Genomic DNA, 115343 nt, shown 5'->3' with positions numbered 1-115343 from the left:
ATGTTTGGCGTGATCTCCACGATGGAAGGCGAGCTGGGGCACACCATCCAGCGAGACGAAACGGTCACACAGCGCGCTGACCGTGGGCGTGCGCATGACATGGATCCGGAGACCATCCGCATCGCCATGTCCCGCACCTACGAAGGGCTGATCCGCGTGGCTCCCGCGGACTGGCACCTGCCGAAGGGCGCATACGGCGAGAACGCCGGCCCCTGCTGACCGCCGGGGGCCTTCTTCTCCCGGTCGGGCTCACTTCGCCCTGTCGGACAGCCTCCTCTCCGGGTATGCTCCCGCCGAGAGGTGCAGCCCGATGTCCTACCGTAACAACCACCGCAACTGCTTGGCACTGAGCGTCATCGCCATCGGCATGTGCATCCTGGTCGTGGCAAGCCAGCTACTCCCGTGGCTGCACACAGCGACCCTGATCGCGGGCGCGGTCATCGCGGTCGTCCTGCTGGCGTTCCTTGGTTTCCGCTACACGGCGTTCTGGCGCGACATCTGGATCATGCGCCGCGCGTTCAACCAGGCGGTCGACGAGGCGAACGAGCGCCGGAGCCTGGAGCCCTTGTCGCGCTTGGACACGAAGAAATACGACTGAGAGCCCACGCGAACATCTAGCGCTTTCAGTCAAGGCTACGCGCTGAAATCCGCACTAGTTTGAGCATCCGCGAGCAGGCGGCACTTGCGGGTAGGCGATTACGGTAAGGCGCTGTGCGTCCAATGCCACATGCAGGTAGCAGTCCGAGGATCGGTAGAACATTCCCGCAATCTCAATGGTGAGGCCAGCCCTGGCGGCGAGTTCGTCGAGACACGTCTTGGCCGTCTGCAGCGATGTCAACAAATGGGGCTCCGCCACAGAAGAGCCGATCCGAAGTAGATTGTGCGTGGTCTCTTTGGTCGCTATCGGTATCGCTCCCGTAAGGCCACCGCCAATGGTGGAGGCGCCGATCAGCAGACCGGTATCCTCGGCCGATATGGTCTCCGCCTGCGACGGGTTTATCGGATAAGAGCCGACCGCAAGCACGAGGCGGCGTTGTCGGATCAACTCCTCCAAATGTGCAACCGGCATCATGGCCACCCCGGCGGCGGCAGGCGCCTGGCCCGCATGATCGGCGATCATTGGGGCACCTCCTCAGCTTGCGCAATTTCGGCCCTCGCAGCGCGCTCAATGCACACTTCCAGAACCAAGTCGGCGACCCTCGCTAGGACTTGGGCCTCCACAGGACCGCGTCCGGTCAGGAGGGCGCGACGCACTTCATTTTTTGCCTCCGGGGTGACAGCGTCCGAGATCGCCATCGCCGCTACTGTGACGTCAGGAGCGGAGCGTTGGATCATTGCAACGTATTGTTCGAGAGCACTACCTGGAGGGCCATAGACGACGACGAAATGCATGGCGGACGCTCGCGCTATTCCAGGGAGGAATCCCGACCGAAGTGGCAAGCTTGGCGACGTCAGTCGACACGTAGCCGCACCGTCCGGACACAATGCTTATGCGATGTGTTGCATAACCGGGTATGCATCCCAGAGATGCTATTCCTTTGCGTCTCGCTATTATTGCGCGACATGCCGCAAAGGACAACCCTAGCCTTGGTGTTATGGCGAGGTCCACCCAGGCGCTGCTCGCTCGCCGTCGTTGGCTACTACTGGATAGGACGCAGGGCTGGGCCCTGACCCTGACCGGCTGAGACAGGCTTTTGACGCTCAGCTTCTGCCGGCGCCCGATCTGACGACCGCAAGCCAGGCGGCGGGGAGGGCGTCATCAGGACCACGAATGGCGTGCATCCCGCAAGCGTCAGTAGCGCAAACGCGGTGAAGGTAAGGCTCTTAAGTTTCATTGTCCGAGTGCGATTTTGGAAGAACACGGGCGCGCAGTCTACCGTATTACTCCGACGATGACCAATAAAAATTCGATTTGTTGCGCTCATGTCTTGCGACAAAGCACGAAACAGGCTTAAATATCTGAAGCCGTTATGGAGCTTCCCCCATGCTCTCCTTGGTCAAACGAATGGCCGCCGCGATGATCCCGCAGAACATCTATGATGAAACCTCGCCCAGCGACGAACAGTTCGCGGCGATCCGTGCGATTGAGGACTGGTACAGCGACAAGCGTGCACCCCAGGTTTACTTCCTCGGCGGCGGCGCTGGCACCGGCAAGTCGTACACGGCCAATAAGGTGATCGAACGCCTCAAAGAGCGGAACAAGGTCAAGAAGGTGGCGTCCGGTGCCTATACGGGGAAGGCTGCGCACATCCTGCGCAAGAAGGGGGTCAAGGACGCGACGACCATCCACCAGATGATCTACGAGCCCCGCGAGGACGAAGAGACGGGGGAAATCTATTTCGTATCCCGTATCGACGGGCCGGCCGCAGAGGCGGACCTGATCGTGCTGGACGAATGCTCGATGATCGACGAGAGGCTGGCCAACGACATCCTGATGTTCGGCAAGAAGGTGTTGGTCCTCGGCGACCCGTACCAGCTTCCACCCGTAAGCGGTGCCGGCGCATTTACGAAGAGCGCCCCCGACTTCCTCCTGCGCGAGATCCACCGGCAGGCCAAGGAAAGCCCGATCGTCCGACTGGCGACCATGATCCGCAATGGCGAGCTGCCGCGCCGTTTCGGGTCCGTCGGTTCGGCCCACGTTCTCCCGCTCACCCCCGAGACCCAGCGACTCGTCGCCCGCCGTACGACGCAGACGCTGTGCGGGGTTCACAAAGTCCGCTTTGCCTACACGAGCCGCCTGCGTGCGCTGCACGGGTTCTCCGGCCCGATGCCAATGCGGGGGGAGCCTGTCATGTGCTGCAAGAACAACCGCGACGCAGCGCTCTTCAACGGCATGATGGGCATCATGACGGCCGACGCCGAGCAGGGCTTTGAGAAAGGGGAGGGCGTCTTTAACCTGTCAGTCCTGATCGAGGATGAGGCGAAAAGGCGCAAAGACCTACCCACGTCGCCATGGATGTTTCAACAGCACTTTAATCACAGCATCACCCGCCCTAAGATTAGAAAAGGTATTGAAGAATTCGACTTCGGCTATGTCCTCACTGTCCACAAAGCACAGGGCAGTGAATGGGACAGCGTAACGGTCATTGACGACTCGCGTGTCTTTCGTGATGACCGCTGGCGTTGGCTTTATACCGCGGTCACTCGCGCCAGCGATGAACTGGTGCTCCTCCTGAGAGAAGACCTTGGCGGGCGGTGGAATATGCCGGTGTTCGATGACTGCGAATTGCAGCTCGCTGCCTGATATACACGAACGCGTGCCGCTCCTCGTCCTACCAGCACAACGAGAACGCCACGGCTTGTACCAGCTTCGGCCCGCAAGATACATCGTACAGGGCGCATTATGTGGTTGCGGACATGCGCTTTGTACGATATCTTTTCTGTGTTCCCCAAACACGCCCGAGGCTCCGATGCCCACTATTCATCCGCCGCCCGGCTCTCAGTCGGACCTTTTCGGCCCGCAGAAGCTCCCGCTTTGGCAAACCACGAACATTCGCTGGATCATTGAAGAAGGCGAACACAAAGGGCGGCGCTGCATTCTGAAAAGCAGCTTCGACACCAAAGACGGTATGAGGTTTGGCCGCGTGGTTTTGGAAGACACGCGCGAGGAGATCGTCCTGCCGGTGGCGGACTTCCGCCTTGTGATGGACACCGTTGTGCCACCCGGCCTTGAGCCTTTCAGCGTCCGTCGCCGACCGCACTCAGGCCTCGCCCTGACCGGCGCTCCCGCCTCGGTCCGGCTTAAGTCGTTCGAAAATCCCTCGCGTCTCCCGGTGTAAGAGCCGGTTGGCGGCTGTCCCTTTTCCCATCCCGAACGCCAGCCGCCGACCGAATCCCACCGCTCCCCACACCGCCCAGCAACCCTTATCCCTGGAAAGAACCGCACCATGCCACACAGCAAGGGCGACCGCGTTTGCTTGACCCATCCGAAGACCAAGAAGACGGTAAACGCCGTTGTGTTCAAGGTCGCGGCCAAGGTTTCCGTCGTCACCGACGATCTGGAGGTTTTCACCGGCGGTCCCGCCGTCTTCACCCCGTCCAAGGTGCCCATCCCGTCCAAGCTGCACGATTTCCTGGCGAACCTGACGCTCGAGAAGGGAGCCCGCGTCGAATACGAACATGAGGGGGCGATGGTGTACGGCGTCGTCAGCAAGGGCGGAGAGAACGTCGTCGTCGTCCTGGATGGGGGGCGTCAGGAGAGCCGTGGCCCGGCTTACCTCTACCACCGGTCCAACCACCCTCTGCCGGTTGATCCGCCGTCGGACATGGACAGATGGGCCGTCACGAATTACCGCGAGGTCAAGGCTCTGAGCGAGGAGACGCCGTGCTTTACGGCGACGATCACCTATGACGGTAAGCCGGTTCTACTCGCCGACAATCGCGGTCAGGGCGGTCCCAATGGCTACGCCACCCACCCGAAGGCTCCCAAGGGCACCAAGTGGGAAACGAAGCTGGTCGACGACGCAAAGGCCTGGGCCGAGCAGTTCGGCTGCGCACACCCGGTTCCCGGCGAGACGGATGACTGGCTGGACTGGCATGTGACGGAACGGCCCTTCGGTGTCACCGCGGCCGCGCACTTCGCGAACTGGAACGCCATGACGGCCAGACTGCGCAAAGCGGAGGACTGATGGCGATGCAGAGCCCCTCATCCCCTGTCTGGTGCCTTCCAGGCGACGACATGCCGATGGTCGAGCCGACGGCTACGCGGGCCGCACTGGCGTCATGGATCGCGGCACCCGCCGCCCTTGTTGAAGGCCGATGGCTTGTAGCCGTCGTCGTCACCCGACGCCGGGTGTACGACGGTGCGGTTGGCCGGCGCGTGACGCGGGACTGGCGAATCGGCCACTTCCTTATCTGGCGCGATGGCCAAGTCGCTCCGACCCTGGATGAGGGCAGCGCGATAAGTGTCAGCTAAACAACGCCGCCATTATCAACCAAAGACAGCTACGGCCGAGCGGATGCTGATCCCGCCGTCCTTGGTTCGCCGGAGTTGGCGTCCGACAGCGTAACGAAAGACGGCCGGAAGCTGGAGGGCTGGGGGAACACGGGACCAAAGGGTTTGGATCACCGTCCGCCCCTTGCGGGTCCGGCGTTGGGCCTGACCTGCCACCGTGCGCTGGGACCAGCGGAAGCCGATCTCGCCGAAATACAGGTCAGCATGGTCGGGGCTGATGTGATGGAAGACGCCGGTGATCGTGCGCCGAACACGATCGTTGAAGCCCTCGGCCGAATTGGCATGCACGCTGCCGCGAACATACTCGCGCTGAGAATGGCGAACGGTATCGTGCGCAGCGAACGCGCTGCCGATGGCGACGAACGCCTTCCATTCGTCGCTCATCAGGTGCGCGTCAGGATCGACAGCGGCTTCCAGAACTCGCTCGGCCTCGTCGAGCGACAGATCGGCGACCACGGCGGCACGGGCTTCGCCCGCCGATGTCCCCGGCTCCCGACCGCTTGGCCGCTGGACGACCGCGAGTGCTGGCGTCTTCGTCGTGCGGGGATGGCCCTTGCGTCCGCGCCCCAGCTTGGGAGGGTTGGGGTCACGGCGCGGCTTGGCGCCGAAATGGAATTCGTCGATCTCCACCGTCCCGCCCAGCGGATGGTCGCGCAACACCAGGAGCCGCAGGACGTGGCCCATCCGCCAAGCCGTCGGCTGGCTGACGCCGAGTGCTTCGGCCAGACGGATGGACGAGATGCCCTTGTCGGATTGCAGGATGAACCACAGCCCCATGAGCCAGGTCCGCAACGGCAGCTTCGTTCCATGCAATGGGGTTCGCGTCGTCACGGTGAACTGGAAGCGGCAGTCCGGATTGCAGCACTGATAAAGCCCCGGCCGGGACCGTCGTCCCATGTCGCGCCCCGCCAGAGTGATCGAGCGCCGCGAGCCGCAGGCGGGGCAGAGCCGTCCGTTCGGCCACACCATCGCCTCAACCAGCCGGCGGCACCGCGCCTCGTCGCGGAAAGCTTCGGTCATCTCCGCCACGGTCCGGATGGCCGCCAACTCCTCCAGCATCGATCCCATCGTCCCCTCCGCGCTCGATGGTTGAGAGTCGCACACAAACACTGGAAGAGCTATATTTTACTGTTTTTGGTTTATAATGGCGGCGTTGTTTAGCTAACACTTATCGCGCTGCCCTCTGGATCGGCAGATCTACCGAGAGGTTCTGCAGGAGGCTCGTGCTCACGGTATCGACCAGAGCGTGGTGCATGGGCGGCTCTGCACCATCGGCGGAACGCGCATGAGCTTCGAGCAATTCGGTGTGCGGTCACGGAGCCAGCGCGAGGGGCTGGTCGAATGACTGGATCCCGTTTTGCCCGTCACCAGCCGCCTGCTGCGGTGGATTATTGCTTCGACGGCCGCTGCAAAACTGGCGCTTGCCTCGGGTTCTGCACGAAGGACCGTAAAGCCCGTTACGCGGAAGCGGCCAACTGGTTTCGGGAGGGTGGCTGCGTCATCTGCACCTACGATAGCCGGATTATGGGAGACCACATGACCGGTCGCGCAGGGACAATCCGGCGGGTCTGCGGATCACCCTTCGATGACCACTGCTATGTCGTGTTCCCTCCCATCGGGCGTGAGCGCAAACCGCGCGAGCGCATGATGGAATTGCGCCAGCTGGAGCCGTTCGATCCCGATGCTCCGTGGCGACCGGTGCTGGACGCTGAGCAGCTCCGCACCCTGGCCGCAATCCAGGCTGATCCCTCAGCACCGCTTGTCTGGGGTCGGGAGCGGAACAGCCGCTGGCGTCTGGCCCGAACCCTCGCTGCATTGGGCGTCGTCCGGCACTCGCCGGGCAAGAGAGCGTGGCTTGAACCGTGGGCACTCACAGAAAGAGGGCAGGGAGCACTTGCGCTGCTCGCCCAACCGTCGACGAGCTAGAACCCGGTAATCGCGGGCGAACAGCGAAATCACATCAGCCACGTCTTCCAAGGCGTGGCCGCTGGTGTTTGCTGCTCTCTGTCCCACACGGAAAATTGGAAATACAGATTTCACTCTGCGTAAGAACCAGACTTCGTAGAGGTCCAGAATAGCGGCAAATAAACCCGGCACACGCTGCATTTTTGGATTGCGTTATGCGCTTTGTACGATACATTTACCTCGTTCCCCAACATGCAAGGCGACCGCAGCTATGCCGGCACCCGAAACTTTGGCACCCGCTATGACCGCTCCGATTGCGGCCACCTCTATCTACAATCGCCTGTTCGCGACGTTCCGACCGCAGGCCTGGGTCAATGATCACGCCGTGGACATCGACGGCACGAGCCGGATCGACGTGACCAACAAGGTGCTGGAACTGAGCGCCGATGAAATCCGGGCTCTGCCCGACAGCCCGGATAACGACTTCCTGGCCGAAAGCACCGTCGAACTGAGCGCCCATGGTGGCCCTTATGAGGTTGATGTGGACGCCGGTGACTTGTGCGCCTTTTTTGGTGTCGCCGACATCGACGATCTGACCGACGAACACGTTGCCGGAGCGAAGCCCCTCCGCACTGTCACGATCTCGGTGGAGTACGGCATGACCATGCAGGCCTATGGCCGTACGGCCATGCCGCTCGTCGTGCCGGCGGACACTGCCGATGAAGATCTGGTTGCGCTGGCGCGCAAGGCTGCTGCGGAGGCCTTCAAGAACGGCAAGCTGATCGACAGCTGGAAGGTGGACGCCAGCAGCGCCGATGGCTATCGCGTCGTGTCCATGTCCGACGCCGACAATGGGGACATCGACCCCGATGGCTTCTCGCTGCAGGACAATGGCATGCGCTACCTCACCGCGGCCGAGCGCGCCGTGTTCGACAGCGCCGCCGGCCGCGCTCTGCTGGTTCACCTGCCGGATATGCTGGCTCTGCTCAATGACGCGCTGCCGACCATCGCCGCCATGGCTGGTTACAAGACGCCAACCCCCCAGGTCGACGATTTCATCGGGCTGGAGCGAGACATCACGAAACTCCTTGCGGCGGTGAGCGGCGACAAGGATGCCAGCACCACCAATGACGATGAAGACGTCTGCCGCACCTGCCACGGCCCTGGCGCGACCGGCGATGATGCCTTCGATGGCGAATGCCCATCCTGCGCCGACAAGTCCGACGAAGCGCTCCACGCCGAGCTTGGTGCGGCAGACCCGGTATGAGCGTCTCCGTCACTCAGGGTGTTCTGCCCAACGCCGAAGACCGCATCCGCCTGCTAAAGATGGGACCCGATCCCTGTCCAATTGAGCCGGGAGCCACCGGCACGGTCAAAGCCGTGAACATGTTCAAGTTCGGACCACCGGGGCATGGGCAAATCCGCGTCGACTGGGACAATGGCAGGTCCTTGATGCTCGCCCTGCCGGAAGAAGAGTTCGAGATCATCGCCTAACCGCTGCGGGCGCGTTCCCTGGAGCGCGCCCCCGTCCTTGGCTCCTTGACGCTTGAAGCCAGCGCCTGAGCCCACCAGCGGCACCTGCGTCCCCCCCGCTTGCTGCCATTCCCGCACCGGGAATCCGACCGCGACACCGGAGCACTCCATGGTCGTCATATCCCCTCTCCCGATCCTGTGCACTGCCGAGTTGGACACGCTCGCGGGGATCCATGCTGATCCCGCCTGCTCCATCATCGGCACAGGCACGGTACTGCCAGACCGTCTGCTGGACCTCCACAGCACGGGCGTCTTGGTGAAGCCCGCCTACTACGAGCGCGACGGCAAGCCCTGGCCGGTGTCGGCGCGCGGCTTGGCGGTCCTCCGCCGCGCGGGACTGATCGCGGATGTGCCTCCGATTGAGTGCATCGCCGCCGTCCGACAGGGGAGGGGATATGCCGCCATGGAAGGTGCGCCCGTTCAACCCTGGCACCTCATTCTCGACCGGCATCCCTACGCCATTCCGGTCAAGGGCGAGGTGCCGCTCACCCCTGGCTGGACCCATGTGTTTTCCGGCCATGACGGGCCGGGAACCAGCGACTGGTTCGTGCTGCTCCGGCTTCCCCCAAAGACGCCGGGCACCCGGATACGCGTGGTCCATCGGGAGCCTGGCTTCTCGCTGTCCAGCACGGAGGGGATGACCGGAACTCTGTCGACCCCCCCGTTCGCTGGCGAGTGCAAGAGCTGCAGCTACCCGAACAGCCCCTACTCCTGGTTCATTCCGGACGGGGTGTGGAAGTCGTACTGGAACACTTGCGTGACCCGGCTCGACAAGGTGGAGCTGCTGCCGTGACGGCAGGCATCTATCGCAGCAATCTCGTCACCTAAACGGCCGGCCCGTCGGCCGGAGTGCAGGCCCTCTCGCTCGCCCCTGTTTCGCGCCCTGTCCGTCACCCGTCTCCGTGACCTCACGCCGATCAGGGCCGCGACCACCTGGTGGTTCACGCGCCTCCGCGCCATCGCGCTGCTCTAGCCATCATCGTCCGCCCCCGACACCAGAGCGCCGCCACACAGCCGCCGCTACACCCGGACTCTGCCAATGAACATGCTTTCCAAGGCTGATCGCCAGCTCGCCATCGACTTCGACCGCGACAACACCATCCCGACATGCATCCATTGCGGCGAGCCGCAGGTCGTGGAACTGGCCGAAATCTGGTCGGATCACTCCTTCATGATCTCCACCTGCTGCCATCTGCTTTATGAGGAACTGGTTTATGAGATGGCCGATCCGGACTTCCGCACGTCCCTGCTGCAGAACCTGCAAGCGGCGGAGCACCTGGGCGCTGAGCGGCTGCGTCGGGTGGCCGATCAAGACGGGCAGCTACTCTTGGATTGCGAGTTGGAAGTCGCGCCCATCGCCTTTTCCAGGATGAAAGCCTTCGTCCAGCGCCACCACGATCACTGCCCGCCTCCCGTCTGTTGGCGGTATGGCGCTGGCGTCTGGAACGGTCACACGCTGGTAGGCGTCGTTTCAGTTGGACGGCCAGTGGCCCGGATGCTGCCGCAGACGGCCTGGGTGGAGGTTAACCGGCTGTGCGTTGATCGGAGCCTCCCGGACACGCTTCGGTACAAGGCCTGCTCGACCCTCTATGCCTGGGCGGCCTCTGAGGCTGCCCGGAGGGGGTTCGACCGCATAATCACATACACGCTCTCGACGGAATCCGGCATGAGCCTCCGCTACGCCCGCTGGAAACCCGAGCACGTAACCCGACCGAAGAGCTGGAACAGCCGGAGCCGCCAGAGGGTCGACAAAACGCCCCTGGTACCGAAGGTCCGCTGGGCACGCGACCTCAAGGCGGCACGTCCGGCACTCCAAGACTGAGGGAGCAGCGCATGCATACTCCGCGCGTCTGGCTCGCCGCGGCTTCTCGGCGTCGAAGCACGACGTCGGGAGACCGGCCATACACAGAGCATATCGTCCGTCACGAACGGGCAGCCGGGGCGAGCTTCGCCAAGTCCAACTCGCCCTCGGCGCCCCACCCGGCGGTGCCGGCCTTCACCTCGGGCCGGAACGCCTCATACATCCGGAACGCCTGCCGTGCGAGGTCCGCCGGTGGCAATGAGTGGGCCAGCACCGTCATCGCCTGACGCACATCCTCCAGGTCGTCCCCAAACTTCCCGGCCAAGTACCGGTTCACGCTCGCCGGCGTGATCGGCTTGCCTTGACGGACCGCACGCAAGCCGTCCTTGGTGTGCACGGCGGGGACCGACCGTCCCATGAGGTGAAGGTGGATCTCTTCGCCATCTTGGAGCGCCTTGCGCTGATCGCTCACCGTCTCTGGGGTCGGCTCGAAAATTCCCAGCCGGACACCTTTGGCATGCGCTGTGAGGCCCGATAGTGCCTTGCCCATGGTGAGGGCTTCGTCACGGTCCAGACCCAACCGTTCCGCGACCACTGCAGCCCACAGCGTCAACACCGGTGCCCTGTTGATCATGATCTTGCGATGCGATGGCGACATAGTTCGATCCTTGTGTTAACGCCCTCATCTGAACGGAGCCTCAGATAAGCGGTTCCGTTAGAAGGGACTTCCAGAACGGGCGATGGAGAGTTGCGGAGATTGCCGCAGTCGCCGCAGCGGGTCTCTGGGCTGCAGTCGACTAGCTGCCGCTAGGTGATGCTCTGCCGCCTTCGCCCATGCGTGACCTGCGCCAGATCCGACGCAGCTTGCGCCTTGGCGCTGCCGGCAGCGCCCTAACCAGGGATGACTGGGCAAGCCAGCGTCTGACTCGGACATTAAGTATTGCGTTAGAAGCGCGCCTTGCCACCACCCCACCTAAAAGGCATTACTATTGCTCCGCGTCCGACCGATACATTGGAGATACCTCACGCTCGTAGATGGCGGAGCTTAAAGTGTAGCGTTACGCTTCATTTATTGTTGCATGGCTGCGCTCTGTACGATATAACGGCGCTGTGTTCCCCACACTCCGCCCGCAGAGGCTCCCGCATGCAATCCGCTCCCGACTTTTCGCTTGTCATGAACCGCTACCGTTCCAGCGTTGGCGCCGCCGTCCAGGCTGGCACGCTGCCTCGCGGCTTCGGCATCGAGGTTCGCTGCACGCCCGCCGGCATGTTCACGGCTCTCAACGTCGAGGTCATTCGGTGTGAGGTTCTTATTGTTGACCCCGCCCATGCTGCCTCGCCAATGCCCATTCTGAACACCGCGGGCGAATACCTGCGTAAAGTGCTGCTCAAGCTCGCAAATGAGAACGCCGGCATCGTGGGCGTGGTGAAGTACCGTCGCGATCTTCTGGCGCAACAGGCGTCCACCGTGCGCACGCTGGACGCCTCGGCGCTGGCGGCAATGGCGTGGAACCCCCCGGCCAACGACAGCGCTCCGGACGAGCCTCCGCCGCCCGCATCGGCGGCTTCCGACGAAACGATGGTGAGCGGCTATGCGCTGCTTGCCGATCGCCTCTTGGAACGGATCAACGCCGGGGCGGCCATGTCGTCGGCGGAGCTTTTCAAACTGGCGGACGAAGCGTTCGGCGGAACCATGGGCGCGGGCGCTTACGTTGCCAAGGACGCCTATGAGGCGTCGGAACTGGCGATGAACCGCCATGTTCGCGCCAACTCTGCCGTCTGGAAGCTGGACGTTGATGCGGACAGCGCCGTTCGGATCGCGTCAGAAATCGAGACGGCGGCGGCTCTGTTCCCCACTCAGACCCGCCGCGATGGGGAAATGCTGGCGCTGCAACAGTTCTCGACGCCTCCCGCCTACGCCTACGCGCTGGCTTGGGCCGCGGGCGTGACTGCAGGCGACGTTGTGTTTGAGCCCAGCGCCGGGAATGGGGGGCTTGCGGTGCATGCCTCCAACGCCGGAGCTAAGGTCCACGTCAACGAAATCGCCAACCGTCGCAAGCTGGTTCTGCGGGCGCTCGGCTACGAGCCCACCGGCGAGAATGCCGAACAGGTCCACAACATCTTTGCGGGCAAGCTGACGCCTACCGTGGTTCTGATGAACCCGCCCTTTAGCCGGTCGATCCGCACGGGCGACAAAAAGGACCTGTCGGTGGCCGGCGAACACGTCGAGGCCGCGCTAAAGCTGCTCCCGAACGGTGGCCGTCTCGTCTGCATCACCGGCAAAAACACCGGGGCCATCGGCAATCGGGGCTCGTGGATCACGCGTATCCGCTCCAAATACGCCGTGCGGGCCAACCTGCTTGTGGGTGGTGCGCTCTACAAGGCTCATGGAACCAGCATCGAAACCCGCGTCGTGGTGATCGACAAGGTTCCGGCGAACAACACCGCGCCGGTCATTGGGCAGGCGGACACCCTGGAACAGCTTATCCGCCTCCTGGCCCCGGTGCGCCGTACGTCCAAGGTGGACGACGACGGTGACGGCGCGGACAGCCGCTTTGCCGCTTACCGTCCGGCCCGCCTGGACACTGCCAAGCTGGGCCTGCCCACGCCGGCCCCGCATCCGGGAAAGCTCGTGGAAAGCTGGGCCATGTCGGCGGTCACGCCGCCGGAAATCTGGTATGTGCCCAGCTTCCCGGAAGAGGTGATCGCGGAAGGAAAAATCTCGGCTGCGCAGTTGGAAGTCGTCTGCTACGCAGGTCAAGCGCACGCTCAATGGCTGGAAGCACATACCGATGGTGTTCCGTGGCGCCGTGCTTACTACATCGGCGATGGAACAGGGGTGGGCAAAGGGCGCGAGATCGCCGCGATTATCTTGGACAACTGGCACAAGGGCGTTCAACGCCATGTTTGGCTGACGAAGGACAGCACCAAACTCTTGAAGGCCGCCAAGCGCGACTTCAAGGCCTTGGGTGGCGATCCGGCCCTGGTGTTCCCATTGCGCGCCACCCCGGCGGCGGAGGCGGTGAAGGCCGCGCATGGCGTGATGCTCGTTTCGTTCGGAGAACTGCGGTCGAACCGCCCCGGTAAATCGCGGGTCCAGCAGATTGTCGACTGGCTCGGCTCAGATTTTGAGGGCGTTCTTGCCATGGACGAGTCCCACAAAATGGGCAACGCCATGGATGAAAAGGGGGAGAGGGGCCGCACGAAAGCGTCTCAAACGGCCTTGGCAGGAATCGACATTCAGCGTCTGCTACCAAAGGCGCGTGTCGTCTATATCTCGGCCACGGCAGCATCCGAAGTGCGCAATTTCTGCTTCGCTGATCGCCTCGGCATTTATGGGCCGGGCACGCCGTTTCCCACCAAAGAGGCTTTCGTGTCCCGCATCGAGGCCGGCGGCGTAGCCTCAATGGAGATCGTCGCCCGTGATTTGAAGGCCATGGGCTTGTTCTCGGCCCGCTCGCTGTCGTACGCCGACGTGAAGTTTGAGCGGCTGGTTCACGAGTTGGCCCCGGCTCAATTGGAAACCTACGATACCTTGGCTGATGCCTGGCAAATCGTGCTTTCCAACCTCGATGCCGCCATGGACTCGGCGGGTTCTAAGTCTGACGCCGGCGCCCGCAGCGCCGCCCTGTCGGCATTCTGGGGGGCCAACCAGCGCTTCTGGAATCAGGTTCTCACGTCCATGCAGCTGCCGACAGCGGTCCGTGAAATGGAGCGCGACATAGCCGCCGGTCATGCCGTGGTCGTCCAACTCGTGAATACCCTGGAAGCCCAGCAGGAACGCGCCCTGTCCAAGGAGGGCGCCATGGAAGCTCTCGACGATCTGGACCTGACGCCTCGTGACATTCTGATGCAGTATTTGGAGGCGTCGTTCCCCATTCACGCCTACGAGGAATACACCGACGAAGAGGGCAACACGCGGACCCGCCCCGTAATCGACGAAGCGGGGAACCGCGTCGTGTGCGCCGAAGCGGTCATGATGCGTGACGATATGCTGGCTCGCGTCGGCTCCCTCAAGGTGCCGCACGGGCCGCTGGAAGCCATCATCGACCATTTCGGCGTGGAAACCGTGGCCGAGATTACGGGCCGCTCCCGCCGGGTCGTCACCCTGGCCGATCCGGAAACCGGTCTGCCGACGCGCCAGATCCAAGCCCGGAGCGAGGGCGCCCGCCTCGCCGACATGGAAGCGTTCGCCAACGACAATAAGCGCATTCTGATTTTCAGCAATGCCGCCAACACTGGCGTGGATTTTCACGCGTCCAATCAGATCCCCAATCGTCGCCTGCGCCGTCATTACGTGCTGCAGGCGGGGTGGAATGCGAAAGAATGCACCCAGGCCCTGGGGCGCACCCACCGCTCCGATCAAGCGCAGGCCCCGGAATACATCTTGGTCACGACCAATCTTCGCGGCCAACTGCGCTTTATTACGTCCATCGCCCGCCGGCTGGGGGCGCTTGGCGCTCTCACGAAGGGGCAGCGCGACACCGGCAGCCAAGGGCTGATGTCGGAGCGGGACAATCTGGAAGGCGAGTACGGCACGGCGGCAATCAATCAGATCATCCTCGAACTGCACATTGGAAGCACGGTTGCCGGGCTCACCATGGCTGAGTTTGAGCGCAAGCTGGGGCTGCGGCTGACCGATAAGGAAGGGAACCTCACTCGCAACAGCTTCCCTCCGGTGCGTCAATTCCTCAACCGCCTGTTGGCATTGAAGGTGGCCGACCAGAACGCGCTCTTTGATGAGTTCCAAGATCGCCTTGATGAGCAAGTTCAGGCCGCGATTGATGCCGGGGTCTATAACCAGGGCGTCGAGGAATACCGGGCAGATCGCATCGAAGTGGTGAGCCCGCCGCGGACCGTGTACGTCGAGCCGTCGTCCAAGGCGGAAACCTACTACGTTCACCTCCGGGCATGGCACCGCCGCACGCCCCGTTCCTTCCATGCCGTTGCCGACGGACGGATGGGTGGCAAGAAGCGGGAGGTTACCGGCTTCGTCCGCGAGATCGCCACGGGGGCGGTGTTCGCGGTCGCCACGGCCCGCGCCCGGACGGACGACGCAGGGAGCGTGATCGCACAAGTCCGGCTTATCGGCCCCTACTCGGAACGCTTCGAGGAAGCCCGTAATCTGTCATCCGCTAAGGCCTTCGCCATCCTGTCCAGCAGCGAGGCCGAAACCCTGTGGCTTGAACAGGCGAGGGCGACGAAGGAACTGCAAGGCTACGATCTGAACCTCATTTGCGGCGTTCTGCTCCCTGTCTGGGACCGCCTGGATGCCGGGGGCCGGGTCTTCCGCGTGATCGATGAAACGGGCGCTCAGTACCTTGGTCGCCTGATCCATCCCGGACGCGTGCGTTCCACCCTGGCGAAGCTGGGCGCCGATCTGAATACGGCCTGGACCCCGGAAGAGGCCATTGACGCGGTTCTTACCGATGTGCGGCTGGATCTGGTGAACGGGTGGAAGCTCAAGCGCGCCCGCGTCAACGGCGAGTATCGGATCGAGGTCGTCGGGTTCCAGCCGTCGGATATCAAGCGTCTGGCCGACCTTGGCTGCCGGCGCGAAATTGTCCAGTACGCGACGCGCCTTTTCGTCCCGACCGCCGATGCGTCGGTGATGACCGCGCTTCTCCGCGTAGCGCCGGTGGCTGAGGACGACGCCGACGCAGCGGAAGCGGCCTAAGTCGGGAAAGGAACCTGTCCGGCACTTCGGGCAGGTTCCGCCGGCTCCCCGAAGGAGCAGGGGAGGGAATCAACTCGCCCCCTCTCCGCCAACCCCGTCCCTCGAATGTCGCGGTCGAACGCCAGTGCGGCGGGAAGGTGACGCGGGCAGGGGAGCCGGCCAGGATCGCACCCCGACCCTGGATAGGAATGGATACGAAACATGGCGACGAACTACGGCCTGGGGCAGGCCAGCGGGCCTGAGCTACGAGCCCTGCGCAAGGCACTTGGGATTGAATCCCAGCTTGGCATGGCGGCGCTGTTGCACTTTCTGGGCGGCACACCGGTAGCGCGGTCCACGATCAGCCGGCAGGAGAGGCTTGCTGCCGCGTCATCGACAGAGCTGGTCGCGTTCCTACGTTTCCTCGCCCTGGTCAGGCCCAAGCCTCCGGCAGAGGGGGTGAGGTCAACCGAGCCGCCGCTTCCAACTCTCGACGGCTTCCTCGAATGCCGGCTGGGGGCCTCCCGGTCGGACACCGACGCCGGAACCATCGAACAGGCCGCAGCGGACTGGCGCGAACTCCTGCTGTCGCATCTGCGCTTGGGACGGGCTCTGCAGGTGGAGTTGCTGGATGGGCAGGAAGACCACGAGTTCATCGTCCAGCTCATCCAGACCGCGCCCGGCGTCGCGGCACAACACCTTCTCCGGCTTGGATACGGGCCGGAACCGTCATCACTCCCGAGGTTCAACCATGCTCACAAGCACTTTGCTCTGTCCTCAGTGCCAGCGTCCGTACAAGACGGAGGATGCGCTGCGCCGGCACTTGGAGAACCGGCACCGGGTTCTGGTGCTGGACGAGGACATCCCTGAGATCACCGGCCGCAGCTTCATCTTCGAGGATCAGATCTACGATGTTGAGGGCTTGCTGGCGCTGGTGCGCTCCGCACCATCCAAGTTCCCCCCTGAGCTGGTCCCATTGGATCAGGCGCTGCTGACCCATGTCGCCCTCTTCGAGCGCGATGAACGCCGGATCGCCACCATGACACCCGCCGAAGCTGAGGTGCCGATCCTCACCGTAGGCATGGCTGGCGGCACCACGCAGGTCATCGACGGCCTGCATCGCATTCACCGCCGGCACCGCGACGGCAAGAGGGACATAGCGATGGTGTTCGTTCCTCACGCGGTCGCCCAACCCTTCATCCACCCGCGCCCCCGCCGTGGCGCGTGAGCATCAAGGAGATCTGTCGTTGTCCAGCTTAAACACCGAGAACGCCATGCGCCCGTTCGAAGACGATCTGGCCGCCCTGCTGGCCGCACTGTCCGGTTACGGCAGCTTCGTGCACGAGATGATCGGGGATGCAGGGGAGGGGCTGTGGGCCGGCATCGAACGCCCTGGCCCTGAGAAGCTGTTCGCCTTCGAGGTTCAGAACGCGGCGGGCGACCGCTGGCTTGCTCTGCTCGTCTGGAAGGATCACGCCGACGGCGGCATCACCGGCGCCCTGGTGCGGTCCGCAGACGTGCCGATCCAATACGAGGACGAGGAGGTTACGCTTGGCCAGTTGGCCGTCCGGCATCGCCTGCGCAGCTCGACGAGGCCGCAGTGGGATGACGTCCTCGATCTTGCCGATGAGCTGATCGCGCCGCCCGACGCCAAAACCTCCTGAACGATGACGGATCGGAAAGGCGATGATTTTCGCTGCCTTTCTCCGGCGCGCAGGCGCAGCCTTCTGCCGTATCGTCGTGGCTCGACACTCGGGAGCGCGCCGATGAGGAAATCCCTCACCAACCCAATCAGCGAAGCCCACGCCCGGGGCCAAGTCACAGCACTCCTCAAGGGCACCTTTCACCGGGAGCGCCCCGCTGATGCCGAGTTGGTCCAGTACCTGTCGGCCGAGATCGCTGGGTCAATCTGGCGCCAGTACGAGATCGGCCCCTTTCAGTGGCAGGCGAAGCATCTGCGCTGGTTTCTGCGCGATGGTACGGCAGAACTGAGCATGGATGATCGGCACACGTACTACCTGACCGTCGAACGGGTGTCCCAGGCCCTTGGCAAATGGGGCCGCTGGGAGGATGACCTCGCCTCCGGACCTTGGGCAATCCCGCCCGCTGCACTCGTCCAGCCGGCGTTATCGCAGCCTGCTGTATAGAATTCCACGCCATCCTCGTTAGACTTGGGCCGCTGACTTCATGCAGCGGCCCGTTTTTTATCGTGTGGCGAAGCAACATCTGGAATAGTGTCGGCCCAATATGCGATGTCGCATGATTGGTGACCATTTCCATAATAACAGTTATGTGTGTTTTATTTCCACGTTGGAGGTGATGGTGGCATTGCGGCTCTTTATGTTATCGGCTCTGCTGATCGCGGCGAATATTCCTCACGCGCTCGCCGACGGATACGCAAAGGAATATTTGCAGCGTGTGCGCCCAGGAATGTCTGAGGAGAGCGTTCGCAGAGTATTTTCCGAAGTACGGTGTGATGAAGTTATAGAGCGAATGCATCAAGACCGTATGAATGGCAAGACACAAGACCGCCTAAATTTACAATGTGTCGCGCATAACCTTTATTCTCCTTACAGCGTCGATTTCTCCCCGTTGTCAAAGGGGCGGAAGGCTCAGTCGATCAGGTATATTTGGATAGATGTTAGAGACGAAGATATGATTGCCGCAGAAGTCGCAGAGACCATTGGGCTACCGATGGCAAAAAAGGAATGGCAACATACGTTAGGAAAAGTATACCCATGCTGGTTCTTCGAGAATAAAGCCGTCAGAGCGCCTCTGTGTCATCAAAGCGAAGATGAAGGGTATCGGGTATGGCACCTGGGTTACATAGCAAAGCGCTAGACCGGCAGCGCATGATCAAGAACGAGAACTTTGTGTGCATCGATCGGCAGACCTAGTGGTGTGCGCCAGACGGACCGTTAGGTATTTAGCTCGGCGCAGTCCGCAGGATACCTCCGATCCGCTAACGTACAAACGACACTATCCGTCTGACTCAATCCACTAGAGAGGTGAGAGATGCTTGAACAGCGCATCTACCGATAAAACGACGTTTTGTAGTCATACATCCGCCGTTGCCTTTCAGCACTTTCTGTAACCCGGTGGTGAGATGCAGACATTCTGTTGAAATGAACCTCTTTTAATATACCATGCATCTCATAGGCTTCGTCAAAATAGGCTGAATCACGATGTCATCACCCGCAAAGGTTCGGATATTCTTCTCCTGGCAGAGTGACTCCCCTGCAGCAACAAACGCTAATGCAATCAGAGATGCCTTGAAAGTGGCATGTAAGAAAGTATCAGGCACAGCCGCAAAAATTGAATTTATACGAGATGAAGCTACGAGAGGAACCTCTGGAAGTCCCAATATAGCTCATAAGATACAAGAAAAAATAGATTCTGCTGATATATTCATTGCCGATATCACAACTATCACTTCAAAGGAAGCCGGGCGCCCCTGTCCAAACCCAAACGTAGTGTTCGAGCTTGGATATGCAGTATCACAGCTTGGCTGGGATCGCGTTATAATGTTGTTCAACAAAGAGTTCGGTCAGTTTCCCAACGACCTGCCATTCGATTTTATTCAGAATCGAGTAAGTCTTTACCATATCGAAACGTCTAAACCAAACAATGGGAAAGCGCATTTGGAGAATCTTCTTCAAGTGGCCGTTTCTGCCGTTGTCAAACTCAACCCAAAACGTCCTCACGAGTTAAGAGGGGTGAGCAAAGAAAAACTTCAGCACGATCATGATGTAGATAACATAAAGTGGGCACTGTCATCTATTCATATTCCGACGATGGACGACCTCATTGAAAGGCTTCCTGGCTACATAATAGATCAGAATTTCTTCTTCTATGAGGGGTTCAAGGGCGTCATTCAAAATAGTCTGTTTAGCCTCTATGACAGTAATTTAGATAAATCGTTCCAAAAGCTCTATGATTCGTGGAGTACAGCTCTATCTTACCCGGGGATGTACCATGACACGGCAAACGGAAAGCTCCACGTTTTTACCAATCCGGGGGATATGCCGCTGACCAGTGACAAACAAGAGGTCTGGGATGCAATAGATGGCGCTAGAACACAAATGCGAGAAGCGTTGGACGAAATATTGGCTAGAGTAAGGGAATCTTATTTAGAAGTGAACATAAAGAACTCTAATAAAAAAGCTTGGAATGAGTACATTGAGTGGATCAAGGACGACGATAATAAATGAAATATCGGTGACGTTATTTACTTCTGCGAATGTTATGCATGTGGATCGCTTGGCTCGATCAGCCAAGCGCCGCGTTGGTGTCAAGCCACGAACGACGCGATCTTTCTGATCCGGCTCACTAGTGGTGCGCACCAGACGGCCCGTCACGTATGTAGCTCTACCGAGATGGTGAGATGGCGCGCTTTTACCAAGCTACAACGAAATGATCCGTCTGGCGCACACCACTAGCTACAGTACAGTCGCATCAGCAACCAACCTATGATGGAGCACTTGATGCGCCTGTTTGGGGTTAAGGGTTTTCCAGAGAGCTCAGAGATCCCCACCGTCGTCTGGCACGTTCGAGCCATGTCGGCCGATCGAGCGATTCAACTGGTGGAGGTGCTGCCAGACGCTGCCGGTTTGCGCCTCGTGGCTGTCGACACTGGCTGTGGCCTGCCGGTCGAAAGCGTTAGCCAAACCATGCCATGGCCGTGGCCCGACAAAGCAGCCTGAACCTTGGTGACGCTACACCCGTGCAGGCCTGCCGGCAGGCTGCGTCGGCATCTCCTTACTTCCAACCGACCGCAGTAGGTCCGTTTGATCGACCAGTTGCTCCGCGATCAGGTGGATGACCTCGCCCTCGATCTGCACGCGACCCTTCACCGCCAGCATGCTGGCTCCCAGGATAATGCGGCGCTGCTGCTCGAAGAGCTTCTTCCAAACGATGACGTTGGCGATGCCGGTTTCATCCTCAAGCGTCAGGAATAGCACCCCGTTGGCCGATCCCGGCCGCTGCCTGACCAGCACCAGGCCAGACACCGTCACCCTGCGTCCGTCCCGCGCGCGAGCGAGATCGGCGCAGGTGATGCTGCCCTGCCCTCGCAGGTCCTGGCGGAGGAGAGCAACAGGATGACTGCGCAGGCTCAAGCCGGTCATCGTGTAATCCTCCACCACCTCCCTGCCCCCGCTCATCGGCCTGAGGGTGACCTCCGGCTCCACCGCCTCTTGCGCAGCCCCGGCGGCCGCGAAGAGCGGCAGGGCCTCATCCCGGAGCGCCCGGATGGCCCAAGCAGCCTCTCGACGCGTAAGCCCCATACCGGCGAAGCCATCGGCGGCCGCCAGCTGGCGTAGTGCCGCGACCGGCACACCCGCCCGGCGCCACAGGTCCTCAACGTCGCCATAGGGACGATCCTCGCGGGCGGCGACGATCCCGGCGCCGGCGGCGTTGGCCAACCCTCTCACCAGCCGGAGTCCGAGGCGGACCGCCAGCCTGCCCTGCCCCGCCGGCTCCAACGTGCAGTCCCAACGTGAAGTGTTGACGTCGACCGGCCGGACCTCGACACCATGGTCGCGCGCATCCCGAACGATCTGGGCCGGCGCATAGAAGCCCATGGGCTGAGCGTTCAGGAGAGCGCAGGTGAAGACCTCAGGGTGATGGCACTTCATCCAGGAGGAGGCGTAGGCGATCAGCGCAAAGCTCGCTGCGTGGCTTTCCGGGAAACCGTATGACCCGAACCCCTCCAACTGCTTGAAGGTACCCTCGGCGAACTCCCGGCTGTAGCCGCGCGCCACCATGCCGTCGACCAGCTTACTCGAAAATTTGCTGACACCACCTGTGAGCTTGAAGGTGGCCATAGCCCGCCGCAGCTGGTCGGCCTCGCCGGGCGTAAATCCGGCGCATTCGATGGCAACCCTCATCGCCTGCTCCTGGAAGAGCGGAACGCCAAGCGTCGATCCCAGCACCGCCCTGAGTTCCGGCGTGGGATAGTCCACCGGCTCCAGTCCCTCGCGGCGGCGCAGGTAGGGGTGCACCATGTCGCCCTGGATCGGGCCCGGCCGGACGATTGCCACCTGAATGACCAAGTCGTAGAAGGTCCGCGGCTTGATCCGCGGCAGCATGGCCATCTGCGCCCGGCTTTCGATCTGGAAAACGCCCAGTGTGTCGGCCCGCCGGATCATCGCGTAGGTAACCGGGTCCTCGGCAGGGATGCCGGCCAAGTCCATGCGGATGCCCTTGTGCTCCTCCAGCAACTCGAAGGCCCGGCGCATGCAGCCGAGCATCCCCAGTGCAAGGATGTCGACCTTCATCATCTTCAGCGTGTCGATGTCGTCCTTGTCCCATTCGATGACCTGTCGATCTTCCATTGCGGCGGGCTCGATCGGCACGAGCTCGTCCAGCCGGTCCTGCGTGAGGACAAAGCCGCCCGGATGCTGCGACAGGTGCCTGGGCGTGCCCATCAGTTGCTGGGCAAGCTCCAGGGTCAGACGCAGACGCCGGTCCTGCAGGTTCAGGTTCAGCTCCTTCGCGTGCTGCTCCTCGACACCCTCATCCGACCAAGCCCAAATCTGCCCTGCCAGTGCCGCTGTGACGTCTTCGGTGAGCCCGAGCACCTTGCCGACGTCACGGACGGCACCACGCGCCCTGTACCGCGTGACTACCGCCGTCAGAGCTGCACGGTGGCGGCCGTAAGTCTCGTAGATCCACTGGATGACGATCTCACGGCGGTCGTGCTCGAAATCGACGTCGATGTCTGGCGGTTCACGGCGCTCGGCCGATACGAAGCGCTCGAAGAGCAGGTTGTGCTTTTCAGGGTCGATGCTGGTGATGCTGAGCACATAGCAGACAGCTGAGTTGGCGGCGGACCCCCGGCCCTGGCACAGGATGCCGCGGGAGCGGGCGAAGCGGACGATGCTGTGGACGGTCAGGAAGTAGGGTGCGTAGCCCAGCTGGTCGATGAGCCGCAACTCATGCCGGAGCACGGCTTGGACCTTCTCCGGCGCGCCATCGGGATAGCGGTTGGCAACGGACTCCCAGGTCAGCCGCTCCAGCGACTGCTGCGCCGTCAGACCCGGAATCACGACCTCCTCCGGGTATTGGTACTGCAGCTCGTCCAGCCCGAACCGGCATCGCTCCACGACCTCCAGCGTCCGCGCCACCGCCTCTGGGTGCCGGGCAAAGAGGCGGGCGATTTCTGACGGTGGCTGCAAGAAGCGGTCGGCGTACCGCTCCCGCCGGAACCCAGCGCTGTCGATGGTGCAGCCCTTGCGGATGCAGGTGACGATGTCCTGCATGATGCGCCGTTCCGGCGCGTGATAGAGGACGTCGTTGGTCATCACGGTCGGCACACGGTGGGCCGCGGCCAGTTCTGACAGCAGGTGTAGCCGCAGGACATCGCCCGGTCGCCGGCGGAGCGTCAGGGCCACGTAGCACCTGCCGGGAAAGGTCCGGCGCAGCCGCGCCAGTTGCCGGGCGCAGCGGTCGTCCGGTTCGTCTGGCACCAGGATGGCGAGCAGTCCTTCAACCCAATCGGCGACGTCCTCCCAGGACAGATCGCAGGCCCCCTTCCCCGCCCTGCCTTTGCCGAGCGTCAGCAGACGGCAGAGCCGACCGTAGCCCGCCCGGTCCATGGGATACAGCAGCAGGGCGGTGCCGTCGGTGAGGTCAAGCCGGCTTCCGATGACCAACCGGACGCCAGTCTGCCGCGCCGCCTCGTTGGCGCGGACGATCCCCGCCAGCGAGTGTCGGTCGACAATGCCCAGAGCTGGGATTCCCAGCGCCGCCGCCCGCGAGAACAACTCCTCGCAGCTGCTGGCCCCGCGAAGAAAGCTGAAGTGGGTTGTCACCTGGAGCTCGGCGTATGTCGAGCCTGCGGGACCCCGCCCCTGCCCGGCCGCGCTCATCCGAACAGCCCGTGGATGAACCATCGCATTGGCCCGGTGTCCGGGGAGCCTTCCCAGGATCGGTAGAGCCAGAAGCGCTCGCCCGCGTGGTCCTCGACGGCGTAGTAGTCTCGCGCGGCCGCCATCTCGCGATCCCTGCGCCACCATTCGCCGTGGATGCGCTCCGGACCATCCGCTCGCTTGATGAGTCGTCGGACACCTCGCCATGTGAAGGCCATTGGCGGGTGATCGGGCATCAGGGCCATCGTCTCGATCGGCTCCGGCGGCATCAGCAGACGTCCCGGCCGGGGCCACTTAGAGGGCCAACCAGCTGGTACCGGCGGCGCCAGGGCGGGGATGCGCGTGACCGACCGCTCCGGTACATCGCTCTCCACCGGCGCGCACCGGAAAACCCTGTCGTGGCCGATCCGGTTGCCCAGCACATCGACCAGCCCGGCGATGGTGGCCACCTCGTCGAACGTCCCGGGATCGGTCTCCCCGGCCACCAGCCGGCCGACCTCCTCAGCCGACAATGGCTCCGCAAGCGTGGCCGTCAAAATGGCGACTTCGATGCCGAAGCCGGGATCGACGTTGGCGATGCGCTCAACAAGCAGGCGGGTGAGGTGTGGAGCTGCGCGCACCGGCTTCGCCGTGCCAACTCGGATTGCCTGCACTGTGCCGTCCACGCGGTGCCAGAGCAGGTCCAGCGTCCTGGCGCCCAGCCCATGCTGCTCCAGCTGCCCACAGAGGTCCTGCACCAGCGCCACGATGACAGCCTGGAGTGCCTCGGCCGTGCTGATTGGTTCGACCAGACTGCGTCGTACCTGGACGGTCTCGACCGGCACGACAGGCACGATCGGTTCGGCAACGCGGCCGAAGACCTGATCCAGCCGTCGGCCGGGCAACGAGCCGAAGCGATGGGCCAGAGGCGCACGCGGCGTCGCCTCCAGATCGCCGACGGTCTCAAAGCCCAGGCGTCGGAGTTCGACAGTCATCTCAAACCCCAGCCGGAGGGCGGCCACCGGCAACGCGGACACCGCCTCCAACCCATCGTCGATCACAGACACTGGCCGATGGCCGAAGCGAGCGAGGGCATTGGCGGCGCCGGGCGTGCCGGCGATCGCGGCTCGCGCGGTGACGCCCATGCCGGCGAGGCGGCGGATCAGATCGTCGAGCAGCGGGCGCTCGCCACCCAGCAGGTGGCTGGCACCGGTGATGTCCATCCACAGGCCATCTGGCGGGTCCACGGCCAACATTGGGCTGTAGCGCAGCGCCCACAAGGCCAACCGGTGCAAGCCCTCGGCATCGGCGTCAGGATCGGCGTCGGCAACCGTCAGGTCGGGCACCATCGCCCGCGCGTGGGCGAGTGGAATGCCTCGGTGTAGGCCGAGCCGATGCGCGGCGACGTCCACCGCGGTGATGACGCGCTGCGCGCCGGTCGACGCGACGACCAAGGGATTGTCGGCCGGCTCGTCGGCCTCAAGTGCCGAACCGGAGCCCGACCGCTCGTGCCGTTCCTTCGATGAGCGTGCCCTGACGCGAAGCCGATCCGTCGGCCAAGTGGGCAGGTAGACCGAGACGACCCTCTTCATCGCAGCCCTCAATGTCCCACTCACCCGCCACGCCCCCACGACACCGCACCAGTTCCACCCGCCATCGCCTGCGGCCTATCCCCGGCGCTGGCAGTGGGCTGGACGGCAGGGCTGAAACGCGCCAACGGGTGACGGCAGCCGTCGGCTGGCCGATCTCGGCGGCAGCCGCGGCCGGGCTGCGCCACCGGCGCAGGATGATGGCTGTGACGCCGGAGTGCTCAGCGGCGATCTGCATGCGTCTGGACGCCACCATGGGGAGCTTGGCCAGTTCACCTACCACGGCCGCCAGTCCGCGGTGGCGCAGCCCCTCCTCCACCAGCAGAGGCAGCGTCCTTTCATCGGGTGCCTCGGCATAAATGACCCGGTTCGGATCCAGCCCGACTTGGGAGAGCGCCGGGGCGTACAGGTCCGACGCCCGCAGGCACCAGAGCACCGGCCCGGTCATTCTGGCCAGGATGCCCGCGGCGAACAGGGTGGCCGCCGCGGCGTGGATCACGCCCAGGTCACCGCCCTCGGCCACCTCGTGGACGGCCCCCAACGCCAGCCCGCCACCTGGCAGCCGACCGTCGACCTCGCTGATCCCGAAGGGCAGCACGCGCATGGCGCGCCGCCCGCCAATCTCCAGCTGATGGATGCGGTTGCGCAGGTCTTGTAGGGCGATACTAGGGCGCGGCTCAGGATGCATGTCTCTTGAGACAGAAGGGGAAGGATTATGTTCCCTTTTTGTTCGCCAAAAACAGGAGCACTGTCAAGCTTTGGTTTTTGGCTCCTTGCTCACCCTCCCCTTGCCATGTGCAAGCGATCCACACCACCGCAGCTTGCTCCCTGTTAAGCAACGCCATAGCGACTGGAAGTGAAGACGCGCGCCGGCTCCATTCGGCAGGAGATCGAGCACCCCTACGCTGACATGGCGCGCGTCCATGGCAGCACTGGCTGTGCCAGGTGGGAATTTGACCCTCGGCACAGCTTACGCTGATGGTCCATGGCGCGGCGGCTGGATGGTGCCGACGGAGGTGCGGAACCGCTTCTCGCTGCGACTTGATGCGACCGCGGATCGTGTCCGTCATCATCCGGTGGTGCTAACGGAAGTGCGAAACCGCCACGCGCTATGCGCCTCCTCGGGATGGGTCCGGGTGCCAACAGAAGTGCGAAACCGCTTCTCGCCGCGACCATCAACGCGCCAAACCCCAATACCGCTGATCCAGTGTGCCAACGGAGGTGCGAACCAGACGCTCGCTGCGACGCGCCGGGCTTGGCGAAGGCCAGCGATTTGACGATGTGCCAACGGAGGTGCGAACCAGACGCTCGCTGCGACGCATGGCCCGGGCCGCGCCTCTCGGGGGGTGCTGTGCCAACGGAGGTGCGAACCGGACGCTCGCTGCGACCGAGCGTTTGAAAGACCTCGACCGACCCTTTGTGGTGCCAACGGAGGTGCGAACCAGACGCTCGCTGCGACCGACGCGGGGATGCGGCCATGTGTTGCGTGATGCGGTGCCAACGGAGGTCCGAACCAGACGCTCGCTGCGACGACCCTTGGCTTTTAGGGCCGGGTCGGACCAGTAGTGCCAACGGAGGTGCGAACTAGACGCTCGCTGCGACCGCAATCCCCTGGCCGTGGACTGGTCAGCCTGGGTGCCAACGGAGGTGCGAACCAGACGCTCGCTGCGACTTGCGGTCGCCCCGGTTCGGCGTCGCCGTTACGCCGTGCCAACGGAGGTGCGAACCAGACGCTCGCTGCGACTCACCCGTATGCGGCCGTGCCATGCTCACGACATGGTGCCAACGGAGGTGCGAACCAGACGCTCGCTGCAACGCGGCTGCCGACGACTGGCTCAACAGCCATGAGACGGTGCCAACGGAGGTGCGAACCAGACGCTCGCTGCGACGTTGATCGGATGGAGTGCAAGTAACCATGGCGAAGTGCCAACGGAGGTGCGAACCAGACGCTCGCTGCGACATCAGCAGTGCTCATGCCCGTTCGGACGATGGACCAGTGCCAACGGAGGTGCGAACCAGACGCTCGCTGCGACTGCCTAAGTAAAACAGTGAGCATTTGCAGCACCTTACAAGCAGGCTTGTGCGAACCTGCCGGGCAGCGCTACACACCGAAACGCGCAGATCCCGCATCATCTTGGAAAGCACAGGCAGTTCAGTAGCTTACGCTTCGCGCGAACCCCCCGGCGTTCTCATGCGCGCTTGGGGTTCGCAGCAACGAGGTTTTGACAATGTCAAAGAGCCGGGTTCGCAAAAACCGCTTCGGCTGCTGGCAGTGGTCTGATCCCCATTGCCGAGGCACTGCAACCGACGTCCGCTGGGCCTATAGCCCAGCGGGGGTCAGAATAGCACGGACCAACAGAAGCTCAACGGCTTGCTTTGAGGCGAGCGGCCGTTTTCGTCTTGACCACGGACCAGAAGGTTTGTGACGGGAACCACAGCCTATCCGGCAGGACAACACCCGAGGGATCTCGGAAGAAGACCACTGTCTCGCCGGTTCGTTCCAGAGCTTCCTCCTCAATCCCGAGCAGCTCCTCGATGTCCGGGTCTGCGGCCGCGTTGCCTTCACTGACGGAAGCCCCAGCGCCGGTCAGTGCGCGCCACTGACGCGGCGTGAGGCTTTCCCAGCGACACGATCCTGTCTCATGCCCAGTAGGGATGAGCCGCCCGTAACCACCAAGCGCCCCGTTCAGGCGTTTGCCGATCTGCATCGGCACCCAGCATTCCAGGCCGTCCACCAACACCCGCCGGGTAGGGACTCTGAACGCTTCACCGTGGCGGGTCCAGAACCGACGCTGGAGGTTCTGGGCGGCGTTGATGTCAGCGTGGACCCGGCAGACGCCGTCCCCATCAAGGCACACGAACATCTCTCCACCGGCCAACGGCACCAAGTCGTTTGGTCGGAGTGTCGTGACATCGATACCGGGATTCTCCCGCTCGATCACCTGGCGGAACACCACGTCAGTGAGGTTTGCCTTAGTCAGCACATGGCAGCGGATGCCGGGAGTCATTGATGCCGCGCGATAACGACTGGAAAAGGCTGCACCAGTCTCCAGACACTGGATGCCATACAACTCCCCTTGCATGGCCACCTCGCCCGGGATCGCCCGGTGTGCCCACTTCATCAACTGGGAGTTTTCGCGGCGCGGCCGATCTGTGCGCATCCGGTATCGTGACAGGTCCTCGAACAGGACAACGTGGCAGGGGGCATAAACCTGCACCCACTTACCATCGCCGCCACGGCGGTAGCCGCGGGCCGCCTGCACGATCAGGTCAGCGCCAGTCTTGAGACGGTCATCCTTCAACCCGTCGATGTGGTCAAGGAGGTTGCCAGCAAAACTGCCCATTGCGGCGCGGTTCAGCCGACGAATTTCCCCTGAAGCACGCCCAGCCAAGCTCCACCCCTGCAGGAAGCGCCGCACGTCCGTTAGGTGCTGGATGGACCAGAGCGATTTGCCGGATGCCTTTCTGTCCGTTCCGTCCCCCTCCATCCGGGCACGGGTGCGGTGCCGCCATTCATGGACGATCTCACCAAAGCTGTGGCGGAATCGATGAGACACGTCCTTGACCAGCCCCTCCCAAACCGGTGGAGCCGATGATAGGCGCGCCTCTAGTTCAGCGCACAAAGCAACCTCAAAGGACCAAGCATCGCCGGAGCCAATGATCTCACGCCATCCGGCGATGGTGGCTGCGCGGTCCGCCTCGTCGGCGCTTGCAGCATGCAACAGGGTGCGGTGACGGCGGAGGCCTCGACGCAGCCGCCGCAACTCCGCATCCGCCGCCTCGCGCCACAAGCGTCCCTGCTTGCCCTGTTCCTCCCCAGGCAGATCGAGCATAAACGAGCGTTCATGGACAGCCCACAGCCCCAGTTCTGCAACCGGGAAAATGACCCCAGACATCGGCTGCTCGGCCGTGAGCTCGAACACCGAGCAGGCCCCGAAGGAGCGAACGCCCAAGTCGACGGAGAGGACGCGCAAGCCCGGTACCACCTCGGCTTGGCGCTTGCTCTTCTCTCCTAGAGATGTCTGGAAATGGATAGCCGCCGCCGGCAGCTTCCCAGTGAAGCCTGCCGGGTACTGCGGGTGGAGATCAATAGCAAGCTTCAGCCATGCCGGTCCGATCTCGCCTGCCTCGATCCTATCCAAGGAACGCGCGCGGAGAAAATCCCAGTCCAGAAGCAGATCGGCACTGCCGAGTGCGCCGCGCATTGCCTCGCCAGCCCCCGTTCGGTAGGCCAGGAGCTTCTGCCGGCCGTCGGTGGCAAACTCAGGCTCTTGGAGCTGGTCGGAGGGCGCAACAGGTAGCGTGATGCTCGCTTCAGCGTAGAAACCGTCTTCCGCGCATGTCAGGATCGGCAGCCTGACCTCAAGACAGCCGGTGGGAGCGCCGCGCAGAGCATAGCTGCGCAGGTTCGTGCCACCATCCGCCTCCCATTGGGTGGATCGTGGATGCTCCCGGGGGTCGGGCAACGTCATTGTTGCCGTTTCGCGGGAGCGCTCGACCAACCGCTCCATCGCGTTGAGGTGAGCGAGCGAGTTCACAGGATCAATGGAAGGATCGGCCCAAATGTGATGGTTCTCAGGACGCGCCAGCCACCGAACGAGGTGGGGATCGCCAAACCTGCCGCGCTTCCGGGTCTGCTCCTCCGCGGAAACCGATAGCAGGTTCTCCATAGACCGGTTCTTCGCGCGAAGCCACTTGTCGCGCAAGTCGGTCCAGTTCCGCACCATGCGCCCGGTAATCAGAAAATCACGATCGTCCATGGGCAACGCGACGCGTTCGAGTTCCTCCTTGCGTTCCACCTCGTAGCGGCGCAGAGCCTCGACTTTTTGGGCGAGTTCACCGACGAGGCGTTCGGATCGGAAGCGCTCGACGCGTGCTTTGCGCTGCGAGTGTTCCTCGGCCGCTCGCCGGCTCCAGCTCTCCCAGGACAGCAGGTGAGAAACCGCCAAGCGAAATGCGAGCCGATCCCACGGTCCAACCGCTGCTCGGCCCCCGGCGAGGCGTCGCGCAATGAAGGCCGGGAAGAGAGGCAGAACACCCGCCTCCTTGAGCCTGCGGACTACGCTGGGGGTACCCTGAGCTTCCTGCAGCTTCCTGTCGACGTCCGTGACGAACGCGATCGGCCATTTCGGATCCTTTTGCCGGTAGGCCTTCACCCAGGCGGGCGGCGCCCCGGTCATCCGAAGCCGACGCTGCCCGTCTTCCGTCTCAAGCCAAGCGTATGCGGCTTCGAAGCCCGACACTTCGCCATCGCGCACGGATTGAAGCCACTCCGGCAACCGGTCGATCTTCTCGAAGATGTCCAACTCACCGCGGCTATCCTTGTCTGTGAGCGGACCCAGATAGCGATTGGCGTTCTGTGCCGTTCCTTGCTCTCCCACGGCAGAGGGAACAATCGCGCCGTAGAGGCTGTGCAGGAGATCCGCAGCCTCTTCGTCTGTGATCGGAACACCGCAGCCGTTTTCCTTCCGAGCCTTATGGATGCCGTCTATCAACTGTTGCCGGATGTCTTCCTCGGACACCCAGCCGTCCGCTGTCCGGTACCCCTGGCCCCGCATCAGAAGCAGCTGCTCCTCATAGTAACGGGCTGCCTGGTTCACAGCAGCGTGGGTGGTCCAGAGCCCGCGAGCGATGTCGAGGCAATCCGCTTTACGCGGGATGATCAGCTTGAGTTTGACGGAGCGGGTCGGCATGGAAGCTCACGGGTAGAGTAGCGACCCTTCAACTTCGCACCAACATCCCCCCATTCCAAGTCTGCCGGCGCGCTGCAATCGTCTTGCGACGGGTCCCGCGACGAATTGTAGCCGTGCAGAGTTTGAGAGACCTAAATACGCTGCTAAAGCTTTGAGCACAGACGCCGAACGAGCCACCGTGCCGTCACCAGCCAGAAACAGGAGCTTGATCATATGGCCACTCTGCGATTGATGCGAAACGGCACGATCATCATCGCCGAGCACCGTGAACCGGATCGGATCATGGACGCCACAGACCGTCTCGCTCTGCTGGGCCATGTCCGCTCATTGCCGGAATTCGAACCGGGCCTGACCGTAGCGGAGCTCATGCGGTGCCTTAGGCCTTGGGCTGAGGTGTTGTCGCGCATGGGCTGGTGCGACTTCGACGCCTGGGACCGCGCGTTGGCCCCGCCCCACCTCAGACTGGTTGGCGACACCGATGGCAAACCTACGGCGCAAAACGAGCCACCGGTTGCGGAGATGGTCATCACTCCAACCATCACGGCCACTGCAGAGCGCACCGGACAATGGGCACTCGACATCGCCTGGGAAACGCTGGGAGTTTTCGCCTGGCCCAGAGTGGATGATCACACTGGTCATCAGGACCTCTACTGCTCGCTGTCGTTCTCCCCACCGGCTGAATGGGCGCACCTGCCGATCCGCATCGAACACCACGCCAAAATCAGCAACATGGATTTCGCCGGCACAGGTCGACGGCTCTTCACCGACGCCGTCGCATCGACCAAGCACGCGCCTTCGACGATCGAGGTCTTTCCTTCTTTCCTGGATGCCATCGTCCTCGGCTTTCTCGACGACATCAGCTTCCATGGCAGTCCGGAAGAGACATTGGAAGTGCGGGATGAGGTCTTCGAATTGGCTGAAGGAGTTCGGAACGAAGTGGCGGTCGATCTTAACGATGATCCGGAGCTGCACGTTGACTGATACCGAAATCGGTGCCGACACCCATTGAAGCCATCGTATCAGTCATCTTCGTCACCTCCGGCACCACCCCGCCCCTGCTTCTCCGCCAGCTGCGCCATCGCGCCAGCGCCGGCGGCGATGCGCTCACCGTAGCGGGCGGGCATGGTGGGAGAGGTCCAGTCTCCTGCCTGTTGGATAGCGGGCAGGCCGAACCCGGCGGCCACCAGGTCCTGGGCAGCACCAACCCGCAGGCTGTGGCCCGACACCGCCCCCTCCCCCGGCACGCCGGTGCCCTCCAGCCCCACAGCCTTGGCTCGCTCTTTGAAGATCTCGCCCACCCGCTTGCCGGGGTCCGGCCCCGACACCGCCAAGGGTCCCAGCACAACGTCCGTCCCGCGGGTTAGCCGGTCGGTGCCGATCTGCAGCCACAGGACAGCGCGACAACATTCCAAACGGGACTGCCGGCGCTCCAGCTTCTCACGCCTAGCGGTGTCCCCGCGGCTGCAGCGGCGCACCAGTTGCTCTCCCTCTGCCAGGGCCTCGTCGAGCAGGCTGGTGCGCAGCCGAAGCCACCGCTGCATCAGGGTCATGGTGTCGGGCCCCAACCAGCACCAGCGGCCCTGCCCGCCCTGGTCAGTCTTCGACCGGGACACGAACAGCCGGCCGCTGCCGTCGCGTTCAGCCTGGACATCGGCGACAGTCAGCCGCACCAACTCGGCCCGGCGGCGAAGCGTGTCGTAGCCGACGGCGATCAGCGCCGCATCACGCACCGCCTGTGGCCCCTCTTCACGACTTAGGGCCGCAAGAATCTCCTGCACATCCTCGCGGCGCAGTCCGATCGCCTGGGCAGGGCGCCGCCCGAGGCGGCCAGCGAACCCTTTCATCTCCAGCCGCACCAGCCGGTCCTTGCAAGGGTCCGGCAGGCCGACAGCCTCATGCAGAGTTGCGATGGTGGACTTCCGCCTTGCCACCGTTCCGTAGGCGGCTGGCTGCCCGTCGCGGCCGCCGTTCTTGGAGAGTGCCGTCAGGTAGGCGATCACCGTCTCCGGCCCCGCAGGGACCGCGACCCGGCCGTTGAGTCCGCACCAGCGGATGTAATGGCGGGCATCAGCCCACAAGGCGCGAACGGTGTTGGCAGGCGCGTTGCGCTGAAGCGCCCGCCACCAGGGCACCAAGCGTCGTGCGATTGCGAGAGCGATCGGCGCGTGCGGCAGGATCACGCCGTCGAGGGCGAGAGCGCGATCGTGAGGATTGTCGTCTCTGGCCCCGGTTACGACGGGAAGGAGCGGCTGGGAGGTCATGGATCAGGCGGTCAGAGGGTTAGGGACGGTTGCCGACAGCTCCGGACTTTTCGCATGAACTGGCAGCATTTTGCATGAACCGGCTTACGGAACGGTGGACGGGGGAGGCTATTGAGATGCGGTCTGGATTTCCGCTGGTCCTCATCCAGTAAAGGTTATTTCGCTGGCCGGCACCGGCTTTTCGCACCATGTCGATTTGCTCGAATCAATGGACTCAGATGCCAGCAATTTCAAGTCGTCCGCGTTTCCCAGATCGGTGGAAAATAAACCAGGATCACTGGATTGATGTCCAGGATCACCGGACGATGTCGAAACAGAACGTCGTGACCTTGCCCGCGATCCGCCTCGGCCGCAGCGGGTCACCAACCACCCTACCGCGGCGAAAATGCCGTCATGAACGGGATGTCGGGAAGGTCTGAGGAGCGAAACGTGTCCACCGATCTCGGTTCGAGTCCAGCGATCCTGGGCCGAAATCCGGCCGTTCCCCTCGATTTCAGGCTGGTGTCCGGCGATCCCGGAAAACCGACACCTGACAACGACAACCGGCGACGATAGCCGCCCTCCCCTACTGGCGATAGCGGAAATTATCACCAACATGCGATATCGGCCGTCCGCAGTAGTGGACTAGTCGGCGGTTTTTCGATATTATAAGCCGATAACCACCTGATATAGAACAATACATGCGTTTTCGTTCTTTGGACCCGTTCCCCCTTCTCGCCCCCCTGGAGCGCGCCGCCGTGGCCGTCGGCCGGCTGGCCCAGGCAACCGCCGGGACCCCGGTGCTGGCCGCGTGGCTGCACCGGTCGCGGGTCGAGGCCGTGGCCGAGATTTCTGAGACCCAGGGTCGCCGGGTCGATCCCAACCGTCTGCGCACCTTGCTGGCGCAGGTGCCGACCCGGGCCCAGCGCGATTGGGGCGCCACCATGCTTGCCCTCGATATGATGCGGCAGATGCTCACCGAACCTGGCACGGCCGCTCTCGCCCCGACCGGCACGGATGACGCGCTTGCCCAGATGGACGAGGCCCATGCCTCGGTCGGGTCGGCGGCGCTGATCGCTTGCGGCATTGGCTTCCTTGCCCACCTAGAAGCTGGCGGCGACCGCAGCGGCGCCTGCCTTGCGGTTTCCCGCTTCCTCGCCGCTCAGGGACTGACGCCTCTGCCGCTTCCCTGCTTGAACGGGGTGGAAGCAATACGCCGCGCCGAGCCCCGCGGGGTCTGGTTAGTTGCCTTCCTAGACGGCATGGCTCGGCAGGCGGAGGACGGAGAGGATCGTCTCGTCGCCCTGCACCACCGCTGGCGCAGCTGGCGCCGGCGTGTCGGCGACCGGCGCAGCGACGCCCGCATCCGCCGCGCCGTCGACGCCATGGCGGCGGAAGGAGTGATGAGCCCGGCCCGGCTGGCAGCGCGGCTGCGCTGCGCCACCAGCGCGGCGACCGACCTACTGGAGGAGTTGCAGCGCCTGGAGATCGCCGTGGAGATCACCCGCCGGCGCAGCCATCGGGTGTTCGTGGCCGAGGATCTGGCGCCGATGCTCGGGGAGGTGGCGCCGCGTTCAGAAGCGGCGGTCAGAGCTGTTGCTGCGTCCCCGCTCCTTCCCCCGCCCGCGGTGGCTACCGAACCCGATCGCTGGGTGGAGCCGGCCGAAGGAGTGGACGACGCACTCGCCCACTTAGAGCGGATCCTTAAAAGACAGGACCCACTGCTGGCTCGTTATGGTAGCGCCAACGACAGACTTCTATCGTACGGCTAGATCCGATTTGATCCCGGCTCACATCAACGGAATCAGTTCTTCACGCCGTTCTAATCCTACTACATGTATAGATGAAGTCGTCATTGATAACGCACCTCGGAAATCCACAACCCACGCTTGTCAGTACAAGTCCATGACCGCTCAACATTCCCATGCCACGTAGAAGTCACATCGCAGATTGGCTCCAACCGATTGTTGCTTTTTACTAAAATATCGTCTAAATTACCAGTAAACTTCTTGTTAAGTTCTCAGCTATTATATCAGAAGGAACATTGTGGTTGTCGCTACTCGCTTCAAGCCGCCCAACAACGGGCTTTTTGAAGGGTTACGATCACCTTGGGAATGAGCAGAGCCTTTCGATTAACCCAACCCTATCAGTTGATGAATTTTCGAGCTGTACGACCTAGATGAAAACCGTAGCTGACATTGAGTTTATTGCCAGAGCGATCGACCCTGATGCTTGGCAGAACTATGACGAGAGCAACGGCAACACAGCCACTGTAACTCGCCCACTCTCATCTTTGGCCGCAGCCCAGCGCGTTCTGACTGCTGTGCACGGAACAGGTGGACGGATTGCCGGAGCGTCGCGGCTCTCTTCTGATAATGCTCCCTGTTCAGTGTCCACACCCGACGAGAAAGAGACCGGCACAGTGTGGAAGATCGTCCGCAACCACCCCCCGGAGCGGAGAGTGCTCCTAGTCGAGGATCGCCCTGCCGTATCTGATCTGATCAGCGCATTTCTCCAGTCTGTGCCCAATGTCGCGCTCGAGGTCGAGATCAAGGGCAGCGACGCCATCGATGCCGCTGGTAGGTACCGCTACGATGCTCTGCTGATAAGCACTCAGCTTCAGGACATGGAGGGGTCCGACATGATTGCGTCACTGCGGCGCCTCCCCCTTCCGTTCTGCAGCACACCGATAGTGGCGCTGATCGGAGACGCGAACCCCGCATACCGGCTCGCAATTCTGGCGCTTGGAGCGCAGGAGGTTCTTGCCAGCCCCGTGCGCCCGGACGAACTCCTCAGGGTTTTGGACCGGTCTTTTCCATCGCTCCCAGTCAACGACGATAGGATCGATGGGCATACGCTATCCGCAATGCTACGGGACTTAGGCCAAGAGCATGTGCCCTTGTTCATCGCCAGGTTCGTTTCTGAGACACGAGGCAAGCTTGCCACGATGCGCTCGATCCGCGACCACGACACGATGCAAGCTGAAGCGCACACCCTCAAAGGTACATCACGGTCCTTCGGAGCATTTCAGGTCTCGTTGCAAGCCAGCCAGCTTGAGCACGCATGCCGTACCGGAGCGCCATGGACGACGATCAACGCTCTCCTCGATGCAGCTGAACAGTCGCTCACAGATGCTGAGGCGGCTTACGCTAACTACCAGCTTCTTTGAATGTAAGCGGGGCGTGATTGCACCCGACCAGGCGTTGACGGCGGGCTTCCAGTTCCAGGGGAGCAGATCGGCGGGGCCTGCGGCGGGGTAGCCGTTCACCATGCGCTCCAGGACGTTGCGCAGGTATGCGAAATGCCCTTAGGAGAGCAAGCCCGCCCCCTGTGACGTTGCCGCTTCAACCATGGCCTGGGCTTCCTTCCAGCCTTGCCAGAGTGCCTCGTATTGGATTCCAGCGAGCTGGCGGTGCACAGGATCGTCTGTTTTCGCGATCACTGGCCAAGGCTCCATGTTCTGCTTCCACTTTGCGCCGAACTGGAAGAAGCCAAATCCGTAGCGCCTGAACCGCCGGCGGAAATCCTCCTCGTCTTCGCGAAACCGGTGCCGCACCAACAGATCAGCCGCGTATCCGATCAGGCCGTGAGGGCGGAGACGTAGGCCGAGATCGAGGTCCTCGCAAGCTGCCCGCCGGAAGCGCTCATCGAACCCACCAACCGCTTCAAATGCTGCGCGATTAATGACAACGGACGCGGTCACGAAGCCATCCAGTTGCCCGTCCGGCTGAGCGGGTGGGCTCAGAGTGGATTGGGCGGTGTAGTAGGAGGCGAACAGCCCAGTCGGGTCCGAGGCGATCGGGCCGGTCCACGCCACCGCCGGGCAGATGTGGCCATGGTCCGTCAGTGCCTCCAGGTAGTCCGTATCCGGCCGAACGCCAGCATCGAGGAACCAGAGCCACTGCGTAGATGCCAACTCAGCTCCACGGTTACGCGCTGCGGCTGGCCCGCGGTTTACAGCCTGGACGCACACTTCACCCGCGAGACCAGCCTCGGACGCTTTGCGGACTACATCACTCGTGGCCGCTCCGGCGTCGCTCGACCCATCATCGACCACGATCACCCTGGCCGGACGCACACCAGCGTGGAGTTCATTCAACGCATGTAGGGTCTCGCTGAGACCGTCCGGATCGTCCTTCACGGGAATGATGACTGTAATTTCGAGGGCAGAGTACAGATGCTGCTCAATCGAATAGCTGGGAGGCAACGTCAGTGGAAGCTGCCAACGTGGGGCTTCCGCAGGCAATTTATAGTCCATTTCCTGAACGATCCGCCTATGGTTTTATAACGCCGGCTACCAGTCGTCGGCCTACACAGCTGATGTTCCGGCCAGCACGGACGCTATGACATGACCGACAGTTCTTTTATCTACCGGCTTAGTTATGAATCCGTTAAACCCAGAGCTCTTGCATAGCTCAGCCGCGTCGTCGTGAGCGTTCGCTGTAACCGCGATAATTGGAGTTCGTCCTCGTTCGTCTTGCCGTGCACGTATGGCTCGTGCGGCAGTAATGCCGTCCATAATAGGCATCTGGACGTCCATCAACACCACATCGAAGGATCGCTGTTCTAGTGCCGTAACTGCCTCGGCGCCATTCCCAACGACGGTTACTTCGTGCCCTTCCTTACGAAGATAGAACGAAATGATGTCAGCCATCAAACTGTTGTCTTCGGCGACCATGATCGACAAATTGGTATGGGCTCCACCCGAAGCAGTCCCGCCAGTTCCTTGTCCCGCCGCCTCCGCAAGCGCCGCAGCCAAAGCAGACCGCCGTATAGGCTTCAGGAGAACAGTGCCGGTTTTGCCGATCAACCCATGACTCCTGGTGGAAACCACGCGTACCACCGGCCAGTCAGGCGGTATGCTGCTTTCGATCTGGGCTGCGGCAGGGTGTTCCATATCTAGAACGACCACTGACCGGCTTGGATTATGGCCTGTAGCGAGTTGTTCATTCGCATTGAACACTTCGCACCCAATCATGCGCAGCTTGTTCGACACCGCGTTATGTTCTTCTGACGAACGCATGAAGACCAGAACTGGAGGAAGCCCGTTGAGACGTGCGCTCGTCTCCTGTTTGTCTGTTGCAGACAACGGTAGGGAAAGCCTGAATGCCGCCCCACTGCCGGCAGCGCTTTCGACAGTGACCTTGCCTCCCATCTGGTCCGCCAATCCATGGCAGATTGCAAGTCCGAGACCGGTCCCGCCGAACCGCCTTGATGCGCCGGCATCGAGTTGACTAAACGGCTGGAATAGGCGGGGAATATCCTCGTTGCGGATCCCTGGCCCCGTGTCCTCTACCGAGATCCACAAGTGCCTCCCACCACCGCTGGCCTCAGATGTGAAAACAGACACCTTTACGCCGCCGGCTTGGGTAAATTTCACAGCGTTGTTGACGAGATTCACAACGATCTGCCGAATTCGACCGGGATCGCCCAGCAGTTCGCGGGGCACATCAGGCTCGACGATGGACTCGAGCCACAGCCCCTTCTCAGCGGCCGGCAGCGCGTGCAACTCAAGGGCCCCGTCCACTAGCTCCTCGATGTCATAGGCCTCGTGGACGAGATGAACGGTTGATCCCTCAATTCGCGAAAACTCGAGAACGTCGCTGACCACGGTGAGAAGTGCTGTCGCGGAGCTTTTGACTGCCATCGCCCAGCGGCGCTGCTCAGAACCCGTTGAGCTCCGGTGAAGCAGGTCGGCCATGCCAATTATCCCGCTCATTGGCGTACGGATCTCGTGGCTCATGGCGCCGAGGAAAGCCGATTTCGCTTTGCCTGCTGCCACAGCCTGGTTTCGGGCGTCCTCGAGTTCACGCACGAGAGCCGTCTTCTCGGCGGCGAGCGTTTCCGCTGCGAGCCGAGCTCTCTCCTCACGCTTGATCTGCACGTAGAGCGAGGTAACCAAGCCGAAAGCTGCGAAAGCCAACGCGGCGATTGCCCAGTTGACGTGTGTTAGCTTTTCAACAAGTTCGCTTCTCGCCTCTGCTTTCGAGGCGCTAGCAGTACCATGAATTTCTGCAACCAACGGCTTGAGCTGGGCTTCGGCCTTTTGAACCGCCGCGGACAGTGCTTCTCGGTTTCTACTGTTGAACGGTGCCTCTAGGAAGGGCTCCCAGCTCAAGACCATTTGTTCAAGAGAATTGATCCGCTCGGTCAAAGTGGCGTTCTGCTCAAGAATAAACCAATGGTCGTTCTTAAGAACACTGAACCGGCTCAGAAGAATGTCGTACCGAACCTCTAAATCCCTTTGCTCAGCCTTGCTCTGCTCTGAGCTCCGGACCAGCGCGGACAACCGATAAAACTCAACCTCGAACTGATGGAGCGACCATTGGGAAGACTCGATCCTTTGGTTTGTCTGTGCGTCCAGTTCCTTCGATATTTCACTGTCAAGGTAGGACCACAGGAGCACCATAAGCGCGCCGGTCGCAGCGAGTGCCTGGAAAGCAATTCTGTTCGTGCATCGCCGTGGCTTGCAGCGCAGCCTAATAGTGCTCAACAGTGACCATGGTCGCAGCATTGACAGTTTCACTCAACCTGAATGAACTTCGCCTGCCAAGCGCAACGGGAAAAGTACAGCTCGCTATTCAACGACTTATCATCGTCAAATGGATAAATGATGAAGATCGGCCCCTTGTCGCGGATTGCCATGGTTTTACCATTCCGTCGCGTCGCGAGGATTGGATCGTATTTTACATCTTCGACCGGAATAATCGTAACATAGTCATTCAACGCTGTTACACGCAGAGCCCGACCAGTGGCGCCGACCTGTTTCAGGAAGGTCGACAGTCTGACGCCGGAGAACTCAACCGGGTCTTGGTTCCAGGGCGTCCGCGTCGTGAGACTGGACAATCCCATAGCCTCGAACTCCTCCCTCGTGAAGCTGCGCTCCTGACCGGCGGCGACCGAGCCACTAACGACCAGAATCGGCTCGCTAGCGACCTGCTCAGAACTCTCAGCTGCGTAAGCCGATTCACCGAGACGCCCGCCGTCAAAAGTGACAACGGCGCATCCAACCGAAAGCGAAACGAAGAATGAGCGGTACAAGGCCTTCATCATATTGCTCTATATCCCCTGAGTTAGCGGCGATCAATACACAGTGCGGTTTCTGCGATTAACTGACCGTAGAGACACCAACTTGATCACGATCAGATCGTCCGTTCAAAGTGGCGGCAACGTTACATCTCTGCACCTGCTCTTCATTACCTGACAGCCGCAGCTATAATCTCTGAACGGCTTTTCGCCCCAAACTTTTTCAATACTGAACTAACATGCTCTTTAACCGTCACTTCCTTTACCGCCAGTCGCTCTGCTATTGCCTTATTGCTAAGACCCTGAATAATCAAAGAATGAACTTCTTTCTCGCGGGCACTAAGGTTCACGGCCTCACTGCTACCCCGCTGGCCCAGCACTCCTAGATGGCTGTCGGGAGCCTTGTTTACTCTGCGAGCCACAGGACGAGGATAGGATGCCATCCCAGATACCAGCAACTGCATCGCTGCAACGAGGGAATTTCTTGCCAAAGACTTCGGAATGTAACCAGCCGCACCTTTCGATAGCGCTGCTTGAACAATAACTTCATCCTCCTCAGCCGAAATAATGGCGACGGGAGTATCCGGAATAATATTTTTTATCTTATCAATACACGAAAATCTGTCCTGTCCTCGACCAGCCATACCGGGCATGTTCAAATCCAACAAAATCAAATCAAAGGACTTATCACTATCAACGACCTTCATCGCGTCGTCGAGATTTGCTGCGCCCACAACTTCGCTTCCGGGAATTTCTTCGTTAAGCAAACGGACCATAGATTCAAACATGAACCAATGATCATCTGCCAGCAGTATCCTCATTATTTCATTCCATCTTTGATATGCGATGCCCTCAAAAGCGAGGGCACTATATACAGCCTCCCCGTATGGTACAACGCCCTACCCCCTCCGGCGGGGTAATCAAGTCGCCGAAAGGCTGGTTGGCTCTGCGACTGCTGAAGCAACTCCACCGTCATTTTTTACAGATCCGACATCGGCCTACGGGCCGGTAAGTCCGTTTTTTGCCTTAAATACAATGCGTTATCGGAAATATGCGCGAAGTGTGACAAAGTTGAGCATTTTTCTGTTGCAGCGCCGACTGCCTCACAGGTAGGGTCACCCCTACCCCTTCTTAAGTAGGGGTGTAACCCACTTGGTCGGGGTGTCGTGGACGCTCTCCACCAGCTCGCGAGCAACTTAACCGGTGCACCACAGGAGCATCTCTGAATGTCGGCCGCCTCACTGCCACGACCTGTCGTTGCCTCCTCGGATGCCGATCTGGCTGCGCGCATGATCCTGCGGTGGTTTCCGCTGCCGGTTATTCGCCTACACACCGGGCTCGCCAATGACACGGTCCGGGAGTTGTACCGGCAGTTTCACGACACGCCGCCCTCGCCCGCGGTTCTCCCGCAGATCGCTGATCTCCTGGGAACAGCCAGCTCGGCGCGTCAGGCCTCGATCTTCCTGAGCCACTATGCCCGCTTGGCGGGTAGCACTGCCTACCGACGGGTCGACGTGAATGCGCTCATCGTTTCCCACGATTTGCACCTCGCATCACGAGACCCGAACACTGCCGAGGCGACGACTATCGCTGCAGCTTGGGTGCTTGCTCGGGAGCTACGCTCTCGGACCATTTCGTTCAAGGCTTGTGAGTGTGGGCGCGACCATCTGATCCACGACGAAGTGGCAGCTCCAATGTCGTGCCCACACTGCGGAGCGTCCTTGGCAAAGGGCCACGCTGCCGTACATGACCATACTTGGCGTGATAGCGCCGGCATGGATATCGCAGCCTGCTTCAGCTAGTGTGCGGCGCCGGCGGGCCCTACTACGTTCAACGAGCGACGGCGGCAGGCTGCTATGAAAACGAATAAAGTCGCCATGGTGTTCACCCTCGGCGAACGGCGGACTAACGTCGAGCTTGAGGAAGAGTTCTGGGGCGCGCTTCAGGATGTCGCAGCTCGCCAGAACACCGACCTTGCCGTCCTTGTCGAGCGGCTCAACCGCCGCCGTGGGGCTGATAGCCTGCCTTCGGCGCTGCGCATGTTCGCAGTCGCCTATTACCGGTCAGCGGTTGAAGCGCAAGAAGCCGGCGCAATTCTTCTCCGCGCGAACTGAACCCCTGCCCGTGGTCCTGACGCCCATCACTTTGCTTGCGACCCAGAGCGATGGATGAGGTTGGGGGCCGCTCCGGTCAGAGGTCGCTCATGCTCAAGGGCACCTGCTGTCGCGGGGCAGAGCAATCTAGGTGCTTGGCACAATCATCTGCCGCATGCTGCCGCTGCGGATAAGGACACCCGAGCGATCCCCAGTCCGCCGGAGCGAGCTTCAGGTCAATGGTGCACTGCAAGGCATTTACGCCCCGCAGCCTGCCAGCAGCCTTCATGGAGCGTAATTGCCCATTTCGCGGGGCCACTATACGCCGCTGCCCAGCTACATGCGTCCATCCCCGACGCCAGCACATGGCGGTATGCCTGAAAGGCTTCGAAAAGCGCCGTCTTTCTCCGGCGCGGTGACCAAACCCCGCTGCTAGGATGCTGCGCCAGAACTGGAGGACGCAAGATGATCGCGTGGGTGCTACGGAATAAGGGTACACTGGTCGCGGCTCTGGTAGTTATCTACCATCCAATCAGTGCAATCTATTACCATATGAACCGTGAGAGATATCATGAATTTCTAAAGGCTAATCCTAGCGAGTTCGCCTTTCTTGCCGATTACATCGACACACCTCTTTTCCGGTCTCTTGAAGTGGCAATCATGTGGTCTCCTACCGTAATTATCGCTTATGTGGCCCTCGTCATGGGCACCTATTGGTACTTTCACGAGCGCAACTCGGCTGGTGAGTAAGGCTGCATGCTGACCATCTCCGATCACGATTTCCGCCCGCCCCGCCTGACAATCCAATATGCCTTGACGGCCCTGCACCTGTGGTTCACCGACCGAATTAGCCTCGCCACCCTCCTCCTTGCTCTTCGCCATCACCCGGCCGCTGTCGCCGGCAAGGGCGGCAGTCACATCATCGATCAGCAGGCAGCCGGAGCTTACTTCGGCTCCGAACCGGCCCGGAGCAGCGAGTAACCGCCATGAAAAGCTGCCTTCGCAAGGTCCTTTGCATCACCGGTGCCGTTATCCTCGCGGTGCCTGTAGCAGTGGCCGGAGTGGGCGTTGCCACCTTCACTGCCCTCCCCTTGATTGCCTCCGCGCTGCCGCTGGAGTTGTCCCGCATAATGCTGACGGACGGCACACGCCAGGTTGAGATGCAGGGCATGATCCACATCGCTTCGCCGGAGTTCTACCGCGACGTCGCCGATCTAGTCGCTCGCCGCCGGGGCGAAGGCTGGCTCGTCTTCTACGAAGGCGTCCGCGACGACGTCGGCCGCGGCAACGGTGCTTTCTCCGATGTCCTAAACAGTTTGGGAGGTGCGCCAAACCTCCTAGAGGATACTGAGGCACATCCGTACGAAACGCTCGCGCCGGCACTCGGCGAAGGACTGGTTCTCCAAGACAACGATGCCATTGTTGGCCGACCTGGGCCGGGTGTGCGCAACGTGGATGTGACGCTATCTGAGCTGCTCGCGGAACTCCCCCCTACCCCACCGTCCGCCCACGACCGCCAACCTGACGCGCCATTCACCTTGGCAGAAGCGCGGGAAGTATTCGACACCCTCCCCGGCTGGGTTCAGGACCGCGTGCGCGCCGCCTTCCAGATCCTGCTCTCCACCACGACATCAGGTCGATACGCACACGCGGTGCTCCCGCCGGCGATCACGACGTTGCGTGAACAGCGCGTCGCTCGGGCGATTGAGGACGCGCGCGACCGCAGCATCCTGGTGCTCTATGGTCAGCTCCACATCAATGCGATCTCATCTCACCTGATAGCCGCTGATCCGGCATGGCGGATCGTATCGACTGCTACAGTAAAGCCGTTCTGATCGTCTTGCCTCATGGAGTGAGGTTGAAGCGGACAACTGACTCATTCACCGCGGACGCGCGCAAGAGTAGCTGCGCCGTGGGCTCTCTCCTGGCCTTCAAAACCGGCTCCGCGCGAGGTCGTAGCGGCGCAGCTTAGCAAATGTGTGGCCGGGGTCGATAAACGTCGTAATTTCTACCTGACGGTGGATGCGCAGCCGGGCAATCTGCACGGCCTTGTCCTTTAGGCTAGATTGAGCGCGCCGCGCCGGGCGGGAGGTTACACCGGCTTCTTCGCGAGGACCTTAATCGCCCCACTGGCGCCGTGCGCTGACCGTGTCACGCCCTTCCCTTCCCCTTCTTCCTTGGCCCCTACGGCAGGCTCCGGTTTCGCGCTGTACCTCCCGTGCCCGCACTGAACTGCATTCCTGTGAACCGCCAGAGCACTTTTCAAGAATACAAACGCGCAGCGCAAACCTACTAACGCGTTATGTGACCAGCCAGAGCACCTGTAGTGGCAACGCTCATTGCTCGATGCCTGTTTGAGCTCCCACGGATGCGGCTGGACGCCAATGTCCGCTGCCCTTGCTGTTTACCCGACGTCGGGTAAAACGAATCCCGCAGGGTAAACGTGATCGTGACCGTTTTGCCGCACTTCGCTTGTACGCGTGACGCATAGACGGCACGCTGTTGACGCACATACCGCCACCTGCGATGCTCCGACCAGACCACCACCCTATGAGAAGAATGAGGCCGCGTGATGGAAGGATTGACGCTGAAGGCGGTGCGTGAGCAACGCGGCGCATCTCAGGCCGAATTTGCGGACTGGCTGAACGACGGCATCGGCCGAAGCTATGACCGGGCCCGCATCAGTCGTTGGGAGTCTGGTGGCGAGAAGATCCCAGCGGCCGTTGCCAACTTCGTTCGAGCCAACTCGAATGCAGCTGAGGGAAAGCTCGTGCCCGGTTTGCGCGAAGCCCTCCTGGCCAGCAGCGACAAGCTATTTGGTGTCACGTCCAATCCGCCGGCTCACCAGACTGCATGCGTGGTTCTTGCGCTTGCCAACCAAAAGGGCGGCGTAACCAAATCTACCAGCTCCTGCAACCTCGCCTTCCTTTTGGCCGAAATGGGAAAGCGCGTTCTGCTGATTGACGCCGATCCGCAAGCGAGCTCGACCCAGAGCCTCGCGGTTAACCCGATGCAGTTGGAGGCCGAACAGCGCTCCCTCACCCACTTCTTGCTCAATGAAGGCGCTGATCCGGTGCACTTCCCGGTGAAGGTTTGCGATGGCGCCTTCGACCTTATCGGCTGCTCGATCACCCTGGCGCAGGCCGAGGGCCAGCTGAAATTCGGCCAGACGCAAGGCGATAAGGTTCTCGGCGAACGCCTTGCCCCTTTGAAGCCATCGTATGACGTTATCATCATCGACTGCCCACCGCATCTGGGGGGGCTCACGGAGAGCGCGCTTATTTCCGCCGATCAGGTCCTGATCCCCACGATCTGCGAACCGATGGCAGTGCTCGGTGTCCCTCACCTCATCAAGACCATCCAAGACGTGAAACGGCGCGGCAACCCGAAGATAGAGATCCTAGGGATCCTGCCAGCCATTTTCGAGCGCCGCTCAACTATCGACGTGCAAACCCTGGGCGATCTGCAGGCTGCGTTCGGCGCGCACATCAAGGTGTGGGACCCGATCCCGAAGCGCAAAGACTTCGCCAAGGCGGTTCAGACCGGCAAGCCCTTGTTTGCCATCGTGCCTAAAGCCGACGGTATCGAGACTTACCGCTCCATCGCACACGCCCTGCTCGCTAAGGCCCCTGCCCTGGAGACGACGAATGGCTAAGAAGTTCGCTAACACCAACCCGGCATTCGGTCTCGCAGCGGCATCGATCGACCTTGACCGCGTTACAAATCCCGATTTTCCGGAGATCAACAAGGTCCCGCTCGCGGACATACACCCAAATCCGAACCAGCCGCGGAAGACCTTCGATGAAGCCGAGCTCGCTGGCCTAGCAGCCAGCATCGACGGGCATGGTCTGAAGCAGCCAGTTTTGATCCGCCGGCGTGCTGAAGGTGGCTACATGCTGGTGGCCGGCGAACGCCGGTTCCGAGCCCACCAACTGCTCGGGCGAGATAACATCCTCGCGATCATCGTGTCGGACCGGGAGGATGTGGAGGTTACCGCTCTTGTCGAGAACCTTCAACGTGTCGACCTCACGCCCGTCGAGAGCGGTCTCGGTCTCGTGCGACTGCAAGAGCGCGCATTGGCTAAGGGAGAGAAGCTAACCCAAGAGGACCTCGCGCGCTTTATCGGTAAAAGCCAGTCTGAGGTCACCCGCCTGCTGAACATCGTCAAGCTCCCCTCGGCCGTCCTGGTCGAGTACGAGGCCATTCATAAGGAGGTTTCGAAGTCGGCGTTGTCGGAGCTTCTTGGTATCGACGACGAGGCCGTGACGATGCGCCTTTGGGACATGGTCAAGAACGGCGCGAGCGTTGCAGAGCTTCGCAAAGCAAAGGCCGCTTCCCGGGGCGACGACAACTCTGCTCCCGAGGCCGCGACGGCGCCTAGGGCTGCGCCCATTGAGAGAGCCCGAAAGCAGTGGCGCACCATGGCGACCAGCTTGTCCAAGCAGGAAATTCGATCCGAGGACCTGTCCACTGACGATGTGGACGATCTTCGGCGGTTGCGAGATGCGATCACCGGAATCATCGGGGAGTGACTGCGCTCGTTGGGCGCGCGGGATCTGTCCATAGCTCGTAGAGGCGACCATTTACCCGACGTCGGGTAAAAACGGGTGGAAAGGGGCGGTGCGCCCGCCCCTCACCTTTTACCCGACGTCGGGTAAAGTCTGAGCTATAGGGTGCACGGCTCACAGCTGGGCACGGTCCCCCTGCCCCAACCCACGCACCGTCGTATGCGAACAGTTGACGCCGGCTGGTCCGTAGAAAGACGCCGGATTTCAGCGTCTTTCGGAGCCGCGCGACCCAACGCGATATCTCTATTATCCGCCCCGTACAGCGAACGGACGTAGCGGGAGTGGGCGCAGTGCGGATCAAATTCGGCACCTATAAGCCGGCTGAAGGCCCGGAAGAGATTCCAGTGTTCTGGGACTCCGAAAAGGTCATGAACTCCCACTTCACGGTGATCGGCCCATCAGGGTCGGGAAAGACCACCCGCCTGCGCCGGCTTATGGCCGGCATGTCTTTGGTCAACTCGCGGATCAGGTTCGTGGTCCTCGATCCCCATGGTGACATGGGCGTTTCGGGCGAGGACTCATTCCGGTTCAGCGCCACGTCCGATCTAGGACTGAACCCTCTCACCGTCCGCGAGGACCCGGACTACGGTGGCGTCACTCGGGCCATCGAAACCTTCCTAAAGACAATCAGCCGGACCAGCCGGCCGCTCGGCTCGAAGCAGGAGCACACCCTCCACAACATCCTACTCGACCTCTACGCCTACCTCGGCTTCCACGCTGACCGGCCTGAAACGTGGAACCTGCGCTATGATGACCGGCGTAATCCTGAGATGCCCAAGCGACACCCCACCGTGAAGACGCTCAAGTGGTTCATGGAGCGCAAGATGACCCAGGTGTTTCTGGGCACCAGTTCAGAAACCGTTGCCGCGCTCGACGATCTCAGCCGCAAGCTGCGCTCGATGGATCGCGCAATCAAGAAGGAGATCCGTGGCGAGGAGACCAGCGTGGACATCGACAAGCTCAAGGACAGATGCCGTGAGCTGTTCGAGCGGTTCCTTGAAGGTATGTCCGATGGCCAGGAGGTCAGCGCACTGTTCCGCTACGGGAACAAGGAGGTCCTCCAAAGCTGTTACGAGCGGATCTGCAATCTGGAGCGCTCCGGACTGTTTCGAGCCGATACATACGAGTTCGATCCAGCAGCAGCGATCTGGCGCTACGATCTGTCAGCGCTTTCGTCCGACGGCCAGAGGATGGCGGTCGATTTCATTCTGGATGACATCTTTGCAGCGGCCCGAGGAGAGGGTCAGAAACCAGAGACCGTCATGTTCGTCCTTCTCGACGAAAGCCATAAATTTGTGTCGCCTGAGGCTGATCATATCATCAGCGTATGGGCTCGAGAGGCACGTAAGTTCGGGCTCGGTCTGATCCTCTCATCACAGAACCTGACGGACTTTCCCGACGAGATCCTCGCACAGATGGGAACAAAGTTCGTGCTTGGCGTCGACCCGATCTTTCTGGATCGCGCCGCCAAAAAGCTGAAAGTCGAACCCCGACGCTTAGAGGGCATTCAGACGCACAAAAGCTCCATCATAGCCATCAAGAACAAGGGAGACAGCGGCACCCGATGGCTGGACATGACGCTGGTTTAAGAGCGGCAGTCCCTGCGAGCGTTACTGCGGCGGCCCCAAAATGCCGCCATGGTTTTGTACCATTGACCACGCTGCAGGTGACCGTATGACTTTATCGTTCAACTTCTGCCATGGCAGACGCATCCCGATATCCGGGCTGGCCCTATACTTGGTCGGGCACTGACGGACGCGACTGCAGCCACTGCTACATGCTGTGGCGTGTCAGGGTCGGCTCCAAGCCGTTCTTGCAGATGATCGACCCAAAACCGTCCACGGCGAACGAGGACACCCGCGACCGAACAGTGACGCGTATTTAGAAATGGGGCAGGGCGGTGAGCTTTGGCGCGCTCTGCATAACGAAGCTGTCCGCATTCCGGTCCGCGCGCGCAGGCGTAATACGCGAGGCGGCCGCCCCCAGCCGACCTGGCAAAAATTGCTAATTAGGCACCATCTCCCTGAGCGACGGCCTTGTGATTGCGGCACGAGGAAACGGAGGGGAGTTTTTGGGGCCGTCTCCTCTTCCTCGCCAAAAGGATAGGGAAGGGAAGAGGCCACCGCAGCTTTCCGGTCGTGGTACGACCGCGAACGAGGTGCTGATTGACCCGCAAGCCCGCGGTAACCGCTAAGAGGCGGTTTCCAGAACCTGGCATACGATGAAACCCCTCCGGAAACCCACTGATCTGCTGTCGGTTTCCTGTGCCTCTGGCACAGAGAGGCAGGTATGGGACCGATAGTTGCGAACTTGGTGGCGGGCATCATCGACCGGATCGAGGATCGGCCTGTCGGCCCTGGGCGTCCGCCGATGTCCACCGTGGAGGTCATCGAAACACTCCGCTTCTTCCTGCGCGAGGGCGTCCAATGGCGCGAGCTGCGGGCGGCGGACGGGCGTGCGTCGGGTTCGACCCTGCGCCGCCGTCTGGATGAGTGGCACAGGACTGCGTTGCTTCGGCGAGTTCACGCCGTCCTTGTCCGCATGGTGCGCTCCGGTCCCGACGCTGCCGCTTGGGACGTCGTGGTCGACAGCTGCTCGGTACGGGCCAAGCACGGTGGTGAATTGACCGGACCGAACCCGACCGACCGCGGCAAGCCCGGGACCAAGTTTCACATTGTGGTCTCAACTGATGGACTACCGCTCGCGGCCATCCCTTCGCCCGCAAATGTGCATGACAACAAGCTCTTCCCGGACTTGCTGCGCCTAGCTCAGGTGGTCTGCGCCGCCATCGGCAGGCTATACGCCGACGCAGGCTACGACAGTGCCGACAATCGTTGGCTCTGCTTACGTGACGGGATTCAACCGTACATCCGCAAGATCGGCGAGCCCCACGGCTCCGGGCTCGGCAAAATCCGATGCGTTGTCGAACACGGCTGCGCTTGGCTGCTCGCGAACAAGCGCCTGGATCGACGACAGGATCGGTCGGGGCGGATCATCCACGCCCTGCTCACAGCAGGGGCCATCTTCATCATCGCTAACCGCCTCAGTACATTCTAAAAACCGCCCCTAACGAAGTGCCGGTAATTCGAGTTTGAGGGTCCGGTACCTTCTCCATCTGCCACGCTGCACTTTGTTGGACTACATAGCGACTAACAGATCAGAACCCTACTCTATAAGCCACACCTATAGCATTGACAATACAGTCAACGTAGAAATGCTTCTAACGTCAGTCGCAGTAGTCGGCTTGTCTTTGGACCTCCTGCTCGCTCAACGAACTGGCCATCAGCCAACACAAGAAGTATAGTTGCTCCAATCTCCTCTGGCGTGCCCGGCAGACGACTGTCGGGAAAGAATCTGGTCAGTGCCTCGCCAGCTTGACACCAGAACGATCGTAATTTAGAAAAATCCTCATTCGACAATAAGCTATTACTCTTTGCATTGTAGAGAGTTTTTACAATAAGGTGGCTAAATTCATTTTTGTCTATGCCCCGATCCGTCCATTCGCAAATATTTCTTATTAAATCATCGCGTGAATTTGATTCTCTAATAATAGAAATTAGACTCTTCTCAACCTTGGCAGATTCATCAAGAGCGATCTTGAGATAGATCGCATCTTTTGATGGAAAGTGAGCATAAAAAGCACCCCGGCTATAACCCGCATGCTCCGCGATCTGGTCCACTGTTATCGGGTCAAAGCCAAATTTCAGATAAAGCTCCACCGCTGACTTAAGCAACGTCTCACGAGTCTTCGCCATACTCTCTAAGCGGCTCAATCGTGCCATTTTCACCCCATCGAGTTGACATGCGTATCGAGATACACTAGTATCCGAATTCGTCAGTCACAGTTTACTGCGGAGACACCGTGCCACAAAGAGCCAAACAGCGACCGTCCGCCTTCACATGGCGGGATCAGGTTTTCGGGTGCAACATGATCGCTAGGACAATTCAAACGATTGCTGTAATCATCGTTCTTAGTTTCGCTGGCGCTACCGTGGCTTGGCTTGTCAAACATCATTAGTCGTCCTTTCACGCGCCAACGTCCATTACACTAAAGTTCTTGTAGAGTTGTTGTGCTTGAGCCAAGTCGTCTGCACTGCCATCAGCAGACTCTACGCCGACGTAGCGTATGACAGCGCCGACGATTGCTGGCGCTGTTTCCGCCACGGGACTAGGCCGCACACCCGCATGGCCCGCAGAGGCCAAGGCTCAGACTTCGGTGGGGCTGACTGCATTGTTGAGCACAGCTCCGCTTGACTGCTCGCAAACAAACTCCTTGATCAAGCATCAGGATAGGCTCGGGCGGCTGGTCCTCTCATTGCTCGCTACCGCCATCCTCATCATCGCAAACCGCCTCAGTGCATTCTGAAAACCGCCCTTAAGTGACAGACGACATCCGGCCGCGTCCTTGAAACCGAGGAAAGTTGAGATGTCTCATGCCTGCCAAGCGTCCGCACCGCCCTTGCTGGCCGACTTTTACCCGACGTCGGGTAAAACGTCGCCTCGACGAGCCAGTGCGACTTTGAACCTGTCCGGTCGCACCTATGCGCGTGCGATGCTGCGCGGCTTAAGGCAGAGGGCGGTGCCGGAGGCAAGCCGTGCCTCCCGGACCTCAGGTTTTTACCCGACGTCGGGTAAAACGCCGCCTCGACGATCTATGAAGACCTATGAACTGTCGGGCGCAACTCATTGGCTTCGGGTTCAGCACTCAAAAGGAACTGGAGCGCGGGTACTGCCGGCTCGGCGATGGCTCCCGGCGGGCAGCACCGATTTTCAAGACCGTTGATCCTGCTTCGGTAGCAATCGAACCTGACTTATTCAGCTATGAGGGCTGTCCGCTCGCAGGCTCACCGCTTGGCGACGCCCTTGAGAAAACTGTCGGCACTGAAGGGCAGGGCGGACAGAAGCAGGTGGGCCCCCTGTCGGCTCGAAGTACGCAACGCAAAGCTCTTGGATCACCTGGCACAATCAACTGCGTCGCGGTCGAACAGCATGTCGTCCATTTGGCGAGTGCCGTCTGCCGTGCTTTGCACTCTACGCCCGGGCTATGCTGCCTCCGTTCTCCGCAGAGCCCCTCATTCCTGTCCTCGTGACACGCGAAAGAAATGCTCGGCGTATTGCCGACACAACTCTGCTTCGACCGCATCGCCACTACGCTCCGCGTCAGCTGCACGGGCAAGCCATTGAGCTTGTTTCTGCTGTGCCGTTCCATTCACTCGGCTCGCCGGCCGCACGCCGCCCTGAGAGAGGCTGCTCTGTGACCGTGCCGTGCCGAATGCAGGCCTCGAAAACTGCTTTCCCATGGGCTTTGAGACTGACATTCTGTTTGCGTCTTTCTGGTCAGGTGCGCTTGAGTGTTTTCAAGGTGCCGACAGCATACCACCGCTTCCGCTGACCTGGGCAATCAACTGCCAAAGAGCCATCCAGCCGCTACTCGCCGTCATTCCTAGCCTCGTGGACTTTGACCCCGCGACTGACCAGCACCTTCTCCAGCGCATCCCCGACATAACCTTCCCGATCCTCTTCAATGCTGAGCATTGGGGGCGATGCAGTCACAAAGCGCCGATGGCGAAACCGAGGCCCATTTCCTCAACATACTTCTTGGAAAGGGCTTTGGGCCGCTCCGAAGCGCTCTATCCATCGCCGCGCTAAAGCGATATCGCTCATTGACCCGTTAACAGATATCTCTTATTTTGGCCTCGACGACCAGTGGAGTGAAGCCATTGGCGACCTCCCCCGTCAGAAGCAATGAGTATGCACAGCACTGTGAAGCTGAGCCCTCTCGGCCCCATCTGTGAGTTCGGCAGTGTCGCCGCGCGCGGCTTCAAGGCCGCTTTGGAGGCGCATAACCGACTAGATTACTTCGGCCACGAGGTAGCCTTCCCGGCCGGGTGGGCGATGATCCCAGGTAGTGCATCGCCCGGCGCCGGTCTCCTGAATCCGGCATGCCTTACCACAGCCCCAGTGTCACCTTTCCAAATGCCCACTGCAGCCGCTGCATAAGGAGTTCACCTACGATTAGCAACGATACCAAGCCGAAGCAGACCCGCGGCCGCAAGAAGCAGGGAGCCAACCCGATTGACGCGCATGTTGGGGCTCGCATCCGGTTACGTCGAACCCTTCTTGGTATGAGTCAGCAAAAACTGGGGGAGGCCATTGGTCTCACCTTTCAGCAGGTACAAAAATACGAGCGCGGGGCGAACCGCATCAGCGCGTCACGCCTATTCTATCTAACGCGCGTGCTTGATGTGCCCCTGTCCTTCTTCTTCGATGACATGCCGTCTCATGTTGCGGCGGCCCCGGTCGACGAAGACGGCGCAGCAGTGATCGGCGAGCACTCCGGCACCGCCTACGAGCCGGATCCGATGGTCAAGCGCGAAACTCTGGAGCTGGTCCGTGCCTACTACACCATCAGCGACCTGTCCGTGCGCAGGAGCCTGATCGACTTGGCGAAGGCTCTAACGAGGTTGAGCTCTTCCGATCCCGGTTAAACTCAATGTCGCAACTACGCAGCGACGACCAAGAGCCCGCCGCGGATGACCTTCAGGCGATCACCGCCGGGCTCAAGGGAATTTCAAGATTTTGCTAGGCCGCCCGACCGGCACCGGCGCACGGGCAGCTTCCCGGTGCAGGTCGGCGACGCACAGCATCTCTGGCCAAGTGCGAGCGGCATCAAGGCACTCTTCCTAGGCTTAGCGCTCCGCGGTCCATGGCATGACGCCATGCAGGAGCGCATTAAGAGCCAGGGCACGGTCACGATAGATTGGCGCGGGCTTCCCATCCCGGCGCACGCCACGCGCCCAGTACGCAGGCGTTTCAACGCTGCTCAATCCAAGCATGGCCGCGATTTGCCGGAAGGGAACGGGCTTGCCCAATTCCAACTCCTGTCCCATTTCCGCCCGCCACCGCTCAAAATCCTCGGGCGGCATCACGCCTTTCTTCTCGTCCCACGCGAACGGCGGCAGTCCCTCCGCAAGCGCTGCACAAGCCAAGGACATGTAGGCGGGGATGGTCGTGGGCGTGTTCGTGCCACGCTTTGCGCCTCGCAGCATCTCGTCGATGCGGCTCATGCTGAGACCCAGTTCTTGCGCCGCCTTGGAGTGGGTCCACTGCATCGTGTGCAGCCACCAAACGAAGGCTTCACTGGTCATGATCGCCGCATTAACTGCTCTGGGCATCGTCGTGTCCGAAGTCGAGGTCATGTTTCCGACCGTTACCACGGACGGGCCTGAAGTCCCAGTGCGGGTGCGATCGGGCGGCATTATGCTGGTCATTCGATGTCCTTGTGCGACGCCCATCGATCCTGCGGTGCGGCCAAGCGGGGGCCGTCTGGGCGCGCGCTGCTGAATCGCTCACTCGGGCCGAATGCCCTAAGAGCGCCTAACAGAACCATCTCTGGACGAAGCGCCAGCAGATGAGGCCGGCGGCAATGTGGTGGAAGGCGGTGAAGATGTCGGCTCGGCGTTCATAACGGACGGCGATACGGCGGAAGCGGGCAAACCAGGCCAGGGTTCGCTCGACCACCCATCGGTGCCGTCCCAGGCGCTCGCTGCTCTCGATGCCGCGTCGGGCGATGCGTGGAATGATCGCGCGGCGGCGCAACGCCCGCCGGCAGTGGGCAAAGTCGTAGCCCTTGTCAGCGTGCAGTTTGGCCGGACGACGTCGTGGCCGGCCGGCACACTGGCGGATTGCCGGTACCGCATCGACCAACGGCTCCAACAGCTTGCTGTCGTGCCGGTTGGCGGGAGAGATCTTCAAGGCGAGCGGGATGCCATTGGCATCGACGAGGATATGCCGCTTGGAGCCCGGCTTTCCACGGTCCGTCGGGTTCGGGCCGGTCTCCTCGCCCCCCTTTTTGCCGGGATGGCGGCGCTGTCCACCGCAGCCCGCTCCCAGTTGATGGCGTTGGCATAGCCGAGCCGGTCGAGCAGCAAACGATGCAACCGCTCCCAGACGCCGGCCTGATGCCATTCGTGCAGCCGGCGCCAACAGGTCATGCCTGAACCGCATCCCATCTCCACCGGCAGCAGTTCCCAGGGAATGCCGGAGCGCAATACGAACAGGATACCGGTCAGCGCCGCGCGGTTGTCCAGCCGAGGCCGCCCGCCTTTCGGCTTAGGCGGCTCCGGCGGGAGCAAGGGCTCAATCAGTGCCCACAGGGCATCGGAGACGAGAGGTGCAGCCATGCCCCTCCCAACAGCCCAATCCCCGTTTTGTTAGGCGCTCTAAGATCAGCGATAGAGTTCTGATCCTGTGATAGGAGCCGTCGGGTTTGGGCTGCCCCCTCGGGAGACCTGCTGGTCGACGGGGCACGTTTGAAGGACTGTTTGCAGTGCCTGGAGTTCCCGCTCATCGGCGGTGAGCTGCCACTTGTGCTTGATGTAGATCCAGCGCCGGACAAAGAAGCACCGTTCGGTCTCCCCTTCAGGCAGCCAAGCCTCGGGACCATAGGCGCCCTTTCGCTGATTTATCTCGCGGCCGGTCACAACCAGGTTCTCCAGGTCGTTGAAGAACCGATGTCGGACCGCGGTCTCCCACCGATACCCTCCGGAGTCGTGCGCTTCCTGAACTGGCACAACGTGATCGATGTCCGTGTTCTTGGGATCGGTAATTTCAGCCCCGGTCCAGGCATCCCGCCAGAGCCCCGCTACGACCTTGCAGTTTCGGAGCCTCGGCTGAACGAGCGATGTGGCGGCCAGCACCGCGTGCCGCGTCGTCAGGCACCCTTCTACAGGCTCCCAATCACCCCAGGCCTTGCGATCATAGCCCTTGCGCATTTCCGCCGCCGCCGGTGGCAGCTGCTGCTGGGCCAACGCTGGCTGAACAGCGGCGACGCCCATGATTGCGGCGATGAGGATGGCTAAGCGAGGCATCGTGCGGGTCCGTGTCAAGAGCGGGGAGGGCGTGGCGGAAGTTGCTCGGAGTTGATCGGGACAAGCTCGGGCTCGACCGGGTCGGCGGGTTCGCTCCACCGCCGGCCGATCAAACGAGGCGCGGAAAGTACGACAGGACCACCCCGAGCCAAAATCCGAGCAGGACGCCGATGAGCATCTTGGACTGAGTGTTCGGTTTGTTGTCGTTGGCCGGCGGCATGAGGTGTCTCCAGACGGCATTACGTGCAGTGACGGTTCTCGAAGTGCTGCGCCGGCCGATTGGTGGTTGGATCGAGGGCGGCCGCGCCGTTGAGCGACAACTGCATCACCGCAGTCTTCAGGCCGATCAGCCAGGGGTGCAGATTGCCGGACGGGCTGTCGATACCGGCCAGCATCTCGTCGATGTAGGGAACCCGCATCAGCGTATCGGCAAAGGTCTGCGCCTGGTGGATATCCTCCCAGCAGGACAGCAGACGTCCGTTATCGCGCCAGAACACAAGCCACCACGTTTCATCGGCGATCTCATGCAGGCACACACCCATCGGGCCGTGTCCAAACACGACGCGGGGATGGGCCGGACCGTCGATGGTGGCGACGGTCACCGGGGTGTGATCGCGAACCCATTCGGCGGGGCAATGGATCACATTGCGTTCGATCTCGGCGAGGGTGGGGAAGGGCACTTTCGAAACTCTCATGGTCATGACATCCATTATGACGGACTGGGCACCAGCAGCGCGTTGGCGAAAGACGTCGGTTTTGACCGTCTTTCCCGAGGGCTCTAGGCCGCGAGCCCCTTCTCCTTCGCTTGATAGCGCACCCAGCCGCGGTGGTAGTTCTTGGCTCGAGCGATCCGTTCGAGGTCATCGACGGAGCGGGCGAGCCGCATCAACGTGCGATAGCCCCCGGTCTTGAGCTGATCGTCCGACATCGACGCGATCACCCTGCGCCGATTCACCTTGCCGTCATCCGGCGTACAGAGGGCCGCCAGTTTGCGCGCCGGCAAGGCTTCCCCGCAGTCCTGACAGTGCTGTCGACGATCGTCGACACGCGTAACCCGAAAGCAGCTGCGACAGCGGTGAACGGGTGTGACGTCACGGTGCTCGTGGCCGCCGTCAAGAGACCATGCCCGCTCCTCGTCGAGCATGCCGTGCTCCAGGGTGTTGCCCACCATGTCGATCAGAATGCCCCTGACCTTTCCAACGGATGGCCGCGTGAACCGGCCGCCCTGCTGCTGGAAGAGTCCAGTGCTCTTGGTTGGGCGGAGCATGACCCCGACTTCGACATTTGGTACATCGGTGCCCTCGGAAACGAGCTCGCAGCTGGTCAGCGCCTGCAACGTTCCGTCGGCAAGTCCCTTAAGCCGGGCGATGCGCACTTCCTCCGGCATCTTTCCGTCCACCGGCGCCGCCGCGTACCCGGCCTTCGTGAGTTGCTCCGCAACGTGGACGCAGTGGGCGCGGCTGACGCAGAAGAAGATCGCGGGGCGACCGGAGGCGAGGCGAGCGTACTGTTGCACAGCAGGCTCGGTGACGTCCGGGTTGTTCAGAATGCGTTCCAATTCCGACGTCGAATAGTCGCCACAGCTGATCCGGACGCTGCGAAGATCCAGGTGAAGGGGCGGGGCATAGATGTCGACAGGGACGAGGTATGCCTGCTCGGTAAGCCAGGACATGCTCGGCCCCTCGACCGCCGTATCGAACACGAGTCCAAGCCCGGTGCCGTCTGCCCGAAACGGCGTCGCTGTCACACCGAGACGCAGGGCTCGATCCAAGGCATCGAAGACCCGCATGTACTTTCCGCAGACGGCGTGATGCGCTTCATCGACGATAACGAGCCTAATCTTCGTCAGGAACGGCGCATAGTTGTCCAGGCGCGACGCCAGCGTGTCGATGGAAGCGACATAGACATCCTCCTGCGCCAGCATGCGGCCGGGATAGATCAGCCCGTGCGGCAGCCGCAGGCGATGCAGCGTCTGAGACGCCTGGCTCAGAAGTTCCCACCGGTGGGTCAGGATCAAGGTCGGCCAGCCAGCCCCCGACACGATCTCCGCGACCTCCACAAATGTGGTGGTCTTGCCACCGCCCGTCGGCAAGACGTAAAGCGGGTGGCGGCGCTGCCGGAGGACACGCAGGATCTTCTCGCGATCCTCGACTTGGTAGGGACGAAGTTGACGACGGCTCATGTTTGCCTCAGACGCGCATCGCGGCGATCAGGCCGCAGCAAGGTGGCGGCCACGCTTACCGGTAGCGTGGGCCTGGGTGATGCAGTTGATTGCGTTCACGGTCGCATCACCGCCCATTGTGCTGATCAGATCGGCGTTGCTTTTGCGCCCATAGACCTCGATGTTCCCCACCGGGAAGCGGTCGGTCTGAATGACGATAGGGATCATGGCCCACCCTGTGCGACTTAGGCCTCTTGACGACCACGTTAATCTTACAGAGCGCATCATTCAAGAGATGATGACTCACCAGGGCAAAATACTGATCTTTCTTTATTGTCGCACCCCGACAATTATCTGCGGCGTCCGACTCTAACAATCACGAAGTGGCGGCAGTCACTTCTTACACACCCACGTCTTCCACATATTGGTCGATTTGAGTGCCGCCCCCATTCGGCAGTGCCTCGGCAGCTGCCCCGGCCCCGAGCGAACGGGTCAGCTCCCTGAGGACGCGGCGGTCCTCAGGCCGGAGCTGGCGGGAGAGAAGCAGAAGCTCGCGTTCATGGTCTTCCAGCCAAGGCAGAAACAGCGCCAATGGAGCCACAGGACCAGTATGCGGATCGGGAGCTGGGCAAGGGTCATGGCCTGTGAAGGTCCGCAACCCAAGCTGAGTGCGCTCGCCTCCCGGACCGGGGCTCAGCGCACGTTCGGCCGTCATCCAGGTTCCCCGGCAACTGGCACAGGTACGCTTGCGGCGGATGCTGTTGTCGGACTGGGTGCGGGTCTCGGTGACACCGTTGAGCGTGCTGCCGCAGCGTGGGCACGCCATCGCGCTGGGCTTTGCTCGTCCGCTTATCTTGGCAATGGTCGTGTTGCTGCCAGCGGCCATGGTCGGCTCCCGTGTGAAGTCACGGGCTGGAAGTGTAGCGATTCATCCGCCGACCCGTCCCACTCGAAAGACGTCGGTTTCCGTCGCCTTTCGCGCGCACATCGCGAAGTCAGCCCTCACCCTCCCGCTGGCTGTCAATCACGGCAAAGCTGTCCATGCTGCTGTCGTTGTCGGAGATGCGAGTAGACCAGTCGTCCATGCGGGCAATCCGTTCAGCCTTTCGCTCGGCCTCCGCAGCACTGCACGCGAGCACGCAATAGTCCGCGCCGATGCTGGCGCGAACCCGGACGATATAGGGCACCGGATTACTTCCTTCTTCAATTTCCTCCATGCTGGCGTCGGTGTCGGACGACGGAACACCGACGCGCTGAATATCGGCGGCGATGGCTTGCCGATGCCCTTCCAGACGCTGGCATAGGCGTTCGATCTCGATATCGTCGAGGGAGCCCTCCGGATGGTCGAACTCGCTTTCTTCGGGCGCTGCCGAGCTGGTCTTGAGGAATTGCAGCAGGACCAGAAGGCTGGCCGCTTCCTTGTCGGAGATCGTGATCTGGGTGTCCATGTCGGTATTCTCGCTTTCGCGGTGGCGGGGGAGGGCGCGCGACGCGTGGTCACGCGCGCCACTCAGATCAGGCGGCTTCCTCGTCCGCGCCGGTCACCAAGCTGCTTTCTTCCTCCCCGGCAGCGAACGCCATTCCGGGCGGCAGCCACTGCTGGATGCCCGCCACCATATCCTGCGAGATCGGGGCATCGGCGGCGGCGGCGACAGGACCAAGTTCCGAGAGCATGATGGCGTCGGGCGATCCAAACCAACGGTCGAGCGTGCTGACCATCTGGGCCTTCTTGGCGGGGGCGAGTGTCTGCACCCCCTTGCCGACCACGGCCACTTCGTCCAGCACGAACCCCTTTGACACGCGCGACCAGAACTCCGGCGCGGTTGGCCTCCATGTGCGAGCCGGATCGCACCCGATCTCGGTGCCGATATGCTCAACCACGTCATCCCGCTTTCCGCCATGCTCGGACAGGCTGACGCTGATGGTCTGCGCGAACAGCACGGCCAGGACCGCGTCCTTGTCCGCATCGGACAGGCTGTGGATCGTCCGAAACAGCGGCAACGCTTCACGCCCGCTGTAGCCGTCCTCCGGTTCGATCATGCTCTTGAAGGCGTCGAGCAATTTGGCGAGGGCAGCACCAGCGGGCGTCTCGCCCATCTTCACCACGCTCCCCGAGAGCCGCTCAAAATGCCCCGACAGGTTCGACGCCGCCGCCATGTTGCAGCGCATGGAGAGCTTCACCCATAGCGTATAGATCAGATAGCTCTTCGCGTACTGCGGTTCCTGCGCAAGAGCCAGCTGGAAGGCTTGGGTCCGGTGAGCCTCCAGGTCTGTGACCAGAGCCGCCGTATACGGCCCTCGCGCAGGCTTGCTCGCGCTTCTATCGGAACCGGTCTGCATGAGCGTGCCAGCGGACGGCGCGTTCGCGGCCTCGCCTTCACCAACCGCGTCCGGAGCGATGTAGCCCTCGCGCAGATCGAAGTCGCCGTCGCTGCCGATCAGCACGAAGACCCCAGCCTTGGCTTTCAGTTCGGCGCTGTAGAACCGCCCCTTCGACGCATCGATCCTGGCAATCAGGCGCTTGAGTTCGGCCATGCGGTCGAGGTCCTCCTGCGGAATCTCGGGAGCGTCCTCGTCGCCCTCATCGAAGCTCTCCTCGTAGTCCCCCTCATCTTCGTCGTCCTCCAACTCTGCATCATCCTCCACGGATGCAGCGCCGCCGGGCCTGCCGACCGTGAGTTCCGGGTGATAGCGGGAGAGGATCTCGTTGTGCGCAACGACCAGAGCCAAGCGCTCGTCTTCCTGATCGGCCGTGAGTTGACGTTCCTGGTCCGGTCGAGTGCTCCGCATCGACGCGAACACCGCATGATCGTATTCCAGCATCGGCTTCGCCCATGCCCAGCCTTCGGCGACCAGCCGGTCGCACTCCCGCCGCAGTTTTTCGGTGGCAATCTCCAAGGCGGCGGTGCGGTCGTCCAGATAAGTCCCATCCTCCTTGAACAGGTCCTCGGTGACGGGCAGGCCCTTCGCCACGTAGTCCGCGCGAACAAAGGTCCCGAGCTTGGAGGTCACCGGCACCCGCTCTTGCGCCAACTCTTTCCGGATATGATAGGGGGGCAGCGAATGAGACTGCTTGAGCGCGTCGTAAACACGCTCCTGGATGGCGTGATCGTCGGACAACGTGAACGCCTCGCACACTTCCTTGTCGATCTTGCCGTCACGGAACAGGTCCAGCAGACGTGGGCTAAGCCGCCCCAGTTTCAGACGCTGTTGGACCGCACGCACCGGGAGTCCGAAGCGGATGGCAATGTTCTCAGCTGTCTTGCCCTGCTCCAAGAGCGCGGCAAACGCACGGTACTCGTCCACAGGCGTCATATTCACTCGCTGGACGTTCTCCGCAAGCGACACCTCTTCGGCCTCGTCAGCCTCTCGAACCGCGCAATCGACGGCGTAAGTCCCGTCGATCTCGCCTTTGGTCCGCAGGAGTTCCAGAGCGGCCAGACGCCGCCCGCCGCCAACGACTTCAAAGGTGTCGTCATCGTCCCTGGTCGGAATAACGATCAGGTTTTGGAGCAAACCTCGCGCCCTGATATCAGCCGCCATAGACTGGACATCAGCAAACGGATAGGTCTTCCGAACGTTACGTTCCGACCGGCGCAGATTTGAAAGGGCAATCGACTTTTTCATGATATGTGTTCCTGCTGTAGTGCGTTGGGGAAACGCGATGCACAGGAACAAATAAATCGTACAGAGCGCATAAGCTCAAGCAAAAACGTGCGACTGCTCGATATTTTTTCCATCGTCTATGCCGAATATTTGTCAACGCACCGGCGTCAGAAGCAGACGGCAGAGATCCTCATCGTCTCGTTTAGAAAACGGCGTTCCTAAAAAAGGCTATCAGTGAGTGTCGGCTCATGCGATGCCGGGTCTTGAACGTAACTACTGTTTCTGGCGGCCAGCACGCAGCCAAAACAATGGGCAATGAACGCCCTCGTCTGCTCCGACTAAGCGCGCCCCAAAAGGAGTGAGGACGGCGAAGCCTCCCGCGCCGTCCTCTTCCCGTTTTCCGGCTTCAACACTGCGGCCGCCCCTGGATGGGATCAACCCGGTGCAATCGAGATCACCGCTCCACGGATCACTCCGCTGATTTCGAGCGGATAGGTTCCGGCCAGAGGATAGATCTCCTGATCGTATCCGACGACTATTGTCCCGCTCAGACGTGCGACGCGCAGCGTGTTCGAACCGGGTTTCCGGTCGGCGCGCTCAATCTCAATGAGTGCGGTTTCACCCTCGGCCAGAACGATGGGTACTGGGAGCGCCGGTCGCCAGTCGCGCCTCGTCCTGACAAGACCGTCCCCGACCGGCACGTTCACCACGCCGCCCACGATTAGGATGCGCGAGTAGGTGCTTGCGATCGGGGTGCTGGGAACCGGCACCGGAACCGGGTAGGGGACCGCACCACCCCAAGGCCGCAGCATCGGCGCCGCGAAGACCCCGCCAGCATTGAGGCGCGCCATGTAAGCCGCCCGCTCCTGGCGCCGCGCTGCAAGCTCCTCTGCACGGCGGCGTTCCTCGGCCGCGTCTAGATCCGCCTGTTTGTTGCGCGCCTCAAGCTGCTGTCCGGGCGACAACGCCTTGAACTCGGTCTCCGACATGCCCAGCGGGTACCGAGCGCACGCGGCCACCCCCAGGAGGGCGAAGGTCACGGCAACGAGCTGGATCAGCCTCATGAGATCAGCGCCTCCCGTACGGATCAATGCCATTCCCACACGGCAGGATCGGCGCCATCGGCAAAGATCATGACCGCATAGGTTTCCTTCCGCCCGCCCATTTCCATACCCGGCGCTCCCATGGGCATGTTGGGCACCGCGATGCCTCGGGCATTGGGTCGCTCGGTCAGCAAGCGCTTCACGGAACTGGGCGGGACATGCCCCTCAAGCACATAACCGTCAATCGTGGCGGAATGGCACGACCAGAGGGAGTCAGGCAGGCCAAGTTCAGCCTTCTTGCGCGCGAGATCGTCGACCATGACGACACTCGGATGGAACCCCTCGGCCTCCATCCGCTTCACCCAGGCGCCGCAGCATCCGCAGGACGCGTCCCGATAGACCCGCAGCTCAGGGACGCTGGCGGCTGCGAGCGGCTGTATGGCGACCGGTACGACGATCCCGGTAGCGGCGAGAGCGAGGGCTCCACGAAGGAAGCTGCGGCGTTCGACATGGATCATGGTGCACCTGTTGAATGGGTCGCTTCCGTTGCCGGGAGATTAAACCGGCAAGGGTGACGCTCTCGCCTTCGAGAGACGCTGATTATCGTCGCCTTTCAGCTGTGTCGTCGGACTTGGACAGCCGGCGAAATGCCCGCATGGGGGTGCGGCCGCGGCTCTTTTGTGGGCGCGGTTAGGCAGCCAAGGGGAGGGGGCAGGCCGAGTCCAGGTCCTGGTCTGCAGCGTCCGTATCGTCCAGGAGGTCGGCTGCCCACCCCAGGATCAGGTTTTCGGTGATCTGGTCGTGTTCCAGTTCTCCGTCCTCGATGAGCTGACGGATTTCCTCCTTCGCCCGCTCAATGCAGGCCTCGAATTCGGTCTTCGGCGCCTCGGCAACGGAAGCGAGGATTGGAAGGGCCTCCTGGAACGCGAACCCGCCCTTCTTCAGCCGCCGGGTCTGGCGGTTCATCCAACCGGTCATCACCTCGGCGCAGTATGCGTCCGTTTTCTTGAAATCGGGATCCGCTACAGGTGCTTGCGGCTCCAGGCCGGGCAACGGAAGAGCAATCTGGGCCTTATCGGTCTTGCGCCTGCCATGAGTGCCGCGCCGGCGATGGAAGGCCTCCCAACGCGCCGTCTTACCCCAAGCTTGGCTATCGACCGAGATGACCCTCGGGTGCTCACGGCACAGCTCCATTGCCTCTCCGTGCAATCCGAAGAGGTGAACCCGACAGTTGGCCGGTAACCAACGATCCAGATGCGAGAGGATTTGGAGAACGCCATTCGGGCCGTGCGGCTGCCGTCGGCAAAAGGAGCCGATTCCGACGACCGAGTGCTTCGAGAGCCACGGCATGCGCTCAATGCAGCGCCCGTAGTCCGCGGCCTGCCAGCCCTGCACCACGGGAGCAAAGCGGGCGATGGAGCCCGCCTCGATGGCTAGGTTCCGGCAGAGCACGTTGAGGCGCACTGTGCGGGAGATCCGGTCATGAACCTCAGTAGTCGAGCCGGCCACTTCCGGCTCGACGCAATAGTCCATGCTATAGAAGCGCACTACCGGCAGGGAGCTGGCGAAAGTGATGTAGTCCTGCGGCCCCCAAGGCCAGCCCGAGTATTGCTTCATGGCCGAAAAACCCCCACTGTCCAGCTGAAGCTTCATACCGCTTGCGTTGGCAAAACTTCTTCCGTCAAAGCCGTCGAAGTACGGAATTCCCAGATCATCCTTCTGGTAGACAGCAAAAGCATTGGCGCTGACCAGCACCGGAACGCCAAGTTCACGAGCGCGGGAAAGGAGCGGCCCTTTGCGAAGATGAGGCAGGCCTAAGATCATCTCGACCATGATTGGTAACTCAATGCATCGGGGGGACGCACATAGAATACCGTACAGGGCGCACACAATCAAGAAGAACCTGGCTCGTCAGTCACCCCTTTTTTTACATTTCCAGGGCAGATTATTGTTCAACTCTGACAGTGGCCGGCACTATTCCAAAGTCCACTTAGTACATTGACACCAGCTTCGTATCGGCGGACGGTATGCTCAACGCGTTCAGGCAAACCGCCAGCCGTGCCTCTTCGTTCCTGACAGTAACGGGAATCGCCGCCACAGCTCGACCAAGCCGGCACTTTCACCGGACTCCCGAAGTGTGGGGCAGATGACGAACGCGCCGCGTTCGGACAGCACAAGCAAGCGCTAATCAGATCACTTCAGTAGGACTGGTGGTGAGAACGTCGCTGCTTTCGAGGTGAGGCCGGTCAACGATGGCCTGACGTGGCACCGGGACATGCATCGGATAGGGTCGCTTCGAGGCCTGCCAGCGGTCCAGAAATTCGCCAAGGTGTGGCCGCGTGCTTCTCTCCCGCGAAAGGCAGTCCACCAAGCTGTCGATGCTCGCGTTGTGGCCCGCCGGGTCCGTTCGTCCAGTGAGCAGCGCCCATCGAATGTAGGCGATGTAGAGGTTCAACGTGTCCGTCTCGCAGTACGCCCGCACCTTCTCGACCTCTCCGCGCGCCATCATGTCGGCGACTTCCGATCCATGGCCGAACCCAGCTTTCCCGGGCAACCCAAGCATGTTCGAAATGTCCTGCAGGCCGATCCGCTGTCCGGCGCCGTAATCAGACACCTGCTCCATCAGATCGCAGTGCCAGTCTGGTTGGTAACGCTGCCCGTAATTGGTCCATTTGTCTCCCGACTGGAACCACGCGGCTGCCTGGATGCCGTACAGCATCGCCCGGAGCCGCAGCACTGGGAGGTCGAACCCGCGCCCGTTCCAGGAGATGACACGCGGACGCACCTTGCCGAAGCGCTGCCAGAACCCTCGAAGGATGCGCTCTTCATCATAATCGAGATCTCCGCCCGACCGGCAGTTCCGGATCAGGTAACGCTCAACGCCGGAGCTGCGATCGATCTCCGCCTCGACAAACGACACGGCGACAATACGGTGACAGTGATGCGGCGGAAACTTCTCGGCCGGCCAGTCCGCCGGGATAATCTCGGCGTCCGGGATCGTCTCGATATCAAGGGCGAGGAGCGTATCGTGCATGGTAAACCCCCGGGAGGAGCTGGGGAGTGTGCGTTGCGAGGCTGTGACCCTGCAACGGCAAAGATTAGGCCTGGTGCCGGTCTGTCTCAGCCGACGACTGCCCTCGACCAGGATCAGAGAACACGCCCATGACCGCCGCAGGCCGGGCATCCCTCACGAACCGAGCGAAGGCCGGTTTCAGGGTCGCCGGGACCACATTCCAAGCAGCCGTGCGTGCGCCGCCAGATGGCCGTCACCTCGTCCTCGATCTCTGTTAGTGCGGCACGGAATTCAGCCAGCGTGAAAGGCAAGGCGAGAAGCCTCTCAGCCGGCGCCTCGTCAACCCCCTCGACGTAGCTGCCCAGCCGGATCCCAGTTACCCGGTAAGCGGTCTCAGCACGCACCACCGCAATCCACGCGCCGCAGGCCGTCTGGTCGTAGACAAACCTCGACAGCGCATCTTGGGTCGCGTCGATACCCAGCACGCGTGCCAAGTCGTGGATCGTGGTAAGGCGCTCGGCGTCGGCCGCCGTTGTCTCGCCCGGACGGTAGGAGGGAATGGTCATGAGGATGCCTCCGGTGCAGGTTGACCCAACAGCGCCCAGAAAGGGTGTTCGGGCTCAGGCATGGAAACGTGATTGGAACGGCGCGTCGCCCAGTTCATATAGCTGGCAAGGCACGCTCGCTGCTTCTGCTCCATGACAGGCGTCCACAGCAACGCATGCTCCTTGGCCCACATCCACGCGCCGGCCTCGCTGCACAAGCGGGTCTGAGACTGCCAGGGGCCGAGGATGTGGCCGACTTCGTGTAGCGCCACGGCATAAGTGGCCGCCGACTTCACCGGACGGATCTTCACCCGCCGTTCCTTGCGGAAGGCGCGGCCGCCGCGGGAATGCCCTTCGATCACGATCTCATGCGTTTCGCAGAGATGCGCGATATGGGCGGCCATCTGGGCGACGGTCACCCTGCTCACGCCGCGAGCGCCCCAATGCTCTTGGTCTGGCGCCGGTGAGCGGTGAGATCGAGGCCGATTGCCACCGTATCGGCCGCCCGTTCGAGAATGTCATCGGTGATGACCTGGAGAGCTCGCCGCAGCGCGGGGAAGGGGCCCCGGAGTCCGTCTTCGACAACTGCCACTTCGGCGTCCGCTGGAGCCTGTCGGGTGGCGGGAGTGTAGCGCACGGCGTCGACGGTCCAGAGCACGGCGGGAGCGCCATCGTGCTCGCCAAGGTGGGGGCGCACGTAGATGTGGCCGTCAATGCTGATCTGGAGGCTGGGCTCCGCGCCGCCAAAGTCCTCGACGGTCACCGAGGTTCTGGTCAGGCCGATCACGACCAGCCCGGCCCGGAGGCGCGGCGTGAGGGCCTCTAAGTCGGACTTCGACGGCAGGGACGGGGGGAGAGTGGCGCTCACAGTGTCCTCGTTGCGGGCCGCTCCTTGGCAGCCCTGTTGGGTGATGGGAAGGGTGTCGCGTTAAGTCTGATCGTCTGACCCGCCAGACGTCACCGTCCGGGCTTTCCGCCGTCGTCATGAATCGCGTTCGGATCGATAGCCAGGACCCGGCAGGCCAAGCGGCGCAGAGCGCTCTTCGGGGACCGATGTGCAGGCTCGTGGAACATCCCGCAGGAGAAGGACCCGTTTGCGTTCTCGCGGATCACGCCAACGCACGCGCGGCCAAAGATGATGTGCCAGGAGCGATCTTCCTCTTCGACCATGCGGAAGGCCTGCGCACGCATGATCTGTTGGGTCAGTTCGTGCCCTCGCGGCATCCGGTTCCGACGCGTGTGGTTGGCCTGGATCTCGATGTACTTGTCGGCCGCCCGAAAGCGATCCCGATACGACGGGTGGTGATGCTCGCCACGCATGGCGTCGTCCTTCTGGCGCGGGATAGGGGAGGGAAAGGGACGGCAAGACATGCTCACCGTCCCAACTGCTCAACCGGGAAACGTTACCCGATGGCCCGCACGCAGGCGTCCACGCACGGCAGATCATGTTCACGCGCGGCGTTGATGAGGCAGCTGAGATCAATGATCCGCGCCATTATGCTGCCTCCCGCTCGAAGCCATCCGCCGCATCGGAGAACAGCGCCCAGGTGGATGTGATGTCGCCACCATCGGGTCCGGTCACGTAGACCGACACCCCATCGTCGGCACGCTTAACGGTCACGGTCAGGCGGTCAGCCTGTACTTGGACAGCAGCATTGGGCTCGTTCAGCACGCAATGCCGGCAGGCTTCGTCTTCCACCGGCCCGCGCTTGCCAAGCGTGGCACCGATCATTTCGCGAAATCCGTCCAGTAGCTCCCACACCGCCGCGGTGTCCGTGTACTGGACCGCACCACACAGATCCGAAAAGGCAGCGATCCGGCCTTCCATTTCCAACAGCAGGTCCCGCATGGCGGGTGCTTGGGCGAACGTCGCAGCCAACGCTTTAGGTGACAGGCCGAGGGCCTTCATCACGGTGGCATCCCCGCCCAGCGGCACATAGGCGAAGAGGTTGCCGGGATGGCCTCCCTCCTTGAACATGGCCTCCGACACGTCGCCGACGGCAAGACATGTGGCTTCCGAAGTCGGGTCACCTGCGATAAGGCCGATCGTGGTCATGTGATGAGCGTGCAGCGTCTTCATCGCTCTCTCCCGCTCAAGCAGCCAGCAAGATCGCCTGGGCGCCGACATCGGACGCGGCGGGCGACGGGGCATCGGTGAGCGGTGGCAGACCTTCCTCGACCAACCGAAGTTCCGCCAGCAGCGCCTCGAAGCGCCCTTCGGCAATTGCCTGCTCAATGTCCCGATAGGCGGCGGTCACCTTGCCCCGCTGGTTCGCCTTGTGGGCGATGATCTTGGCCCCGTCGAACAGGATCGCTTGCCCATCCGCCTCATACTTGGCATCGGACGTGCGCTTGTAGGCAACGCCGTGCGAGCGCAGGAACGCCTCCAGCGTTTGGAACTCGCCGTTCGCCGCTTCATCGTCACAAAGGCGGAGCGTCTCGCCCAAACGGATCGTCTCGTCAATCAGGGTGAGGACTTCCTCCTGCAGAAGCGGTCCCTCTCCATACTCAAGCCCGACGCCCTGCTCGGCCACGACGCGAGCCAGAGACTCACGAAGAAAATGGGGAAGCGGACCACCGATCATGATCGCAGCAGCCATGTATTCTGACATGATGCACCTCGCAATTGGACCCGTCCGATGGGGAGGTCGGCGGGTTAGCGCAGTTTCCGGCGCCGAATAGGCTTACAATATGTGCGCTTTGTACGATTTTCAAGAATTAAAACAGACTAACTTACGCTATTTTGGTCTTCGCCAATGTACCGTGCCGTGCCTCCCCTTAATTATTTTAACTTTTACTTCGCGTCCTGGTAAGACATTGGAAGTGAGGCACTCTTTCCGCCCGATAATGATCAAGACCGGGCGTTTACGCATTACCGATCCGGAGCCGCGCGAGAAACGATAGAAAGCGATGTCTTTCACATGCGCGCGTTACCACCGCCTTTTGGTAGCTTGAACAGTCCGCTGCGAATGATGGTGCCGGCGTCCGGCCTCGACGTTGGTGGACGATAGAGAGGGATACCCGACCAATGGGACACAAACCATTCGCCGCCAGCGAGCGCTTGGCCCTGACCCACATGCGAATTGACCATCGAGCGGAGGTGGCGTGCGCCCGGATCGCTCGTCTCTTCGGAGGTCACTATGAAGGCGCTCGGCTCGCACACGTCGTCGCTAGGATAAGCGATCATCTCGGCGGAGACCTCGCCGTGGCACGGGTTCCGGAAGGCTATACCGGAACCTGCGCGATGTTCTACAGCGGCCAATCTGGAACCAACTGCGCTGTTTTCCCGACCTATAGCGAGGCCGTTATCGCTGCTCGAATGGCGATTGACCCGACAATCGGCGGCTATGGCGAGGTGATACTCGACGCGGGGATCACGGCGCCGACGGACGCCACGTTTTTCGTATCGGCCGCGCATTGGTTGGACTGACACATGGACAGGAATTCGGCATGACCAATCCCATCCTGCCGCCCCACTTTCATAACGAGGCGCCCGTTGTTCGGATCAAGAGCGGTCCTGATTGGGTTGATGTGCGACTTGACGACGACGGCCGCCTGTTTCTAGTCGCATACAACCTTGGTCCGGACGCCGACGCCGACGAAGCCCGGATGTTTGCGGATGAATTACGCCACGGGCCGAAGGGAATAATGGCTGGGCTGGATGACGCCGGCCCATGGGTGGACGAACACGGTGAGCCCATTCCCGGACAGTTCTCCGATTGATTTGAAGCGAGCGTGCACCGGCGGACGCGTCTCTTCGTCGGCCGTGAGGATCAGGCCCGCATAGGTCATCAGCGAAGTGCTTTTCGATGGGCAGTTGGCATGGCGGCCGCATCACGGCCAGTCGACTAACCGGCACGCGCCCTAGCTTTGAAGTCTCCGGTCGAAGTGATGGTGATCCCTTTGCCCAGCACCCTGCCTCAGGATAGACTCCCAGCTATGCCCCTCCTCGCCTTCTCCACCGCTGGCGCTCGGTTCCCTGCCTGGTCCATGACCGATGCGGAGTGGGATGCGCTCAAAGCTATCTACCGGGACCTTGGCCTGACAGCGAGCTGCTGCTCCGCCCCTGTCGTGCCAGTGATCAGTTCGCGCGGCTGGCGGTTTTTTCGTCACGCTCCCGGTACCAGCTGCGACCACCGAGAGTCACCTGAGCATATAGTCGCGAAGACGCTTGCCGCACGCGCAGCCGAAGCGCTCGGCCTGACCGTGTCGACGGAAGCACGCGGACCTGATGGCCGCTGGCGGGCTGATGTCCTCGCGCAACATCCGGTGCGAGGGTGGAGCGTCGCTATTGAGATCCAGATGTCTCGCTGTGCCTTGGACGAGATCGAACGCCGGCAAGCAGCCTACGCTGCCGACGGCGTGCGCGGCGCGTGGTTGATCGGCTTCAGCCTGCCGGACTACGAGCCCAATCGTGATCTGCCGCTATTCCACCTGGTTCCGCTGCGTGACGGCATCCTGGCACCATGGGTTGACCATGGCGATGGCCGGCAGACCTCCATCAGCGACTTCGTGACGTTGTTGCTGAGCCGTCGGGTGCGTTTGCCCGAGCCTGCCGCGCACACCCTATCGCTGTCGGCGGTTGCCTCCCCATCAAACTGCTGGAAGTGCTTTCAGAACCAGATGCTGCTGGTGAGCTTTGTGAACGCCCCCCTTGGCATTTTTGCCCCCAAGGGATGGCTCCTGGCAAAGGACCTGGCAAAGGTACCGGAAATCTATGCTGCCTACCGGCAGGCCGTGCCGATGCTTTTGCGGTGCGCTCCAGACCTGTCAGTGCTCCGCCCACCAAGGCACGCGGATGCAAAGCCCGAGCTCCAGGGCTATTGCCCGGCGTGCGATGCGCCGCAATCCCTCCACCGATTGAATCAGGCTCTGCTGGACCCGGCGCATCAGCGATGCTGGTCATTGTCGGACGGTCGGGAATGGTCGCTGCAGGAGCGGGTTCGGCCGCGCTGGGAATGGCCGAACGGACCGGAGCCGATATAGCTGTGGACAGACGCTGGAAGCTGCCCGCGGTGGTCGGCAGCATACCCCCCGCCTGCGTCTCCGTGTCCGTGTCAGACGATGCAGCCGGTGTCGCTACACTGCCCGGCCACTTGCCTTCGGCCACCAGGCGGGCCTTCACCTCGTCCAGCCGCGCGACTGCTGCGGCGTGCTCGGCTTGCCGGCGCTCATCCAACGCGGTGCGCTCGGCGGTCGTCAAGCGCCTTGGAGCTGCGATCTGCGACGGCATCTCCAGACAGCGGCGCAACCGGTCGCGCTGCTGACGGGCTTGGCTGACCAGCCGCTCGCACATCGCACGGATCTCGCCGGGGTAGGGCGCGCGTCGATTTTCCGGGGTGCGGCGCCATGTGCGGCACGCTTCCTCCACGGCCCACAGGGGATACTCCTCGATGTCCTCGCCCCACTGCCCGGCGATATCCTCTTCCATCTCCAGAGCCCGGTCCGGCTGCCGATAGTAGGAGAGCAGCACGGCAACGGCCCGCATGGCACGGGCGTTGGTTTCCCAATCCTGCGGACGCAGGTATTCGTCGAACGCCGCCATTGCCTCTTCAGCGGCTGTGCGCTCGGCCGCCGGGACTGGGCTGGCTCGCCAAGCCTTCTCGGTCGTCCCGAGAAACTCGAACCGATGATGTGCTCCGTCCTTCGGACTTGCCGGTTCAGCTGACGTGAGGGAAACCTGCTCGGCGCGCAAGAGCCGCTCGAGCCCAGGCGTCAAAGCGGGCTTGGCCGGCAGCCGCTGGAACGGCACCACCTCGCCTCGCCGCTCGCCGGCCGGTGTCGTGGACTGACGCGGGGCGGGGGGAAGCATGATTGGCGGAACGGTCATGGCGCTTGATCTCCTTCCTGATCCAGCAGCGGAAGATGGATGAGGGGTCGGGCAGGGGCTGGCCGCGGTAGTGGCCGACGAACTTCTGGACGACGTTTGCCACGTCTTCCGAGCTCAAATCGGGGCGGGCCGTGGTGGCAAAGGACAGGTCGGCATGCGAAGGGGTCCAGCCGTCGTCGAGCGGGCCTGGCGACGTTGGGCCGGTCGGGTTCGCTGTGTCGGCATCACCAAGATCGATGTCTCCCTCCGGCGCGCTCGCGCGCCCAAGAGAAAGAGATTCTTGATGGAGATGTTCGGGGTGTTCTGTGTCGCCGTCGGCAACAGTGGCTGGCAACTCGTCGACAGCATGGTGCAGGCTGCCCAGGAAGCCGTCCAGAAGTGTCTCGTGCCCAGGGAGCTGGTAGGTGCAGACCCGAATCTTCGGATTGGGATGCTGGCCCTTTACGACCAATCCCAAGCTGACGAGCTTCGCCAGCACGCTGTTCGCCGTCGATCTGTTGATCTTCAGCTTGGTCGCGATCGTCGTCTGCGACGGCCAGGAGAGCCCGGTACGGTCTGCATGGGTGGACAGGACCGTCAAGACGCCAAGCTCAAGGACCCCTACATCGGGGTGGTCGAGGTAACGTGCGGGCACAAGTCCAACCCTCTGCTTGGAAGCGTATTCCATGCAGTTGCTCCAATTGTATAATAGTACAGCAATACACCATCATCCCCAAACCACGTGAGCTTGGGTGGACGGGATTGTCGAACTACGAATTCTGTCTGGTGGGAAAGGCCCCGTGCGGGACCCCGACGTTACACTTCGACGTTCATGGTGACTTCTTCCTTCCGGCCTAAACGATAGCCCTACGATTCACACAGAACGACACGGGCCGAATCCGCCATTATAGCCTCCGATCCGTCACCGTGACTTGGAAGGGGGCATAACGGCTTAACGTGGCTCGCCATCATGCTCCACGGTAGGTCACTGTGACACGCCGTGGAGCATGATGGCGGGAATTTGGCTTTACCGACATGCCCCACACTGCGTCACCCCCGGGCGACTCACGCAGAATCACGGCGTCTGTCGAAGTGAGAGTGAGTAATCCCGCCATTATACCCCATGCGAAGTCACCCACGGCAGGCGCCGACCGCTCTGCGTCCGAATCCGCAATAGTGGGCGGGAAGCGGGCGTTAGACTTCAAACCGCGGCGTGTTGCCGCCTAGAGGACCATAATGGCGGCGTTTTGGGCGATCTTGCCTCAGACTTCGTCGGGGTGACGAAGCGGGGGCCATAATGGCGGCGGTGCCCTCCACGGTGCGCCGGATCGTGATGGGGATGACGGATTCGAGGCTATAATGGCGCTGCTGATCAATCCTAGGCTCCGCGCCTGCTTTTCGCTCCGTCGGCACCTTCGCTCTGTGCAGTAGCCAAGCAGTGCCCGCCGGCTCGGCACGCCAAATTCTCCCTAAGACGCCCATCACAGTAGCTGGAAATCTAAGCTTGCTGCACAACAGGCGGCGCTTTGCAAGGACGGCGATACCCGAGAAAGACGTCGATTTTCGGTGTCTTTACCCCGTATCGCGGAGCGTGCGTCGTGTGTATCGTCTCCGCCACGAAAGTCAGGTTTGGAAAGCCAAGCGACATTCAAATGGAGTGTCGCCCACATTGCGGAGGTTTGCTGGGGTCAGGCAGAGGGAAGCGCCAGCCTGAGGGATGGCTGCAAGCATCAGTGATCAGTCGGTGAGCCATCATGGCCTCTAATACGTCACAGTGACGTGTTCGGGGCTATAATGGCGAGGCTCCGCTATGCGATTAGCCACTATAGCCCCCGCAACGTCACTGTGACGCAGCGGAGGCTATAGTGGCGCGACACATGTCAGCCATCATTGCCCCTGATGCGTCATGGTGACGTGCTGAGGGCTATCTTGGCGCGTCTGGCCGCGTGAAGCATGGCCAGCATAGCCTCCAGTTCGTCACCATTGGGCGGACGGGTGCGATTGCTGACCATTATGGCCTCCGCTACGTCACCGTGACGTGCCCGGGGCTGTGCTGGCGCCGGCCAGTCCGCGAAGATAGCCTCCAACGCGTCACCGTGACGCATCAGAGGCCATGATGGCGTTCCGCAAGGGGTTCATTGGAGCCGCTAGGTCCATTCAGCCGTCGCACTGTGGTGACGCCTCTTGGTCGGCCATTATAGCCCCCGCCGCGTCACAGTGACGTTCCGGGGGCTATGAAGGCTGCGCTTGCCGCGCCATTATGCCCCCCGCTGCGTCACCCCAGCCTTGCCGGCCACCGTAAGCCCGTTGCCATCATACCCTCCGTCGCGTCACTATGGTGGAAGCGGCACAACCGAGACATGAAGGCCTATGGAGAGGGGAACCAAGCGTTCGACGCCGGCTGCTGATGCTGAGGAGGCATCGGCTGAGGTGCGCGTCCAGCAGGCGGCGCCGGTCGTCAACAGCCCCAGGCGGAGTCCTCTCGCTGTGTCCAATTGGATGCACGGCGATCCCAGCTTCCTGAAGGTCCGCGAGCTGATCGAGGTCTTGGACCCGGATTTGTCGGTGGTGGACCGGAAGCTCCTCGATGCCATGTTGGCCCATGCTTCTGATACGGTCTTGAGCGACGCTATGACGGGAGAGGCGGCTCCTGGTACCCGCGTCTATTCGGCGCTGGCCACCGATGTTAAGCGGGCGATGGGGTGGGAGAGCCACAAGAGCAACAGCCGAATTCTGGCCGCCGCGAAGAACCTACAAAGCTCGGTCATCACCATCGGGTACTTTGCTCCGGGAGATAATACCCTCCGGCACAGAAACATCAGCTTGATCACACTCTCCGAGGTTCCGGAGAGCCATGGTGTCATCTACTGGCGCTTCAGCCCAGAAGTAGAAAAGCTTCTGTCGATGAAGGGTGAGCGATTCCTTGTTCAGCTCAAGGTTCTTGCGAAACTGACGTCGGGTTACAGCCACCGTCTGTATCAACTTCTGTGCGCCAACACTGACCGCGAGACCCTGTCTTGGACTGTCTCTGTCGGCGATCTAAGGCAGGTGTTGAACGCTGCCGCCGAGAGTTACGACAAATGGGCTGCCTTTGAACGTCGGGTGCTGAAGGTCGCCGTGGATGAAATCAACCACTACGCTGCGTTCAACATCCGGTACGAGTTGATGTTGCAGGAGCGGACCAAGAAGCGCACGCACATCCGCTTCATTTTCGAAGGACCAGCTTCCGCGCTGCCGCCAGCCGAAACCGGCCCGCTCTTGGAGGAGCCCACAGGTCAGCTTGTGTTTGACCTGCCAGGAGCCACCGAAACGAGCATGCCTCCCCCTTCGGCGATTGCTGGGAAGCTGGGGATTCGGGTGCGGAGTCGGTATCGCGAACAGTTCCCCGGAGCGCCGATTGATGAATTGATCGATCTGTGGGCCACCTGGTGCGTCAGACATCGAGTGAGGGCCGACCGGCCGCCCAGGGTGTTCGAACGCTGGCTGAACAGCCTGTTCGGAGATCTCGTGTTGGAGTCCCGCGAGGGCAATGCCTCGGTCTGGTCAGCAGCGGCCAGCCGAGACCTGGATCAGCCGGTATATCGCGTCATGTTCGCGCTGGGCGGGATGGTTGCCAGACAACGCCAGCTTTGGCTTGCCCTTGCCAAAAGCAAGTATGCTGACAAGAACCCACGCAAGGGGATGCCGGCGGTGTCACTGGACTGTGTTGACTTCCACATCTGGGTTCCGCTCATCAAGGACGAGTTTATGAAAGCCAATCCGGTTTGACCTGACCCCGTTTTGCAGTGTGACTTCACCTTACTCGATCGGCCACCGGGGAGGCCGCCCAGCGGCTCTCCCCAGTTGGCAGCGCGACTACTTAGCCGTTGCCGTTCGTCGAGGTCGAACGGTCAGCCGCCGGCAGGAAGTCGTTGCGCAGAGCTGCGCATCCATTGCGGCGCTTCTCTTCCAGGGTGTTTAGCGGCGGCCCGGCCGTATTGTGGATCACGGTCCACTCATCTGCGCTCAGGCGATGGCCGGCGCAGAACTTGGTCCATGCGGAGCGATGCGCGTCGGTCGACCGGCCGGCCGGCGGCACCATGCCTGAGCGGCCTGCCGAGAGCTTAATCGGCTTGGACGAAGGCGCGGGCAGTGGTTCACGCTGGATTGCGGTCTTGGCGCCACTCGCTTCGGTGTCGACCGCGTTCAACCGAGCCAGGACACTCTTGATGTCCAGGTCGGACCCAGCGGCACCTGTGGCACTGCTCAGGTTGGCCCCGAGCGGAGCCACCGTGTAGGCCGCGTCCATCGCAATGACGTGCTCGTAACCCTCACCCCGGACGGCTGCACCTCCCCGTCTGGCTCCGACCCAGCCAACGCGGGCCTCATAACGAGGGGGCGTAGTGTCGGCCACCTGATGCGCGGTGGGTGTCACCACAGGGGCTTGCACGGTCGTCTCCACACAACCTGCGAGCACCGTCGCCGCAAGCAGGACGGATGCGTAGATGGTTAGGCGCAAGGGAACCTCTCAGTATTGAATCGCCTCGGGAGCGCCCCGAAGAGTAGCGGGGATCGGCAGCTGCGCGCGCTGCCGAAAGGCGCTGTTTTTCGGCGTCTTTCGGTGGCGAGAGACCGGGGTCGACTTTGGTAGAGAGATCCCCATGAAGAAGTTGATTTCAGACCTCTCCGACAGAGCGCTTCGCTGGGCCTTTCCCGGCTACTACGCCAATGCACCGCTCGCGTCGAAGCCGGAAATCGACGTCGACGAGGAAGTGCCACGCTATCCTCCCTACGAGAAGGGACTCCCAGTCTACAGCACCGAGCGCCTCATGCGCCGGCAACCGGAGATGCTCATCAAGATCCGGCAGACGTTTTCATTTCCGGATGAGGACTACAACCGGATCATCCTGCCGGTAATCGAGCGATTCGCCTCGTATATTCACCTTCTGCCATCCTCGGAGCACCATCATCACAAAGGGGCTGGTGGTGCGTTCCGGCATGGGCTCGAGGTGGCGTTCTCCGCAGGCCGCTCCAGCGGCGCACACATTTTCATGCCGGAGGGCACCCCCCTCGAACGCAAGCGCGTGGAAATCCGCTGGCAGGCTGCGATCTTCTTTGCCGGCCTCCTCCACGACGTCGGCAAGCCGGTCACGGATGTCGAGGTGGTCAATGCCGACGGCTCGCTCATGTGGAGCCCTTACTCGGAGACGATCAGCGAGTGGGCCAATAAGCATGGCATTGAACGCTACTTCCTGCGTTGGAAGCGCAACCGGGGCAATGAACACCGCATCCTGGGGGGTTCCATCGCCCAAAGTCTGATTCCCAAGCATGTGGTTCACTGGCTTAACGAAGGGGGCTCTGACATAAACCAGACTCTGAACCTCTATCTGTCGGGGTCGGAAAAGCTCAAGCACCTCCTCGTAGATCTTGTCACCAAGGCGGACTCCGCCAGTGTCGAGCGCGACCTCGTCGCCACCGGCCATGGGAAGATCCGCGATCCGGGGTTCGGTGTTCCCGTCGAGCAATTTGTGCTCGATGCCATGCGGCGCCTTCTAGCCGACGGCACATGGAAGATCAACGAACCGGGCGCGCGGGTCTGGGTGGTTTCCGATGGCGTGACGGACGGCGTGTTCGTGGTCTGGAAGAAGGCGGTCGAAGACATCATCGAGCTGCTGCAAACCGACCGTATCCAGGGAATTCCGCGAAATCCTGATACGCTCGCCGACGTAATGATCGAGCGTGATCTGGCGGTGTCCAAGAAGCTTGGGAACCAGGTGTACCGGCTCTGGCCGGTTTGTCCGGACGCGCTGACCAACAACGGCAACCCGGTGAGGCTGCTGATGCTGCGCCTCCAAGCTCCCTCGCTGCTGTTCTCCGAGCCCCCGCCCTACGTTGGTGCGCAGATTGACCCGGCGCCAGCACCCCCGCAAACGTCGGCTTCGACAGGATCGCCCACAAGCTCGCCTGCCCCGGCCTTGCCTGCCGCGGCCGTGAAGACCCAAGGTCAGGTTTCGCCGGCTGCACCCAAGGCCCCGCCGGCTGCTGGCGTCCACTGCGGCTCGTGCGGTGTTGTGCACCCGCACCACGTTCCAGCCGGTGCGGCATGGACCTGTGCCGACTGTGGGGCCGTCTACAACGCGCTAGCCGCGCCACCCGCTTCAGCCGCCCAGGCAGCGGTGTCCACGGCCTCAGTGATCCAACCGGCCCAAGGACCTGTGGTGTCGAAGATCACGGTGAGCAAACCCAATGTGCAGGCACAAGGCGGGCAGGCTAACGTCCCTGGCGTGGCGGTCAGCAAGCCAGTGGTAGGTGCGCCCCCCAAAAGCACGCCCAAAGTGACAACCGGCAAGGCACCACTCCAGCCCGGCACTCGCAGGTCGCCTCAGGACGATGGTTTCTGGCACACGACCCAGGATGAAGAAGCCTCACTTAAACCGAGAGCCGGTGCAGCGGATGCCGTGAACAATGCCGAGCCTCCTTCTCCACCTGCTAAGCCCCCCGCGACGTGCTCCAAAACCGCGGCCGTCGCGCCCACAGCGCGTAGCGAACTGTTCGGCAAGGGCAAAGCTGGTCGGCTGCTGGTCGCGATGGCCGAGGATATCGCCGGCGGGCGCTCGAATTGGGGCGAAAGCCTCGCGCAGGTCGACGAGCACCTGATGGCGAAGATGCCTGAAGGGTTTGTCCCCTATCGACGATTTGAGCGGGCGGATGGCGATCCTGATGCCCAACCTGTCGAACTGGCGAGCCTGCTCAGGGATGCGGGATGGATCGTCAAAGATCATCCGGACGCTGTGACATCGATCCGGGTGGTCGCCGGGATCAAAGGTGTGGTGATCCGGAAGGACGTTGCTGCACTGGTGGAAGCGGTTGCCGGCGATGGGAGCCGTCCTGAGATTGAGCAACAGCCTGCACCGGCGGCTCAACCCTCTCGGCAAGGCAGCAGCGCGGATAAGAACACTGTGCATCCGTTGCAGACAACGGGGAGAGCGGCAAACAACAGTCGCGGAGGTTCCGTAGGCGCGGTGACCCGAAAAGACACTGCTGGACTAGTGGCGGAGATCGACGGCGATGTGGGCCGACCAATGACCGAACAGCATTCCGAGCCATCGGGCAAACCCGCTGGGAAAGACAGCATGCCGCATCAGAGCGTTCAGCGTCGAACACAGACGACAAGTCCTCCGCCAGCTGTCGGTACCGTTGTCAAGCCAGTGGTTCAGAGGGACGAGAGGAGGCCGGCGCTCGCGCACAAGGTCGAGCAGAACAAGAAGACGATGCCAAAGTACGATGATCCAGCGAAAGCTGCCGCGGAAAAATTCCTTGCTTGGTGCCGCTCAACACCCTGCCCAGAGTTGGTCTTAGACCATGGGGATTGGCGAATAGTGCCGCTGCGCTTACTCGATGGTTCTTTCCGTAATCACGGAATTGAACTGAGTCTTGTGCATTCCGCCTTCGAGAACCTCAAAGGGGTGCAGCGAAACGATAGTGAATACATGATTACAACTCAGGAGCCGAACGGTGGTTGAGACCTATGAAATGCCGTGGCGACCAAACTTCGAATTGGCTGCGGCTGCTGGGTGGGGAACAAGCGCGGCCCTATGCCTGACCGTTGGGGCTGCTTCCGGTCTTCCGCTCTCGCCTTTCCTGTGGATGGCGGCGCTCGGCGGAGGCATGGGCGTGCGCCGTGCCCATCAGGCGTGGCGGCATCACCAAAGGAAATCTCGCCTGGCCGGGAAGCGTCTCAAGTTCGCGTCTATCAAGGAGCTTCAGGCGCATATGAAAGACGGAGCCATCTGGTTGGGGAACGGCTTCGAATGGGATCAGCCGCATACGCAACTGTGCTACGAGATCCTCAAGCGCGACAAATCGAAGATCTTGCCGAAGGTCGAGCAGATGGGGGCGCCGTGGATTCACGGAGTTTCTATGAGCGAAGTAGACCTGCAGCTTCCGATCAACGATACAAAGGGCCACCTGCTTGTCGTTGGAACGACAGGATCGGGCAAGACCCGTCTATTTGACTTGCTGGTCACCCAAGCCATCTTGCGCGGTGAATCGGTCATCATCATCGACCCGAAGGGTGATCGGGAGCTGCGCGAGAACGCGCAACGGGCCTGCGCGGCATTGGGGAAGCCGGAGAAATTTGTCTGGTTCCATCCGGGCTTTCCCGAAAAAAGCGCTCGCATCGACCCGATGAAGAACTTTTCGCGCGCCACCGAGCTGGCGAGCCGCATCGCCAACCTGCTGCCCGGCGAGGGGCCGGCGGACCCCTTCAAGTCCTATGCGCAAATGGCGCTCAACAATGTCGTCCAAGGGCTGGTGCTTACCGGGCGCCAGCCGAACCTTGTCAATATCCGGTCTCACCTGGAAGGTGGTCTGGACGATCTGGTCATCAGATCCGTTTCGATCTGGTGCGAGAAGCAGGTCGAGATGTGGGAGGATGAGGCAAAGCCGTTCCTGACCAACGCGAAAGGCAAGGACGGCAAGGCCCTCGCATTAATCAGATATTATCGCGAAAAAGTCCACCACCGTGCGCCGAATACAGACCTTGAAGGCCTGCTCAGCATGTTTGAGCACGATAGAACGCACTTTGGCAAAATGATTGCGTCTCTCCTTCCTTTGCTCGGGCAACTCACATCCGGCCACATGGGCGGGTTGCTTTCGCCAAACCGCAACAATGATTTTGATGAGCGTCCAATTCTAGATATGGCGAGCGTCATCAACCTGGGACAAGTCTGCTACATCGGCTTGGATAGCTTGACCGACGCGATGGTGGGCTCGGCAATCGGGTCGATCTTGCTCGCCGACCTCGCCAGTGTCGCCGGCGACCGCTACAACTACGGCGTCAACAACACTCCGGTGAACATCTTTGTCGATGAAGCGGCCGAGGTGGTCAACGACCCGCTCATTCAGATCCTGAACAAGGGCCGCGGTGCCGAACTCCGGCTGCTCATCGCCACGCAGACCTTTGCTGACTTTGTGACACGGCTGGGCTCCGAACCCAAGGCCCGCCAGGTGCTCGGCAACGTGAACAACCTAATCTCCCTGCGCGTCACCGACAACGAAACCCAGACCTACATCACCGATGGTCTGCCCACAGTCCGGGTGAAATACGTCATGACCACACAAGGGTCATCGATCGGAACCGGCGGTCACGAGACCATGCAGTTTGGCGGCAACGCTGGCGAACGCCTTATGGAGGAGGAAGCGGAGTTATTCACCCCGGCTCTGCTGGGGCAGCTCCCGAACCTGGAATTCGTCGCCAAAGTCTCAGGCGGACGCCTGCTCAAGGGCCGCCTACCAATTCTCAAGGAGTAGCTGGCGCGATGATTGCCATGGAAAGCGCCATGACGATCGGGCTGACATGCCCGTCATCCGATGATCCATGCGAGATGCTTCGTACCTTTCGCGCTGACCGCAAGCGCATCATGGCCGTCATTCGGCGGCTTGAGATGGATTGGCCTTGCTGCGCGGAGATACAGCGGCGGATGGCCGAGTACATCACGGACGCCTTTACGGCGCCCCCGCTCAAGCGGGGCGGCGCGCCGCTGCCGTTGCTGCACCGTGCTCTGGACAGGGCCTACGACGCCTACGACGCGGCCATGCTCCAGCGCGACGACCTGCGCCTTCTCGCCTTCACCGAAGCGGCGTTTTCAGAGGTGGGGCGGGTACTCGCCGGGATCACTGTGACAGACAGCAGCGAGCGAACGTGGGCGCCCGGCCGGGGGGCTCCGATGCTGCTCTGGTTCGGCTCGGCGCACCGCGACGTGGCGCGGTACACCCTGCGCTCCGGCGACCGTACCCAAACAGCGGCGCAGATCACCGCGGCCGTTGCTGACTTCGCCCTAACGGCAACACACCGCGACATCCTGAAGGAGGCCAGCCATGGCGGCTGAGTCACAAAACAGCACCTGGGCACGCTGGCTCCTCTGGCTTATCCTCGGCGAGTTCGTGATGATCGCTGTGCTGACACCTATGCTGGGGCGGGACGCTCTGGACTGGCTAACGCGCGTGGAGCGGCAGTGGTCCCTCGCCGAACTTGGCCTTAACGCGACGCTGTGGATCGAGAAAAGCGGTTTCGGTGCCTATGCGACGATCTTCCGTGACACCGGGGTCGAGCGAAACGTTTACGAGTTCTTCCTGCCGACCCAGGACAAGATCGTGGAGAGCCGCGGCCTGGAAGCGCTTGGGGCAAATCTCTACTTCCCCATGGTCAAGGCCGGACTGGATGCGGTATTCGGATCGTTGCAGCGGCTGTTCGTGCGGCTGGCGGCCGTGGTGCTATGGCTTCCCGTGGTGCCGCTGTTCCTAGTTCCGGCGGTCCTAGACGGGATGATGAACTGGCGGCGCAAGCAGTACACGTTCGATTACCCCTCGCCGCTGGTGCACGGCTATGCGGCTGCGACGGCAAAGTGGCTGCTTGTCGGCCTGCCCATGACGCTTCTCCTGCCGGTGCCGATCCCGCCTCTGCTGGCACCGTTCTTCTTCATCGCTGTGAGCCTTTTGCTGATGCTGGTGGCGTCCCACACGATGAAGCGCATCTGACCGCCCCCGGCTCCCGCAGTCGGCGCAATGGTGTAGAGCGGCTGGGCCGGAGCATGTCTCCGGCCCTCTGTCATTGGAGCAGCCGCCAGTCGTCGTCGAACATGGACGAGGTAGAAGCCCGTGCTTTCGGAGCACGTCCGTCCGTTCCGCGCAACTGAGAAAAGCGACGTTTTCCAGCGTCTTTCAACGGCGCGGAGCCGAACCGAAAACGGGCATAAATGTGCCAGACGTGCAAGGGGATTGGCGCATGGATCCGGTACAGCTTCCGAGACAGATTGACGAGCCGCCCACGGTTCTCCTGTGGAATACCGATGAGCTGGCGCCCATCGTGCTCCTCCACGTCATCGGTATTTTCACCGGAAACGTGCTGATCATGACCGCGCTCGGCTTCGCCGCCTCGTCTCTCTACAAGAGATTCCGTGACGGGCACCCGGACGGTTACTTGCAGCACCTGCTCTATTGGATCGGGCTGATGCCCACGAGCGCGCGGACAATCCGCAATCCGTTCGCCGATCACTATAAGCCTTGAGCCGGGACACGCACAGATGCACTTGAAGGATTTTCTGGCTTCCTGGCAGGGGTCCAGAGCTGAGAACAGGTTTCAGAGGGCAGCCAACCTCGGCCTTCTCGGCGTTACCCTCCTGCTGGCCATCAACGCCATCGCCAAAGACAAGACCGTGGTGATCGCGCCGCCGGAACTGACCAAGGCGGTCGAGGTGTCGCGGTCGTCGGCCAATCAGGACTATCTGGAGGCTTGGTCGTGGTCGACGTCCATGCTGCTCGGCAACATCACACCAGCGAATGCGGATTTCGTGCGTAAGGGTCTGGAGCCGCTGCTGGCGCCAGACATCTTCCACGGTGTTATGAAGTCCGTCGAGAACACCATCGCCGAAATCAAGCACAACCGCATCACCGCACGGTTCGATCCTCGCAAGATCATCTATGAGCGGGAGACGAGCAAATATTTCGTCACCGGTTATCGCGTCGTAACGGGGCCCTCTGCCGATGAGAAGCGCGAGGAAGCGACCTACGAGTACACTTGGACCGTACGGAACTTCCGGCCGCAAATCACCTCGGTCACGAACTACGAGGGAGCCGCGCAGACCTCCGCAGAGAGAGAGCGCCGGCAGCAAATTCAGGAGCGCGCCCAGCGGATCGAAGATCTGAAGGCTCGCAAGAACCAGGAGAACAAGCCGTGAAGCGGGTCCAGCCCATCATCCTGGCCAGCGTGAGCGCCTTCGCCGTTCTCGTCGGACACCAGATCGCGCAGGCGCAAACTTCGGAGCTGCCGGTGGCGCCGCTGAGCGAGATTGAGGCCGCCTACAACAACTCCAAGGCCGCCGCTCCGGCGTCCGATTTGGAGACCCTGCAAAAGGCTATCCAGGAGGAGATTGACGCGCGGGGCGGAAAGCCCAACGTAGCGGTGCCCTCTCAAGCGCCCAAAGGTACTGCACCGGCAACTCCGGTCGCCACGACCCCACCGCGATCCACAACACCGACCACTCCCGCTACGACGCAGGCAGTGGTTCGGTCCGGCACCGCAGCGGCTCCGAAGGTTGAAAGCGCGGTGGAGCTTCCGGCCGTGCCCTCCAGTGTCGTTGCTCCAGGCGCGGCTCCACCGCCCGAAGACCTGGCAGCGATGACCCAGCCTGCCGTCATCACCATCCGGCCTGGCACCACAGAGCTGTTGGCGGTGGCCGAGGGGCACGCCAACCGCATCGTAACGCCGTTTGCCGAACCGGCGGTCATGACGACAAGCGATGCCAAGTTCAAGGTTTCCGGAAACGTCGTCTACGTGTCCACCACCTCGCCGGCGACCATCTTCATCACGCCGAAGGGAGATGAATCGGTGGCGATTCCGCTCGCCCTTGTACCCCGGCGTGTTCCTCCGCGCGAAATTCAGCTGCAGTTGCCTCGCGGCGGAGTCTGGAATGCCTCGTTTGCCGCCGGCGGGGCTGCGACGGCTGGCGCTGCTGGCGTTGCTGGCAACAAGAAGGCGCAGAACTGGGAGGAAAGCCAGCCGTACGTCGAAACGATCCGGTCGATCATGCGCGATATCGCACTCGGCACCGTGCCCAGCGGCTATCAGATGCGCGATATGGAGCGTGGCGAGACACCGGTCGGGTGCACCGGGCCGGCCGGTATCACGTTCCAGTTCGGTGGCGGTCAGGTGATGGAGGGGTCACACCTGCAGGTCGTCATCGGCGTTGTCTCCAACCAGTCAGGATCGTCCGTCGAGCTGGCCGAGCCCTGGTGCGCCGGACCGAACGTCGCGGCGGTCGCATATTGGCCGAACAACGTTCTCGCTGCCGGTCAGTCTACTGAGGTCTTCGTGATCCGTCGCCCAGCGCTGCCGTCGGACACCGACGCGCGTCGGCCGTCGCTGCTGACACGAGCGGGAGCGGTCCGGTGAGCCTATTGAACATCAATGAGCACTGGCGGAACGCGAACCCAACGCTCCGTCGAGTGGTGACCGTCGGTGCGATCGCGGCCTGCTTGATCACGCTAGTCGCGATTTTCCAGCCCGGCGATAGAGTCCGTGCCTCGCGCAAGGATCCGAACGCGATCCAAGAGAATGTCCTGCTCGACAAAAACACGCGGCAGGTGACGCTCGACAGCATGGCAGCGCGAATTGAGAACCTGGAAACTAGCCTGGAGAAGAAGGAACAGAAGATCGAGCGCCTGGAGGAGGACCTGAAACGCAAGCAGCGCGAACCGGTGGCTCCCAGCGATCCTGATCGATCTGCGTCGGAAATGCAGCTTCAGGAATTGCAGAAGCGTGTGGGGGACCTTCAGCAAAAGCTTGCGGATCAGGAGAAAGGCACTGCGCCGGCGCAGGGAGGTCGCTCGCCTATTGGCCGTGCGCCTACCGAAATGGCGCAGCGTCCAGGACCGACGCCCGCCGCTGTTCGCCCGCCGACCGCACCGCCGAGCTCGGCAGAGATGTACGAGAAGAGCGGCCAGCCCTCAGGGCAGGGGCAATCGGATGGAGGCAAGGTCGAGCGTACCAACGCCCCTGCATCCGGGTCACAGGCTGCCGACGAGATCCGCGTGGTGGTTGAGGAGGTTCCAGAGACCCCGGTGGACGAGATGCAGGAAGAAACTGCGCAGAATTATCTCCCGTCCGGCTCCATTTTCTCCGGCACCCTCATCACCGGCATGGATGCCCCCACGGGCAACAGTGCGCGGAAGGAGCCGTTTCCTGCCCTCTTGCGCATCAAGCATGACGCCATCCTGCCGAACCGCTGGAAGGCGGACGTGAAGGAGTGCTTCCTGCTCGCTGCAGGCTTCGGCGATCTGTCATCTGAACGCGCGTACCTGCGGGGAGAGACGATCAGCTGCGTCACCAAGCAAGGGAAGGTGCTGGAAGCAAATTTCCCCGCCTATGCAGTTGGCGAAGACGGTAAGGCGGGCATCCGCGGGCGTTTGGTGAGCAAGCAGGGGCAGGTTATCGGCCGCGCGCTAATGGCTGGTTTTCTCGATGGCGTGAGCAAAGCGTTCGATGTGAAGCCGGTCCCAGTCTTGGCAACCAGCAACACGGGCAAGACGCAGTATGCCGACGTGTTCGCCGGTGAGCAGTCGCTGCGGTCCGCTGCTTTCGGCGGCGCATCGTCCGCGCTCGACAAAATCGCGCAGTTCTATCTCGACATGGCGTCCAACATCTTTCCCATTATCGAGGTGGATGCAGGCCGCAAGATCGATCTCATCGCAACGCGTGGCATCAGCTTGACCTTCAAGAAAAAGGGCAAGGAGCAAGCGCTCCAGGACATGCGGTTGCCGGGCCAAGGCCAACAAGGCTCCAACGCCGGGGGCGGGCATTCCGGGCTCCTGGGATCAATGTTCGGCTTTGGGGGCAACGGTGCCGGCGGCATGGCCGGTAATGGGCCACGCTGATGTTTGAGAAAGACGTTGAAAGTCGCTGTCTTTCGGCGGCGCGAAAAAAATCAGAACCCGGCAAACTGCCTCCGACACAAGGTTGCGAGAAATGAGCCTAAATTCCTCGAAGGTCATGGCCTGCCTGGCGCCGCTCCTCCTGGGCGCGTGCTCCAACCTCGGGATCGGGGCTGGCGACTACAGCTGCTCGGGAATGCCGCAAGGGGTCTCCTGCAAGAGCGCCCGCGAGGTCTATGAGCTGACAAACACCCGCGACGCGGTCAACGGTTTGACGCTGAGCCAGGAGACCCAGCGCAACACCGAAGGTGCGGCGGAGACCGGGCTGGTTCAAACCATGCGTAAAGCGGCAGCGTCCGATCCCTCGGCACTCGGCGGTTCCCCGGTCGGGTACGGCGCGACGCCCGTGGCTTACACCGACGATGGCCGTGTGCCGATCCGCACACCCGCTGTCGTCATGCGTGTTTGGATTGCCCCGTATCAGGACACCAAGGGGGATCTGCATATGCCGGGCCTCGTCTTCAGCGAGGTCGAGCCGCGCAAGTGGCAGGTCGGTCTGCCCGACGCGGCGTCTGGTTCCCCGACGGCCTTCCGGCCCCTTGAAGCGACTGCTCCCAAGGCGAAGCCGCCGGCCAACGATAGCGCCCCGGTCCGGCCGGTAAAAGCTGCGGACAAGTCGGAGCACGTTTCCTCAATCCCCGTAAAGCAAGGGAAGTAGCAAGACCATGAAGCACCGCATTCACCCCAACACCCAGGTCGCGCTGGCGCTCGCGCTGATCGTCGCCTTTACCGCGGGCGATGTGTTCGCTGGCACAGGCGGCACGGCTTTCGACGACATCTGGCTGACGCTGACCGATTGGACCCAAGGAACGCTCGGCCGCATCATTGCCGGCTCCATGGTCGTCGTCGGCTTGGTCGGCGGCGTCGCTCGCCAGAGCCTTATGCCGCTGGGCCTTGGAGTTGGCTCAGGCATGGGACTTTACAACACCCCTACCGTGATCGATTCGATTATGACCGGTACTTTGCCCGTGCAGGTCTCGGAAGTGATCGCGACCACTCCGGTGCTTCCCATCTGAGACATCCCGCACGCAGGGCGGCACGGACAACAAGGGCGCTTCCACAGTGGAAGCGCCCTTTTTCTATGTTCGGCCGGAGCCCCTCCGGTGCAGTCGGAGGCTTGGGCGACGTACGGCGATCCTGCCGAAAGATGATGGTTTTGGATGCCTTTCGACGGCGCGAAGGAAGGCTGCGTTGTGGAACTCTCCAGGCTGCGCGTAACCGGCTCCGGTCGGCGGGTTCGCGCCGTGCTGGAGAGGGTCTATGAGAAAAGTCACCGCGGCCCTGCTGCTCTCGATCATTGCCATGCCGCTCGCCTCCTGGGCGCAGAGTGGCCCTTCGCTTGAGCTGCGGGTGAAGAATGCCGGCGAGGCGACGGGGCCGGAAGGAGCGACGTATCCGAGCGTTGTCAGCCCTGCCGCGTCGCGGCCAGACGCAGTGGTGAGCGGCAGCGCCGTCACCATCACAGACTTTCGTGATCTGGTGCTCTCGGTCAATGGGGCGCCGGCGGCGGCAACCAGCGTCACGTTGCAGAACGGTGGGAGCAATGCCGGGCGGGCCGAGGCGCTGGGGCTCTACATGGACAAGCCGCTCACTGCCACGATAAGCGCCGGGACGGAACACTTCACGATCACCGGCGACAATTGCTCCGGCGCCCTGCTCGGGCCGCCGGGTGACGCGGGAAGCACCTGCCAGGTTACCGTCCAGCCACGCGCCAGCTGGTTCGGTCCATTGTCCGGGACTCTGCGCCTGAGCACCGGCGGCTACACGATGGACGTGCCGCTGTCGGGCACGGCGCGGCATTTCGATCTGCCCAACCTGACGATCACGGCCGTCGCGGGCGCACCCGCGTCGCTGAACGTCGCCGGCCAGACAGAAGGCGAATGGCGCGTGTCGGCCCCGGCCACGTTCCGGATCACCAACACGTCCACCGAAGAGCCCACAGACATGCTCGTGGCCCTGTTCGGTGGAGACAAGCCGGGCAGCTTCGAGTTCGTCAGCAACGCGTGCTCTGGGCAGTCTCTCGGGGCAGGCGCGTCCTGCGATATCACGGTCCGAGCACGCGCCGATCGCAATGGCAGCTACGCCGGTACGCTCCTTCTCGCGAACCACAACCAGCCCAGTGTTGCGCTCGCAGGAACAGCTACGGGCTTCTTGCCGGTGGAGTGGAAGACCGCTGCATGGGGGGCGTGTGACAACGCCTGCGGCACGTCCAGCCGGTCACGGTCGGTATGGTGTGAGCGCTCTGACGGCGTGACCGTCGCCGACAGCTTCTGCGGGGCCGGGAAACCGCAGATGGTTGAAGCATGCACCAGCTACGCCACCTGCACCTACGCTTGGCGGAGCGGCGACTGGGGGGCCTGTGCCAATGCCTGCGGAGGCTCCAGCCAGAGCCGCGCGGTCTGGTGTGAGCGCTCAGACGGAACCTCGGTCGATGGCAGCAACTGCGGTTCGGCCAGCCGGCCAAACGACTCTCAGAGCTGCACCAATTATTCAGGCTGTTCGTACTCCTGGGTGGCGGACGGCTGGGGTGGTTGCTCTGCCTCGTGCGGCGGCGGCAGCCAGTCGCGGTCGGTCTGGTGCCGACGCTCCGACGGTGCGTCGGTCGATGGCGGCAACTGCGGCTGGGGCAGCCGGCCAAACGACTCTCAGAGCTGCAACACGCATGGATGCTGTGTTGGAAATGTGGGCCAGGCCTGCGCCCGGTATTGGTGCCAGTCCACCTATGGAGACTCCTGCGGTAATTGGATCGCCACGCCGTCTACGTGCGAGCAGTACCGCGGCGGATGGATAACGTCCTGCTCTGAAGGGAACAGCATCTGCTGTGGCGTCAATGATGGTCGGATCCAGTGCAATGGCAGCTGCCAATAAGCGCTGCCTAGCGGTGAACTCGCGCACCTCCTACTGGGGGGCTGCGCCAACACCTGCGGCGCCCCCAACAGGCTGGCATCAACAACCTTCGCCGCGGCTTTGTCGGCTGCAACTGCTCTTGGGGTCGTGGGCCGAATGGATAGGAGAACCGAAGCTGTGCAATCGTTGACTTCCGCGAACAGGGGGAACTGGACTCAGTCCTGGCGACGGTGCATATCGCGGGCACGGTCTTGCGGCGCTCCTCTCCATGAACACGCCAACCGGCTGAGGTTCAAAGCCCTCTCCGCGGGGACGGCTATCGGCGTTATTCTGTTGATCGCCAGCGGCGTTGCAATGGCTGAGAGTTATGGCGGCACAGCGCCCCACAATGAGCATCGTGCGGGCGATGCCACGTCGTTCAAAGTGACCGGACCGGGAACCAATGTAACTGGTGATCCTGTGATCTTGACCCTCGCCAACCGCGCCGAGGGCTACAAGATCATCACCGACAATCCTCTCCCGTCTTCCTGGGTGGGTGATTACAAGCTTTCTGCAACGACGAGAGATGGGAATGGGGCGTCGGCGACCCGGGAGTGGACGATCACGTATGCTCCAGCCACCGTTCCCGTTGTGACAGCTACCGCCAACGAGATCTGGATCCCAGGGGTTCAGCACAGCTTTCGTAACGGCGCTCGCCTAAACCCGCTGACCACAGACGTCTGGAAACTCCCAAACGGGGGCACGCTTGGCGGCACGCACGAGATGCGTGTTTCAATGCACAAGGACTCAAATGTCTCGCTGGTGATCGCCGGCGTGAGGATCAATCCCGGTGATGTCGGTGTGCCGATCGGCTCCTACGATTTTACCACCGCGTCTGGAAAGCTCTCGCTGCCTATGATGGCGGCGGAGGACGGGCGGGAAGGGCAGGCGCGGCTTTGGATCACCACTGTCGCTCCGAACAGCCCTGGCGTTGATCTCCGGGTGAACACCTGGGTGCCGCATGTTGCCATGAAGGCTGAATCCTGGTCCGTGCGTCAAGCATTTGACATGGCGAAGCTCAAGGTCGAGCCGATCGCTGGAAACCGATGCGAACTGACGTCCAGCCGTTCGACCGCGCGATCCAGTGACGCACTGGCCGCTCCGAAATGCCTCGTTGAGTGGGAACCACTGCCGACGGACCTCAAGCCCGTAACCGCGCTGACGCCCATGGCGGAGGGACGCATGTGGGTCCACGGAGCGTACGACGTCGGCTACAAGATCAGCTTGATCGATCCCAGCGATGTGCAGGTGCGTGTGGCGTCTGGTACAGCGACACTCACAGTTACGCCCATCGGCAATCTTCTCGCCTACCAGCCGCAGCGTTCGTCAGACCGCGCCTACCGGCTGGTCCAGCCGTTGGAAGTGATGTTGAAGCAGTCTGCGGGGCCGTCCTGCGACACGTATTGGAGCTATGAGGGAGCAGAGTATCGTTCCTCCGATGCGGTGGTGCGCTGTGCACTGACATGGACGGCGTTGCCCAACACGCTGTCCCAGGATCAGTATTGGGTGCGCCCCTTCCTGAAGGGTTCGCTGGAGCAGGCCGGCACTCAGGAAGTGCGGTGGAAGGTCGATGTCATCACCCCGCTGGGCTCCAAGATCCCGGCTGGAGAAGGATCGTTTGCGTACAACGTGATTGAGCCTCCGGTACCGGCAATCACCGAGGACATGCTGACCGTTCTAAAAGACGGTCTCTACGCGGTCTCCCGTGACGGCGGCTACGCAGGCAACTCCGTGATCAAAGGAGCTAACGCAGTCTACCGTGTCTCGGTCGCGCGCGGAGGAGAGGTGATCGAGGATGGTGAGTTCGACGCCTCCCCTTGGGGAGAAATGAGGGAGATACAGCGGCGCCTGAACGCGGTAGAGGCGGAGCTGTGGAGCCGCACACCCTGGACTGTGAAGGCCCGCTATTCGCAGATGCCCGAAAACAAGTCCGAACGGACGTTCGAACTGCTTGCTGTTCCTAATGCCAACATCAAGCCCGTAGTTACGGTGCCGACAACGTTCATGTTGGACACCCAGGACCTGCCGGTCGCGGTGGGCATTCGGGACGTCTACAAACAGGAGGCGGGCTACAATGCCGAGACGATGGGCGTGTGGGAGATCCGCCTCGTCAAGTACATCGACTATCAGACGACCGAGCCGCTGACCGAATTTGTCTCGGCGGACAACGGCGACGTTTCGTTCACGCTGCCGGAGGGCACCTTCGACACCGGCTACGTCCGCCTCACGGCTGAGGCGCGCGTCAAGTCGCCGGTTCCGGAATACTCGCGCACCGAATTTGCGATCCGGCCGCTGAACCTCACCGTCGTCAAGGGCGGTGCGATCGGCGCTGGCCTGACGGCACGCCGGATCACCGGTGAAGCACCGCTCACTTCCATCTTTAGTCTTGCCCTCGATCACCGCCTGGACGCCACTGCGCTGGGCACCGTGACCTGGCAGGTGAGTGCTGATGGTGGATCGACGTGGAGCGTTGTTCCGCCAATGCGGAACAACAAAATGCGCCTGTCGTACACGTTCCCGAAAGGTGAGTACGATGTGCGTGCGGTCCTCCAGAACAAGTTCTCCGGTGCGGAACACACGACAGATCCGATCCATGTCATCGCTTACGACGTGCCGCAGGGCAAGTTGGACGGCCCTGAGCACGTTTTCCTCGGCGGCAATGGTCATTACAAGCTGCTGCTCACGCACAAGGGCGAGCCGGTAACCGACGAGCAGGTCTCGGTCGAGTGGTCACTGGATGCCGGGAAATCCTTCACCCCCGGCAAGCTCGAATTCAACGTCACCCGCAACGAACCGGAGCGCATGATTCTGGTCGCCCGCGCCCGCATGCTGGATGCACCTCCCGACGACCCGTTTGCGTGGCGTGAACTGCGGCGGCGCGTCAACTTCGTGCCGGTTCGCCCGCCGATGATCCGCATCGTCGGACCGGCCCGTGTCGAGTACCCGCAGACCGGCACGTTCCGCGGCGTGATGGGCCTGCCCCACCGGAACATGGATGTGGAACTGCGTGGGTGGTGGACACTTCCCGACGGGACGCGTGTCGATGGTCCGATGCTGACCTGGGGGCCTACATCGGAGAATTTGGCGGCCGACACGGTGACCCTCACCTACCACGCTGAGATTGTCGGGTTCGACGGTACCTTGGGCAGCGAAGACAAGCGCGTGAGGGTTTGGGAATACGTCTGGCCGGAGTTCAGCCTGGAGCCGACCAGAAGCTCGCAGTATGCGCCGGCGGATGTGACGGTGCGCCTGCGCCAGATCGGGCGGCCCATGCAGCTCGACAACCCGACCTACAACTGGTCCCTGCCACCGGCCGCCACATTGCTCGAGGACGCCAACCAGACGATGCGCGTTGTCCGAACCGAGACGCCAGGGGCCTATCCGTTTTCCGCGTCCGTTTCCGACACTCGCGGCCATTCGTCGACGGTGAACACGACGGTGAACATGCTTGCCGCACCGAACTACAACATGACGCTCGCCGTGTCCCCGTCCAACCCGTACTACCGAGCCCCTCTGGATCTAACGGTCAAGCCTTCGATCACGGGGGGCCATCCAAGCGACCGCATCACATCACTCGCATACTATCTGAACGGAGCGCCCACCGGGACCACAGGGTCCTATTCGAAGATGACCCTGGGCGAGGGCACACACACGGTGGAGGCGCGAGCGAAGACGCTGATGGGATGGAGCTTTGGGGCTTCGCAGACCGTCACCGTGGCGGCCAATACGCCCCCTCGCTGCACCGCCACCCTGCGGGAGTGGACGAGTGGCTGGATTTACTACGCCGATTGCCGCGACGACGATGGGCGTGTCGTAGGCTACCGCTGGACGCTCGATGGCGAACCGGTTGCCTTCAACTCGAACCGGATCTCGGTATCGAAGCTGTCCCGCAGCGATACCCCGGTTGTAACGCTGCGGGGGGTTGATGACTCCGGTGCGGAGTCACCTGAGGTGACGGCTGGGACCGAGGCCGAACCGGCGGAGGTTCCCCCGGCAACACCATAGCGCCGCCCCCAAGCAGTAAGGATGTGAGGCAAAGGTCCGGTTTATGGCGCCGGGCCTTTAGGCCTCTCGGGCAATCATCTGCGCATGTTGTCAAGTCTGGGCACGCCTGAGAAAGACGCTGATTTCACGCGTCTTTCGACGGCGCGAAGAAACCGCCGAAATGAGTAGCCTCCGAGCCAGAATTTCTCTGCACTTGGAGGATTACCGTGCGCGTCGCACTCGGACTTTCGGTCGCTCTTCTGGCCCTGTCCTGCAGCTTGGGACCGGCCTCGGCCGAGACCGAGGCGCAGATCAACCGCAACGCCTTGACGGCCGGGATCACGGCAATGGAAAAGCTCCCCTCCGGCGGCTTTACCGCTGTTGAAGGCGAGGGCTTTCCCGGGATGGCCTTTATCTCCGACAATGGCCGCTATGTGCTGCGCGGTGAGCTTTACGACACTTGGACTGGAAAGCGGGTGAACAACCTGGCCGACCTCCGCGACAACGCGAGCCGCGTCCATCTCTCCAAACTGGGTGTAACGCCGGCTGAGTTGGGCGCATTCCGCTACGGCACCGGCGCGAAGGAAGTGACGATCTTCGTCGACCCCAAGTGCCCCTACTGCCACGGCATCTTGCAGCAGATGCCCGCGCTGGCAGGCAAGTACACATTCCAGGTCATCGTCGTTCCCGTCCTCGGCCAGGAAAGCGAGCGGCTGACGCGGATGGTGTCCTGCGCGACCGATCCGGCCGCGGCGCTTGCATCGCTCATGGCCGGGCCAATACGCGACAGCCTGCCGCAGAACGAAAACTGCAACCTGCTGCCCATCCAGAAGCGACTGGTGACGGCGCAGCTTGTCGGTGTGAAGGGTGTTCCCTTCATGATCGCGCCGGACGGCCGCACCAAGGGTGGGCTTCCTCAGGACCTCGACAGCTGGCTGGAGGGCCGGATCTGATGCCCCTGAACCAACGCTACAAGTCCGATCGGTGCGGCGAGCTGCTGATGCCGCTCGCCTACGAGCCTGACAGCGAGATCTTCTACTGCGCGGACCAAACCATCGGCTTTGGGTTCATGTGCCGACCGCTAACCTCTGGTGATCCTAAGGCGGCCGAACGTCTCAACGTGATGCTAAAGGATGCGTGGCCGACCGATACCATCCTCCAGTTCATTCTGCTTGGTTCGCAGAACATTCAACCGCCCTTGTTCCACATGCGCCAACTCCGGGCCGGGCAGGAAGACCCGCTGCTGCTGGAGACGGTGGAGCAACGTGCGAAGTTCCTGACGGCCGGCGTCAATGACCCTGTGGAGAAGCGCAGCGGCCTCCGTGTTCGTGACATCCAGCTTCTCGTCACGGTTAAGCTCCCGCTCTCCGGCAATGAACCCACCCAAGCGGAGTTAGACCGGGCCAGCGAGCAGAAAGTCACGGTGCAGAAGAGCCTTGAGTCGGTGGGGCTCGCCCCGATCCCCCTTACGTCGCAAGCATGGCTGGACGTGATGGTTCCGCTCATCAACCAGGGCAAGGACGCCTCCTGGCGCCTCGATGGAACCAGCGAAATCGAAACGGACAAGCTGCTGCGCGATCAGGTGTTCGATTACCAGACCGACCTGAAGGTGAACGCAAAGGGCTTGTCGCTCGGCGAAACCCGCGTTCGCACGCTGTCGATTAAGCGTTTCCCGCAGCGCATCTATTTCGGACAGGCGGCGAACTTCATCGGAGACATGTGGGAAGGGATCCGCGGCATTCGCGTTCCCTTCATGATCAGCGCCAGCCTTCATTATCCGGATCCGCAGAAGGCCAAGGCAGGTCTTTCAACGAAGCGGCAATGGGCGACCAACCAAGCGATCGGTCGTATGCGCATATTCGTGCCGAAGCTGGCGCAGAGGAAGGACGACTTCGACGTTCTCTTCGAGGCCCTGGACGACGGTGACAGAACCTGCCGCCTCAGCCTCTCCATGACCCTGTTCGCTGACGATGACGATGCCGCCACGGGCGCCGTGTCGAGCGCTCAGGCCTATTGGGGCGAGATGGGCTATAACCTGCTGCCCGACAAGTTCTTCTGCCTCCCGATCTTTCTGAACGCTCTGCCATTCGGTGCGGAGAAGAAGGCAATCAAAGAGCTGTTTCGCTACAAAACCATGGCTACGCGTCAGGCCGTGCCGCTATTGCCAGTGTTCGGTGATTGGCGGGGCACGGGCACGCCGGTTCTCAACCTCATCAGCCGCAACGGTCAATTGATGTCGCTGTCCTTGTACGACAGCACGTCCAACTTCAACACCACGATCGCCGCGCAGAGCGGCTCCGGTAAATCGTTTCTGACCAACGAACTCATCTCGTCAACACTTTCCATGGGTGGGCGCGTGTGGGTGATTGACGTTGGCCGGTCATATGAAAAACTGTGCGAACTGCTCGATGGTGATTTCATTCACTTCGGGAAGGGCACTGCAATCTGCTTGAATCCGTTCGAACTGATTCAAGCAATGGAGGACGGCGAAGACTTCGAGGATCAGGAGGACGTCCTCGTCGGTCTTCTCGCCGCCATGGCTGCTCCGACCGAAGGCCTCAGCGATTTGCAGACCCAGGAAATGAAACGGGCACTGCATGAAACGTGGGAAGCCAAAGGGAACCAGATGGTCGTGGATGACCTGATCGAGTGGTTCCTGCGAGAAGGAGAGGCCCGCGAAGACAATCGCATCAGCGATCTCGGGCATCAGCTTTACAGCTTCTCCAAAAGCGGTCAGTACGGAAAATACTTCAACGGCAAGAACAACGTCGCGTTCAACAATCGGTTTACCGTGCTGGAACTCGAAGAGTTGAAGGGGCGCAAGCACCTCCAGCAAGTCGTCCTGTTGCAGCTGATTTACCAAATCCAGCAGGAAATGTATCTCGGCGAACGCGATCGTCCGAAGCTCGTAATCATTGATGAGGCTTGGGATTTGCTCATGCAGGGCGACGTTGCCAAGTTCATCGAGCATGGCTACCGGCGGTTCCGCAAATACGGCGGCGCGGCCGTGACCATCACCCAAGGTGTCGGCGATCTCTACGCAGCACCGACCGGCCGAGCCATCGTCGAGAACAGCGCGAACATGTACCTGCTGGGTCAGAAGCCCGAGGCCATCGATGCGCTGAAGAAGGAGAGCCGGCTGCCGCTCACCGAGGGAGGCTATGAGCTGCTCAAGACCGTCCATACGGTTCCGGGCGAATACTCGGAGATCTTTGCAATCACGTCGCACGGATGCGGCATCGGGCGGCTCATCGTCGATCCATTCCGCCAGCTGATCTACTCGACCATGGCCGAGGAGGTGAACGCCATCAAGCGGCTGACCGCGCAGGGCGTTGCTGTTCGGGATGCCGTTTACATGCTCATCGAGGAGAGAAATGGTGGAAAACGCCGCTCTGCCGCCTGACGCACAGGCCGCCCCCAGCACAGCCTCTGACGAAGTGGCAGCTCCATCCTCGGCGAAGCGCCAGAACGCGGGCCGCAAGCCGGACGTTCTCGACGGTGTGCTCCGCTTCGTGCTTACCGTGGTGGTGAGCGTCGGTGTCGCCTACCTCGGGATGGGGCATCGGGTGGCGCTTCTAGAAGCGGAGGTCGCAGCCCGTCCGCCTGTAATCGTCGTCGACTTCACGAAAATGGCGACGGCGCTGAACGGGCAGCCGGCCGATGCAATCGCAATCGCGATGGGTCGGGTCCGGGGTGACATTCGCCGGCTTCAGGAGGATGGGTACATCGTGCTGGATGGCCAGTCGGTGCTCGCAGCCCCGGACGGGGCGATGATGATGCCAGCTGCCGCTAAGCCGGTCTCGCCACCGGCACCGCAAGCAGGCGGCCAGGAGAAGAGGGAGTGACAGGCGCCGCCGCACCCCGGCGGGAACCGTGGGGCCGCTTTGCCTTGAAGGCAGGAGCGCTGCTGGTGGCGCTCTACGCCGCCGGCGCCTATGTGACCGACCGGTACCGTATCGGAATCGACCCGCAAATCTCCCGGTGCCTGCCGGACACCCGGGTGGTGCTGATCGATCGCTGGGACAAGAACATTGAGCGCGGGCAACTCGTGGCCTTCGCGGCGAATGGGCTCACGCCCTACTTCAAGAACGGCACGACGATGGTCAAAGTGGCTGACGGTGTGCCTGGCGATCACGTCGCCGTCGGCGAGGCGGCCGTCACCGTTAACGGAGCCAAAGTGGGCGAGGGGCTGGCCCTTGCACGCACCCTAGGCCGGCAGGCAGGTGACTTCGCTCGTGAGCTGGTGGTGTCGCCTGGAGCAATCTGGGTGATGGGCCGGACTATCGACTCTTTCGATAGCCGGTATTGGGGTGAGCTGCCTGTCGCCCAGATCGTGGGACGGGCTTACCGCCTCTTCTGACCCGCCGTCCAAGGAGGTCCCATATGCTCGCGCTTCTTCGGCGTCTTACTACGACGGCGGCTCCGGTGCGCGGAGAACCGCTGGCGAGCCCTACTCACGGCCCAAGTGCTCCTTTTCCCGCCGATCCGCCGACGGATGCGCATCATCGAACCGACCGATGCGCCGTGACCGTGTGTGTCCGTCCGATGACCGGCGCTGCCTTTGCTGACGACATCGCGGCCTGCTTACCGGCGCCAGATGGACTTGTGCTGCTTCTGGCTGATGGCGCCGGTGCTCGTGGGTGCCGGGCTCCGCGCCTTCTGCTAGGGACGGTCCAGAGAGCGGTGAAAGCCATGGAGACGCCTCCTACCGGGCATGACCTTGCGGCAATTCTCGTCGCCGCTGACGCTGCCCTGCACAAGGCTGACGATGGGAGCACGACGGCCATTCTCGGCTACCTTGGCGGAGGTCGGCTGACCTTTGTGAGGGTAGGGGATTCAGAAGCGTGGTCGAGAGATGAGGACGGCCCGGTTGAGATTTCAGGGGGCGAGCGGAACCAGAGGGTAGGCGCCGGAATCACCGATCCCTCTCCTTGCGTGATTGGTGCCAGCACCGATCCGATTGTGATCGGCTCGGATGGGCTCTGGCGCTACCTCTGGCCGGAAAACGCTTTGGCGCTCCTGAAGCTGTCACAGGGCCGGAGCCCTGCAGCCGCGCTGGCATCTGCGGTTCAGAGCCGGTGGGGCCAGTTCACCGACGATCTGTCGGTTATCGTCATCCTGTCATCACCATAGCGGGCGCTGCTGAAAGGCGACGATTTCCAGCGTCTTTCGGCGGCGCGGATCGATTGCGGATAGCGGTAGTCTTGGGGGCCTTGGACGGGAACCCTGTCCCGATGCTCTCGAGAGTCCGATGCTCGAAAAAACTATCACCTTGCTTGATTTCGCCTTCACATTAGTCGGCTCCTTTGTCGTTGCCGCCATGGTCGTGGCTGGCCTGTTTTTTTGGGCCGACCTGATCTGGACGGGAACGGAGAGCACCGAGCTCCCAATCGACTTCGAATCACTGGCGCCGCCCGCCATCGTGACGGTGATCGCCGCGGTTGGAGCTCGGGTTTATCTGGCCCTGACCGGCAGCAAGCCGACCAGCATGCGCGAGCAGTGACCTGCTGGTGCCGCCGTCCCACCTGACCGCGGCTGCCGTTTCAACATCCCCACACATTCAGGACCGTCCATGCGCAGTTTCGCCCTGTTGCTCCTTGGCGCGACCATCCTGGCCACGCCAGCAATCGCGAATGATGAGATCCGAGCCATTGTGGAGAGGGCGCAGCGTATCAAGCAGCAGGCAATCACGCAGCCGCCACCCGCGTGGCTCTATGGCAAGGATGCCGCCGAGCGACAAATGTCCATGCCTGACGATGGACCCGCCGCCGGCCAACCTCCGCGCGACGACGGCCTGCGGGTGAGGATCCTCGCATCTTGGGCGCTGGGAGATGCAGCGCTGAAGGAACTCTTCCAAAGCGTTGCCGGCCGCGACGACGTGCAGGTGGTCTTCAGGGGCGTTCTGCCAGGTGAGACATTCGGGCAGGGCGTCCGCCGGCTTCACGCCATGCTGCGGGACATGGACCCGCTGCCGAACGTGATCATCGATCCTACGGTCTTCCGGGACCTGTCCGTTACGGCGGCACCAGTGGTCGCCTACATGGACGGCGCGAATGTGCTCGCCCATGCCACCGGACTTATGTCCCCGGATTTCATCGCCGACAAGGTGAGGGAGGGCGCGGCTGGCGATCTCGGTGTTCTCGGCCCCACAGTTGAGGTGGTAGAGCCCGATCTGATCGAGGTGTTGCAGGCGAAAGCCAAGGACTTCGATCTTGAGGGCTACAAGCGCCGAGCCCGTGATGAGTTCTGGAGCAAGGCCCGGTTCGACGAACTGCCAGAGGCAACGGAACGACGGGTGCGCTCTATCGATCCGACCGTCGTAGTCACCAAGCCGATCACCGATGCTCAGGGGCGCGTCCTCGTCGAAGCCGGACGCCGGATCAACCCGCTCGATAAGCTGCCCTTCACTCAGAGGCTGGTCGTCTTCGACGCCCGGTCTCCCGGCCAAGTGGCAATAGCCGCCAAGCTCGCTGCTGAGATACAGGGCAGGCGGCGTGTCACGTTGGTCATGACGGCCATCGATCGGGAAGGTAGCTGGGAGGGCCTCGACAGGCTGGAGCAGCGTGTTGATGGCCCGGTCTATCTGCTGACCCCCGACATCAAATCCCGCTTCAAGTTAGAGCGCGTGCCGGCGCTGATCGAGTCCGATGGGCGCGCCTTCGTCGTCACCGAGATTCCTCCAGAGAAGGACAAGCCCTGATGCGCCGCCTTTTCGCCGCCGCCGCTCTGGCCCTTGGCCTCGTTGCAAGCCCCGTGTCGTCTGCCTTGGCTGATCCGGCTTGCCAAAACTCTGAACTGTTCTCGGGAAAGCTCCTCACCGACATCTGCTGGGGCTGCATTTTCCCCATCAAGGTCTCAGGCATCCCCCTGGGCGGGGGAAACAGCCGAGTGCCGGAAGGGGCCACCAAAAAGGCGCTGTGCCTGTGCAACGACCGGGCGGGGCTGCCGAAGCCGGGCATGACCATTTCCATGTGGCAGCCGGCGCGAATTGTGGAGCTGGTGCGCAAGCCTGGATGCTCGATGGCGCTCGGGGGAATCACGTTGCCGATCTCCCGGCGCATGCAGGGCACAAAGGGCAACTCGGAACTCGACTACGGTGACAGTGCCTTCTATCACTATCACACATACGCGTTTCCGTTGCTCATCATGCTCGACCTATTCGTCGACAACAATTGCGTCAGCGACGGCTTCTTCGACTTTGACCTCATGATGATTTCCGAGTTGGACCCGACCTGGAATAACTCGGAGTTGGCATTCTTCACGCAGCCCGAGGCCGCAGCCGTCGCCGATCCCATCACGCAGTCGGCGTGTGTGGCGGACGCTGCCGCCGCAACGGCTGGGCGGCCGATTACGAAGATGTTCTGGTGCGCTGGCGCCTGGAGCACATCAATCTATCCCTTCTCAGGATGGGACGAGGCACTGGGCTCTTTGGCGGAAAATACCAACCTCTTGGCCGCGCGGTCCATTGCGGCGGCTCATCGCCGCGGGCTCTCCTGGCGGACGATGGGGGATGACGCGCTGTGCGCCGGCCGTATCGATCCTATGTTCCCCAAGTCGCAGTATAGGTGGAGTATGTTCTTCCCGCTGCCGGAAACAAGAAGTGATCATGTCACTGGGGAGTCCGACTGGCGTTGGGGGATGGGCAAACAGATCCCTGCCGTGGGGGAAGATACTATGTTTATTCTTTGGCGCTGGGTCGACTGTTGTTCATCATTCATGTAAGACGTCGATAGTATAGAGGGAAACGCGACGTTTATTCATGATTAGGGTCGCGTTTGCCAGCCCGTTTCGGAAGTTGTCGCTCACGGGGTGAGGGTCTGACGTAAAGGCTGTTGGGAGGGAACACACACGCTGCCGGAGGCCACTGATGTGGGCGCCCGAGGAGCCCAGTCTGGTTGGCGATTAAGACGCCAACCTAGCCCTGAGCGATGACCAGTATCGCGTGATCGCCCCCCCCTGATCCCGTCCGCCAAGCCCGGCGGACCGCCTCGCAGTACGGACTGCGCCGGCTGCTGGACGCCCTGTTCTACGTAGTGCTGACCGGCCTCCAATATGGTCATCTGCAGCCCCCGCCGACCTTTCCGCCCTGGCCCACGGTCTACCGGTACTTCCGCGCCTTCCTGGAAGCCGGCGTGTGGGAGGCCCTTCGCCACCATCTGTTGGTGATGCGGCGCGAGCAGGAAGGCCGCGATCCGACGCCCACGGCCGCCATCCGTGACTCCCAAAGCGTCAAGGCGACGGCAAAGGGCGCGCCTGAGACTTTGACTCGGCCAGAAATATGACGGGCCGCAAGCGTCACATCGCCGTCAACACCTCGGGCTTCCTGCTCCGGCGTCCTCGTCCACGGCTCCGACAAGCATGCCGCTCACCCCACCAGCCTCAGCTTGACGATACCGGCGGAGGTGTTCCACCGCCGGGTACCGCCGAAGATGATCAGGGTAGCATCCTGATTGACCTCATCCAGTTCAGCATCAGGTCCGGCCACTGCGCTGCCGGCAACCCGGCGGCGAAGCGCAGCGAGAAACCGTGGCCACCTTGGCGGAAGATATGAACCTCCGCCGGAACACCGGCTTTGCGCAGAGCGTCGTAGAAGAGCAGCGAATTGGTGACCGGCACGTCGGCATCATCGTTGGCGTGGAACAGGAAGGCCTGCGGCGTCGAGGCGGTCACCTGCCGCTCTGTCGAATAGGCGGCAATCAGCTCAGACGACGGAGACTCGCCGATCAACTCCTGGCGCGAAACAGTATGGGTGAACCGCTCGTCCATCGTGATGACCGGGTACCCCAGCGCTAGGAAGTCAGGCCGGGCAGAGAGTTGGTCCGCCGAATCGACCGGTTCATAGACCTTGCGCTCATACCCGGTCGCGAGTTGCGAGGCGAGGTGGCCGCCAGCCGAGAAGCCAAGCACTCCCACCCGCGCCGGGTCGATTCCCCATTCGGCCGCGTTGGCGCGGATCAGGCGGAGCGCCCGTTGGGCATCCATCAGCGGGGCGTCGGTCAACTGGGCCTTACCAGGCAGCCGGTAGACTAGCCGGAACACGGTCACGCCGGCATCGGTGAAGCGCGGCGCGATTTCGTCCGCCTCCTTGTCGATGACCACGCGCTGATAAGCGCCGCCCGGGGTGACGAGAAGCGCCGTGCCGTTCGGTGCCGCTGGCCGGTAGACCAGCAACTCCGGCTTGGTGATGGCCAGCACGGCGCGGTCCTTGATGGCCGGATCCTTGCTGCGCTCCAACACTTGCTGCGGCAGGGGAAATTGCGCGGAAGCGAGCGGGCCAATCGGCCATAAGGCGATTTCCTGCCGGTCCTCCAGTACTGCGGCTGTCGAGGGGGCAGGGTAGCCGGCGGCGATCGCAGCCGTTCCGAGTACGGTCACCGCGACCGACCGGACGACCCACCTGCGGAAATTATTCAGACACGGCATTGTTTCGGATACTCCCTTCCTGCTGGCGCTTTGCCGACACAAAGGCGCTGGATCGCCAGCTTTATGGTTCTGTCGAAGCGGCACCAGATTGATATATTAGAGTACGAGTGCCCCGAGCTTGACAAGGGAGGAAGTCGGGCCGACGAGGGAGTACTCGTGCCTCCTGCGGCTTGCCCGAATGACGGGCGGAGTGTTTTCGATGGGCAGCGTCAAGTTGAAGGTGAATGCGCTTCTTCTTGGACGCTCTCCATTTTGCGAGTGGTTTAATCGTTTTCGCAAAACGGGCTGACGCTGATCAGCGTCCGGCCTATCGCTGGTGGATGCTTCATCCTTGTTCCGCGGCGCTGGGTGGTCGAACGATCCCTTGGGTGGTTCGGACGGTGGCGACAGTTCTCCATGGGTTACGAGGAACGCACCGGCGTCGCCAAGGTCATGGTCACACTCGCCCATATCGGGATCATGATGCACCGCCTCGTTCACCTTAACCGAAGGCGCCTGCGGTCACCTGACTTTTGCACGGGCTGTGAGTTGCGGCGCTCTTGCGTCCACCGGGTGGGTGCAAAGCTCCGCTGAGATGACACCCTCTAGCAGAAGACCATGAGTGGTTCCAGGATCCCAGAGGATGGCTTGATAGCGAGGTGATGAAAGACGCGGAAAACATGCGTCTTTCAGCGGCGCGCAGGAGGTTTGCGATAGGCGATAACTGGAGGCTGAAAACTCTGTGGCGTTTCGCCGCTTCCGCCTCGTTCTTCGTCCGCGTGAGACCCCCATGAAACTGCTACGCACGTCTTGGCTCGCCCAGCCGATCGCGGCCATAGTCGTATCCGCGCTGGTGACCGTGCAGACTGGCGCGATTGCCCTGGCCGCGGATCCTATAGCCACCGGTGCCGCCGCAGGCCGGGCAGTAGGTGGTTCCATCCCGAACGTGAATGACCTCTTTTCAGCCCAACCGGACGGTCAGGTCACCCTGTGGCCCAACTCCTCGAAGCCGCTCTCGCTCTCCTCGGGCGATATGTTTCCTGGTTCAAACGGCCAGAACGCCGACAGCACCCAAGCGCTCTACGGTAACGACAGCGCCATGATCAATGCTGGCACGGACGCTCACAAGCGCTTGAAGACTGAGGGCAGCCGCACTGGTGACGCCTACCGGACCTTGGTGGGATCGTCCAATGTGACGAGGCCGAACCTCGACAATGATCCACTCTGGGCTAAGTCCGATTTCACCTGGAATAACCTACCGGCTGATTTCGCCGACTGCTCTACAAACACGACCTTTAGCAAGGGGTCGTATTCAGTCCACGTGCCCGACTACAAGACCTGTGAGAGGGTCCAGGACCAGAGTCAGAAGTGCACCATCATCCACGAGTACCGTGCTGGTGTTCTTGAGCACACAGGCGGCCCGGCTAACCTATCCAGCTGTGGCCCTGGCTGTGTGGACATGTGGATCGGGACAATTGGTGACAACTACTGGACGGGAAGTTGTACGATTTACCAAGAGTCTATTGAGGTTGATGTATTTAATCCTGAGGCGGTGACTAGCGCCACGCTAGTACACGCTAAGTGGGACGACTATATGCAGGTCTACCTCAGGAATACTAAGGTGTGGCAAGGACCAGATTGGCGCTTCGCTCCGGAAACGGAAGGACCGTGCGAATTGGCCACAGAGTGGGAGGCCTCGCCCAATGTCGATGTAACATCGTTCTTCAAAGTCGCTGGAAAGTTAGAGCTTCGCACTCGCGTGTCCGTGGGCGTGAAAGGTGAGGGATATGCTAGAATTCGCATCCAGTATGATCCCACCAAAATTCTTGCGAAGAGCGAATACTATCCGCCTGAATGTAAGAAGTCGCTTCAGGGAGTGTCCGATGGCTTTTGTGTGGGCACGGTGACATGCACTGATATGCCTATGACTGATTCATCTGGGTGTGCGACAGTAAATGGGATACGCCTGTGCCCAAGCGATTTTACGAACTCCCCTATGCCCGCCGGCACCTCTCCGCTGTGCCGCCGTGCCTCGGTAGACGCTCAGTGCAACTTCTATAAAGGCCAGATGGACTGCTGGACCGATGCGCAGGGCCAGAAGCAGTGTCCAAAAACCAACGGAGAAAACCTAGCTTCTTGCGCGGCTTATGAGTCGAACCCGTCGTGTGGCTTCATTAAGTCCAGCTGTGTTGAAGGGGCGCTGGGTGCCTCTGGAACCTGCTATGTGCACGAGGAGCAATGGGATTGCGGCAACTCGGCGACAGTGCCCACAGTGACCCGCAATACGACGACGAGCTGCCCCGGCCCCATCCGGTGCATGGGCACGGATTGCGTAAACCCCCAAGCGGACTTGAGCAACGACTTTGCCCGTGCCGCGGCCACCCTATCGGCTGCGCGCTTTATGGCCATGGATGCGTAAGCGCTACGAGCGCACCCTTCTTCCCGAAGCGTCATCCGTAGCCGAGATTGCGCGCGGGTTCACGGGAGACGGAGGGCACGATGGGAGAAGGCGTCAGGCTTCATCCCAGACTTGAAGCCATGGATGAAGGCAGGCCATATCGGCGGATTGAGGTGATCACGGGGCGGCGGCAGCGGCGCTCGTATACGGCGGAGGAGAAGGCGCGCATCGTGGCTGAGAGCGCGGCGCCGGATGCCAACATCTCCGAGGTGGCGCGGCGCAACGGGGTGAACCGCGGTCTGCTCACGGTCTGGCGTCGGGAGGCGGGCATCGTCCCGCAAGCGGCTCCGGTGGAGACGCCGCTGTTCGTCCCTGTCACAGTTGCCGAGGAGCCCCCTCCTCATTCAGAAGATCGACGTCCGACAGCCCGGGAGACGGTGCCGGGCCGGATCGAGATGGACTTGCGAAGCGGACGGCTCGTGTTCCACGGCGCGGTTGATCCCGGCCTTGCGGCGGCGGTTGTTGCAGCGGCGCGGGGGCGGGGATGATTCCTCTGCGCCCCGACCTCAAGGTCGTGGTGGCGACGCAGCCGGTCGATTTCCGCAAGGGCGTTCACGGCCTGGTCGCCCTGGTGGCCGAGGCGCTGAAGGCCGATCCCTATTGTGGTGACGTCTTCGTCTTCCGTTCCAAGCGCAAGGATCGGCTCAAGCTCCTGGTCTGGGACGGCACCGGGGTTATTCTCGCAACAAAGTGGCTGGAGGATGGGGGATTTTCCTGGCCTCCGATCCGGGACGGCATGGTCCGTCTGAGTGCTGTTCAGTTCACGCTGCTGCTCGATGGATTGGAGTGGTGCACAGCCTCGCCACCGTCGATCAAAACGCCTCGCTGGATGGGCTGAAAGCATTGAAACGCCTGGGTTCTGCCGCTTCTCTGCGGTATACTCCAGACCATGGTCCAGCCTCCCAACCCGCTCCCCACAGACCCTGCCGAACTGGTCCGGATCATCCGCGATCTACAGGCCAGGAACGCGGCGTTGCAGGCGCGGGTGGAGACGCTGACGGCGCTGATTTTCGGGGCAAAATCGGAAAAGGCGTCGGTGATCGACCCTGAACAAGGTCTCCTTGACCTCGGCGACCTCACCGTTGAGCCCGCTCCTGTTGCCAACGACAATGCAGACCGGACAGCCGGAAAGGCGAAACAGCAGCCTCGCAGCCCAGCGACCCGCAATGTCGGAGCACTGCCCCGGCATCTGCCGCGGGTGGAAACAACCATCGAGCCAGACAACACCGCGTGCCCATGCTGTGCGGGGGCGATGCACCGGATCGGTGAGGACGTCGCCGAAGCGCTGGATGTGATCCCGGCCATTGTGCGCGTTCTGCGCACCGTCCGGCCGAAGTATGCTTGCCGGTGCTGCACCGGCACCGTGGTCCAGGCCACGGCCAAACCGCGGGTGGTCGACGGCGGCATGGCGACCACCGCGCTGGTCGCCCACGTCGTGGTGGCGAAGTTTGCTTGGCACCTGCCGCTGTACCGACAGGCGCAGATGTTTGCCGGCCAAGGCATCGTGTTGGACCGGAGCACGCTTGTGTTCTGGGTTCGCCGAGCCGCCTGGTGGCTGAGGCCGCTGTATGATCGGCTGCTACTCTACATCCGCTCTCAGCAGCGGGTGTACTGTGACGAGACGCCGCTCCCCCGGCTCGATCCGGGACGCGGGCGGACCAAGGTCTGCCAGTTGTGGGCTCAGGCGGTGGACGACCGTCCCTGGCAAGGCCCCGCCATGCCGGCGGTTGGCTACGTCTACGCCGAGGGGCGGGATACGGCCGCTGTTCAGGAGCAGTTGGCGGGCTTTGATGGCATTCTCCAGGTCGACGGCTACGCCGCCTACAAGGCGCTGGTCCGCCGCCGTAAGCGAGCTGGTATCCGCCTCGTCTTCTGCCTGGCGCATGCACGTCGCAAGTTCGTGGCGGTGTTCAAGACCACCAAATCGGACGTGGCGCGTGACGTGATCGCCCGCATCGGCGCGGTCTATGCCATCGAGGAGCGTATCCGCGGCACCGCAGCGGACACCCGCCGGCTGGTTCGGCAGGCCGAAGCCCGGCCGATCATGGCGGCGCTGAAGGCCCGGCTGATGGAGGTGCGGAGCGAAATCTCCGGCCAGTCGAGCTTGGCCAAGGCGATCGCCTACACGCTGGGCCACTGGGATGGGCTGATCGCCTTCCTCGACGATGGTCGCATCGATGTCGATACGAATGCCGTGGAACGCACCATGCGCCCGATCGGATTGAGCCGGAAGAACGCATTATTCGCCGGCTCGGCAGCGGGTGGCCGGGATTGGGCGATCCTGGCCTCTCTGATCAACAGCGCAAAGTTGATGGGCCTCGACCCGTTCACCTACCTTGCCGACGCGCTGGAGCGCATCGTATCCGGCGCGGTGAAGGTCAACGACCTCGACCGCCTGCTGCCCTGGGCGTGGAAGGCGGAGCGGGAAACCGCGCTCGCTGTCGAGGTCCGGGCGGCATGAGCAAGTCTGGCGCAAACGCCACCACGATGGCGGCCAAACCGATGCTGAGTGCTGACGAACTTGAAGCCTATCTGCGGGCTCGCGGCCGGGCGGCTCCGGTGTCGTGCCTTGACGGGCTCGACGGCTACCTGACCGCTGTTCTGATCGGGCCGAAGTTCATCGATCCTCAGCTTTGGCTCGGCCAACTTCTGGGCGAGCGCGCCTTGCTCGCCACGGAGGAGACCCGGGAGTACCTGGCCATCCAGGCTGTGGCGCATCACCACAACCGCCTATCGGAGACGATGGCGCAGTTTCCGTATCTGTACCGGCCGCAGTTGCCAACACACCATGCCGGGGGCTTGGACCCGATCTTCTGGTCCCTCGGCTTCCTGATGGCAACCCGGCTAGCGCCGCGCGCCTGGAAGAGCATGGCCAACCCAGACAAACCAGAGCACGCCACGTTCCAGGCCCTGCATCCTCTTCTGATCAGCACAGCACCCATCGCCGACGCCGACGTCCCCGCCCTCGCTAAGGCCATCCTCGACCTGCGCGAACACTTCAAGGCCCGCCGCAACAGATCCATGCGGTAATCGCGGCGGATCGTTAAAGGGTGCGCTCGCAACGCTTACATGGATGCCGAGTGCAAAGAGGACACCATTGAGGAGAATCGCACCTGTACGGTATTCAAAGGGAAAGCTCAAACGTGTAAGAAGGCTGTAGGTGGCATTGTTGACTGCTGCGCCTCAACATCGACAGTCTCGCTCGGCGATTACATTTCGTTGATCCTAGCGGTTGGCAAGCTGGACAGCGCGGTGTCCGCCCTGGACAAAAGCAACGCCCTACGTGGAGCCTACGAGACACTAACCGGGCCAATTGATAGCGCCTGGACTGAGATCAACAAGCCCTTCGTTCAGGGCTGGGAGAACATATGGGGCGGCACGGAAAGCGTCGCATCGGACGCTGCGTCGAAGACGCTCATCGGCTCCATCCAACAAACCTTGTTAAACAAGGTCGGCGACTGGACTGCTCAGGTGTTCGGCGACGCGGCAGCCAACAGCCTCTTTTCGGTGGCAGAAACTGGAGGGTCGGCGTTCGTTGGTGGCACTGCCCAGGGTCCTTTGCAGTTGGGCGGCGGCCAAGCGATTATCGGGTCGGTGCTCGGCTGGATCATGATTGCCTATACCGTCTACCAGATCGTGATGATCCTGATTCAGATTATCTGGGCATGCGAGAAGGAAGAGTTCGAGCTTAATGCGCAGAAGCAACTTAAGAACTGCCACCAGGTTGGCAGCTACTGCAACAGCAAGGTGCTGGGCGTCTGCATCGAGAAGAGGGAATCTTACTGCTGCTTCAACTCGCCGCTATCCAGGATCATTCAGGAGCAGGCGCGACCCCAGCTCGGCCTGTCCTGGGGCACTCCCAAGGAGCCGGACTGCCGTGGGATCACGACTGACGAAATTCAGCGCATTGACTGGTCGCAGATCAACCTTGACGAGTGGTTGGGGTTGCTGGCCCAAACCGGACATCTTCCCTCGGAATCGAGTGTGAACATTGACAACCTCACTGGTGCCGGTAGCAACTTCAATGTCGGCACTCGGATGAACACCACCAAGCGGGCACAGGAACGGGTTGGTGGCATCGACGTGGACAAGGCGCGCAAAGACGCAACGACCGAACTGAAAGCCAAGCCCTTGCCTGGAAACTAACCTGCTGGCGAGACCGCACAAATGTGTGATCCGCCACACTGCGGGGCGCAGGCTTAGCGACCCCGCCCGAAGGGGGCGGCCAGCGCCTTAGATCGGTAACGCTGCGCCTTGGTGACGTTGACCCCGCACAGCGCGTTGCCGTGGTAGCGCAAGATGATAGAGGCCGTTGGGGATGGTAAGCAATTCCCGACGGCGCGGCGGCTGACGGAGGGGTGCCCAGTAGCCCGGAAGCAAGGGCGCAAGCCTGCGCGCTTTGCTGCGCGGACATTCGTCGGGCGGTCCCTTTGCCTGCGCACGGCCGCAGGTGCTGGCCAAGCTAGCCAGCACCGTAGAAGGCTGCCTCAATGTGCGTTGTGGTGAACCGCGTCGTCTGAGCGACTACATGGCGCCCTCACGCGGCGCGGATACCTGTCAGGAAGCGCTCCACTTCGTTCTTCATCATGTCTGATTGGCGGGCCAGCTCACCTGCAGCCCCCAGAACCTGCGTGGCGGCCGAACCGGTCTGGGTTGCCCCGCGGCTGACCTCGGTGATGTTGACCGTGACGACCTCGGTGCCGCGCGCAGCCTCCTGGACATTCCGGGCGATCTCACCGGTTGCCGCACCCTGTTCCTCAATGGCTGAGGCGATCGAGGTGGCGATCTCATTGATACTGCCGATCGTGGTGCCGATGCCGGTGATCGCAGTGGCAGCCTCGTTGGTCGCCTGTTGCATCGACGCGATCTGGCTGGCGATCTCGTCGGTCGCCCTGGCCGTCTGGTTGGCGAGGTTCTTCACCTCACTCGCCACCACAGCGAAGCCCTTGCCCGCTTCGCCGGCGCGCGCGGCCTCGATGGTGGCGTTCAGGGCCAGCAGATTGGTCTGGCTGGCGATGTCGGTGATGAGCTTCACCACGTCGCCGATGCGCTGGGCGGCATCCACCAGGCCGCGGACGCGGTCGTTCGTTGTCTGTGCCTCGTCCACAGCATGGCCGGCGATGTCGGTGGAGCGACTGACTTGCGCGCTGATCTCACGGATCGAGGCCGACAGCTCGTCGGTGGCCGACGCCACGGTCTGAACGTTGACCGAGGCTTGCTCGGCAGCCGCAGCCGTGCTGGCGGCTTGGCGGTTGGTCATCTCGGCCGTGTGCGACATGCTCTGGGCCGTGGCGTCCAGCTCGCCAGCCGCGGCACTGACCGTGCGCAGGATGCCGGACATGCTGTTGTCGAAGCCTGCGATCAGCTGCTCTACCGCAGCGGCGCGCTGTTCCTTGGCCTTGCGCTCGGCTTCTTCGGCCGCAGCCATCCGCTCACGTTCGAGGGCGTTCTGCTTGAAGATCGCGACCGCTCGCGCCATCCCGCCGATTTCGTCTCCCCGCTCTGCACCGGCGACGTCGACGGTCAGGTCGCCGCGGGCCAGGCGGGACATCGTGTCCGTGATGGTGGCGATGGGATGGGCGATGCCCGCGCGCGAGATCACCACACTCGCGCCGACGGCAGCGCCAATGCCACCGATGCCCACGACAAGCATCAGCGTCAGCATGCGGGCGCTGTAGGCATCCAGTTCGTCGGTGTCGCGCTGGATAGTGGCCATATTCCGCTGCGAGCTTTGTTCGAGTTCCTCACCAAGAGCCTTCCGGTTGGCCCGTGAAGCGTCGCTGCCGCCGTATTTCTCCGCCTCGGCCGGGCCGACCTCCACCCCCAGACGCGCAGCCTCGTTGCGGGTCTGAATGAACTCGGTGATGTCCTTCTCCAGCCCCTGGAAGGTGGTGAAGCGGTCGGGTGGCACCAGGGTCTTCCAGTCCGCCGTCCGCTGCGCCATCAGCGCGGTGCTGTCCTTGACCGCCTTGGCGAACATGCGCGCTTCGTCCTTGGACTCCGCGGCATATATCCCACGACTGTCCATCACCACTTTGTAGACGAGACCATTCACCTGTTCGCTGATCAGAGCCCGCTTGGAGAGGTTTTGGATTTCGTCAACACGAGCATCGTAGGTCTTCATCCCGACGATGCCGAGCGTGCCGAGGATGGCGGCGGTTAGAGCCAGCACACCCACCACTGCGGCGATCTTGGTGCTGATGCGGAAGCGCGCGAGAAGGGAGCTCATCATGGAGTCCACCAAACGTTGATATATTTGCACGTTACATACGGCGATATGCGTCGGGTAGCTTTGATTTATCTCAAATACAGTCTAAGCTGCGTTGCTTAGTGTGCGAGTGGCAATATCATTACGTCTGCTGAAGTTTAATCTGCCAATTTGTTGGACGGATTAGTGGCAGATGAGGTCCTGCGCAGGCAGCTTGTTACCCGCTGGAGCGAGGTGCCCTGTTGCAGAAAACGCCGCTGCGGCGGACAGAGTTCGCGTGCCAGGCGGTAGGCGTCGCGGTGAGACGCCGACACCGAAGGCGGTCTCAATTCCGTAGAAGCTCCGAGCAAGACTTCTAACTGTCCAGACGACTGGCCGCCATACCGCAACGGTATGGACGATGGCCGAATGTCCGAGCGGCCCAGGGTGCCATACAGAGAATTTAGCAACAAACTTAGATCTTCGGTACCGCTCGTTCGTAACTGCCGAATGCGGGGCGGCAGACCAACGTTCTTGCCAAAATAACAGATATCTGTTATCGGTCGTTAAGAGATATCTATTAATGCCTTTTAGGATATCTCATCAACTGGATGAAAGAGATATCGCCTTGACGAAATCAGAGATATCCCCGAAAAGGCGGGGCATGGCCCGCCCCAAGAAGTACGTCGAGGACATGGTTGCCCGTTTCGCCGAAGGGACCTTCGAGCGGATCAAAAGCGTCCTCGCGAAAGATGAGGATCGCGCCGACTTCGTGCGGGATGCTGTCGAAAAGGAACTGCGGCGCCGCGAGCGAAAGGGCCCCACGCGCACACCCGGTGCGGCGGACGTTTAGCCGTCCACTGCCCTTTATCCTGCTGGTGGGACGAACGCCGGCTAGTGATTGAGCCTGCGCGAGCGGTGGGCGTCCTTGGTCCTTAGGAGACACCGCTCATCCCGCTATACCCGACCAGCCTGCTGGGGAGCCGCGCCCACAAACCAGAAAGGCGTGGCCCGAAGACCACGCCTTCCCAAGGTGCATCATAAAAAGTGTGTTCCCCAACACACTGCCCTACGAGAGGGCTCGGCCACCTTATTGTGGCTCTACTGTACGTGCAAGACCCAACTGCCTTAAAGAAGCACGTCTACTAGGTTTTTCCGCTTGCGATCCAAGCCGGACGCTGGGCCTGAACATGAGCTAGCGCTCTGTCTCCGTCGTGTCACGAAAAGAGGAAGCCAATCAGTTGGCCCCCTCTTTTCCGGTCGTCATACGGGCAGGAAGCGATCACTCGGCCGGAGCGGCCGCGATCTTTGCGCCTGAGACCACGCCGGCGCCAGTCGGGTCCGTCGCGGCCACCGCTGCCAAGGCGACGGCCACCGGAGCGGGTCCCGATGCCACATCGTCTTCGGGTTGAGGGGCAGGTGCTTGGCCCTTGGAGGCGCGCTTGGTCTTGTCGCCACCCGCGTCGTTATCCGACACCGTAGCCGTCTCCGTCTCGCCGACGACCTTGTTCACCTCCTCGCCCTTATTCTTGCGAACGGCCGCGGCGCGAGCGCGGCGTTCAAGAGCGATGACGTTATTGCCGAGGCGTACCAGGCGACGCTGCCACTCCCACGTTGCCGTGGCTTTCTGCTTGCCATCCATCAGGCCGGCGAACCATAGGCCGTCCACCACCCGGATGAGCTTGTCGTAGCCTTCGAGGAGCAGCACGAAGCGCATTGCCTGCGGCGAGCTGACCTCGAGGGGCTTGGAGATCGGCTTCGAGTACTCGGGCTCGAAATCGACCATATTCGATGACCGGACCTGTTCAAGCTGAGCGAGGGTAGCCCGGAGCGCTTCCTCCTCAACCTTCAGATGGTTGTTGATGATCTCGGAGACCGCTTCGGCTTCCTTGGAATCGCCGATGATGCGCAGCACGACCTCGGTGATGTACATCGAAGACATCGTGGTCGCGAGGATCCGGGATTCCACCTGCTGCGCCTGATGGGTCTTCAGCGCGAGCGTCTTGTGCAGGACCGGCGTCGAGTAATCGGCGTGTGTTCGGGGCGCGCGGGTGGACGAGCGGCCCTTCCCCGGCTGCCGGCTGGTACCGGCGGAACGCTGAGAGGCCTTAGCGTTTTGGGCGTCCTTCGAATTCCGGGCCGGGCGGGATTGGGGCGACGCAACCGACTGTGCCGGCTGCTGGTCGGCGTTTTCCATAGTGATGAATACTCCGGGGAGTGGTGGACCTGTGCTCCACAGCCTAATCAACCAGAGGGCTATTCCGCGCCTTTGAAAGACGCGCAAAATCGGCGTCTTTCTGCCCTATCGCCGCCGGTGTCGGCACGGTACATTGGCTCCACTTAGCGCCGCTTGCTTGATGCAGCGATGCCAAAGTGTCCGGCTTCAGCTGGGGACCTAGTTGGGGTCCTAAAACAACCAGCATGTAGCTCGCCGGTTTGCCGCCGAGCGTGTTCCCACCAAGAGGGAGGCTTCTCCCTCCCCGCGTGGGGTCGGGACGCGCCTCCTTTATCCTCATGGAATGAGGGCGCATCATGTCCCTGAACCTCTGTGCTTTTGAGGACGTCCAGTCCTCCGAGCTCAAACTAAGCTTGGCAGCCGACGTCTACGCCGGCTACCGCGCAGGTCGATATCCTTGGCGCACTGCCCACTCCGCTCTTCGGCGGCTGGCAGTCCCTTCCGATGCGATCAACACGGGGCTGCACACGGAGACCGTTCATCCGGTCCCAGCGGTGATCCGCCCTTATCTCGAAGCCTGACCTTCCCCAACCAGCACGGACAAGACTCCACCCTGGGCAGGGGAGGAGTTCCGTGCATCGCAACCTGAATAGGATGAGGTGCATCATGAACATCTGGCATTTCAATGGTCGTTTGGGCCGCGACGCCGAGCTGCGCACCACGCAGGGCGGCGAAAAAGTCCTCAGCTTTGCCGTCGCCAATGATATCGGCTACGGAGAGAACAAGACGACACAGTGGGTCGACTGCTCGATCTGGGGGACGCGCGCTGAAAAACTCGCCAGCCTCCTCAAGAAGGGCAGGGAAGTGTCCATTGCCGGCGAAGTCACGCTTCGTGAATTCGAGCGTCGCGACGGCAGCAAGGACAAGGCCCTCACAGTTCGCGTGAGCGAACTCGATCTGCACGGCGGTCAGAGCCAGGGTCGGGAATCCGACAACGGCGCTGGCAACGGTCGTAGCAACGGCTCAACCAATGGCGGGCGTCCCGCCGGCGAGCCCGGTCACCAGGGTGGTTCCGATCGCCAGGGTGCCGCCGGTCGTCCAGGTGGATCCGACCGCAAAAGTAGCCAGGATCGTTCTCGATCCCAGAGCTCGGCAAACCGCAGCCAAGGCAGTGCCGCTGGTGATGATGGATGGGATCAAATCCCGTTCTAATTTCGCTCGCGGTTCTGAGTTAAAGGGCGCGGCTTAGCGTCCCCAAGGGGAATGCCGTGTCCTCCGATTTGGAGGTCGTTATGCGGGTTCTCCCGAACATCGTCTTCGGCATCATCGTGGCCGCTATGGCTGGGGTGACTGTCCACCAAAGCCTGTATGCGATCATCAAGACCGTCGAACAGGCAGAGATGACGATGACCGTGCGGCTCAGCGACAACCGCTGATCTGCTTTACTCCTTCCCACTGGGGCGCACTTGCTCGTCCCAACGTGGCGCGTGGAGTGTGCCTCTGCAGCATTGCGCTAGGAGGCGCAAAACCATGACCGAGATCATCAAACCCGTCCTGAAGGCTTTCGTGCTCGCCATGATCGCGCTCTACGCGATCTACCTTGTCGCAGGCTTCCTGTTTGCGCTGGGGGAGGCGGACACACTCCGAAAGGCACAGGAAAACCTGCTGCTCAGGACCAAATGCGATGCCGAAGCGATGGGCGTCGGCTACGTGGCTCGCAAACCGGGGGAACCCGATCCGTGCGAGCCGTTTCGCCCGAAGCCGGCCGCTGAGGCTCCGTCTTCGTCCAACTAGGACAACGACGTCTCGCGCTGACCTGAACTGAC

The 115343-nt window shown here is 61.9% G+C and carries 102 protein-coding genes and 1 CRISPR repeat array (1 of these 103 only partly in view); of the genes, 63 read left to right on the top strand and 39 right to left on the bottom strand.

What is annotated here, in order from left to right; all coding sequences use genetic code 11:
- Both ABNQ40_RS35680 and ABNQ40_RS35675 read left to right on the top strand, forming a co-directional pair.
- Positions 1-219, top strand: partial view of a phosphoadenosine phosphosulfate reductase gene (locus ABNQ40_RS35680; protein WP_377806579.1) — the end only. The gene continues 837 nt to the left of window position 1, outside the view; only the last 219 of its 1056 coding nucleotides appear in the window; its start codon lies off the left edge, out of view; its stop codon occupies positions 217-219.
- 91 nt (positions 220-310) lie between these two features.
- Positions 311-598, top strand: a complete 288-nt coding sequence (locus ABNQ40_RS35675) for a hypothetical protein (protein ID WP_377806580.1) — start codon at positions 311-313, stop codon at positions 596-598.
- 54 nt (positions 599-652) lie between these two features.
- On the opposite strand, the gene ABNQ40_RS35670 is transcribed toward ABNQ40_RS35675, so the two are convergent.
- Positions 653-1120, bottom strand: coding sequence for a hypothetical protein (locus tag ABNQ40_RS35670; protein WP_377806581.1), 468 nt, complete (start codon positions 1118-1120; stop codon positions 653-655).
- An 864-nt stretch (positions 1121-1984) separates the two neighbouring features.
- On the opposite strand from ABNQ40_RS35670, the gene ABNQ40_RS35665 reads away from it, so the two are divergent.
- From ABNQ40_RS35665 to ABNQ40_RS35655, 3 genes are all read left to right on the top strand, one after another.
- A complete protein-coding gene (locus tag ABNQ40_RS35665; protein ID WP_377806583.1) occupies positions 1985-3244 on the top strand; it encodes an ATP-dependent RecD-like DNA helicase in 1260 nt (419 codons plus the stop codon).
- A 166-nt stretch (positions 3245-3410) separates the two neighbouring features.
- Positions 3411-3779, top strand: coding sequence for a hypothetical protein (locus ABNQ40_RS35660; protein WP_377806584.1), 369 nt, complete (start codon positions 3411-3413; stop codon positions 3777-3779).
- 108 nt (positions 3780-3887) lie between these two features.
- Positions 3888-4628: a hypothetical protein gene (locus tag ABNQ40_RS35655; RefSeq protein WP_377806585.1), complete on the top strand. Its 741-nt coding sequence runs from the start codon at positions 3888-3890 to the stop codon at positions 4626-4628.
- Between the two features lie 302 nt (positions 4629-4930).
- On the opposite strand, the gene ABNQ40_RS35650 is transcribed toward ABNQ40_RS35655, so the two are convergent.
- The gene (locus tag ABNQ40_RS35650; protein WP_377806586.1) at positions 4931-6022 is read right to left on the bottom strand and encodes an IS1595 family transposase; all 1092 of its coding nucleotides are present in this window, start codon (positions 6020-6022) and stop codon (positions 4931-4933) included.
- Between the two features lie 273 nt (positions 6023-6295).
- Here ABNQ40_RS35650 and ABNQ40_RS35645 point away from each other — a divergent pair, with 273 nt between their 5' ends.
- The 5 genes from ABNQ40_RS35645 (at position 6296) to ABNQ40_RS35625 (ending at position 10214) form a co-directional block, all read left to right on the top strand.
- Positions 6296-6880 (top strand): hypothetical protein, encoded by a 585-nt coding sequence (locus tag ABNQ40_RS35645; protein ID WP_377806587.1) that lies wholly within the window; start codon positions 6296-6298, stop codon positions 6878-6880.
- Between the two features lie 280 nt (positions 6881-7160).
- The gene (locus tag ABNQ40_RS35640; protein WP_377806588.1) at positions 7161-8126 is read left to right on the top strand and encodes a hypothetical protein; all 966 of its coding nucleotides are present in this window, start codon (positions 7161-7163) and stop codon (positions 8124-8126) included.
- Positions 8123-8353: a DUF4314 domain-containing protein gene (locus ABNQ40_RS35635; protein WP_377806589.1), complete on the top strand. Its 231-nt coding sequence runs from the start codon at positions 8123-8125 to the stop codon at positions 8351-8353. Before ABNQ40_RS35640 ends, ABNQ40_RS35635 begins: the two co-directional genes overlap by 4 nt.
- Positions 8354-8501: 148 nt before the next feature.
- Positions 8502-9185, top strand: a complete 684-nt coding sequence (locus tag ABNQ40_RS35630) for a hypothetical protein (RefSeq protein ID WP_377806590.1) — start codon at positions 8502-8504, stop codon at positions 9183-9185.
- A gap of 246 nt (positions 9186-9431) precedes the next feature.
- Positions 9432-10214, top strand: coding sequence for an XF1762 family protein (locus tag ABNQ40_RS35625; RefSeq protein WP_377806591.1), 783 nt, complete (start codon positions 9432-9434; stop codon positions 10212-10214).
- Positions 10215-10314: 100 nt separating this feature from the next.
- On the opposite strand, the gene ABNQ40_RS35620 is transcribed toward ABNQ40_RS35625, so the two are convergent.
- Positions 10315-10851 (bottom strand): hypothetical protein, encoded by a 537-nt coding sequence (locus ABNQ40_RS35620; protein ID WP_377806592.1) that lies wholly within the window; start codon positions 10849-10851, stop codon positions 10315-10317.
- 486 nt (positions 10852-11337) lie between these two features.
- Here ABNQ40_RS35620 and ABNQ40_RS35615 point away from each other — a divergent pair, with 486 nt between their 5' ends.
- Positions 11338-15870, top strand: coding sequence for a strawberry notch-like NTP hydrolase domain-containing protein (locus tag ABNQ40_RS35615; RefSeq protein WP_391349707.1), 4533 nt, complete (start codon positions 11338-11340; stop codon positions 15868-15870).
- 444 nt (positions 15871-16314) lie between these two features.
- On the opposite strand, the gene ABNQ40_RS35610 is transcribed toward ABNQ40_RS35615, so the two are convergent.
- The gene (locus ABNQ40_RS35610; protein WP_377806595.1) at positions 16315-16545 is read right to left on the bottom strand and encodes a hypothetical protein; all 231 of its coding nucleotides are present in this window, start codon (positions 16543-16545) and stop codon (positions 16315-16317) included.
- Between the two features lie 55 nt (positions 16546-16600).
- Here ABNQ40_RS35610 and ABNQ40_RS35605 point away from each other — a divergent pair, with 55 nt between their 5' ends.
- The 5 genes from ABNQ40_RS35605 (at position 16601) to ABNQ40_RS35585 (ending at position 20060) form a co-directional block, all read left to right on the top strand.
- Complete coding sequence (locus ABNQ40_RS35605) at positions 16601-17077, top strand: hypothetical protein (protein ID WP_377806596.1); 477 nt, start codon at positions 16601-16603, stop codon at positions 17075-17077.
- A 19-nt stretch (positions 17078-17096) separates the two neighbouring features.
- Complete coding sequence (locus ABNQ40_RS35600; RefSeq protein WP_391349705.1) at positions 17097-17513, top strand: hypothetical protein; 417 nt, start codon at positions 17097-17099, stop codon at positions 17511-17513.
- 102 nt (positions 17514-17615) lie between these two features.
- Entirely contained in the window at positions 17616-17996 is a 381-nt protein-coding gene (locus tag ABNQ40_RS35595) for a hypothetical protein (protein WP_377806598.1), read from the top strand.
- A 112-nt stretch (positions 17997-18108) separates the two neighbouring features.
- Positions 18109-18690 carry a hypothetical protein gene (locus ABNQ40_RS35590; protein ID WP_377806599.1) on the top strand — a complete coding sequence of 194 codons (582 nt, stop codon included), beginning with the start codon at positions 18109-18111 and terminating at the stop codon, positions 18688-18690.
- A gap of 344 nt (positions 18691-19034) precedes the next feature.
- On the top strand, positions 19035-20060 hold the full coding sequence (locus ABNQ40_RS35585) for a TIR domain-containing protein (RefSeq protein WP_377806600.1): 1026 nt from the start codon (positions 19035-19037) through the stop codon (positions 20058-20060).
- Positions 20061-20564: 504 nt separating this feature from the next.
- Here ABNQ40_RS35585 and ABNQ40_RS35580 read toward each other — a convergent pair.
- The 4 genes from ABNQ40_RS35580 to cas12b all read right to left on the bottom strand — a co-directional run bounded on the left by ABNQ40_RS35580 (position 20565) and on the right by cas12b (position 30981).
- Positions 20565-23720 (bottom strand): error-prone DNA polymerase, encoded by a 3156-nt coding sequence (locus tag ABNQ40_RS35580; RefSeq protein WP_377806601.1) that lies wholly within the window; start codon positions 23718-23720, stop codon positions 20565-20567.
- Positions 23717-25291: a Y-family DNA polymerase gene (locus ABNQ40_RS35575; protein ID WP_391349702.1), complete on the bottom strand. Its 1575-nt coding sequence runs from the start codon at positions 25289-25291 to the stop codon at positions 23717-23719. The genes ABNQ40_RS35580 and ABNQ40_RS35575 overlap by 4 nt, the downstream gene beginning before the upstream one ends.
- Positions 25179-25892, bottom strand: a complete 714-nt coding sequence (locus tag ABNQ40_RS35570) for an ImuA family protein (protein ID WP_377806605.1) — start codon at positions 25890-25892, stop codon at positions 25179-25181. The genes ABNQ40_RS35575 and ABNQ40_RS35570 overlap by 113 nt, the downstream gene beginning before the upstream one ends.
- A 400-nt stretch (positions 25893-26292) precedes the next feature.
- Positions 26293-27321: direct repeats of the CRISPR family, unit length 37 nt; unit sequence GTGCCAACGGAGGTGCGAACCAGACGCTCGCTGCGAC.
- Positions 27322-27651: 330 nt separating this feature from the next.
- Positions 27652-30981: a type V CRISPR-associated protein Cas12b gene (gene cas12b / locus ABNQ40_RS35565; RefSeq protein WP_377806606.1), complete on the bottom strand. Its 3330-nt coding sequence runs from the start codon at positions 30979-30981 to the stop codon at positions 27652-27654.
- Between the two features lie 213 nt (positions 30982-31194).
- Between cas12b and ABNQ40_RS35560 the strand changes: the two genes are divergently transcribed.
- Positions 31195-31962 carry a hypothetical protein gene (locus ABNQ40_RS35560; RefSeq protein WP_377806607.1) on the top strand — a complete coding sequence of 256 codons (768 nt, stop codon included), beginning with the start codon at positions 31195-31197 and terminating at the stop codon, positions 31960-31962.
- Between the two features lie 38 nt (positions 31963-32000).
- On the opposite strand, the gene ABNQ40_RS35555 is transcribed toward ABNQ40_RS35560, so the two are convergent.
- Positions 32001-33242 carry a hypothetical protein gene (locus ABNQ40_RS35555; RefSeq protein ID WP_377806608.1) on the bottom strand — a complete coding sequence of 414 codons (1242 nt, stop codon included), beginning with the start codon at positions 33240-33242 and terminating at the stop codon, positions 32001-32003.
- Between the two features lie 680 nt (positions 33243-33922).
- Here ABNQ40_RS35555 and ABNQ40_RS35550 point away from each other — a divergent pair.
- Both ABNQ40_RS35550 and ABNQ40_RS35545 read left to right on the top strand, forming a co-directional pair.
- Positions 33923-34993: a hypothetical protein gene (locus ABNQ40_RS35550; protein WP_377806609.1), complete on the top strand. Its 1071-nt coding sequence runs from the start codon at positions 33923-33925 to the stop codon at positions 34991-34993.
- A 650-nt stretch (positions 34994-35643) separates the two neighbouring features.
- On the top strand, positions 35644-36390 hold the full coding sequence (locus ABNQ40_RS35545) for a response regulator (RefSeq protein ID WP_391349808.1): 747 nt from the start codon (positions 35644-35646) through the stop codon (positions 36388-36390).
- A gap of 138 nt (positions 36391-36528) precedes the next feature.
- On the opposite strand, the gene ABNQ40_RS35540 is transcribed toward ABNQ40_RS35545, so the two are convergent.
- The 4 genes from ABNQ40_RS35540 to ABNQ40_RS35525 form a co-directional block, all read right to left on the bottom strand.
- Positions 36529-37479: a glycosyltransferase family 2 protein gene (locus ABNQ40_RS35540; RefSeq protein WP_377806611.1), complete on the bottom strand. Its 951-nt coding sequence runs from the start codon at positions 37477-37479 to the stop codon at positions 36529-36531.
- A gap of 51 nt (positions 37480-37530) precedes the next feature.
- Positions 37531-39630 carry an ATP-binding protein gene (locus ABNQ40_RS35535; RefSeq protein ID WP_377806612.1) on the bottom strand — a complete coding sequence of 700 codons (2100 nt, stop codon included), beginning with the start codon at positions 39628-39630 and terminating at the stop codon, positions 37531-37533.
- 113 nt (positions 39631-39743) lie between these two features.
- Complete coding sequence (locus ABNQ40_RS35530; protein WP_377806613.1) at positions 39744-40274, bottom strand: oxidoreductase; 531 nt, start codon at positions 40272-40274, stop codon at positions 39744-39746.
- A gap of 143 nt (positions 40275-40417) precedes the next feature.
- Positions 40418-41068, bottom strand: coding sequence for a response regulator (locus tag ABNQ40_RS35525; protein WP_377806614.1), 651 nt, complete (start codon positions 41066-41068; stop codon positions 40418-40420).
- Positions 41069-41473: 405 nt separating this feature from the next.
- Here ABNQ40_RS35525 and ABNQ40_RS35520 point away from each other — a divergent pair, with 405 nt between their 5' ends.
- The 8 genes from ABNQ40_RS35520 to ABNQ40_RS35485 all read left to right on the top strand — a co-directional run bounded on the left by ABNQ40_RS35520 (position 41474) and on the right by ABNQ40_RS35485 (position 49965).
- On the top strand, positions 41474-42049 hold the full coding sequence (locus tag ABNQ40_RS35520; protein WP_377806615.1) for a FlhC family transcriptional regulator: 576 nt from the start codon (positions 41474-41476) through the stop codon (positions 42047-42049).
- 75 nt (positions 42050-42124) lie between these two features.
- On the top strand, positions 42125-42361 hold the full coding sequence (locus tag ABNQ40_RS35515) for a ribbon-helix-helix domain-containing protein (RefSeq protein WP_377806616.1): 237 nt from the start codon (positions 42125-42127) through the stop codon (positions 42359-42361).
- A 735-nt stretch (positions 42362-43096) separates the two neighbouring features.
- Entirely contained in the window at positions 43097-43321 is a 225-nt protein-coding gene (locus ABNQ40_RS35510; protein WP_377806617.1) for a hypothetical protein, read from the top strand.
- Between the two features lie 5 nt (positions 43322-43326).
- On the top strand, positions 43327-44175 hold the full coding sequence (locus ABNQ40_RS35505; protein WP_377806618.1) for a hypothetical protein: 849 nt from the start codon (positions 43327-43329) through the stop codon (positions 44173-44175).
- A gap of 737 nt (positions 44176-44912) precedes the next feature.
- Complete coding sequence (locus ABNQ40_RS35500; protein WP_109153176.1) at positions 44913-45995, top strand: AAA family ATPase; 1083 nt, start codon at positions 44913-44915, stop codon at positions 45993-45995.
- Positions 45988-46872: a ParB/RepB/Spo0J family partition protein gene (locus ABNQ40_RS35495; RefSeq protein ID WP_377806619.1), complete on the top strand. Its 885-nt coding sequence runs from the start codon at positions 45988-45990 to the stop codon at positions 46870-46872. Before ABNQ40_RS35500 ends, ABNQ40_RS35495 begins: the two co-directional genes overlap by 8 nt.
- Before the next feature lie 326 nt (positions 46873-47198).
- Positions 47199-48497, top strand: coding sequence for an ATP-binding protein (locus tag ABNQ40_RS35490; protein WP_136705928.1), 1299 nt, complete (start codon positions 47199-47201; stop codon positions 48495-48497).
- Positions 48498-49278: 781 nt separating this feature from the next.
- Positions 49279-49965 carry an IS5 family transposase gene (locus ABNQ40_RS35485; RefSeq protein ID WP_391349803.1) on the top strand — a complete coding sequence of 229 codons (687 nt, stop codon included), beginning with the start codon at positions 49279-49281 and terminating at the stop codon, positions 49963-49965.
- Positions 49966-50111: 146 nt separating this feature from the next.
- Here ABNQ40_RS35485 and ABNQ40_RS35480 read toward each other — a convergent pair whose 3' ends face one another.
- Entirely contained in the window at positions 50112-50690 is a 579-nt protein-coding gene (locus ABNQ40_RS35480; protein ID WP_377806621.1) for a TetR/AcrR family transcriptional regulator, read from the bottom strand.
- Between the two features lie 1290 nt (positions 50691-51980).
- On the bottom strand, positions 51981-52208 hold the full coding sequence (locus ABNQ40_RS35475; protein ID WP_391349816.1) for a DUF4167 domain-containing protein: 228 nt from the start codon (positions 52206-52208) through the stop codon (positions 51981-51983).
- Positions 52209-52850: 642 nt separating this feature from the next.
- Here ABNQ40_RS35475 and ABNQ40_RS35470 point away from each other — a divergent pair.
- A complete protein-coding gene (locus ABNQ40_RS35470) occupies positions 52851-53396 on the top strand; it encodes a helix-turn-helix domain-containing protein (RefSeq protein ID WP_391349801.1) in 546 nt (181 codons plus the stop codon).
- A gap of 201 nt (positions 53397-53597) precedes the next feature.
- Here the strand turns inward: ABNQ40_RS35470 and ABNQ40_RS35465 are convergent, their stop codons facing one another.
- The 19 genes from ABNQ40_RS35465 to ABNQ40_RS35375 all read right to left on the bottom strand — a co-directional run bounded on the left by ABNQ40_RS35465 (position 53598) and on the right by ABNQ40_RS35375 (position 68758).
- Entirely contained in the window at positions 53598-54179 is a 582-nt protein-coding gene (locus ABNQ40_RS35465; RefSeq protein ID WP_377806624.1) for a hypothetical protein, read from the bottom strand.
- A 106-nt stretch (positions 54180-54285) separates the two neighbouring features.
- Positions 54286-55091, bottom strand: a protein-coding gene (locus tag ABNQ40_RS35460) for an IS5 family transposase (protein WP_377810313.1) whose coding sequence is annotated in 2 segments (ribosomal slippage) — positions 54286-54764 and positions 54764-55091 — 807 coding nt in all. Because the reading frame shifts where the segments join, the coding sequence is not laid out codon by codon here.
- Between the two features lie 45 nt (positions 55092-55136).
- Positions 55137-55778: an HNH endonuclease family protein gene (locus ABNQ40_RS35455; RefSeq protein ID WP_377806625.1), complete on the bottom strand. Its 642-nt coding sequence runs from the start codon at positions 55776-55778 to the stop codon at positions 55137-55139.
- 239 nt (positions 55779-56017) lie between these two features.
- Positions 56018-56458: a hypothetical protein gene (locus tag ABNQ40_RS35450; protein WP_377806626.1), complete on the bottom strand. Its 441-nt coding sequence runs from the start codon at positions 56456-56458 to the stop codon at positions 56018-56020.
- A 98-nt stretch (positions 56459-56556) separates the two neighbouring features.
- Positions 56557-57960, bottom strand: coding sequence for a DEAD/DEAH box helicase (locus ABNQ40_RS35445; protein WP_377806627.1), 1404 nt, complete (start codon positions 57958-57960; stop codon positions 56557-56559).
- Between the two features lie 27 nt (positions 57961-57987).
- The gene (locus ABNQ40_RS35440; protein ID WP_377806628.1) at positions 57988-58167 is read right to left on the bottom strand and encodes a hypothetical protein; all 180 of its coding nucleotides are present in this window, start codon (positions 58165-58167) and stop codon (positions 57988-57990) included.
- Positions 58168-58339: 172 nt separating this feature from the next.
- Complete coding sequence (locus ABNQ40_RS35435; protein WP_377806629.1) at positions 58340-58825, bottom strand: hypothetical protein; 486 nt, start codon at positions 58823-58825, stop codon at positions 58340-58342.
- Between the two features lie 109 nt (positions 58826-58934).
- Positions 58935-59387, bottom strand: a complete 453-nt coding sequence (locus ABNQ40_RS35430; RefSeq protein ID WP_377806630.1) for a hypothetical protein — start codon at positions 59385-59387, stop codon at positions 58935-58937.
- Between the two features lie 67 nt (positions 59388-59454).
- Complete coding sequence (locus ABNQ40_RS35425; RefSeq protein WP_391349797.1) at positions 59455-61566, bottom strand: ParB/RepB/Spo0J family partition protein; 2112 nt, start codon at positions 61564-61566, stop codon at positions 59455-59457.
- A 413-nt stretch (positions 61567-61979) separates the two neighbouring features.
- Positions 61980-62609 carry a hypothetical protein gene (locus tag ABNQ40_RS35420; protein ID WP_377806632.1) on the bottom strand — a complete coding sequence of 210 codons (630 nt, stop codon included), beginning with the start codon at positions 62607-62609 and terminating at the stop codon, positions 61980-61982.
- A 23-nt stretch (positions 62610-62632) separates the two neighbouring features.
- Positions 62633-63106 carry a DUF411 domain-containing protein gene (locus ABNQ40_RS35415; RefSeq protein WP_377806633.1) on the bottom strand — a complete coding sequence of 158 codons (474 nt, stop codon included), beginning with the start codon at positions 63104-63106 and terminating at the stop codon, positions 62633-62635.
- Positions 63107-63278: 172 nt separating this feature from the next.
- Complete coding sequence (locus tag ABNQ40_RS35410; protein ID WP_377806634.1) at positions 63279-64421, bottom strand: hypothetical protein; 1143 nt, start codon at positions 64419-64421, stop codon at positions 63279-63281.
- Between the two features lie 355 nt (positions 64422-64776).
- Positions 64777-65622: a 3'-5' exonuclease gene (locus ABNQ40_RS35405; RefSeq protein WP_377806635.1), complete on the bottom strand. Its 846-nt coding sequence runs from the start codon at positions 65620-65622 to the stop codon at positions 64777-64779.
- A 113-nt stretch (positions 65623-65735) separates the two neighbouring features.
- Positions 65736-66167: a hypothetical protein gene (locus tag ABNQ40_RS35400; protein ID WP_377806636.1), complete on the bottom strand. Its 432-nt coding sequence runs from the start codon at positions 66165-66167 to the stop codon at positions 65736-65738.
- Positions 66164-66565: a hypothetical protein gene (locus ABNQ40_RS35395; protein ID WP_377806637.1), complete on the bottom strand. Its 402-nt coding sequence runs from the start codon at positions 66563-66565 to the stop codon at positions 66164-66166. The genes ABNQ40_RS35400 and ABNQ40_RS35395 overlap by 4 nt, the downstream gene beginning before the upstream one ends.
- Positions 66566-66570: 5 nt before the next feature.
- Positions 66571-67014, bottom strand: a complete 444-nt coding sequence (locus ABNQ40_RS35390; protein WP_377806638.1) for a hypothetical protein — start codon at positions 67012-67014, stop codon at positions 66571-66573.
- 89 nt (positions 67015-67103) lie between these two features.
- Entirely contained in the window at positions 67104-67466 is a 363-nt protein-coding gene (locus ABNQ40_RS35385) for a hypothetical protein (RefSeq protein WP_377806639.1), read from the bottom strand.
- A gap of 175 nt (positions 67467-67641) precedes the next feature.
- Complete coding sequence (locus ABNQ40_RS35380) at positions 67642-68226, bottom strand: hypothetical protein (RefSeq protein ID WP_377806641.1); 585 nt, start codon at positions 68224-68226, stop codon at positions 67642-67644.
- Between the two features lie 13 nt (positions 68227-68239).
- On the bottom strand, positions 68240-68758 hold the full coding sequence (locus ABNQ40_RS35375; RefSeq protein ID WP_377806642.1) for a hypothetical protein: 519 nt from the start codon (positions 68756-68758) through the stop codon (positions 68240-68242).
- Positions 68759-69351: 593 nt separating this feature from the next.
- On the opposite strand from ABNQ40_RS35375, the gene ABNQ40_RS35370 reads away from it, so the two are divergent.
- The 3 genes from ABNQ40_RS35370 (at position 69352) to ABNQ40_RS35360 (ending at position 71132) form a co-directional block, all read left to right on the top strand.
- Positions 69352-69576, top strand: a complete 225-nt coding sequence (locus ABNQ40_RS35370) for a hypothetical protein (protein WP_377806643.1) — start codon at positions 69352-69354, stop codon at positions 69574-69576.
- Positions 69577-69596: 20 nt separating this feature from the next.
- Entirely contained in the window at positions 69597-69869 is a 273-nt protein-coding gene (locus ABNQ40_RS35365; RefSeq protein WP_136705934.1) for a hypothetical protein, read from the top strand.
- A gap of 216 nt (positions 69870-70085) precedes the next feature.
- A complete protein-coding gene (locus ABNQ40_RS35360) occupies positions 70086-71132 on the top strand; it encodes a competence protein CoiA (RefSeq protein WP_377806644.1) in 1047 nt (348 codons plus the stop codon).
- A gap of 674 nt (positions 71133-71806) precedes the next feature.
- On the opposite strand, the gene ABNQ40_RS35355 is transcribed toward ABNQ40_RS35360, so the two are convergent.
- Positions 71807-72643 (bottom strand): helix-turn-helix domain-containing protein, encoded by an 837-nt coding sequence (locus ABNQ40_RS35355; protein WP_377806645.1) that lies wholly within the window; start codon positions 72641-72643, stop codon positions 71807-71809.
- 1742 nt (positions 72644-74385) lie between these two features.
- On the opposite strand from ABNQ40_RS35355, the gene ABNQ40_RS35350 reads away from it, so the two are divergent.
- A complete protein-coding gene (locus ABNQ40_RS35350) occupies positions 74386-75723 on the top strand; it encodes a replication initiation protein (protein WP_377806646.1) in 1338 nt (445 codons plus the stop codon).
- A gap of 91 nt (positions 75724-75814) precedes the next feature.
- On the opposite strand, the gene ABNQ40_RS35345 is transcribed toward ABNQ40_RS35350, so the two are convergent.
- Positions 75815-76243 carry a hypothetical protein gene (locus tag ABNQ40_RS35345; RefSeq protein WP_377806647.1) on the bottom strand — a complete coding sequence of 143 codons (429 nt, stop codon included), beginning with the start codon at positions 76241-76243 and terminating at the stop codon, positions 75815-75817.
- A 352-nt stretch (positions 76244-76595) separates the two neighbouring features.
- On the opposite strand from ABNQ40_RS35345, the gene mobH reads away from it, so the two are divergent.
- The 21 genes from mobH to ABNQ40_RS35240 all read left to right on the top strand — a co-directional run bounded on the left by mobH (position 76596) and on the right by ABNQ40_RS35240 (position 101576).
- Positions 76596-79457 (top strand): MobH family relaxase, encoded by a 2862-nt coding sequence (gene mobH, locus ABNQ40_RS35340; RefSeq protein ID WP_377806648.1) that lies wholly within the window; start codon positions 76596-76598, stop codon positions 79455-79457.
- Positions 79458-79467: 10 nt separating this feature from the next.
- Entirely contained in the window at positions 79468-81246 is a 1779-nt protein-coding gene (gene traD / locus ABNQ40_RS35335) for a conjugative transfer system coupling protein TraD (protein WP_377806745.1), read from the top strand.
- A gap of 8 nt (positions 81247-81254) precedes the next feature.
- Entirely contained in the window at positions 81255-81824 is a 570-nt protein-coding gene (locus tag ABNQ40_RS35330) for a hypothetical protein (protein WP_377806649.1), read from the top strand.
- Entirely contained in the window at positions 81814-82473 is a 660-nt protein-coding gene (locus ABNQ40_RS35325; protein ID WP_391349790.1) for a DUF4400 domain-containing protein, read from the top strand. The genes ABNQ40_RS35330 and ABNQ40_RS35325 overlap by 11 nt, the downstream gene beginning before the upstream one ends.
- 247 nt (positions 82474-82720) lie before the next feature.
- On the top strand, positions 82721-83002 hold the full coding sequence (gene traL, locus ABNQ40_RS35320; RefSeq protein ID WP_109154410.1) for a type IV conjugative transfer system protein TraL: 282 nt from the start codon (positions 82721-82723) through the stop codon (positions 83000-83002).
- Positions 83003-83018: 16 nt separating this feature from the next.
- A complete protein-coding gene (locus tag ABNQ40_RS35315; RefSeq protein ID WP_377806651.1) occupies positions 83019-83672 on the top strand; it encodes a TraE/TraK family type IV conjugative transfer system protein in 654 nt (217 codons plus the stop codon).
- Positions 83669-84886, top strand: a complete 1218-nt coding sequence (locus ABNQ40_RS35310; RefSeq protein WP_377806652.1) for a type-F conjugative transfer system secretin TraK — start codon at positions 83669-83671, stop codon at positions 84884-84886. The genes ABNQ40_RS35315 and ABNQ40_RS35310 overlap by 4 nt, the downstream gene beginning before the upstream one ends.
- Positions 84883-86367 (top strand): TrbI/VirB10 family protein, encoded by a 1485-nt coding sequence (locus ABNQ40_RS35305; RefSeq protein ID WP_377806653.1) that lies wholly within the window; start codon positions 84883-84885, stop codon positions 86365-86367. Before ABNQ40_RS35310 ends, ABNQ40_RS35305 begins: the two co-directional genes overlap by 4 nt.
- Positions 86368-86458: 91 nt before the next feature.
- The gene (gene traV, locus ABNQ40_RS35300) at positions 86459-87082 is read left to right on the top strand and encodes a type IV conjugative transfer system lipoprotein TraV (protein ID WP_377806654.1); all 624 of its coding nucleotides are present in this window, start codon (positions 86459-86461) and stop codon (positions 87080-87082) included.
- A 7-nt stretch (positions 87083-87089) separates the two neighbouring features.
- The gene (traA, locus tag ABNQ40_RS35295) at positions 87090-87440 is read left to right on the top strand and encodes a TraA family conjugative transfer protein (protein ID WP_377806656.1); all 351 of its coding nucleotides are present in this window, start codon (positions 87090-87092) and stop codon (positions 87438-87440) included.
- Positions 87441-87684: 244 nt separating this feature from the next.
- Positions 87685-89292, top strand: coding sequence for a thrombospondin type-1 domain-containing protein (locus tag ABNQ40_RS35290; RefSeq protein ID WP_377806657.1), 1608 nt, complete (start codon positions 87685-87687; stop codon positions 89290-89292).
- A 312-nt stretch (positions 89293-89604) separates the two neighbouring features.
- Entirely contained in the window at positions 89605-93315 is a 3711-nt protein-coding gene (locus ABNQ40_RS35285; protein ID WP_377806658.1) for a hypothetical protein, read from the top strand.
- 206 nt (positions 93316-93521) lie between these two features.
- Complete coding sequence (locus tag ABNQ40_RS35280) at positions 93522-94247, top strand: DsbC family protein (RefSeq protein WP_377806659.1); 726 nt, start codon at positions 93522-93524, stop codon at positions 94245-94247.
- The gene (gene traC / locus ABNQ40_RS35275; protein ID WP_377806660.1) at positions 94247-96697 is read left to right on the top strand and encodes a type IV secretion system protein TraC; all 2451 of its coding nucleotides are present in this window, start codon (positions 94247-94249) and stop codon (positions 96695-96697) included. Before ABNQ40_RS35280 ends, traC begins: the two co-directional genes overlap by 1 nt.
- Positions 96669-97139, top strand: coding sequence for a hypothetical protein (locus ABNQ40_RS35270; RefSeq protein ID WP_377806661.1), 471 nt, complete (start codon positions 96669-96671; stop codon positions 97137-97139). The genes traC and ABNQ40_RS35270 overlap by 29 nt, the downstream gene beginning before the upstream one ends.
- Complete coding sequence (locus ABNQ40_RS35265) at positions 97136-97654, top strand: S26 family signal peptidase (protein WP_391349785.1); 519 nt, start codon at positions 97136-97138, stop codon at positions 97652-97654. The genes ABNQ40_RS35270 and ABNQ40_RS35265 overlap by 4 nt, the downstream gene beginning before the upstream one ends.
- Positions 97655-97986: 332 nt before the next feature.
- Complete coding sequence (locus tag ABNQ40_RS35260) at positions 97987-98427, top strand: hypothetical protein (protein ID WP_377806662.1); 441 nt, start codon at positions 97987-97989, stop codon at positions 98425-98427.
- Between the two features lie 118 nt (positions 98428-98545).
- The gene (locus ABNQ40_RS35255) at positions 98546-98797 is read left to right on the top strand and encodes a hypothetical protein (RefSeq protein ID WP_377806663.1); all 252 of its coding nucleotides are present in this window, start codon (positions 98546-98548) and stop codon (positions 98795-98797) included.
- A gap of 69 nt (positions 98798-98866) precedes the next feature.
- Positions 98867-99994, top strand: a complete 1128-nt coding sequence (locus ABNQ40_RS35250) for a TrbC family F-type conjugative pilus assembly protein (RefSeq protein ID WP_377806664.1) — start codon at positions 98867-98869, stop codon at positions 99992-99994.
- Positions 99994-101016, top strand: a complete 1023-nt coding sequence (locus ABNQ40_RS35245) for a TraU family protein (RefSeq protein WP_391349782.1) — start codon at positions 99994-99996, stop codon at positions 101014-101016. Before ABNQ40_RS35250 ends, ABNQ40_RS35245 begins: the two co-directional genes overlap by 1 nt.
- Before the next feature lie 311 nt (positions 101017-101327).
- Complete coding sequence (locus ABNQ40_RS35240) at positions 101328-101576, top strand: hypothetical protein (RefSeq protein WP_391349780.1); 249 nt, start codon at positions 101328-101330, stop codon at positions 101574-101576.
- Positions 101577-101727: 151 nt separating this feature from the next.
- Here the strand turns inward: ABNQ40_RS35240 and ABNQ40_RS35235 are convergent, their stop codons facing one another.
- Positions 101728-102669 (bottom strand): alpha/beta hydrolase, encoded by a 942-nt coding sequence (locus ABNQ40_RS35235; protein ID WP_377806666.1) that lies wholly within the window; start codon positions 102667-102669, stop codon positions 101728-101730.
- An 817-nt stretch (positions 102670-103486) separates the two neighbouring features.
- On the opposite strand from ABNQ40_RS35235, the gene traN (ABNQ40_RS35230) reads away from it, so the two are divergent.
- The 6 genes from traN (ABNQ40_RS35230) (at position 103487) to traN (ABNQ40_RS35205) (ending at position 109300) form a co-directional block, all read left to right on the top strand.
- Positions 103487-105115 (top strand): conjugal transfer protein TraN, encoded by a 1629-nt coding sequence (traN, locus tag ABNQ40_RS35230; protein WP_391349777.1) that lies wholly within the window; start codon positions 103487-103489, stop codon positions 105113-105115.
- An 80-nt stretch (positions 105116-105195) separates the two neighbouring features.
- The gene (tnpA, locus tag ABNQ40_RS35225) at positions 105196-105642 is read left to right on the top strand and encodes an IS66-like element accessory protein TnpA (protein ID WP_391346194.1); all 447 of its coding nucleotides are present in this window, start codon (positions 105196-105198) and stop codon (positions 105640-105642) included.
- Positions 105639-105992 carry an IS66 family insertion sequence element accessory protein TnpB gene (gene tnpB / locus ABNQ40_RS35220; protein ID WP_391346191.1) on the top strand — a complete coding sequence of 118 codons (354 nt, stop codon included), beginning with the start codon at positions 105639-105641 and terminating at the stop codon, positions 105990-105992. The genes tnpA and tnpB overlap by 4 nt, the downstream gene beginning before the upstream one ends.
- A gap of 51 nt (positions 105993-106043) precedes the next feature.
- On the top strand, positions 106044-107615 hold the full coding sequence (gene tnpC / locus ABNQ40_RS35215) for an IS66 family transposase (RefSeq protein ID WP_391346188.1): 1572 nt from the start codon (positions 106044-106046) through the stop codon (positions 107613-107615).
- A complete protein-coding gene (locus ABNQ40_RS35210) occupies positions 107612-108184 on the top strand; it encodes a YecA family protein (protein WP_391346185.1) in 573 nt (190 codons plus the stop codon). Before tnpC ends, ABNQ40_RS35210 begins: the two co-directional genes overlap by 4 nt.
- Positions 108185-108223: 39 nt before the next feature.
- On the top strand, positions 108224-109300 hold the full coding sequence (gene traN, locus ABNQ40_RS35205) for a conjugal transfer protein TraN (protein ID WP_391349775.1): 1077 nt from the start codon (positions 108224-108226) through the stop codon (positions 109298-109300).
- 391 nt (positions 109301-109691) lie between these two features.
- Here traN (ABNQ40_RS35205) and ABNQ40_RS35200 read toward each other — a convergent pair whose 3' ends face one another.
- On the bottom strand, positions 109692-111386 hold the full coding sequence (locus tag ABNQ40_RS35200) for a methyl-accepting chemotaxis protein (protein ID WP_391349773.1): 1695 nt from the start codon (positions 111384-111386) through the stop codon (positions 109692-109694).
- A gap of 619 nt (positions 111387-112005) precedes the next feature.
- Here ABNQ40_RS35200 and ABNQ40_RS35195 point away from each other — a divergent pair.
- On the top strand, positions 112006-112194 hold the full coding sequence (locus tag ABNQ40_RS35195) for a hypothetical protein (RefSeq protein WP_377806669.1): 189 nt from the start codon (positions 112006-112008) through the stop codon (positions 112192-112194).
- A gap of 429 nt (positions 112195-112623) precedes the next feature.
- Here ABNQ40_RS35195 and ABNQ40_RS35190 read toward each other — a convergent pair whose 3' ends face one another.
- Entirely contained in the window at positions 112624-113538 is a 915-nt protein-coding gene (locus tag ABNQ40_RS35190; RefSeq protein ID WP_377806670.1) for a hypothetical protein, read from the bottom strand.
- Positions 113539-114183: 645 nt separating this feature from the next.
- On the opposite strand from ABNQ40_RS35190, the gene ABNQ40_RS35185 reads away from it, so the two are divergent.
- The 3 genes from ABNQ40_RS35185 (at position 114184) to ABNQ40_RS35175 (ending at position 115311) form a co-directional block, all read left to right on the top strand.
- Complete coding sequence (locus ABNQ40_RS35185; RefSeq protein ID WP_377806671.1) at positions 114184-114729, top strand: single-stranded DNA-binding protein; 546 nt, start codon at positions 114184-114186, stop codon at positions 114727-114729.
- Between the two features lie 56 nt (positions 114730-114785).
- Positions 114786-114953 carry a hypothetical protein gene (locus ABNQ40_RS35180; RefSeq protein ID WP_391349770.1) on the top strand — a complete coding sequence of 56 codons (168 nt, stop codon included), beginning with the start codon at positions 114786-114788 and terminating at the stop codon, positions 114951-114953.
- Between the two features lie 94 nt (positions 114954-115047).
- Positions 115048-115311 carry a hypothetical protein gene (locus ABNQ40_RS35175; protein ID WP_149226255.1) on the top strand — a complete coding sequence of 88 codons (264 nt, stop codon included), beginning with the start codon at positions 115048-115050 and terminating at the stop codon, positions 115309-115311.
- Positions 115312-115343: the final 32 nt, after the last annotated feature.

Origin of the sequence: Azospirillum sp. A23, from assembly GCF_042938965.1 — a bacterium.
GTDB classification, from domain to species: Bacteria; Pseudomonadota; Alphaproteobacteria; order Azospirillales; family Azospirillaceae; genus Azospirillum; species Azospirillum melinis.
This window is presented reverse-complemented; position numbering and strand designations above follow the sequence as displayed.

Coding starts and splice junctions, on each gene's coding strand:
- ABNQ40_RS35315 (WP_377806651.1), top strand. CDS start 83,019: ATGCACTTGAAGGATTTTCTGGCTTCCTGGCAGGGGTCCAGAGCTGAG.
- ABNQ40_RS35595 (WP_377806598.1), top strand. CDS start 17,616: ATGAGGAAATCCCTCACCAACCCAATCAGCGAAGCCCACGCCCGGGGC.
- ABNQ40_RS35660 (WP_377806584.1), top strand. CDS start 3,411: ATGCCCACTATTCATCCGCCGCCCGGCTCTCAGTCGGACCTTTTCGGC.
- traN (WP_391349775.1), top strand. CDS start 108,224: ATGGATGCCGAGTGCAAAGAGGACACCATTGAGGAGAATCGCACCTGT.
- ABNQ40_RS35585 (WP_377806600.1), top strand. CDS start 19,035: ATGTCATCACCCGCAAAGGTTCGGATATTCTTCTCCTGGCAGAGTGAC.
- ABNQ40_RS35175 (WP_149226255.1), top strand. CDS start 115,048: ATGACCGAGATCATCAAACCCGTCCTGAAGGCTTTCGTGCTCGCCATG.
- ABNQ40_RS35620 (WP_377806592.1), bottom strand. CDS start 10,851: ATGTCGCCATCGCATCGCAAGATCATGATCAACAGGGCACCGGTGTTG.
- ABNQ40_RS35245 (WP_391349782.1), top strand. CDS start 99,994: ATGCGCCGCCTTTTCGCCGCCGCCGCTCTGGCCCTTGGCCTCGTTGCA.
- cas12b (WP_377806606.1), bottom strand. CDS start 30,981: ATGCCGACCCGCTCCGTCAAACTCAAGCTGATCATCCCGCGTAAAGCG.
- ABNQ40_RS35500 (WP_109153176.1), top strand. CDS start 44,913: ATGGAAGGATTGACGCTGAAGGCGGTGCGTGAGCAACGCGGCGCATCT.
- ABNQ40_RS35625 (WP_377806591.1), top strand. CDS start 9,432: ATGAACATGCTTTCCAAGGCTGATCGCCAGCTCGCCATCGACTTCGAC.
- ABNQ40_RS35540 (WP_377806611.1), bottom strand. CDS start 37,479: ATGGACTATAAATTGCCTGCGGAAGCCCCACGTTGGCAGCTTCCACTG.
- ABNQ40_RS35330 (WP_377806649.1), top strand. CDS start 81,255: ATGATTGCCATGGAAAGCGCCATGACGATCGGGCTGACATGCCCGTCA.
- ABNQ40_RS35590 (WP_377806599.1), top strand. CDS start 18,109: ATGATTGGTGACCATTTCCATAATAACAGTTATGTGTGTTTTATTTCC.
- ABNQ40_RS35630 (WP_377806590.1), top strand. CDS start 8,502: ATGGTCGTCATATCCCCTCTCCCGATCCTGTGCACTGCCGAGTTGGAC.
- ABNQ40_RS35200 (WP_391349773.1), bottom strand. CDS start 111,386: ATGATGAGCTCCCTTCTCGCGCGCTTCCGCATCAGCACCAAGATCGCC.
- traL (WP_109154410.1), top strand. CDS start 82,721: ATGGATCCGGTACAGCTTCCGAGACAGATTGACGAGCCGCCCACGGTT.
- ABNQ40_RS35560 (WP_377806607.1), top strand. CDS start 31,195: ATGGCCACTCTGCGATTGATGCGAAACGGCACGATCATCATCGCCGAG.
- ABNQ40_RS35505 (WP_377806618.1), top strand. CDS start 43,327: ATGAAAAGCTGCCTTCGCAAGGTCCTTTGCATCACCGGTGCCGTTATC.
- ABNQ40_RS35325 (WP_391349790.1), top strand. CDS start 81,814: ATGGCGGCTGAGTCACAAAACAGCACCTGGGCACGCTGGCTCCTCTGG.
- ABNQ40_RS35465 (WP_377806624.1), bottom strand. CDS start 54,179: ATGACCAGCATAATGCCGCCCGATCGCACCCGCACTGGGACTTCAGGC.
- ABNQ40_RS35550 (WP_377806609.1), top strand. CDS start 33,923: ATGCGTTTTCGTTCTTTGGACCCGTTCCCCCTTCTCGCCCCCCTGGAG.
- ABNQ40_RS35455 (WP_377806625.1), bottom strand. CDS start 55,778: ATGCCTCGCTTAGCCATCCTCATCGCCGCAATCATGGGCGTCGCCGCT.
- ABNQ40_RS35485 (WP_391349803.1), top strand. CDS start 49,279: ATGTCCACCGTGGAGGTCATCGAAACACTCCGCTTCTTCCTGCGCGAG.
- ABNQ40_RS35640 (WP_377806588.1), top strand. CDS start 7,161: ATGACCGCTCCGATTGCGGCCACCTCTATCTACAATCGCCTGTTCGCG.
- ABNQ40_RS35510 (WP_377806617.1), top strand. CDS start 43,097: ATGCTGACCATCTCCGATCACGATTTCCGCCCGCCCCGCCTGACAATC.
- ABNQ40_RS35385 (WP_377806639.1), bottom strand. CDS start 67,466: ATGCGTGGCGAGCATCACCACCCGTCGTATCGGGATCGCTTTCGGGCG.
- traD (WP_377806745.1), top strand. CDS start 79,468: ATGCCGTGGCGACCAAACTTCGAATTGGCTGCGGCTGCTGGGTGGGGA.
- ABNQ40_RS35415 (WP_377806633.1), bottom strand. CDS start 63,106: ATGATCCATGTCGAACGCCGCAGCTTCCTTCGTGGAGCCCTCGCTCTC.
- ABNQ40_RS35675 (WP_377806580.1), top strand. CDS start 311: ATGTCCTACCGTAACAACCACCGCAACTGCTTGGCACTGAGCGTCATC.
- ABNQ40_RS35195 (WP_377806669.1), top strand. CDS start 112,006: ATGGCCCGCCCCAAGAAGTACGTCGAGGACATGGTTGCCCGTTTCGCC.
- ABNQ40_RS35270 (WP_377806661.1), top strand. CDS start 96,669: ATGGTGGAAAACGCCGCTCTGCCGCCTGACGCACAGGCCGCCCCCAGC.
- ABNQ40_RS35605 (WP_377806596.1), top strand. CDS start 16,601: ATGCTCACAAGCACTTTGCTCTGTCCTCAGTGCCAGCGTCCGTACAAG.
- ABNQ40_RS35645 (WP_377806587.1), top strand. CDS start 6,296: ATGACTGGATCCCGTTTTGCCCGTCACCAGCCGCCTGCTGCGGTGGAT.
- ABNQ40_RS35615 (WP_391349707.1), top strand. CDS start 11,338: ATGCAATCCGCTCCCGACTTTTCGCTTGTCATGAACCGCTACCGTTCC.
- ABNQ40_RS35470 (WP_391349801.1), top strand. CDS start 52,851: ATGCCTTACCACAGCCCCAGTGTCACCTTTCCAAATGCCCACTGCAGC.
- ABNQ40_RS35555 (WP_377806608.1), bottom strand. CDS start 33,242: ATGACCTCCCAGCCGCTCCTTCCCGTCGTAACCGGGGCCAGAGACGAC.
- ABNQ40_RS35475 (WP_391349816.1), bottom strand. CDS start 52,208: ATGGGAAAGCAGTTTTCGAGGCCTGCATTCGGCACGGCACGGTCACAG.
- tnpC (WP_391346188.1), top strand. CDS start 106,044: ATGGTCCAGCCTCCCAACCCGCTCCCCACAGACCCTGCCGAACTGGTC.
- ABNQ40_RS35260 (WP_377806662.1), top strand. CDS start 97,987: ATGGAGACGCCTCCTACCGGGCATGACCTTGCGGCAATTCTCGTCGCC.
- ABNQ40_RS35400 (WP_377806636.1), bottom strand. CDS start 66,167: ATGACCATTCCCTCCTACCGTCCGGGCGAGACAACGGCGGCCGACGCC.
- ABNQ40_RS35190 (WP_377806670.1), bottom strand. CDS start 113,538: ATGGAAAACGCCGACCAGCAGCCGGCACAGTCGGTTGCGTCGCCCCAA.
- ABNQ40_RS35360 (WP_377806644.1), top strand. CDS start 70,086: ATGCCCCTCCTCGCCTTCTCCACCGCTGGCGCTCGGTTCCCTGCCTGG.
- ABNQ40_RS35210 (WP_391346185.1), top strand. CDS start 107,612: ATGAGCAAGTCTGGCGCAAACGCCACCACGATGGCGGCCAAACCGATG.
- ABNQ40_RS35530 (WP_377806613.1), bottom strand. CDS start 40,274: ATGATGAAGGCCTTGTACCGCTCATTCTTCGTTTCGCTTTCGGTTGGA.
- ABNQ40_RS35355 (WP_377806645.1), bottom strand. CDS start 72,643: ATGGAATACGCTTCCAAGCAGAGGGTTGGACTTGTGCCCGCACGTTAC.
- ABNQ40_RS35655 (WP_377806585.1), top strand. CDS start 3,888: ATGCCACACAGCAAGGGCGACCGCGTTTGCTTGACCCATCCGAAGACC.
- ABNQ40_RS35405 (WP_377806635.1), bottom strand. CDS start 65,622: ATGCACGATACGCTCCTCGCCCTTGATATCGAGACGATCCCGGACGCC.
- ABNQ40_RS35580 (WP_377806601.1), bottom strand. CDS start 23,720: ATGAGCGCGGCCGGGCAGGGGCGGGGTCCCGCAGGCTCGACATACGCC.
- ABNQ40_RS35635 (WP_377806589.1), top strand. CDS start 8,123: ATGAGCGTCTCCGTCACTCAGGGTGTTCTGCCCAACGCCGAAGACCGC.
- traC (WP_377806660.1), top strand. CDS start 94,247: ATGCCCCTGAACCAACGCTACAAGTCCGATCGGTGCGGCGAGCTGCTG.
- traN (WP_391349777.1), top strand. CDS start 103,487: ATGAAACTGCTACGCACGTCTTGGCTCGCCCAGCCGATCGCGGCCATA.
- ABNQ40_RS35575 (WP_391349702.1), bottom strand. CDS start 25,291: ATGAAGAGGGTCGTCTCGGTCTACCTGCCCACTTGGCCGACGGATCGG.
- ABNQ40_RS35380 (WP_377806641.1), bottom strand. CDS start 68,226: ATGAAGACGCTGCACGCTCATCACATGACCACGATCGGCCTTATCGCA.
- ABNQ40_RS35670 (WP_377806581.1), bottom strand. CDS start 1,120: ATGATCGCCGATCATGCGGGCCAGGCGCCTGCCGCCGCCGGGGTGGCC.
- traA (WP_377806656.1), top strand. CDS start 87,090: ATGAAGCACCGCATTCACCCCAACACCCAGGTCGCGCTGGCGCTCGCG.
- ABNQ40_RS35665 (WP_377806583.1), top strand. CDS start 1,985: ATGCTCTCCTTGGTCAAACGAATGGCCGCCGCGATGATCCCGCAGAAC.
- tnpB (WP_391346191.1), top strand. CDS start 105,639: ATGATTCCTCTGCGCCCCGACCTCAAGGTCGTGGTGGCGACGCAGCCG.
- ABNQ40_RS35525 (WP_377806614.1), bottom strand. CDS start 41,068: ATGAGGATACTGCTGGCAGATGATCATTGGTTCATGTTTGAATCTATG.
- ABNQ40_RS35290 (WP_377806657.1), top strand. CDS start 87,685: ATGAGAAAAGTCACCGCGGCCCTGCTGCTCTCGATCATTGCCATGCCG.
- ABNQ40_RS35425 (WP_391349797.1), bottom strand. CDS start 61,566: ATGAAAAAGTCGATTGCCCTTTCAAATCTGCGCCGGTCGGAACGTAAC.
- ABNQ40_RS35420 (WP_377806632.1), bottom strand. CDS start 62,609: ATGAGGCTGATCCAGCTCGTTGCCGTGACCTTCGCCCTCCTGGGGGTG.
- ABNQ40_RS35375 (WP_377806642.1), bottom strand. CDS start 68,758: ATGTCAGAATACATGGCTGCTGCGATCATGATCGGTGGTCCGCTTCCC.
- ABNQ40_RS35345 (WP_377806647.1), bottom strand. CDS start 76,243: ATGGACGCGGCCTACACGGTGGCTCCGCTCGGGGCCAACCTGAGCAGT.
- ABNQ40_RS35255 (WP_377806663.1), top strand. CDS start 98,546: ATGCTCGAAAAAACTATCACCTTGCTTGATTTCGCCTTCACATTAGTC.
- tnpA (WP_391346194.1), top strand. CDS start 105,196: ATGGGAGAAGGCGTCAGGCTTCATCCCAGACTTGAAGCCATGGATGAA.
- ABNQ40_RS35495 (WP_377806619.1), top strand. CDS start 45,988: ATGGCTAAGAAGTTCGCTAACACCAACCCGGCATTCGGTCTCGCAGCG.
- ABNQ40_RS35535 (WP_377806612.1), bottom strand. CDS start 39,630: ATGGTGCTCCTGTGGTCCTACCTTGACAGTGAAATATCGAAGGAACTG.
- ABNQ40_RS35185 (WP_377806671.1), top strand. CDS start 114,184: ATGAACATCTGGCATTTCAATGGTCGTTTGGGCCGCGACGCCGAGCTG.
- mobH (WP_377806648.1), top strand. CDS start 76,596: ATGAAGAAGTTGATTTCAGACCTCTCCGACAGAGCGCTTCGCTGGGCC.
- ABNQ40_RS35570 (WP_377806605.1), bottom strand. CDS start 25,892: ATGCGCGTGCTGCCCTTCGGGATCAGCGAGGTCGACGGTCGGCTGCCA.
- ABNQ40_RS35515 (WP_377806616.1), top strand. CDS start 42,125: ATGGTGTTCACCCTCGGCGAACGGCGGACTAACGTCGAGCTTGAGGAA.
- ABNQ40_RS35650 (WP_377806586.1), bottom strand. CDS start 6,022: ATGGGATCGATGCTGGAGGAGTTGGCGGCCATCCGGACCGTGGCGGAG.
- ABNQ40_RS35250 (WP_377806664.1), top strand. CDS start 98,867: ATGCGCAGTTTCGCCCTGTTGCTCCTTGGCGCGACCATCCTGGCCACG.
- traV (WP_377806654.1), top strand. CDS start 86,459: ATGAGCCTAAATTCCTCGAAGGTCATGGCCTGCCTGGCGCCGCTCCTC.
- ABNQ40_RS35480 (WP_377806621.1), bottom strand. CDS start 50,690: ATGGCACGATTGAGCCGCTTAGAGAGTATGGCGAAGACTCGTGAGACG.
- ABNQ40_RS35435 (WP_377806629.1), bottom strand. CDS start 58,825: ATGGCCGCTGGCAGCAACACGACCATTGCCAAGATAAGCGGACGAGCA.
- ABNQ40_RS35520 (WP_377806615.1), top strand. CDS start 41,474: ATGTCGGCCGCCTCACTGCCACGACCTGTCGTTGCCTCCTCGGATGCC.
- ABNQ40_RS35365 (WP_136705934.1), top strand. CDS start 69,597: ATGACCAATCCCATCCTGCCGCCCCACTTTCATAACGAGGCGCCCGTT.
- ABNQ40_RS35445 (WP_377806627.1), bottom strand. CDS start 57,960: ATGAGCCGTCGTCAACTTCGTCCCTACCAAGTCGAGGATCGCGAGAAG.
- ABNQ40_RS35440 (WP_377806628.1), bottom strand. CDS start 58,167: ATGATCCCTATCGTCATTCAGACCGACCGCTTCCCGGTGGGGAACATC.
- ABNQ40_RS35430 (WP_377806630.1), bottom strand. CDS start 59,387: ATGGACACCCAGATCACGATCTCCGACAAGGAAGCGGCCAGCCTTCTG.
- ABNQ40_RS35410 (WP_377806634.1), bottom strand. CDS start 64,421: ATGGTCGAGATGATCTTAGGCCTGCCTCATCTTCGCAAAGGGCCGCTC.